Below are 115,343 nucleotides of genomic sequence, written 5' to 3' on the forward strand. Positions count from 1 at the left end.
CTCATGCCCCCCACGCTTATACCGGTGAGTCGGCTGCTGACAACTGACCAGCCCCAGCTCTTTCATGAGTCTGCCAGCGAGCCAGCGCCCCATCTGGTAGCCTCTCTGGGTTGCCATTGTGGCGATGCTCCTTGCTCCGGCTGAACCGTGGCTGATGTTATGCAGCTCCAGCACCTGGCTTCGTAATACAGCCCGCATGCCGTCTGGTTTTTCAGGACGGTTTTGCCAGTATTTATAGCTGCTGCGATGAACCCCGAACACGTGGCAGCGAGAGGCCACTGGATAACGCGCCCTGAGTTTCCCGATTAACGAGAACTGTTCAGGGAGTCTGACATCAAGAGCGCGGTAGCCTTTTTTAGAATATCGTTTTCCATTTCAATACGTTGTAGCTTTTTCTTCAGCTCACGTATTTCGATTTGTTCTGGTGTTATCGGAGAGGCTTTTGGTGTTTTGCCCTGACGCTCTTCACGCAGTTGCTTGACCCATTTTGTCATCGTGGAAAGACCGACATCCATAGCCTTAGCGGCATCAGAGACGGTGTAGTTTTGATCGACAACCAGCTGAGCGGATTCGCGTTTGAATTCAGGACTAAAATTTCTTCGTTTCATTGGTGCACCTATATTGTTCTGAGGTGAGCATATCACCTCTGTTCAGGTGGCCAAATTCAGTAAACCACTTCAGTATACAGTTATCAATGCCATAACTTACGGGTAATGACTCCAACTTACTGATAATGTTTTATGTTCAGATAATGCCCGATAACTTTGTCATGCAACTCCTCCGATTTTGAGAATGACAGTGACTTCCTGCTCAGCCTTGCCAGATGCTGCCTCAGATTCAGGTTATGCTGCTCAATTCGCTGCGTATATTGCTTGCTTATAACGTGCAGCTTTCCCTTAAGGCGTGATTCATACAGCGGCTAGCCGTCCGTCATCCATATCACCACGTCAAAGGCCGACGGTAGGTTCATAAGACGTTCCAGCATGGCCATAGTGCGTTCTCCGAATACACGGGCCACAACTGTCCTGCGTATCCTGTCATACGTGTAAAACAGCCAGCGCTGGCGTGATTTCGCACTGACCTAGCCCCACTGTTCATCCATTTCAGCGCAGACAATGACGTCACCCCCGGTTGTATACCCGAGGTTACTGACTGTGGCCCGAGTTTTTCAAATGGCGGAAAATGGTGTTGAGGCCCACGTCCATAATGCGCTGAGGGCCGGCATCCGACGCCATTCATGACCATATCAATAATCTTCTGGTGTGTACCGAGCTGAGAAGCGGTGTAACTAAACTGCAGTTACCATGTTTTACAGCAGTGAGAGCAGAGATAGCGCTGATGTCCGGCAGTGCTTATACCGTTACGCACCACACCTTCAGTAGCTGAACGGGAGGGACAACTGATGGCAAGAGAAGCCACTGGAGCAATTCAAAAAACACCATCGTGCACTAAATCAGTAAGTTGGTAGCATTACCAGCTTTTGAGTGTAAAAGTTTGGACTTTAGGCTTGAAGCTGGTCACAAAGCTGATGTATCTCCTTTCAGCCTGAATATTCCTGACATGATGCTTACAAATATTTAACAACCTAATATATAAAATGATTTTCAGCTTCGGGTCTGTATTAATGCATGTAACGCATCAGTGCATGAGTTTATTGCGCTTATTAACTCTATTTTTCTGATCCAGTCTTTCGTGACAGGCGCAACGATAAAGCGCCCATGACAATTGGAGATTCTGATGCATTCCTTTACCTCACCCATGACCACCCGTTCGCTTATCAGTGCCATACTGCGCGTGACATCCGGTAACTTTCTGGAGCAGTTCGATTTTTTTCTCTTTGGCTTCTACGCCACCTATATCGCCCATACCTTTTTTCCGGCCAGCAGTGAGTTTGCCTCACTGATGATGACCTTTGCCGTCTTTGGCGCCGGTTTTCTGATGCGTCCTATCGGCGCCATTGTACTTGGCGCGTACATCGACAAAGTGGGCCGTCGTAAAGGGCTTATCGTCACGCTCTCTATCATGGCGGCGGGCACATTCCTGATTGTACTGATCCCCTCTTATCAGAGTATCGGCCTCTGGGCACCCCTGCTGGTGCTGACCGGCCGTCTGCTGCAGGGTTTTTCAGCAGGCGCTGAGCTGGGCGGTGTTTCGGTCTATCTTGCTGAAATTGCCACGCCGGGACGAAAAGGGTTTTACACCAGCTGGCAGTCTGGCAGTCAGCAGGTTGCCATTATGGTTGCAGCCGCAATGGGCTTTGCCCTGAACGCTGCGCTGGAGCCGGGTGAAATCAGCAGCTGGGGCTGGCGTATCCCGTTCCTGTTTGGCTGCCTGATCGTGCCGTTTATCTTTATTCTGCGTCGCAAGCTGGAAGAGACGCAGGAGTTTACCGCGCGCCGTAAACATCTGGCGATGGGTGAGGTATTTAAAACGCTGCTGAGCAACTGGCCGGTTGTGATTGCGGGCATGCTGATGGTGGCGATGACCACTACCGCGTTCTATCTGATCACGGTTTACGCGCCCACCTTCGGCAAAAAAGTATTGATGCTCAGCGCATCAGATAGTCTGCTGGTCACGCTGCTGGTGGCCATTTCTAACTTTCTCTGGCTGCCGGTGGGCGGTGCCCTGTCTGACCGCTTTGGCCGTAAGCCAGTGCTGGTCGCGATGACGCTGCTGGCGCTGGCAACCGCTTACCCGGCGCTGACCATGCTGGCGGCGGTACCAAGCTTCTCTATGATGCTGACGGTACTGCTGTGGCTTTCCTTCATTTACGGCCTCTATAACGGCGCTATGATCCCTGCTCTGACCGAGATCATGCCAGCTGAAGTGCGCGTGGCGGGCTTTTCACTGGCTTATAGCCTGGCGACCGCGGTCTTTGGCGGCTTTACGCCGGTTATCTCCACTGCGCTGATTGAGTATACCGGTGATAAAGCGTCGCCAGGCTACTGGATGAGCTTTGCCGCAATTTGCGCGCTGCTCGCCACGCTCTATCTCTATCGTCGTCGCGCACTGACGCTGCAAACCGCACGCTAACAGGGAATGAAATAATGTATAAACCGATTCTGAGCCTTACTGCAATCATGCTCGCTTCGTTCAGCACCAACGTGCTGGCGCAGGATGTCAGCGTGATGATCTCCGGCGGCTTTAAAGCTGCACTGGAAAAACTGGCACCCGTCTATGAAAAACAGAGCGGTAACCATCTGGTAGTTATCCCCGGCCCCTCTATGGGGAAGACGCCGCAGGCTATCCCTAACCGCCTGGCACGCGGTGAACAGGCTGATGTAGTAATTATGGTCGGTGATGCGCTGACGCATCTGCAGCAGGATAAGCGCATTGCCGCCGGCACCCGCCAGGAGCTGGCAGACTCGCCGATTGGTATCGTGGTAAAGCAGGGCGATCCGCTGCCGGCGATTAAAACCGATGCTGAGCTGCGTACGACACTGCTTAGCGCAAAGTCTGTCGCCTATTCAGACAGCGCCAGCGGCCGCTATGTCAGTAATGAGCTGTTTAAAAAGCTGGGGATCGATCGGGAGATGCAGACAAAAGCGCAGATGGTGGAGCGCATTCCGGTCGCCTCGCAGGTGGCGCAGGGACGTTACGCCATTGGCTTCCAGCAGGTCAGCGAGCTGCTGCCGGTGCCGGGTGTCAGTTTTGCCGGTGAGCTGCCGGCAAATGTGCAGTACATTACCCGCTTCGCCGGCGCGGTAACGGTAAACGCGCAGCATCCCGATGAAGGTAAAGCGCTTCTGAGTTTCCTGGCCTCTCCGCAGGCGCAGAAAATTGTGACCGCAACCGGTATGCACAGCGTAACCGCGACCGCTAAGCAGGGTGATACTGTTCAGTAATGAGCTTCTCCAGCTCGGCGGCAACGTATGACTGAATACGGCCACGACGGCGAATCAGACCCACGGATCGGGTCACCACCGGATGCGTCAGCGGTATCTGCGCCAGTAAGGAGTGTCCTGAGGAGGGCATCGACATCGCCGGCACTGCCGCAATACCAATGCCCGCCTCGACCATGCCTAACAGGGTAGTGACGTGGCGCGTTTCACAGATGCTGGGCCGGGCCGGAATGATATGCGCCAGCGCCTGGTCGAGCAGGGAGCGGTTACCTGATACCTTATCCAGCCCGATATACTCCTGCTGAAAATACTCCTCCCAGCTCAGTGATGATCGGCGCGTCAGCGGGTGTTCGTGCCGGCAGGCCGCAACATACACATCCTCTTCCAGCGGTAAAAATTCAATGGCTGGCGGCAGGCTTTTCGCAAAGCAAATCCCGAAATCCGCCTGGCCGCTGCTGACCGCCTCAATAACATTGCCCACGCTACTGTCGATAATTTTGACCCGCACCCGCGGATAGCGTGCGCGAAAGCGCCGGATCACTTCAGGCATAAAGTAGTACGCAGCCGAAGGCACTGTCGCGACCGTCACCAGACCGGTGCGCTCCTGGCTTACCTGATTGATGTCAGCCAGTACCGCTTCCACGTTTGCCAGCAGCTGTTCAGATCGCTCAGCAAAGCTCTGGCCATAGAGCGTCAGCATAACGCGACGCGTTGTGCGGTCAAAAAGCCGCGTGCCGAGCGCCGCTTCCAGTTTTTCAATCCGGCGGCTCAGCGCAGATTGCGACAGGCAGATCGACTCTGCTGCCAGGCGAAAGTTGCCATATTCCACCAGCGCGCGGAACGCATAGAGGTCATTAAGATCAAAATTCACGGGCATCAGGCAGCATCCTTTCAGGCAGTGCAGGGTAAGGTATCGGCCGGCACGGGCGTACCGGAAACGGATACAGCAATATGATTGCGCCCGGCTTACAGAGGCAGACGGCATACCTTACTGGTTTAGTACCGGGGACCCGCTGCTTTTAACGAATTATGTGATTCAGATCCCATTCCGAAAATCGCTCCTATACTCATACCTTTCTTTACACAGCAACGTGCTGTGTGTGCCATTTAAACAGGGATGCAGCTATGCAAAACTCTTCTCAAGACTCGCCGGACGACGGCGGCGCGCTTAATTTCACCGTTCAGCAACGACTGTTTTTTGTGGTGCTGGTGGCCACAATGGGAGCCCTCGCATACGGCTATGACACCGGAATTATTTCCGGCGCACTGCCCTATATGACACTACCTGCCGCACAGGGCGGGCTTAACCTTACGCCTTTTACCGAAGGGCTGGTGACATCCTCCCTGACGTTTGGCTCCGCGGTAGGTGCGTTTCTCAGCGGTTACGTTTCCGATCGCTTTGGCCGCCGTATTACGCTGCGCAGTCTGGCGCTGCTGTTTGTCGCCGGCGCCTTTGGTACCACGGTAGCCCCCGATATTGAAATCATGGTGGTAATGCGGTTTATACTCGGCATTGCCGTGGGCGGCGGTTCATCGACTGTGCCGGTGTTTATCGCTGAGATCGCAGGACCCAAGCGTCGTGCGCCGCTGGTAAGCCGCAATGAGCTGATGATTGTTTCAGGCCAGCTGCTGGCTTATATCGTCAGCGCGGCGATGAGTCTGCTGCTGCACGATCCGAAAATGTGGCGCTATATGCTGGCGCTGGCAATGGTACCGGGCGTACTGCTGTTTATCGGCACTTTCTTTGTCCCGGCGTCGCCGCACTGGATGGTCGCGGAGGGCCGCCTCAGTGAAGCGATGCGCATCATGCGTAAGCTGCGCGAAAACCCGCGCGAAATTAAAGCTGAAATGAAAGAGATGCGCGAAAACGCCCGTATGGCACGACAGGGGCCCGCGGCGCGTGAACTGCTGAAAGAGAAGTGGATTGTCCGTCTGCTGCTGATGGGCTGCGGCATGGGCATTGTGCTGCAGTTTACCGGCGTCAACGCCTTTATGTACTACACGCCGATTATCCTGAAGAGTACCGGCATGGGAACCAGCGCCTCGATTGCTGCGACCATCGGCAATGGTGTAGTTTCCGTACTGGCGACGTTTGCCGGTATCAAGGCAATCAGTCACTTTGGCCGACGCAAAATGCTGATGACCGGGTTATGTATTGTGATTGCAATGCAGCTGGCGCTGGGCGCGGTGCTGGTATTTATGCCGAACAGCATGACGCAGAGCCTGCTGGCGCTCGCCTGTATTCTGGTATTTCTGTTCTTTATGCAGATGTGCATTTCACCGGTATACTGGCTGCTGATGTCAGAACTCTTTCCAATGCAGGTACGCGGCGTACTGACCGGCTCGGCGGTGGCTTTTCAGTGGATCTGTAATGCGGCAGTGGCCTTTGCCTTTCCGCCTCTGCTGTCGCTAGTGGGTAACAACGCCTTCTTTATTTTTGCCGCTATCAATGTCGGATCGCTGATTTTTGTCGCGCTGGTGCTGCCGGAAACGCGTGGCAAGTCACTGGAGCAGATTGAAGCGCACATGCGGGAACGGTTTAATGACAAGCGCCAAGAAACGGCGCCTGCAAACTAACCCCTTATGACTCTGCTGCTGTCCGTGCCGCTTTCGCGGCGCGGCGGCAGCGTTCAGAGCAGTACTGTACCTCGTCCCAGTTTTTCTCCCACTTTTTGCGCCACGTCATGGGTTTGTGACACTGTTTACAGTAGCGCACAGGCAGAGCCTGTTTGTTACCTTTAAAATCTTTCACGCGTGATCTCCCTGTAGTTACCCTTTACTGCGCTGGCGGATAGTAATCCGGTATTGATGCGTAGTTATTATTGATAGTATTTATAAATAACGCTTTGATACTCTTTTATATTTGGTTGGGGCAGTCGCTAAAGAATGGCTAAAAAATATTTGTCTGACAGAGTGCGCCGTCAATTTGAGAAATATATAAGGCTTCAGGAAGTCTGCTTTGATTCAAGCCTCGTTAATATCATAGAAGCTCAGGGAAAATGCTCAGGTGACGCAATGAAGAACAACAACACGCCTGCGCCGCATAATGCGGTCTTCAAAACATTTCTCTCTCACCAGCAGACTGCGCGGGACTTTATGAAGCTACATCTGCCGCCTGCGCTGTTCGCGATTTACGACCCCTCGACGCTCAGGCTGGAGTCCGGCAGTGATGCACGCACTGGTAATATATATGCTCCAGGCGGGTGCCCCCCCCCGATGCAGGCGGCTTTATCCGCTAACTGGCGCAGCGGGTACCACAACATGCAGATGAACTGATGACGATTGCACAGCAGCTTGAGCAGAGAGGCCGTCAGGAAGGTCGTCTGGAGGAACGAGAAGAAGGTTTACGGGAGGGCGTGCAGGAAGACAGCCTCGAGATCGCCCACAATCTGTTAAAGAATGGTATGAATATTCAGTCTGTTATGAGTGCAACTGGTCTGACTGATGAGATGAAGAGCTGAAGCAGTCTTGTCACTAAATAGCTGGAAATGGTCAAAATTAGCCAAAGTGATTTAATATAAAAAACACCACCCAGTTCGTATAATGCTATTTATGTTAAATAATGGGGTTCATCCCTAACGTTGCAATGTCTTCAAACGTACTGCTGGCCCATCAGGCTCAACCTGCCAGTTGCTCACTGTCCTGCTTGTCGTTGATGCCTGTTTGTTAATTTCGATAGCTTCTTGTGGTTAGCTGCTTTTGGCCAGTAAAAATCATTACACACTCTCATTGATAACTTCACTGTGTAGGTATGCACCCAATAAAATGCTTTGAAGCGCCTAGTCAGGGCTGCATCGTTATGTATGAGTATTTCATTTCTGTGTCTCAGATATCCACTATAGGCAGCAAAATCCGTTTTAACGATAAGCTGAAAACAGCCTTTGCTGCGCTGTTATTAACTAACACAATGTTTTATATATTTTTTATCAGTGTACTCATAAGATCTACAAGGCTTACTAACGGCGGTCTTCCCTCCATAGTGGTTACCTGTCACCTACAGTGGTTAAAGCGGGTTTTCAGTGTAGTGACCGTCAGCTGCGGCCTGTCCGAAAGTCTGTTGCGTAATTGTGAAAGCAGTAACTCCGCAACAGTGTAAGGCATACTTGAAGCAGATTTGTACCTTGCAATGTCATATTTACACCTTCATGTCTCGGTCTGTACAGAAAGCTTCCACCTGAAAATGTATAAAAAACCTCCGCTTCAGCGATGAAGCAGAGGCCCAGGATTTAGCGTTTAGCGGCGCGCTTTTTTCTGAGCCAGAACAGGCCCAGAATCAGTACCCCACCTGCCGCCGCCATGCCGACACGGGCAATCACCATCAGCGGCGACGTGTCTCCGCCCTTGCGCAGCGCCTGAACGCGCGCCGCGCTGATCGTTACCTGGCTGTGCCCGATATCCTGCATCACATAATTGGTGACCGCGGCCACCTGCCCGTCGCTTAACGAATCGACGAACCCTATCATTCCCTGCCCGTTTTCCGGCCAGACGCCCTGCAATACCGCCATTGCCACGTTATCAGCGGTGGGCTTATCCAGAACAGGATGGTGCTGCAGCGCCGGCAGGCCATTTAACCCCTGACCTGAGAGGTTATGGCATGACGCACAGTTGTCCCGATAAACCTGCTCACCCTCACTGAGACCTGCCAGAGACTGCGGCATATCATCGCCCTGCACCGGTGTCAGCGTTTTTGCAGTTGCCGGCTCGCTCACTGCCTGGGTGGCGGGAAGCAGATAGGTTGCAATCGCGTTACGATCGTCTGGTGTCATGCGTGAAAAGCTCTTATCGATTGCTTCCAGCATTGGCCCGCCAGCCGTGGCGCCGTTCGCAGCATGACCAGTCGCCAGATAATCTGCCAGCATCTTACGCGTCCAGTGGGCTTTGCCCTGCAGTGTTGCCGGGGTAATATCCGGCGCGTACCAGGTGCCAAGTGACGCACCCTGCAGATTCTTGTCCTGCTGTTCCGCCATCAGAAAGTTTCGTGGCGTATGGCAGGTACTGCAGTGGGTTAACCCCTGCACCAAGTAAGCGCCACGATTCCACGCTTGCGACTGGGTTGCATCGGGCTGGTAGACCATGTTGTCCGCAAACAACCAGTTCCAGGCAGCCATGCTGAAGCGCAGGTTAAACGGAAACGGCAGCGCGGTAGCCTCCGGGCGGATATCGACGGGCTGTACGCCATGCATGAAGTAAGCATACAGCGCTGCAACATCTTCGTCGGTCAGACGGGCATAAGCGGTATAGGGCATCGCCGGATAAAGCTGGCTGCCATCTCCACGGATGCCCTTACGCAGCGCGGCCGCAAACTGCGCTTCACTGTAATCGCCAATACCGGCGGTTTTAGACGGTGTGATATTGGTGCTGAAGATGATGCCAAGCGGACTCGCAATGGCATGACCACCGCTGAACGGCGCTTTACCCTCTTCGGTGTGACAGGCACCGCAGTCGCCTGCTATCGCCAGATATTCCCCACGTTGATTAACGTACTCTCATCCGCCGCATACAATTGTGTGCATACTGCCAGCAGCACACCCGCCGCCAGTCGCGTTCTCCAGGACTTACCCATGTTGCGTCTCCTGCAGGATTTTATCCGCGGTACGCAGCGCCAGCGCCATCGCGGTAAGCGTAACATTACAGGTTCCCACCGTTGGCATCACGCCGGTGCCGACCATAAACAGGTTTTCATGATCATGGGCGCGTCCCCACGCATCGGTCACGCTGGTCGCGGGATCGAGTCCCATAGAGAGCGTGCCGGTAATGTGCTGGCGATTGGAGAATTTGCCGCTTTTGCTGTGTTTTATACGGGTGGCGCCGAGACGGGCCGCAATGGCGTCATAGCACTCACGCGTTTTCTCTGTGCCTTTTATCACGTAGTCGTCGACATCCCAGTAGAGAGAAGGTGTAGGCAGTCCAAGCGCATCTTTGTTGGCGCTCAGCATGACGCGGTTGTTGGGATCGGGCAGCTGTTCCAGCGCATTTTTGATGCTGAGACGGCGTGCCGCACGAAAGCGGATCGCCTCCTGCAGCTTTTTGCCGAAATACCCTTCCGCCAGCACTTCTTTGGTGACAGAAGCCACCTGCGAGGCGTTGGAAATATCAATGCGGAACGGCGCATGTTCACGGCGAAAATCGCCGTCGCGGAACTGGCCGATTGAACAGGGGCTCACCGGTCCGCGTCCTGGCCAGATCTCCTCATCCACGTCAGTCTTGAGGATGCGCTTTTTACGAACGGCTGCAGCGATGCGATTATCTGTGCCTATGGCAAATCGGTTTATCTGGAGTTTGACCGCGAGGCTGAATCACTGGACATCGCCATCGCGTCTGCCGTAGATCACATTGAATCAGCCCTGATCGGCGCTATAGTCAGTTCTGTTGATTCCGCTCTTGTCGGACTCAGTGACATAGCTGCCAGTACTGAAATGTCCCGCCAGGCAATCAGCCTTTTTAAAGACGGCGCGCGTGGTAAGGGCGGCTTTCCTTCTCCGGTACAGCGCATCAAAAATCAGTTGCCGCTGTGGGACTGGGCTGATGTGGCTGAATGGCTGGCGGATAACGGACGGATTAAGGCCGGAAGTGAGTTGGCTGTTAATGCCCGTATACTCAGCAAATGGAATCTGGCGCTAAGAGCCAGCGCCTCGAAAGACTTTGCGGATATCGTTTCTCTCTCGATCGCGCTGATAGAACGTCGTCGCAGCGCCTCATAATCGGAAAGAAATAACATGAGGAAGAAAAGGTTATGCAATCAAAACAAGATACTTCTATTAAGAAAATGACCGTCGCTGAGCGTAAAGCGGAAGCCATGCGTCAGCTTAAAGAGTCTTTTGACCTTGCAGAGCGCACAGGCACTTTACGTTACCGCGAAGCAAAAGCTGGTTAATCGTTGGCCTCCTCCAAAACCCGCTAAGGCGGGTTTTTTGTCCCTGTAATTTAGTCCTATAGCCGCCCGGTCAGTAGTAATTGCCTGGCCTCACTTATAGTGTCCTCGGCCCAGTCCCGGCTAAACCCCGGCATCGCATCAAACGCGCTGGCTATATCCGCTGGTATCGCGTCGATATATTCCAGCCCTGCCCGTGATACCTCCACCAGCTCTGAGGCGGCATGACGCAGTGCCAGTAGCTCAGCGGCCATCTTCTGCGTCATGGCGTGATTAGGTAATGCTCCCAACTTACTGAAGTTGGGAGCATTACCACGTTTTGCTTCTTATTAATCTTTCAGGCGTTAATGACAGACACCGAGCCCGGCCACCCTCGGGCTGGATGTCTGAAAAACGTCTGCAGTGGTCAGCCAGAGAGTAAATGTTTAAATCTCATGCCAGACCTGACAGTTTCTTAAACATTGCCACTGCCTGCACCTGACCGAAAAGGTCCAAACAATAAGGCATTCTGCTTCAGGGGCACATATTGCGTAATATATGTTTTCCGTTAAGTTGATGCTTTAAAACAGCCAGAATATGTCCGGCGATTAGCAGTGCAAGCGTCATGCACGCGAGAACGTGTACTTGATTAAAAAACGTAATGGCACTCACGCTATGCAGGGGTTGCGGCACGTGAAACATATGGAAGACATCGATAGCATGATTCATCATCAGCACGCCCGTTATCAGCACTACACTAATATTTGCATACAAAGCCAGATGCCCCAGATGCGCAATACGCTGTTCTCCCGGCGTTAACAGACTTTCTGCCGGACTGCCATGTCTGAAGAGATACCACACTCGTAATATAAAAAACGGGATAAACAGGGTTGTCAGGGAAACGTTAAAAAAACCTATCCACTCTTTAACAGGCTGATCGGGATGACAAAACGCCACATAAAATCCGCTCAGGGTTGCCCAGATTATAATAATGGCTGAAAGCCAGTGTAAAATAATTTGCTGTGTACTGTATTTCATTTTAAAAATCCGTTCTGAATTTCAGGCTCACAAACCTCTACAGGTGCGCACGCGCCCCGGCGAAGCTTACGAGAAATAGTCGTAAAGAAATATACAATTAAAGATATGCTTTAAGCATGAACATCAGGGATAAATGGTTCCGCTTAGCGTCGGAAATCATATCCAGACACTTTTTAAATAACAGTAAGGAAATTCCTGATTATCAGCGCTTATCTGGAAACTCGCCCAAGGGCTTATTTTTCATGGCATAAATAATCAGCATTTATTTAAATGTTGAATGCAAAATATTCAGCCGCTTCGGTAATGGGTGGCCTGCTCTTTTGTTGGGATCTCGACTGTTTCACGTCCTGTCATATCTTACATCATGCCCTGAGGCGTTATGTTAAACGCACAGCGCTCGTCAATGTCCGCCCAGTGGGGGCCACTTGAAATTGAGTGCTGATTAATGAGCTTGATAAAAGCGCTCGGGCGGAGTGCGCAATACTTTCAGATAAAGCTGACCTCTGCCGTCATCACAGTTTTGATGCGCTGAAGCGATCGATCAGAGCATGACTGAGATCGGGTCCGTTGACCTGGTAATCATGCCAAGCCAACAGATTTCTCCGTGTTATACCTGAACATCTTAAGATGGAGTCAGGCATCCTGTCGTACAGAACTTATACGGTGCAGCGAACAGCTTAACCTGTGTTAACCCGCGTTTGCGGGTTTTCAGGCTGAATGAAGGATAACTGAACAGGAAGTGGCTGTAACAAACCTGGCTGACAGGAAAACACCTGAATAACGTTTCAGAACCTGCTAACCCGCGCGATTACGCATCAGTCGCTTCTCGCGCCTGTAGCCTGGCATCGAATATTCCACTTTCCGTGCCATCTATAATCACCCTTCCGCATGTCAGGCAGTGACTTCCTCTTACGGCGGGTACCACCTTTTCAGGATCGTTTATATCCATGCACACATCACGTGTACCGTATAAAAACGACTCTTTCTGACAGCCTGGACATCGCATAACTCTCTCCCTAAGTAATGTCTGTATGACAAGAATAGCTAAGGGCGTTATGAGTGTGTAACAGATTTCTCTTTTTTGCATGCGGAAACGGGTAATGCTCCCAACTTACTGATTTAGTGTATGATGGTGATTTTGAGGTGCTTGCGTGGCTTCCATTTCCATCAGATGTCCTTCCTGCTCCGCTACTGAAGGCGTGGTGCGTAACGGCAAAAGCACTGCCGGACATCAGCGCTATCTCTGCTCTCATTGCCGTAAAACATGGCAACTACAGTTCACTTACACCGCCTCTCAGCCCGGTACGCACCAGAAAATCATTGATATGGCCATGAATGGCGTCGGATGTCGCGCCAGTGCACGCATTATGGGCGTTGGCCTCAACACGGTTTTACGCCACTTAAAAAACTCAGGCCGCAGTCGGTAACCTCGCGCATACAACCGGGCAGTGATGTGATTGTCTGCGCTGAAATGGACGAACAGGGGGGGCTACGTCGGTGCTAAATCACGTCAGCGCTGGCTGTTTTACGCGTATGACAGGATACGGAGGACGGTTGTGGCGCACGTCTTCGGTGAACGCACTCTGGCCACACTGGAGCGTCTTCTGAGCCTGCTGTCGGCCTTTGAGGTCGTGGTATGGATGACGGATGGCTGGCCGCTGTACGAATCACGCCTGAAGGGAAAGCTGCACGTTATCAGCAGGCGTTACACTCAGCGCATTGAGCAACATAACCTGAATCTGAGACAACATCTGGCAAGGCTGGGACGGAAGTCACTGTCGTTCTCAAAATCGGTGGAGCTGCATGACAAGGTCATCGGGCATTATCTGAACATAAAACACTATCAGTAAGTTGGGAGCATTACCGTTTTTTCATATCCAGCAGGGTATCGCGGATATTGTCAAACTTTTGAATGGCATGAACTATCGGCTGGTGGCCTGCTTCATTACGGTCGTTAAAAAAACGAGTTCCTGTACCCTGCTTATCACCATCGATATAAAGTACATCTTCACCACGACGGGCATACTCAATAGCCAGGTTAACGGCCAGTGTGGACTTTCCACAGCCGCCCTTACCATTACCAACATGAATAATCATGTGACAACTCCGTATGATTTAAGCCTGAAATTGTCACAACCTTAGAGGCACTGACTAAGCTGGTCAATAAATTCCTTACGCAAAGTTGAAAAAATGGCCAAAAATGCCCTTTTTGGTACATTAATGATTCATTTTTAGTACCAAATAGGAACCTTTTTTAATCCTTAATGGTTCCTTTTTAGTGGTGGATTTATGCCTCTTCTTTGGATGCAATATTTATTAAGTCGTCTCTTTTATGGCTCTTAAAACGCTTTATCACATATTAACGATAACCATTTATCGCAATATATTTGGCGCAGTAATTTAGAGGTGTTTTTTATCAACCTCAGTAACTTCTTTTAAATCAACACTTCCTTTCTTAATACGAGAACTGACATCCTCTTCATATTCTTTCCGTCTGGCGTCGGTTATCTTATTTGTTTCTCCGCATTGTGCTGAGGTTATATTTTGTGCCTGTATTATTTCCAGTGGGGGAGTGGTTTTGGCTTTTTTATCTGAATCTAAATAAAATGCAAAGTCGGCATACCATAGAATTTCTCTCATAAGCACCCATCTATAATGATTGTAAATTGAGCTGCTTTTTATCAGATTAAATCCTGTATATTCATTCTGGTGCTGAACTCCCAAGCCCTTTCTTTGAGAGATATTTAATGCTTCTGATTTGGTTGAAAGGAGCCTGATTTTAGGGTTTCCACCTAGAGGGGGAAGTACACCTGTTCTGGGCGAGGGATTAAAGACCCAAGCGTCTGTAATATCATTCGCAGTCTCTTCACTATTCGTTACATGAGCTGCTAGACCTCCGCCAAGAGAGTTACCTACAACAACTGTTTTTGGACCAAAAAAACCGGCCCTTCTTTCCCTGTACTTTATAGCCTCTTTAACATATTCGCGAGCATACTTATTTTGAACCGGAAACGGTGCAAGGTTTTGGAACAGATAATCTTTAAAAAAATCATCTGAGCCTCGAAAAGCAACAATGAGTTCTTTTTCCCCAGTGAATTGGTTACTATATATAAATGATTCTGCAGCAAAACCGTTAAAAAAACCCACATTATCTTTCGAGAGCTCTTTTATTTTCTCAAGATAACTAGGGGTTATGAAGTTAAATTGCTTGTCAGAGTTATTTTTTTGCAAGGTTAGTGTAGCAGCCAGTGCATAAACGTAACCTTCTTTGGCTAAAGCCAGCTTTTTTTTAGTTTCGTAATCAATTTTCTGATAATCATCAACCATATCAAGATATCTCTGGTTGCACCACACAACCCCTTCTATTTTGCCTGCATTACTAGGAAAGGGGTTCCATGGGGAATTGATACAACCAGCTAATAACCCTACAGAAGTTACGATGCATAAGCAGAATCTTTTTCTCAGTTTCATATAACCACCACTGACTTAATGAAAATTTTTGTGTTGATGATTTAAGATGTCACTGACATAGCATTCGATATTGAGGTATTTAAGAGGAGATTAATTAAGTTAAAAGTATTGATAGTTTAGGTGAGAAGTGTTTTAGGAAATGAAAAGCGCATCACATTTTTGTAAATGCTTACCCTGTCATAAGTAAAATTATAAACCCTCTTTTATAAAACTATAGGGTACTAATAGTAAGGCGAAAAAATATTTTGGTTCAAATTATTGAACAATAAAAATCCTGCTCCTTGTCAAAACTACAAGGAGGTGATGAGCGGGCTTTCAGGAGTTTAATGTAAGTAACAGCCTTAGGCTTAAAGTAACCATATTCAGGGTGCAGAATTAGGTAATGCTCCCAACTTACTGATTTAGTGTATGATGGTGATTTTAAGGTGCTTGCGTGGTTTCCATTTCCATCAGATGCCCTTCCTGCTCCGCTACTGAAGGCGTGGTGCGTAACGGCAAAAGCACTGCCGGACATCAGCGCTATCTCTGCTCTCATTGCCGTAAAACATGGCAACTACAGTTCACTTACACCGCCTCTCAGCCCGGTACGCACCAGAAAATCATTGATATGGCCATGAATGGCGTCGGATGTCGCGCCAGTGCACGCATTATGGGCGTTGGCCTCAACACGGTTTTACGTCACTTAAAAAACTCAGGCCGCAGTCGGTAACCTCGCGCATACAACCGGGCAGTGATGTCATTATCTGCGCTGAAATGGACGAACAGGGGGGCTACGTCGGTGCTAAATCACGTCAGCGCTGGCTGTTTTACGCGTATGACAGGATACGGAGGACGGTTGTGGCGCACGTCTTCGGTGAACGCACTCTGGCCACACTGGAGCGTCTTCTGAGCCTGCTGTCGGCCTTTGAGGTCGTGGTATGGATGACGGATGGCTGGCCGCTGTACGAATCACGCCTGAAGGGAAAGCTGCACGTTATCAGCAGGCGTTACACTCAGCGCATTGAGCAACATAACCTGAATCTGAGACAACATCTGGCAAGGCTGGGACGGAAGTCACTGTCGTTCTCAAAATCGGTGGAGCTGCATGACAAGGTCATCGGGCATTATCTGAACATAAAACACTATCAGTAAGTTGGGAGCATTACCAGGCTGCGCTTCTAAATATTGCAGTGAGGGCAAAGACTACACTTTTAGCCGGAATACATCAGCATTTAAGCTGACGACTTTAAAAAAATATTATGAAAGCAGCAACCTGCATCTGTCGCTATGAAACCAGCACTTTCACATTGAGCAGTGAAGCCTGTTAGGTTCGCAGAATATGCCGCGTAAGGGCGGACACCAGTTTTATGATTCAGCAGGTTGCTGGTTTCATGGCGTGTTGCAGTGAGCTAACAAAAAAGCCGCGTGATCCTTTACGCGGCCAATCGGTATTTTCATTTTATTTTTTATTATCGGACATACACTCACATACCTGGGTCAGCACAAATACTCCTGCATCATTCAGGTATAGCTTATGTTGTATCAAACAGCCATATGCCTGACCGGGCGAACGCAGCTTTTGAATTCCACGACCGGCTTATTTTCTTTTGAAATTTTAGCTGCGATATTGACTGCACGCCTTACCTTTGTAGCAGGCTTTGCTTTAACTTCGGGCTTTGCCACGCAGTGCGGGCAGGGCTTTACCCCTTTAAAATTGGCTGCTGCCACTGTTCTGGCCTGATTCAGCGAGTAGCAGCTTCCGATAAAGACACGGGCCGCCTGATCGGGCAGGTGTGCGCAGTCAGCACGGTGAAGCAGTAGGCCTTCAGGATTGTTATCGCTTACGTAATATTTTAAAGCCGTATACATGGTAAATCCTTTGCTGTTTATCATCTGATGTTAAATGATATTGATTATTATTAATTTCACCTGATGGGATTTCATGTGTCACAAAAGTGCCGGTGACAAAAACAGTTATGGAATATTCTTATAAGCGGATTAACACAAATAACGCGATCCTTATCAACTACTTTTTTTAGGACAAATTTAATTTTTGGCCTGCAATTAACTTATTGAAGTTAATTTTCTAGATTAAAAAAACTTCAAGCATATGATTTATATGGACTCTTCGCTTTTAATAATTTTATGGGTAGTTCAGACCATATGATCAAAAAAGTATTTCAGTACCATGGCACTCATTTAAAAATTTTGATAAATCACAGTAAGAAATTAACGTGTTCAAATAAAATGAATTAAAGTTATCTGGTACTTCAGTTTTTTGGAAAAAAATTAACAGATGTTTTAGGCCGCATACCGCACACGGTAGGAACAGAAACTCAGTCCGGACTATTGGGCAGCTTTTTCGATACATCTGCTATCAGCGTGTCAGACAGAGCCCGGGCTTTTATGCTGCCCCCAGTCAGGTTGAGCCACTTCCGGTTGGAATCACCACTTTCCTGCACCATCAGCCTGAGACCGTTTAGGCGAATACAGGACGCACGGAAGCTATTGGGATAGATATCGTCTGATCGCTCATAAATTATGTGCAGGATCGTTCGCTGCGGCACCGTCTGGCGCCGATTAAGGGAAAACTGATACAGAATGAGCAAAGTCTGTTTCTGAACAACTGACAAGCGCATACTTGCCTCAGCGCGGCGCGTGCTGCCGGTAATGCACCTGCACGGCATAAAGATGTACAAATTGCCCTCACGTGGCGGGCGTAAAGCAGACTTGTATGATTAAGCGATAAGGACAGGTATTTTCACTATGAGCGTGCCCTTCTCAATCATTTCCTGCAGCAGCGTATCGCGCCAGACTTTCCAATCCGGAGAACGGTGGCAAACGTTTAATCCTGCAGATTAAGATGAACTGTCTGGCCGGTTGCTTCAACACGGGTTTTGATAAAGTACAGGACGGCGCTCTGATCACACGTAAGATTGTCCTTATGGGCGCTGGCAGGCATATAGCCAACATAATCGGTAGTCGCCTGCTTTTATTGCACCTTTGATTCGCTGACGCAGTTTGCGTATCTTGAGACTGCATTTACCTTTGCCAGCTTCAAGTGGGAACTCCCGATCTTCTTCGGAAATAAACGCAGAAATCGGTTTGCCCTTACTGACTGCACTTCAGCCATACAATTAAGCTAGGTCTACTTCGTTTTCGTGGCTTCGATAAGGCATCGTACAGGTATGTTTTGAACGCCAATTCATTCTAAAAGTAAATAAATTGCTGTTTAAGCACATTCACAATATTTTTAGATTTGGGTTCTCATCACATAGCTAGTCTTTGTAATTCTGCTGCAATCATCGCCCTATCAGCTTCTCCCGTAGCTGCGCTGACGGTCAACTCTTCCAGAGCATTACCTTCCGGGTTCAAATCTATACCGTTACGGCGCAGGAAAAGCATCATTGCGAAAAATGCGGTTCGCTTATTATAGTCAGCGAACACATGGCCACGCGCTACGGCTTCAAGATGCGCTGCTGCAATGTGCCATACGTCAGGCAGTTCGCCATATAGGTAGAGTGTGGTAACACGGTCTATCACTGCTTTAGCTTTACTGCGGTCTGCTATACCAGGTAATCCCGGCGCAGTGCTTTCCAGCCTGTCATGAAGCATGATCAGTTCGTCTGCTGTGACAGGACGGTATTCTAATTCCAGCTTCATCGGTCGGCTAAAGCCTTAAACGTATTGGCATGGCGATCCAGAATGTAGTCCATATCCTTTTCAAGCTGGATGCGCTTTAACGACTCAAACTCGCTCTTAGATAGCATTACAACGCTTTCTTTGCCACCATTGCGGGTAACTTCGATTGGCTCAACCAGTGCCGCATCGAGCGTAGCAGCCCAAGTATCGCGTGCTGCCCTGCTGTTAACTGTATTCATGATGACCTCTTAAATATGGTACTCATTTGTGTACGCAAATTATGGTACGCATTTGCGTACGCACTCGCAAATGTTATCAGCAAAATATTGCTGGTTTCATGGTAACGTTAGTCTGTTCATGGTAGCCCACTAAGTTAGCAGGCAAATGTTCGTCTATTCATGGTAAACAGGCTCAATCTGTACATATTGCGAACACATTTGGTGGCTGCGCCTTCCTCCACCATGAAATGTAGTGGTCAACTAAAACTGGCCACCGATTTAGAGTTTTTCCAGTATCGCTTTTCCGATTCGTTTGAGGGCAACCCACCGTTTTAATCATGCGGCCTTAGCGAGCTGTAATACCCGACGATATAGTCTGTGATCGCATGAGCAGCTTCGCTAAAGTTTATATAACCTGTCACTGGCACCCACTCGTTTTTCAGACTCCGGAAGAAGCGTTCCATCGGGCTGTTGTCCCAACAGTTTCCACGTCGGCTCATACTTTGCCTGATCCGGCAACGCCACAGTAGTTGCCGGAACTGCCTGCTTGTATAGTAGCTACCCTGGTCACTGTGGAACATCACTCCGGCTGGTTTACCGCGAGCTTCCCACGCCATTTCCAGCGCTTTGATGGTCAGTTTGCTGTCCGGTGAGAATGACATTGCCCAACCTACCGGTTTCCTTGCGAACAGATCGAGAACAACAGCAAGGTAAGCCCAACGCTTGCCTGTCCAGATATACGTCACATCGCCGCACCACACCTGATTCGGTTCTGTCACTGCGAACTGTCGCTCAAGGCGATTCGGGATAACGATGTGTTCAGGACCACCACGTTTATATCGGTGGGTAGGCTGCTGACAACTCACCAGACCCAGTTCTTTCATGAGCCTTCCGGCAAGCCAGCGTCCCATTTTGAAGCCTCTCAGGGTTGCCATAATCGCGATACTTCTTGCGCCAGCAGAACCATGGCTGATGTTATGCAGCTCCAGGACCTGACTGCGTAACACAGCTCGCCTGCCGTCTGGCTTTTCGGGGCTTTTTTCCCAGTATTTGTAGCTGCTGCGATGAACCCCGAACACGTGGCAAAGTGTGACCACAGGATACTGCGCTCTGAGTTTCCCGATTAACGAGAACTGTTCAGGGAGTCTGACATCAAGAGCGCGGTAGCCTTTTTTAATATGTCGTTTTCCATTTCAATGCGTTGTAGCTTTTTCTTCAGCTCACGTATTTCAATCTGTTCCGGGGTTACAGGGGAAACTTTAGGTATTTTGCCCTGTCGTTCATCCCGCAACTGCTTTACCCATCGCGTCATGGTAGAAAGACCCACATCCATAGCACTGGCCGCAGCTGCAACGGTGTAGTTCTGATCAAGGACCAGTTGAGCGGATTCGCGTTTAAACTCTGCGCTGAAATTTCTTTTTTTCATTGAGGCACCTGTAATGTTCTGAGGTGAGCATATCACCTCTGTTCAGGTGGCCAAATTCAGTAAACCACTACAAGAATTAATATTGGTTAAGTTCAGGCAGCGATGGATATAGGGGGCGGTGATATTCTGCTGCTGGCTCTGCGATAATAAAGACGCGTTACGGATAACGATATGATGAACAGGGAAGCACGGACCGGATGTGCCTGACTCCCCGGCTGGGGCGGCCAGAGGCGACACCGCGTTCCACAGCGCATCGCGCTGATGCTGATCCTGCTGTAAACGTTGCTGCTGCTGATTCTGGATATAATCACGGTCGCCCGGATTCAACGGTGCCGCTGCTGCTGAAGCAGTTAATAAGCTGACGCTCAGCGCCAGTACCATCCCTGTATGTGCCATTATAAAGACTTAAGTTAAAGTGATTGTCTGTTTCCTGTCAGTTTGCCTGCACAGAATATCACCTTAACAATCAGAAAGTTCCTGATGGCGCTATAAAACGAGAATGCAATCGTAATATTACTTAAAGCATCGTTCCGGGCTGGCCTAACTCAAATATAAAGAGAGATATTTGCGAGTGCTGATGCAATCGGGAGTATTTTCCAGATATATCGTCTTTTTCTCATTAGCGTTTGCACTGTGATTAAACGTAAACCCGCTCTGATTGGTTAATAAAACCGTATCAGGAGCCCGCTTAAAGAGAGCAGATATAGCTTATTTTTCCCGGTGCAAGGTGGAATGCGTAATTACCATTGCAAATCTAATGCTATCGCATTCTCTCACTGGCAGGATGATACACATCGCTGCGTTCGCGCTTTCCGACTGCGATGATCAGCTGATCGTCGATCACCTGATAAACCAGCCGGAACCCCGACGTTTGCAGTTTGATTTTATCCCGCGCAGTCTGGCAGATGCGATATGGGGGTTATCGCAACACTTCTTCAGCTTTTTCGCAAACTGTTGCCTCTGCTCCGATCACAAGCGCCGCTATGCGTGACGCAGCCGGAGTGTGGCCGGCAGCACTCTGCGGTTACTGGCAGGCTCATCGCCAGCAATCAGCGCGCTCAGCAACGCAAAGCACTCCTGCGCCAGTCGCGGTACATCCTGTTCGACGGTATCAATCGCTACCGACAGTGAATCATAGAGATAGTGGTCATCAAAACTGGCGATGCGGATGTTGCTGTTGAGCAGATGATGCTGGCTCATGTAACGCAGCACCCCTTCCATCAAGCCGCAGGCGGCGGTGAAGATCGCCTGTGGCGGACGACCGAGTCGGGCGCAGAGCGCGGCAAACATCTCATAACCGCTGCTGGGGTGATAGTTACCATGAATAATCCACTCCGGTCGGGGCGTGACGCCCGCCAGCTCCAGCCCCTGCAGAAAGCCGGCAAGGCGATCGCGCGTCGGAGAGAGGCGTGCCTGACCGCCAAGGAAATAGATCTCTTCCGGATTAGCGCGCGCCAGTTGCGCCACTAATTCGGCAGTAGGCGTAACCGCATCCGTGATCACCAGCGGCAGCTGCGTATCATTCATATAGCGGTCAAACAGTACGACCGGCAGCTGTTCGCTGAGTTTTACATAGTCGCTGTCGCCGGACATGCTGGAGGCGACAATCAGCCCGTCCACCTGGCGGGCGACCAGGTTATCCACGACAACCCGCTCCTGGCCGGCATTTTCATCCGTACAGGAGATCAGCAGCTGTAGTCCCGCTTCGCGGCAAAGGTTTTCCAGTGCGTCTGAGAATACGGCAAAACCGTGATTGGTGATCTCCGGCACCACCAGACCCAGCGTATGGCTGCGATTATCGCGCAACAGACGCGCATGAATACTGGCTTGATAATGATGCTCACGGGCCAGGGAGAGCACGCGCTCGCGCGTCTCTTTGGCGACGCGCAGCTCTTTACCCCGGCCGTTCAGCACCAGGCTGGCGGTCGCTTTCGAGACGCCAGCCAGCGCGGCGATATCGGTAATGGTTACGCGTTTGGTTTTTCTCACGTCATGGCATCAGTCAGGGAAACAATAACTTATTGTACCACGCAGCGTCGCAGCGGCCAGTAGCGCGCGGTAACTTCTGTGTCCCCGATCAGCCTGAGTTGCGCCTCCGCTGCCGGAAAATAGCGGCTGCTCATCACGCCCTCGCCTTCGTTGATAAAAATCTCTACGCTGGAGTGGTCGCATAAAATCTGCAGCTGCGTCACTGCTCCCTGCCAGTAGCGATAGTGCCACTCCCCGTTCGACAGGCTGCGACGCGCAAGACGCAGTCCGCTGCTATGCCACTCCAGCAGCAGCGTGTTGGCAAAATCAAGCGTGATACCGCCCGTACCGGTCAGCTCCAGCTCAAGCCGTCGCGCGGCAATAAAGGGGGCATCTGCAGCCAGACCCTGAAAAGCGTGCTCCTCACCGCGCAGCGCCTGCAGCTCAGCTACCGGCCGCTGGTAGAGTTTGCCGTCACGCGTTCCCAGCTCGCGGATACAGGTCATCTGGTGGATCCAGCCGCGGGCGATAGTAGGCTGATATCTCTCTTCACCGTCCGGCACCCCCATCCATGCTACCAGCAGGCGACGGCCATCGGCGGTCAGTGTGGTCTGCGGTGCGTAGAACTCAAAGCCGGCATCCAGCTCATGAAAGTCGCCGTGCGTAAAGCGGGCGGTGTCATAGTCCAGATCGCCTGCCAGCCATGCACTGGGATGCGCATTGAGAAAACGCTGTTCTTCAGGCGTAATCCCCTGCGGACAGCAGATAAGAAACGTACTGTCGCCCAGCGTGAAGAGATCGGGGCACTCCCACATATATCCTGCCGCACCCAGCCCGTTAAGGCCGCTGCCGGCAATCTCCCCGAGCCTGTGCCACGTGTGCATATCGTCAGAGCGCAGCAGCAGAACTTTGCCCTGCAGCGCATTGTCCTGTGCCCCCAGCACCATGTACCAGCTCTCACCATGCCGCCACACTTTTGGATCGCGGACGTGTCCGGTATACCCTTCAGGCAGCGCAATAACGGGTCCCAGCTTATCGAAACCTCCTGCTTCATTCTGTACCGCCAGGCACTGCCACGCGGTACGGCTGCCATCGTCAAACTTCACATTACCGGTGTAAACCAGCGTGAGCGCACCGTGATTGTCCACGGCGCTGCCGGAGTAGCAGCCGCTGCGGTCATACTCTTCATCCGGCATCAGCGCGATCGGCTCATGCTGCCACTGCAGCAGGTCCGCTGAACTCCAGTGCCCCCAGCATTTATGCTGATGCTGGCAGCTCAGCGGGTTCCATTGGTAGAAGAGGTGATAGCGTCCGTTAATGTGGATAAAGCCGTTAGGGTCGTTCAGCAAACCCGTTACAGGCGCAAGATGCCAGCCGGGATAGTGCGCATCGTTTAGCGCGCGCGGCTGACCGCGCATGACCGCCTGCAGGATAGCGGGGAACAGGTTTAATGAGGCCATTATTCTGCGTCCGTTTTGTATTTAAGCAGGTAAGAGATAACAAAGGCTGCGCTGAAAGCGATCACCATACCAATGGCGTAATTGAGCAGCGAGCTGGCCTGCACAATCGCCATGCCCGGAATACCGGTCAGGCCTACAGCCGTCATATAAACATGCACCGAGACAACCCATGCACCTCCCAGCGCACCGCCAATCAGCCCCGCTACGAAAGGTTTCATAAAGCGCAGGTTGATACCAAAAATGGCTGCTTCGGTAATCCCCAGCAGCGCCGAGAAGCCGGAGGGAAGCGCGATAGCTTTAATCTTAATATCTTTTGATTTTAACCATACCGCCAGGCACGCCCCGCCCTGTGCGACGTTAGCCATCGCCCAGATCGGCAGCAGGAAATTCACGCCGATAGACGGGTTGCCCAGCAGCCCCGCTTCAATAGCGTGAAAGCTGTGGTGTACGCCGGTGATCACAATGACAGAGTAGAGACCACCAAACAGTAATCCCGCCAGCCAGCCGGCGTGGGCGATCAGCGTGCTCAGGACAAAGGAGATCCCGTCACCCAGCGCGCGCCCGGCCGGACCGATAATCAGCAGCGCTACAAAACCGGAGATAATCACCGTCAGGAATGGCGTCAGGATCAGATCCAGCGCGTCGGGGATCACCCGGCGTAGCTGTTTCTCCAGTACGCTCATGAACCATACCGCCAGCAGTACCGGGAACACCGTGCCCTGATAGCCAATCATCGCGACTTCGATACCAAAGAAGTTCATGGTATGGAAACCAGCCGCCACGCCCCAGGCGTTGGTCAGCGCCGGATGCGTCAGGATCCCGCCCAGCGTCGCCCCGAGAAACGGATTGCCGCCAAACTCACGTGCGGCAGTGAATCCGATCAGGATTGGCAGAATGATGAATGCCGCTGAGCTGCACATATCCAGCATGATATAGAGTGCATTTTCCGGATTAACCCAGCCGTAGGTTTTCACCATGCCGAGCAGCCCCATCAGCAGACCTGAGGCGACAATGGCCGGAATAATCGGAACAAAAATATTCGACAGCAGACGCGCAATACGCTGAAAAGGATTGAGTTTACGTGCAGCGATATCTGCTGCTTCTGACTTACTGGTTTCGCTGATGCCGGCTTCGCGGATAAAGGCAGCATACACCTTATTCACCACGCCGGTGCCAAAAATGACCTGCAGCTGTCCGGCATTGCGGAAGCACCCTTTTACGCCATCGAGTTTACCGATCGCGGCGGTATCTGCTTTGGCATCATCCACCAGTACCAGACGCAGACGGGTAGCGCAGTGCGCCGCGCTGGCAATATTTTCCCGGCCTCCCAGCAGCGGCAGCAGCGCGCGGGAGATCTGTACAACATCCATAGTAACCTCTGTTTTTCGTTGTTATGCCTGCCAGAATGTGGCCCCCGCAGGGGCCGGAGAATCAGAACCAGGTTTCCATCTGCACGCCAAAGTTCCACTCGCCGCCAGATTTAAAGCCGCTGCTGCCAAAGGCGTCATCGCCCGCATAGTTATCCAGACGGTGATCCCAGTCCATCCAGCTGGCAAACAGACGGATTTCAGGGCGCTTGAGGAAGTCGCCGACGTCGCTGGCTTTCAGCGTCGGCGCTACGGTGAGCTTGTAAAAATTGCCACTCACGGCATTGCGGCTGTTGTAGCCTTCAGGCCGCAGATCCATGTACTGATATGAGCCTTCATACTGCATCTCAAAGTTCTGCGTGAATTCCTGAATCAGGCGCAGGTTCGCGGTCGCCCATTCATAGCTGTCGCCTTTGACGTAGCGATCTTTGCTGCTCTGTGCCAGCAGTGCTGGCGCAATATGCCAGCCGCCGCCCAGCGGCGTAATGCCGTAGCTTGCGAGGCGCCAGGTATCGGCTTCCGGCAGCAGCGCACCGTCAGATCCCAGCGTTTTCACTTCCGCGCCCAGACCGTGGCCGTAGAGCAGGGCCGTTTTAGCCGAGCCTTCGCGCAGGCCGTAGAAAGTATCGTTATGGATGCCCGCTAATACGTGCACGCCGGTGTTAGCCGCGTCGCTTTTCACGCGATTTCCTTCGATATCGGTGCGCTGGTCATTATCTTTAGCGCGCATGCCGCTGAGCATCAGCTGCAGCGGTCCGGTGAAGTTATTCAGTGAAAGAATGTAGTTCTGCGCGGTGTTTTCATTATTTTCGATATCACCAAAGGTACGTCCGTAAAGTGACAGGTTACTGCGTGTGGTTTCGCCCCACTTCATGTCGTAGATCCCGGCACCGGTACCCGCAAGAAACACGACGTCGGAGTCGATCCAGTGAATATCAAAGTTGTCGCGATCGAAGCGTTTACCCGCCCAGACGGTAGAGTCTTTGAAAGCGCCGGAGAAAGTGGGCAGCTGCCCCAGCTCAACAAATGCCTGACGCAGGTTGAGATCGCTGCTGGCCGCTGTCCAGTCATTGTAAGTACGCTGCCCGTCCGCCAGCATCGCTTTAAAGCGGGTGGTGGCCCCGTTTGCCAGCGTCTCTTTGTGCTCCAGATTCAGTTCAACATAGGTGTCAGGCTCGTTGCCCAGCCGGCCCACATGTCCTCCGGTCTCGCCAGCCGGCGTAACGGTCGGACCACCCTGCGTTTTGGCCGCTGAACTGTTCATCAGCAGGCCGGAGCGGGCATAACCATGAAACTCAAATCCGCTATCCTCGCTGCCTGTCGTCGCGGGTGCGGCTTTTGCCGTACGCTGTTCAACCCGGGCAATCGCCGTCTGATTTTTCTGCTGGGCGGTGGCCAGCATTTGTGCCTGTTTTTCTGCTGCTTTTGCGCGGGTTTCTGCAAGGTCAGCACGCTGTTCTGCCGCCGCGAGACGTTTTTCCATTGCTGCAAGACGCGCTTCAATACTGCTCATATCGGTGGCGGACCACGCTGTTCCTGAACTTAATAAGGCGCTGAGGGTAAGGGCGAGGATGCTTTTTTTCATGGTATGGCGTCCCTGAGAGGTAGCTATTATCAGATATTGTTTTTTGCTAAACCGATTTAGTAACTGAATCCTGATGAACTTTGTTACTGTGCGCAACTGATTATGCTAAACCGTTTTAAGTGATGTGAAGTACATCGCAAAATAGTGCAGGAAAACGCAAAGGGACGTCTCAGGTGGGTAATACATGGGGGAGAGAGAAGCAGGAGAAAGAGGGAAAAAAGAGCAGAGCCAGGCTCTGCTCCATGCGGTTACTCTTTAGCAATCGGCGCCTGATCTACGGTGACTTTTTCATCGCCCTGAATCTGCCCGATACGCTGTTCCGTTTTGCTGACGGCGTCAGCATCTTTCAGCAGCGTGTAAGTCAGCTCAAACGTGGTGCTCTGGCCCGGCTGTAGCTGCTTAACCCTGCCCTGCTCTTTTTCAATGGTGACCGGATAGGCATAGCTGGTACCGGGTTCAATACCGGTAACGTAGCCCTGTTTAAGCGTGTCGGTGTTTTTCCACATGGTCAGCACCGGCAGCTGGCGGGTATCAAACTCGATTGATGCCCCTTTATCGCCTTTGCTGTTAACCACCGCCGCCAGCGTTTTTCCGTTGCTGTCCGCTTTCGGCACCAGGTTAAATACCATCTCATCAAAATCTCTGGCAGGCGCATCATAGACGTTCCAGCTATTCAGCCCTTTCTGCGCGTAATCGTTAAAAGGCGAGACAGATTTCAGCGGTGCGATAAAGCGGGCATCTTTCTCCAGAATCGGCGTGCCGAAATTGCTGTGATAGATGATCTGATAATCCTGCGGATAATCGCCGTGGTTGGTTAACACATCATGCAGTGTGAAGGCATCTGTACCCGGCACGTAACGGAGCTCTGTCCAGGTGGCGAGGTTCGATTTTTTGAACGTATGCTCTTTCAGCAGGCCGCGAATGCGGATTTCATGCGGGGCTTTATCATCCACGGTGACTTCAACCTGCGAAGCGGGTGTGTTGCCCGCTTTACCGTGCAGCGTATAGATGCGGCCATCTTTAGTGACCGGATGCCCGGTCCACTCATAGCCGCAGCGCACCATCATTTCATTAAAGCCATCAAGCCAGCCGAGACCGTTGCGGCTCTCCAGATTGATATAGGCCGGGTTGACCACTTCATCTACCGGCGAATCCCAGCCCAGACGCACGCCGTGTCCCCTGACGTACAGTAAATCCATCCCGCGCGTCGGGCTGAGCGCGATGGTCAGGCCCTCCGGACTGGTAATCGTAATGACTTTCGAACCTTCCTGTTTGCCGCCATGCAGCACTTTTTGTTCGATGCTGAACGGCTGGCCGCCCAGCTTCAGCGTTTTGCTGTCGATGTGCCAGTTTCCCTTCTCTGTACTTGCTTCAGCATCCGTCAGCACCCATGTCTGTGCTGCTGCCTGAACGCTGATCCCCGCCATGACCACACCGGCCAATAATGCTAATTTCATAATGATGCATCCTTTGCTGAATTGATTTAGCTAATGTCAGCTAAGCGTACAAACATGAGGAAAATGAAACCGTGAGGTGCTTCACTTCGGTCGGTTATACCGTCAGTAATCTCTGTAAATTTGGGTTAGATCACATTTTGAGAGGTTAAGACGGCGTTTTTAGACGCACAGAGAGAGAAATCAAGCTGAAATGGTGGTGTTTGGTTTAATCGTTTCAGCTTTAAAGGGGTAGGATAAATAAACGCGTGCTGCCTGATGCTCAGTTGCGAAAACAGCCGGGTTGCGGAATGGTGTCGTTTAAGAGGGTTTGAAGTCTGATGGAACGAAATAGTTTTAGCAACAACTCCGTCAGCATCCTGTCAGGCCGGTTATCACATCCGGTAAGCAGCGTTGCAACCACCACGACAACCACGTCTTTACTGAGGAATTTTAACTTCTTTCTCAGCAACGAAATTAAAGCGGGCCAGGGCATGCTCCCCGCCCGGCAGTTTCCGGGTTTCCATCAGCGAAATGCCCAGCATATCCTGCAGAGCGAGGAACACCGAAGAGGCAAGCGGATGGTACTCCAGCCTAACGTTCAGCCCGGTAACCGGGCTGTTGTTCTCATCCACGAACTGAAGCTCAAGCCAGTGCTTCCGCTGTTCGCCGCGACACTGAACGGTTTTGTATGTGCCTCTGAGACTTGTGACCAGAGTATTATCACCGATGATTTCCACGCCAATTCCTTTTGAGCAGTAAGGTTAACCAGCGCGCATCATACCCTGGATAGTTTCCCTGCTAAATTATTAAGCTGAAAAACGGACCTGAAAATCGCGGATTCAGGGCGGGTATGCTTACCCATGAACTGTTAGCTATGAAAATATGAAGGCGGGTATTTATGGAGCTAATGCGACGGGTGTAAACTCACCTAAATCACCTTTTAGCGGCTTCACTGACTGGCGCGGATCTACCGAAGCAGCAATGCGTATGTTCATAAAATCCACTATCCGTCGCGCATTTTGCTTATCCATTTTACGCAACACTTTCAGTGCACGGTCAGAGTAATTAATCGTCCAGACCAAGTGACTTCCTCACGTCTTCGGACGAATGCATGGATTCCTCTCCACGCCTGATGCGCTCAACTGTTTCCGCTGCTAAGTAATAATCCTCAAGATCTTCAAGATGCGTAAGGATAGCTTCGCGTGCATAGAACGTCTTTGTTCTACCGGTTTTTTTCGCCAGCGAGTCCAGACGGGACTCAATATCATCAGATAAACGGATAGCAAGCATAACGGCCCCTGAATTTAAGTGCTGTACATGGATAGCAAAAATCATAACCCTGTCAGGATGAAAAAAAACCAATCACTGGTTGAAACAACAGCATTAAACATGACATGTCCCTGCTATGCTTTTCCTCGCTGTAATCTTACATCCTGCTTACCGGCCGGCCTGCTGCTCCCGGCACGGTGCTAATGGCCTTCAAGCCCCCTTTAATCAGGCAAGCTGCTGCTGCAGCTGATCAAGATAAGGCAGCGCGGTCATTGCGCCTTTCGCCGTGGTTGCCAGCCCGCCGCAGATCTGCGCGCGCTCCAGACACTCTCTGAGCTGCACGTCATCCTGCGGCAAACCCTGTCCGGCTAAATGCCACAGCAGCCCGGCAACAAAAGCGTCTCCGGCGCCGGTCGTATCCACACTGACAACCGGGCGCGTCGGATAGTGCTGCAGCGTGCCACGGGACCATGCCTGCACGCCCTGGCGGCCCTGGGTAACCAGAATAAGCCTGATAGCATATTGCTCAGCCAGCTGCTGCATACCTGCCGCGATATCGCTGGTGTTACAGATAAAGGTCAGCTCTTCTTCTGAAAGCTTTACTACGTCAGCAAGAGCCAGCGCACGGGCAAGCGCGTCGCGCAGCTCCGCTTCATCTGCCCATAAATCGTGCCGGATGTTGGGGTCAAAACTCACAAAGCCGCCCGATTCATGCAGTTGCTGCATCGCCGTCAGCGTGGTGTTTCGTGAGGGATCTCTGAGCAGTGCAATCGAACAGCAGTGCAGCCATTCGCCCGCCCGGAAAGCTGGCAGCTCGTGCGTTTCGATAAACAGATCTGCTGAAGGACGCACCATAAAAGTAAAGTTGCGCTCACCGTCTGCGTCCAGCGCCACCACGACAACCGAGGTGCGCTGCGTGTTATCTGGCTGCATAAACTCGGTGTTTACCTGCTCGGCATTAAGCGTATCAATCAGAAACGTGCCAAAGGGATCGCCGCCTACTTTACCAATAAAGCCGCTGTTGCCCTGAAGCCTGGCGATACCCACCGCCACATTGGCGGGCGCACCGCCGGGACACTGAATCAATCTGTTATCACACTCCGGCAGCAGATCCACAACTGCATCGCCCAGACACCATACCCGTTTGACCATTTCACTTCTCCTGATCGCAAGCTAAATCGGTTTAGCAATAACATATTATTATGCACAAACGGAGGGGGTTAGAAAGGTTCAGGCCACTTTTTTGCGAAAGTGTGCGGGTGATACCAGATTTTATGGGTGCAGAAGTTGATGGGCAGAGTGTTCAGAGGGTGGCTGAAGGCTAGCCGACAGGTACAATCCGGCAGCCAGCCGGGCTGTAAAACTTTATCAGGCTGCAGTCAGCAATGTGCGATCGGGGCCGCTTAGCATCACCGGTTTATCGTTGCGCAGTTTTTCACGATAGTTCCACTGCATCAGCTGCGAGATCCCTGCTCCACACCACATCATATGGTGATCGTGCCGATAAATTGAGGTGGCCGGCAACCCGGTCACATTCTCGGAAATCTCGACCCGGCAGCCCTGCCCGGTCAGGCGAATAGCTTCCAGCCAGATTTCGGTTGCGTCTGTCACGCTGATAGCTTCCAGAAAAACAGGGACAGTTTTACGACGCTCCGATGCACGCATGATACAGCGTGCGTGAAAAACCACGGCATCATGAAAGCGTGATTGCTTTATAACCGAATCTGCGCTGTTATCACTGCGCAGCAGCAGGTTCAGCGGCTTCAGATAAGCGTTAACAAAATCATCACCGCTGTAGTCGCTGCCCATCTGTCGCATGCGCGCCTGCAGCGCTAAATCCGAGCTGTCGCGCAGCTGGTCCGTCATCTCTTCCTGCCGGCATTGCCAGCGATTTTGCGGCAGCGGTGACCTGCCCTGCAGAAAGGCGTAAATTTCAGGCAGCGTGCTGCCGGTAGCCGTCAGGTCCAGCACGCTATAGATACGCGTTAGCTGTCCGCTGGTGTATTCACCATTATGCTGTGGCTGGGTAATCAGGCCTGCGCGCTTCCAGTTGCGTAAGGTGGCGGGTAAAAGGCCGGTGAGGTCGCAGATGGCCTCGACAGAATATAAACTCATTACAGGTCCCCCGATATCGGGTGTGGGTCAGCAGCTCAGAACGCTGCCGACGAACCCCTATTGTGCGCTTAGTTATCCGCAATTGATACCGTATTGACATTGATTTGCATAAAACTTGCAGCGTTCTGACTGTAAACCGCAGCAGCAGGAAAAACGCTCTGCCGTACCTTATCGCAGAATACGTTTTTGCTTTGCTGCATCCAGCCAGTCACGAAACTCCACCAGCAGCCAGTCGTAAAGCTGCTCATCGCTGATATTTCCGACATCATCAACCGGAAAAAAATGTGTATTGTCGATCAGGCGATCGGTAAAGGTATCCAGACGCTCCAGCACGCCATAATTATTGCCGCCCAGGCCTAAGAATTTATAAAAAACTGGCAGTGTGGCGGACTCTCTGAGTTTCTCTTTGATAAGGCGTGTTTTATTGATGCCGCCATCGGTAATAAAGACCACATACACCGGTAGTGTGGCGTCGCGATAGGTATTGTTAATCGCTTCCAGTACCGGTGGCTCATTGTTCGTGCCGCCCAGACCCGGCAGGATTTCCCACATCGTCCGCCTGCCGTCGTTGCGAATACGATCGATGTAACCCTCAAGGTTATCCAGTGACACATCCTCGTACTGACGAAATTTTTCGCCAAACGCCCAGACCGGCATGCTGCCGTCATCATCAAACTGCACGGCCAGCGCCGCTACCCGCTCCAGCACCTTCTGCACATTACCGCGCTTAAACTGTGCCGTCATGGAGCCTGACGCATCCAGCACAAAGGCGACCTGCGCTTTAACTTCTGAGAGCCGGTGTTTCTCCAGACTGACGCGGATTGGTTTTGCCAGGCTGACCAGTTGCGGCAGTTTTTCAAGCTTCTTCTCCAGGCTAACCGCGGGTACTGATGCGATCACAGGTTCTGCTACATCCACGCCAAAATGCAGCGCCAGCGGATGAAGGCCTCCATCAAATCCCTGCCCGACCGCTCGCAGTTTCCACTGTTCGTTATGACGATAGAGATGGCAGACAATCAGGGCTTTCTCGCGTCGATCGCCGGGTGCGATATCGTAGCGATGTTCACCACACTGCAGAGTAAGCTGCTGTAAACCCCCTACTGTATCGCTGCCATCGATAACCAGCGTAACAGCAATACGCATGACGGCAGCGGGTAGCGCGTGAAGCTGAATCTGAAAACGCGCCTCTCCGGCATGGCTGTGCATGACAATACTGCGGTTTTCGTTATGCGGCTGGTTGAAAAAAATCATCGACGAATCACCGAGGACTTTTTCATTTGCGCCGAGCAAAAACGCTGAAGCATCAATGTCGCTGCTGAATCCAGGCCTGGTTTTCCAGGTCAGGCAGAGTTCAGGACACGTGCTATTAAGAGCAATATTCTGTCCGGTGGTCAGTTCCATATTTCACTCCCTGTGGGTGGTTAACAGACAAAAAAAAGCCCCTTCACGGGGAAGAGGCTCTTTTGCAGCAGTCCGTTACACGGATACGCCGTGCTGAGCTGCCAGCGCTTTCAGGCCGCCGGCAAAGCCCTGGCCCACCGCTTTAAATTTCCACTCACCGTTGTGACGATAGAGCTCGCCGAAGACCATGGCCGTTTCGGTGCTGGCATCTTCTGACAGATCGTAACGGGCGATTTCGCTGTTGTTGTCTTCGTTAACAATACGGATGTAGGCATTAGAGACCATACCGAAGTTCTGCTTACGCGCTTCCGCATCGTAGATGGTTACCGCAAAAACGGCTTTCTGCACGTCGGCGGGCACGGTAGCCAGCGAAATTTTTACCTGCTCATCGTCACCCTCGCCTTCACCGGTGCGGTTGTCGCCCTGATGCGCGACAGAGCCGTCCGGGCTGGTGGCGTTGTTGAAGAACACGAAGTGCTGATCGGATAACACTTTGCCATCTGCGCCGACCAGAAAGACCGATGCATCCAGGTCAAACGCCTGACCATCGGTGACGCGTGAGTCCCAGCCCAGACCAGCAATCGCTTTGGTCATGGTTGGGGCTTCTTTGGACAGGTTTACGTTACCGCCTTTTGTCAGATTAACTGCCATGGTGAAATCCTCTTTGCTTGTGGCTGATGCCCGGCCAGACCGGGCAGATAATGGGTATGTGACTGCGGATCAGGACGCGTTGATACCATACTGCGCGCAGACTGAGGCCAGGCCGCCTGCATAGCCCTGACCAACGGCGCGGAATTTCCACTCGCCCGCGTGGCGATAGAGCTCGCCAAACAGCATTGCGGTTTCCGTGCTGGCATCTTCAGACAGATCGTAACGCGCGGCTTCCACGTTGCTGTCGTTGTTGACCAGACGGATAAAGGCGTTTGCCACCTGCCCGAATGACTGGCGGCGGGTTGCGGCATCATGAATGGTGACCACAAAAACAATTTTGGTCACGTCCTGCGGTACGCGGTCCAGTTCAACGATCAGCGATTCGTCATCCCCGTCACCTTCACCGGTACGGTTGTCACCGGTATGGGTCACGGAACCATCAGCCGATTTCAGATTGTTGTAAAAAATGAAGTCGTGATCGCCACGCACCTTGCCTGCATCGGTGAGCAGAAAAGCGGAGGCGTCAAGGTCAAAATCCTGACCGTCAGTGGAGCGGGTATCCCAGCCCAGACCAATTTTCACATTTTTCAGTGAAGGGTCGACTTTTGCCAGGGAGACGTTGCCGCCTTTAGAGAGAGTCACTGCCATGTTATTTTCCTCACGTCGTGCATACGCTGTATGCGGTATTCAATAGCGCGGCCGGGCCGCGCCCTGACTTACTCTGCCTGCTCTTCTTTTTTACCCGGGAACAGCAGGCTCGCGATAATCCCCAGTGCCAGCACGCCCAGTACGACATAGAGGCTGGTGGTTGCGCCGATAGCGTAACCGTGATGGAAGAAGTGCTCGGTCGCGTTCAGGCCCAGCTTGAAGGCGATAAAGAACAGCAGCACGATCACCGCTTTTTCCAGATGCACCAGATACTGCTTCAGTCCTTCCAGCACGAAATAGAGTGTACGCAGACCAAGGATAGCGAACATCATGGCGCTGTACACAATCAGCGGCTCGCGGCTGACCGCGATCACGGCCGGCACCGAGTCGAACGCAAACATCACATCTGAAAGTTCAACCACAGCTAAACAGAGCAGCATCGGCGTAGCGTAGCGGGCCGCTTTGCTCACGCGACCTACCTGCACATCCGCGTTCTCCGGCTTAGCGAGTTCAGCATCGACCTCTTTCTGGCTCAGCACAAAGGCGCTGCCTTTGAGTTTTGGCCAGATTGGATAGAAACGTTTGACCATGCGGTAAGCAAAGTGCTGTGAGTAATCTTCGATCTCATCATCGTCATCGCCGCTTTTCAGCATCATCACAGCCGTCCAGCCTACGATAACGGCAAATACCACTTCCACCCACGGACCGAGCGCCAGCAGGCCTGTACCGATGGCAACAAAAACGCCGCGGAACACGATGGCACCGATAATGCCCCAGTAGAGCACGCGGTGACGGTAGTTATTAGGAATGGCAAACCAGGAGAAGATCGCCATCATGACAAACAGGTTGTCTACCGACAGGACTTTTTCCAGCGCATAGCCGGTCACAAACAGGCTGGCCACTTCCGCGCCGTGATGGACATACAGGAAGCCTGCAAAGGCCAGCGCCATCAGGATCCAGAATACTGACCAGCCCGCCGCGCTTTTCAGCGAAATAGGTTTGTCATGCCGGTGCATGAACAGGTCGATAAAAATAGCTCCGACAGAGAGCAGTAAAAACACCGCTACCGTTTCAATCGGAAACCCGATATGGGTCGATTCCATCTATTAGCTCCAGAAAAGTCAGTAACGGTTACAGGCCAAATTCAGCGGGCTGAAAGCCCAGCGCCTGAATAATTTCGCGGGCGTTAGCCTGCTCAGTGGCGTCAAAGTCACCGTCGCTTTTGGCCACGGCAATACCCACCCGGACCGCAAGCTGCGCCTGTTCCGGTTTATTTTTTAAGGCGAGGATATATTTCATTGTTTCACCCTTGCCCACTTCCATATCGAAAGAGAATGAGGTCACCAGCTTTTCAAAAAACTGGATCACCTCATTGGTGTCGAAAATACTCAGCTCCGGCGACGCCCGCAGGAACCCCATCATTTTCTGCTTCTCTTCGCTGCTGACGCCGTCGCTGGCAACAGCAATACGGGCACAGACGGCCACGGTGCCTTCGAGAAAGGCGCGGTTTTTGTAGCGGCTTACCTGTTTTGTCAGCTCGTCGCGGCCGGCGTTAAATTTGTCTTTAAGAGAGTTAAAAAAGCTCATAATTACTCCTGATTACTTGGAACCGGCGCGCCAGTTAAAGCCCCAGCCAAACGCCTGATCGAGTTCCTGATGGCCGCTGAAATAGCGGTTGATACGCTCTACGCGGATTGCGCCGTTGTCGTTAATCAGACGGGCAATCGCACACATGTTTTGCCGGTTGTTGCCTTCAGTAAGCGCGGTTTCCACCGGCGGCTGTCCCGGAACCTGAATGGTCACCATGCCGTCAGTGTTTTCCCAGCTCGGCACACCTTCATAGATAAAGGTAAAGATCAGGACTTCTTTGATCTGCTTCCATTCGCTGCCGTTGATATGGATCCACTCACCGTCGCTGACGGCGCCGGTACGGTCATCGCCCTTCAGCTCAACGAAGGGTTCGCTGCGGAAGCTGCCAAATTTGTTGCCCAGCGCCTGTACGATAGTGCGATAGCCATCTTTCAGCTCCACAAACGCAGCCAGATCAAGGTCAACACCTTTGTTATTGTTAAAGATGCCCTTCAGGAAACCGCCGCCGCTGTTGCCGGCAGCGCGCTGGTTCCAGTTCAGGTTGACGCGGATCTGACCATAGTCATCCTTTTTCGTCAGGCTGATGGAGGGCTTCTCTTTTGTCAGACTGACTTTGCTCAGATTTACGACGGGCTGTGGTGCTGGTGCCGGAGCCGGTGCGGGCGCAGCGCTGCTCTCATCCACTTCTATACCAAAGTGTTCAGCCAGCGGCTGCAGGCCGCCGTTAAAGCCCTGAGAGACAAAGCGGAACTTCCATTCGCCGTTACGACGATAAAGCTCGCCCAGGATCAGCGCAGCCTCACTGCGTCCGGTGGTATCAACATCACACTGCACCAGCACGCTTCCGCCGGCTTCGACCTGAATGGCGAGACGCGCCAGTGACGCAACGGTTTTGCCGGCATCACAGGTGGCGGTAAAGGCTATTTTCTGCACATCGCTTTTCAGCGTTGCCAGATTAACGGTAAACATGGTTTCGTTGCCGGACGCGGAAAGACGCACTGTACTGTCATCATTTTCGCGCTGGCCATAAAACACCATGTCCGAATCGCCGCGCACTTTGCCGTTGTCATAGAGACGAAACGCTGAGATATCGACCGGTACGCCAGAGGAGACACGCACCACCAGCGATTGATTAGGTACGGGGGCATTGCCCCCTGGCGTCAGGTTCATCAGTAGAGTACCGCCTGAATATCGGGGATCATGTCCTGAATGGTGCGGGCACGCGAAGCGTTGCCGTGCGCAGTAAAGTTCCACTCGCCGCCGCTGCGGCGCAGTGAAGCTATTACGACCGCCGTATGCGAGCCCTGCTCGGTCAGGGTAAATTTCGCCAGCTCTTTGCCCTGCTGATCAACAACGCGACAGAAGGCATTCGCTACATCGTTGAAGGTTTGCCCGGTAAAGCTGTTTACCGTCAGCACCAGGCTTTCAATGCTGGCTGGCAGACGCGACAGATCGGCTTTGATCACCTCATCATCGCCGTCGCCTTCGCCAGTACGGTTATCGCCGCTGTGGACTATTGAACCATCATTTGAACGAAGCTGGCGGAACCAGACGGTGTCCACCACGCCACCGTGCGCGTCAAGCAGCACGCAGCTGGCATCAAGATCAATGCTATCGCCCCCGCCGAGAAGTTTGCCAAAGAGTCCTTTCTTTTTGGCAGGATCCCAGCCGAGTCCGAACTGAATTTGAGAAATCGCACTGCTGGATTTCGCCAGCGAAATTGTCTGATTCTTACTTAAAGATACCATCACTTCTCCTTAATGAGTGGTTAGCTGCTGCAGTAAAAACGCCGATCAATTTAACAGCTCAGCAATCATAACATGAGTTTTATCCTGCGCAAGAAAACAATCATCATATGATTACTTTCAGTTATGAATGTAATGTTTTATAAAGAATTATCTATTTTTATTGGTAAGGCGGTAACTGTCATTAATCTGTAAATGAAGCGAGGTGCTTTATTAGTTTATTCAATCATAATATGATTGCCTGAATGTTCTGGCGTTCACCTGACGGCGCCAGCAGGCCCTGCGCTGCAAAAATAAGGAATACAACACGATGAGTCAGCCGGATGCTATCTGGTTTATGGAAGGGGTTTCTTCCCAAAAAGATATTCTTGCGCTGGTGGCGCAGGCGCGACGTGCGGGCCGGCATGATTTCGTGCTGATTGCCTCTCACCGCTCCTCCCGCCCGGAAATTCTGGCGGAAGCAGATGTTGCTTATCTGGAACCTGAGGATGACGGTGCCCTATTCGCTTTTATCCGGCATGTCTGTCAGCAGCACCGGGTACGTGCCATCCACGCCGGCAAACGCGGAGCGTTGCTGGAGCAGCAGCGAACGGCTATTGAAGCGCTGGGTGTCAGGCTGGTAACAGGCGCTCGCGAGCGCGCCACCTTTACGCTCGCTGATAACAAAACCCGTTTTAGCGCGGAGATGAGCGCGCACGGTCTGCCTGCCGTACCTTCAATTGAAGTGCGCACGCCGGATGAGGTAGCGGCTGCGATAGCGCAGGTTGAGGCGCAGGGCCATCGACCCTGTATCAAACCGGTGCACGGCATCTATGGCATGGGGTTCTGGGTGCTGCGACGCGATGCGCATACCCTGAGCTTTTTTAACAACCCGGACAGCCGCCAGATCCATCCTGACGTGCTTATTGAGAGCCTGCGTCGTGCACAGCAGGCCGGTGAGTCGCTGCCGCTGCAGATTGTCATGCCCTGGCTTGCAGGTCCGGAACGCTCGGTAGATATGCTGGTGGAGAATGGCCGGGTCATTGCAGCCGTCGCCCGGCGCAAAGAGGGCTCAGTACAGGTTTTTGAACAGGAGACGCCCGCCTGGCGCCTGGCAGTTGCCTGTGCAGAGACGCTGCATGTGGATGGCCTGATTAATGTCCAGACCCGCAACGATGCTGAAGGGCATCCGGTGCTGCTGGAGGCTAACCTGCGTCCTTCTGGCGGTATCGGTTATACCGCGTTCAGCGGGATTAACCTGCCCGGCCTGTTTGCACTGCGTCAGCTGGAACTGATTTCCGCAGCGGACGCCATTGCGCAGCGTGCCGCGTTTAATCCGGTGCAGGTCATCCCGACCAATGCCGTTCAGCCTCTGCCACAGTGTGACCCTGTCACATGGTCTGCCAGCCCGGATGAGGAGTGCCGCTGATGACCGCTGCCTTACAGATCTATCAGCGCGAGCTGCCTGGCGGCACGCTGCGTGTAGAAACGACGAGCGAGACGCCACTGGAGACGCTGTTTGATATTGCCGCACGCCGCAATCCCAAACGGGCATTCCTTTTTGTCAGCAAAATACTGGGACGTCATATCCCGGTCAGTCCGGCCATCATGCGCGCCAGTTATGAGACGCTGGCAGCAAAACTGCCGCATGACCTTCCGGGGCCGGTGCTGTTTATCGGTATGGCCGAAACCGCCGTGGGTCTCGCCGCTGGCGTATTCCGCGCGGCCAGAGAGCAGATCGCTGAGCCGGTGTTCCTCACCAGCACCCGTCATCCGGTAGAAGGTGATTTGCTGTGTGAATTTAAAGAGGATCACAGTCACGCCACCGATCACCTTATCTATCTTCCGGCTGACGCTACGCTGCGCCGCCGTGCGCTGCAGGCGCGTACGCTGGTACTGATTGATGATGAAGCGACCACGGGCAATACGTTTCTGAATCTGCTGCAGGCGCTGCGCGAAGCGGGTCTGCAGGCGGTGACGCGTGTGGTCACCGTCACGCTCACCGACTGGAGCGGTGATGCCGTGCGTCATCATTGTCCGCTGCCGGTGGAGCCGGTTTCACTGGTTGCGGGCCGGTGGCACTGGACCCCACGCGCAGGGGCACCGGTACCGGTAATGCCTGCGGTAAACGTGACGGCGCAGGGCGCAGTGGCCCTCTCCGCCCGTCAGGACTGGGGACGGCTGGGGATGGCGGACGCTCACTGCCGCTTTGCAGACGATATGCACTCTGAGCCGGGCGAACGTATTCTGGTACTGGGATCGGGAGAATTTATCTGGCCACCTTTTCTGCTGGCAGAGCGTCTGGAGCAGCAGGGTGCCTGCGTGCGCTTTGGTTCACTGACGCGCTCGCCGATCTCAGAAGGTCTGGCGATTAGCTCCATACTCGCTTTCAGCGATAACTACGGTCTTGGCATGCCAAATTTTGTCTATAACGTGGCGCATCAGCAGTTTGATCGGGTGATTATCTGTGTTGAAACGCCCGCGGAGGCTGTCTGTCCCACCCTGCTGGCAGGATTACAGCAGACGGCCCCCCGCATTGAGGTGATCGCTTATGAATAAGCCGGTTGTGCTGTGCGATCTGGATGACACGCTGTTCCAGACGAAAAGAAAAATGCTGACCGAAACCCTGCAGACCCCGGTTGAAGTGGGCGCCTACGATCGCGAGCTGCAGCCGCGCAGCTTTATGTCACAGGAGCAGTCGATGCTGGTCTCCTGGCTGCTGCAGAGCGCAGAGCTGATCCCGGTGACCGCGCGCGGTACGGAAGAGACGGCGCGCGTGGCGCTGCCTTTTACATCCTGGAAAGTCATGACGCACGGCGCGGTTATTGCGTCACCTGACGGCAGCCTTAACCGCGCCTGGCAGGATCGTATTACCAGCGAGCTGTCAGCCATGCGGGCACAGCTGGTTAGCTATCGCCAGCAGCTGAGCGATGCGCTGGATCGCGCTGGCCTTAATGCCTGGTGCCGCATGAACTACGAGTATGATGGTGTCCCGATCTATTTTGTGATGAAACATCGCGACAGCACGCAGATTGCCGAACTCTATGCGTTCAATGCGCAGATGCAGCAGCAGCTCGATACGCGGGGCTTTTATATCCATGCCAATGGCAACAATATCGCCTGGATCCCTGACTGCATTCAGAAGGGGCATGCGGTGGCGTGGCTGTTGCAGCAGCTGCGCGACACGCGTGGCCCATTCCCGGTAATGGGGCTGGGCGATAGCCTCAGCGATTTCAGCTTTATGCAGCACTGTGACTGGTTTGGCATGCCCGCCCGCAGCCAGTTTACTGACGCCATCCGCCGCCATATTTTTGACAAGGCCGACGCCCATGAAAAACCCTGAATTACAGCAGCTGCATGGCACCTATCTGCCCTCGGACGTGCAGTTTTTGCTGAATCCGGTTCAGCTTGAGATGACGCCGGTCGATGAGAAAGAGCGCCTGATCCAGTCCGGCCAGAAGCACTATTCCGAGATGCTGAGCCAGGAGCCGGCGCCGTCTGCGGCGCATCTGGAGATATTTAACTGCGCGCTGGAGATGGGCAGCGCCCGGCTTGCACGTGACGTTGTGACGCTGGCTAAAGGGCTGATAGCTCAGGCCGCCGGGCAACCTGTGATTCTGGTTAGCCTGGTACGGGCCGGCGTGCCACCTGGCGTGATGCTGCAGCGCGCGCTGCGCGATATGGGCGTGGTATCGTATCACTACGGTATCAGCATTATCCGCGATCGCGGCATTGATGAAACTGCGCTGAGCCTGATTGAGGCGAAGCACGGCACAGAGGGCATCGTATTTGTGGATGGCTGGACCGGTAAGGGTGCCATCACCGGCCAGCTGATTGAGAGCCTGCGCGACCGGCCCGGCTACCCGCCGTTGCCGCGACTGGCGGTGCTGGCCGATCCGGCGGGCTGCGCCTGGCTTGCCGCCTCCGATGACGACTGGCTGATCCCGTTTGGCATTATGGGCGCGCCGGTTTCCGGCATGGTGTCACGTTCCCTGTGGAGCGCCTCTGGCCTGCACGGCTGCGTGCTGTGCGATCATCTGCTGGCGTATGACTGCAGTTTGCGCATGGTGGACACTGTAGACCGGTTCCGGCAGCAGCTGGATACGGCACAGATTGCTGCAGCGGTGCCTTACGCCACCCACCTTCGCAACCAGCAGGCGATTGCTCAGGCAGTGATTAACCAGCTGGCGGCGCAGTATCATATTCTTAACCGCAACCGTATCAAACCCGGCATTGCCGAAGCCACGCGCGCGGTGCTGCGCCGCGTGCCCGATCACGTCCTGGTCCGCAGTAAAACCGATCCGGATGTCGCCCTGCTGATGCATCTGGCCGCGCAAAAAGATATTCAGGTAAAAGAGATGGGCGATACGTTGGGGCAGTATCGTGCCGTAACCATTATCAGGAAGGTGTCGTGATATGAGCCTGCCACTCTCCCCCTGGATGCTGGGTGCCACGCTCTATATGCCTGCCACCCGCGGCGATCTGGCTGACGTGATCCTGCATGGAAAGATCCCCCAGCTGCGTTCGCTGGTGATCTGCCTGGAGGACGCCGTCAGCGAGCGGGATGTGACTCTGGCGCGGGATAACCTGCAGACTTTACTGCGCCAGCTTCAGCAGCAAACCCCCACGCATACCCCGCCGCTGGTGTTTATCCGGCCGCGCGATGAAGCCATGGCTGCCGCATTGCTGCACGATAGCGAATTGTCTGGTATCGACGGGTTTGTTTTACCGAAGTTTAATCAGGCTAACGTACTCTCCTGGTGGCGTCTGCTGGCGCCAACGTCGCTGCTGCTGATGCCGACGCTGGAAACGCGCGATGTTTTTGACAGCACCGCGATGCAACAGCTGGCAAGCCTGCTGGAACAGCACCCGTGCCGCGAGCGTATCCTGGCTCTGCGCATTGGCGGCAACGACCTGATGTCGGTTCTGGGACTGCGGCGCTCGCGCCACCTTACGCTCTATGAGGGGCCGCTGGGTTACGTGGTGAAAATGCTGGTGGCGACCTTTGCGTCGCGCGGGTTTGCGCTAACGGCCCCGGTGTGTGAACGCATCGAAGATGTGGCGCTGCTGGAGCGTGAGCTGGCGCTGGATGTGGCGCACGGGCTGGTCGGGAAAACGGCTATCCATCCGGCGCAGCTGGAGATCATTCAGCGCGGTCTGATGGCGGAGCAGAGCGACTACGAAGATGCGCTGCGCATCATGAATTCAGAACAGGCAGTATTTAAATCGCAGGGCGCAATGTGCGAACCTGCCACGCATCGCAACTGGGCTGCTGCTATGCTGGAGCGGTCTGCACACTGCGGTATTGTCAGCGCGTATACCGGCGCGGTTTACGCCCAGCGTCAGTGATCGCTATCTTTACTCTTTTAACGGTGTGCTATGCCTCTGAGCGCAAAACAGTACAGACAGTATCAGCTGGTCGCCTTGCTGAGCACGGGTAAACCCGTAGAAAAGGCGCTTTTACTGCAGCAAATGGCGTGCTCTGAACCGACGTTTGTGCGCGATTTACGTGAAATCCGCACCAGCTATCAGGCAGAGATCAGGTTTAATAAATCCGCCGGTAACTATCAGATGACCGGCGCCGGATCGCTGACGCCTAAAATCGTTAAAATGATGCGTGAAAGTCTCGCGTTACATGACAGCGCGGGTGCAGGACAGAATCTCTCTGCGTCAGTGATACTCGACAAAGAGGCCAAAAAGTCGGTTTCTCTCTCCTTGCGCCTGTCGGTATTACGTAAAATTCAGCTTTACGCTAACCGCCATAATCTTAATCGCAGTCAGGTGATTGAGTGGCTGGTTGAACAGAATCTGGGTAAGGGAGGCAAGAAGTCTTAACGCACGGGAATCAGGCCATTTGCTGAACAGTCCGGCGTTTATCAGCCGGCCTGAATCAGCCTGAAAACAGGAAAAAGCGAACAGCAAGTTACCCGCCAGATTGATAACCACTTCTGAACAGATTGTGGCTGATGTATGATGCCTGCCTGATTTCTGCCGCCTGCTCAGAACCCGACTCTATGCGAAAAAACTCACTTAACGCTTCAGGCTCTTCACTGCTAAAAACTTCGCTGGGAAAAAGCATGATGCTGTTTCTGGTATTGATTAGCCTGTTTGTGGTGGCAATCAACGCCTGGTCGCTGTGGAACTCCTGGCAGCAGATCATAAGTGAGAAGAAAGATGATGCGCGCAATCTCTCTGTATCGCTGGCCAAACATGCTGAAGATTCGTTTCTGCAGGTTGAGATCACCTTAGCCGATGCGGTCAGGCAGTTGCGTCAGCGCGGCAATGAGTACGCGGCGACGCCGGCGTTTTTGCACCAGCTCAAAGAGCAGCAGAGTAAACTGCCGCAGCTACATGGCCTGTTTGTCTATGATACTGACGGACACTGGATCGCCTCATCCGGTAACTTTGTGCCGACCAATGCCAGCAATGCTGATCGCGCCTACTTTTTATGGCACCGCAATCACAATGACACCAATCTGCTTATCAGCCGCGTTATCCGCAGCCGCTCTACCGGCGATCTGGTTATCCCGGTTTCAGTACGCCTGAACGACAGTCAGGGGAACTTTGCCGGTGTGGCGCTCGCCACGGTGCGCGTGGACTATTTCCGCCAGTATTACAGCTACTATGCGCTGGGCAATAAAGATACGCTGGGCCTCATTCTTGCTGACGCATCGGCCCTCTATATTCGCCCTTTCCCGGACGCCTATATTGGCAGAATGCTCTCCGCCAGCCCGCTGTTTAAAACTGAACTCAAATCTGCGTCCAGCGGCAACGCGACCTGGCGCTCCTCTCTTGATGGCATCGTGCGCGTTTACGGCTATGCGCGTCTGGAGCGCTATCCGCTGATTGTTACCGCCGGGTATGACCTTGCCGCAATACGCAAAGCGTGGCTTATCGGTAATCTGATTAATCTGCTGCTCAACCTGACGCTTCTGTTTGCCATTGCCGGCATGGGGCTTCTGGTGCTTCGCCAGGTAGGAACTAACGTCAGAAATCAGATTGAGCTGACCTTTGTGCGGGATGAACTTACCAGCATTAACCATACGCTGCAGTCGCTGGCACTGGTGGATGGTCTGACCGGGCTGGCCAACCGGCGACAGTTTGACGCCCTGCTCGACCAGGTGCTGCTGAAGTCATATAAAAGCGGCGATCCGGTGGCGCTGATCATGATCGATGTCGACTGTTTCAAGCATTATAACGATACTTACGGTCACGTTGCCGGCGATGAATGCCTGCAGGATGTGGCGCAGGCCCTGAAGAGCTGCGTGCATTATCATGGCGACGTTGTGGCGCGCTACGGTGGCGAAGAGTTCGCCATCATTCTGCCGAACACCGACTTTTCAGAAGCGCAAATTGTCGCCGGACAGGCGGTTAAGGCCGTAAGAGAGCTGGGGATTGCCCATGAGAGCAGCCTGGTCGCCGCAGGCGTCGTAACCGTGAGCGCAGGCTACTATTCACTGGTCTCTGCCGGGGAAGCGTCAGAAGCGGAACAGCTCAGACGCGAAGCGGACCAGGCGCTTTACCAGGCGAAACGCAGCGGCCGCGATCGGGCGTGCGGGCTGGTCTGACAGCGCTGAGCCAGGTAAAGAACCGTCAGATTCTGGCAAGTGGTTAATGCTCTGTCCAGACTTAGCCTGTTATTGCCAAAAAGGGGCCGGCTTATGCCTTCTGCATCGCGATTACGCTTCACCCTCAACGTTGTGCTGTTTACCCTGGCGCTGAACGGTGCGGCGCAGGCTGCCCGCCAGCCAGAACCGCTGTTTCAGACGCTGCAGCCAGCGCAGAATTCGCTGGAGAATTATCGCTGGCATAAGCGGCTGCTTGTGATCTTCGCCCCTTCTGACCGCGATACGGATTTCATACGGCAAATGGCGCTGTTGCAACAGCAGCAGGATGCGCTCAGGGAGCGTGATATCGTGGTGCTGAGCGATGTCCGCCCGGCGGACGGCGGCGCGCTGCGTGCGCAGCTTAATCCTGCCGGATTTGAAATTGTGCTGGTGGGTAAAGATGGTGGCATGAAACTGCGCGAGACCCGGCCGGTAAGCGCGGAGGCCCTGCTCTTACTGATTGACCGTATGCCGATGCGTCAGGCAGGCCAGAATTAGCGTAATAAAAAAGCGGGGCACTCAGGCCCCGCTCTTTTTACCGCTGCATATGCAGGATCACTCTTCCGGAAGGGCGTAAACCACAACCTGATCGCCGACCTGATCTTTCAGAATCGTATTACCACCCGCCACAAAGGCGACATACTGACGCCCTTTATACTCATAGACAGACGGGTTAGCAACGGCAGGTGCTTCTACCTGATCGGCCCACAGCTCTTCACCTGTGTCCACGGAGTAGGCGCGGACTTTGGCATCCATTGAGGCACCGATAAAGATCACGCCGCCTGCGGTGACTGCCGGACCACCAATCGTCGGTGAGCCCCAGCTTTCTGGCATAAAGAAGCCGTACTGCTGCGAAGCACCGACCGGACGACGCCACTTCACGTCACCGGTATGCATATCGATCGCCACGATTTCGCCAAACGGCGGCTGCCAGCACGGCATGCCCAGCCAGTTGTTTGCGACCATCAGACGCAGACCATACGGGGCACCTTCCTGAGGTGCAAAACCGCTTTCATTGCCCGAGCCGTTATCCGCTTTCTCATAATCTTCACGGCTGTAGAGCTTGATATACTGCACAATGTGCGAGGTGTTGACGATAGCGATCTGCTTCTGCGGATCGAACGCCACGCCACCCCACTGTACGCCGCCAGCGCTGTCAGGATAGGTCAGCACACCTTCGCCTTTGGTTGTAGGCGGCGAATACATGCCATCGTAGCTCAGCTTGTCCCACAGGCGGGAACACTGACCTGCTCCTACGATGTCAGCCAGCTTCCAGATAGCCGGCTTTTTCGACTGATCCAGCAGCGGAGCGGGTTTGGTCGGGAAAGGCTGCGTAGGGGCCAGTTTTTCACCCTGTACTGAACCATCGCCCTGCGGCACCGGGCGCTCTTCAATTGGCCAGACATCTTCACCGGTCAGGCGATTTACCACAAACAGGAAGCCCTGCTTGGTGGCCTGAACCAGCGCCGGGATCTGCTTACCATTTACGGTAATGTCCATCAGCGTCGGCGCAGAGTTGATATCGTAATCCCACACATCGTGATGCACCCACTGGCGCGACCAGACAACTTTACCGGTTTTGATATCCAGCGCGGTCGTTGAGGTACCCAGCGGAATAGACTCCGTGCGGTTGCCGCCCCAGTAGTTAGGCGATGGGGATGAAACAGGCAGATAGACCAGACCGTTGGCCTCATCTGCTGACATGTGAGTCCAGACGTTGGCGGTACCGGTGCGGGCGCGAACGTTTTCCGGAATCGCTTCAAAGGTCCATTCCAGCTTGCCGGTCTGGGCGTTTACGGTAAAGACCGTGCCTGGAGGGGCTTCTGCATATGCCCAGTCTTTACCTGCCCAGCCAATCATTAAATGATCGCCCACAACCGTAGGCGGCTGCAGAATAGAGAGCGGATACTTCGCGTTAACGGTATTCCACTGATCGATGTCTAACACGCCTTTATTGGCAAAGTTTTCGCACGGTTTGCCGGAGTCGGCATCCAGCGCCCAGAGCTTAGCGTCAACGGTGCCCATATAAACAATCTTCTGACATGCTTCGCCTGCTACCGGATTTTTAGCCTGCCAGTATGACACGCCGCGGTTTTTCAGGACCGGTTGCGTCAGTGCTTTACGCGGTGATTTGGTATCGTAATGCCACTTCTCTTTACCGGTACCCGGATCGAGCGCAATTAACCGATCGAACGGCGTGCCGACGTAAATAGTCTCATTGGCAAAAATTGGCGTAGCGGACCAGACCGTGGCAGGCGTATCCCCTTTTCCGTCTGAGACATCACCGGTATGAAACTCCCAGATCTTCTTCAGTTTGCTGACGTTTTCCGTCGTGATCTGCTTCAGAGGGCTATATTTCTGTGCGTTCAGCTGACCGTGAAAGCTGTCCCAGGTTGCGCCTGCCGGCACCAGTGGTGTAGCCGGGTTAGCAGCGGATTCCACTTTCTGTCCATCAAGCTTGCCGGTGGATGCATCATCGGTGGTTTTTGTGGTTCCCGCATCCTGCTGATCGGCAGCATCCACATCCAGTTTTTGACGCGCGCCCATCGACGCTTCGGTGGCTTTATCTTCTGCGTGCAGTGAAAATGAACTCACCAGCAGCGCAAGTGCCGTCATACTGACTTTCATCAGCGGCGAATAGTTAGTGTTTTGCACAGGTGACTCCTCAGACTCTGACGCGTTGGGCATGGCGCCCTGTTTGTTTACTCAGCGCGATAAGCCCAATCAGGCCGACCACCATGGCTGCAGTAATGATGTACTGGTGCAGCAGCGCAGCGGAGAAGCCGATACCAAACAGCACCGCCAGCGTCACAACGATCCAGAAAACGCGCGCGCCGCCGGTGCTGCCGCGCAACAGCAGAGTCAGCAGCGCCAGTACCACGCTGGCAATAGCCACACTGAGTGCACCGATGGTGCCGGTTACGCCGGTCAGCGGCGTGAGCCAGGCCCAGAGCGCTACGCCAAAGCCAATAACGGCTGCGATGAGCAGCAATATGCTGCCCAGCCGTGAAGATTGAGAATGCAACATAGCAGGAGATCCCCCTGTTGAAAGACGTCATGTAAACCCACAGGCCGTGCGCAACGCTGAGCACAATAGCCTGCAAAAAAAGATAGCGCCGCTGCCGGATCGGGAGCCAGCAGCTGGTTTATCTAACGCAGTGAGTATAGATGAAGGAAAATAAAGTGCTCAGGTAAACAGGAGATAAATTAGCGCTGAGGCTTAGCTTAATTAATGCAAGATACACCATGCAGGATATTTTAATTTTTTTCTTACAAGCTGCGCGCCCTTAATTGCCCTGATTTGATTCAGGAGTAAATAAAGATAACCGGCCTGAAATTATGGCATGATAGCAGTCATTGTTTTTTATTAAATGGCTAACAGTATTGCTGTCGTGCATATCATATGCTGTTGCTTATGGGGCAGCGTCAGGCACGCAATGACAGGTGCTATTTCCGAAGAAAAGGCTCTAAATTAGCGGCGTTAAATGATTGCAGGAGTATTTGGTGGCGGCTAAGGAAAAAGACAGATCGTCGATGTTTAAATAATTCGATTATATAAAACACCTAAAATCAATGACATAAATTTAACTTCATTTGAATGTTACTTGTTATTATTTGTCATGTAATGAGTTCACAACAATTTCATATCTTTACGCTTTCTTTAATAACACATCACATAATATATGCACGGTTTCACTTGTTAAATATATTTATTTTAAATATCAGGGCTGGTGATAGCTATGCCTGCAGATGAAAACATATTATTTATAAATTAATTATAATGTAAAACATGAGCATAAAAATCTTTATCAGAGATTTTATATGCTCATATCGTATGGCATTATTTTGGAAATTTATAGCCTGCCGGACGAGTTGTATCCGCTCTGGAGCGGTTCAGAAAAGCCCTGATTCTGCATTTATCCGCCGCTTCCGGTTTCACTTTCACAGGCACAGTACAGACGTGAAGCCTGTCGCGGCTATCTATCCTGACTTCAAACAGCATGCGATCGTTGTCGGGCACAGGCAAATAGATCACCCGTTCCTGCATTAACTTTGCCTTCAGTTCAGGGGTTAAATAGCCTGAATGCATCAGGGAATTGGCAAAAGACTCAAGTAACTCACCGCCATTAAATGCCGGTTCAGCCATAACAGACTCCTTCTTATCGCATCGGTGATTGTTTTTTCACTACGCCCTGAAGCACGTCGACAGGATAATTGTCAACGCAAAACAGAAGTGTCACCTTCGGTGCGAAACAGAGATTTCATGCTTTGATTCAGAGAATGCGTTTGACCGCCTCGCTATATACTTCCGAGCGTTCTCTTTTCCCAACAGAAATCACGAAGACAACAACTTTCTCGTCTATAACCTGGTATACAAGGCGATAGCCTGAAGACCGGAGCTTAATCTTGTAACAGTCAGGCATACCACGGAGCTTGTTCGCTTCAATCCGGGGTGACTCAAGTACTTCAGCCAACTTCTTTTTCAACTGTTCACGTACCGTCGAGCCCAGCTTTCGCCATTCCTTTAGTGCCCGCTCGTCAAAATCCAGTAAATACGCCATCAGAGCTCATCCAGCGTCACGCGTACTGGCTTAGGATTGCGAAGACGCTCTTTCACTATCTCCACGAGTTCAGCGTCTTCATCACTAAGGAGTGTCTGTTTGAACGGCAAACGTTCATTTTCAGCGATATATTCAAGCATGAGGCGAAGCGCTTCAGAGGGAGTAATACCCATTTTTTCAAGCGCGGCGTAAGAACGCGCTTTAAGTTCATCGTCAATACGCAGGTTTATGCTACCCATGTCTTACACCTCTTGTAATTACAAATGTCATTACAATTATTGCACTACAACATGCTTAGGGCAAGTCACGATGGACGTCAGAAAAATAGCTGTAAGAACGCTGATCACAATCCGCTTTGTGCCAGAAGCGGACATTGTCAGTTCAACTGGTGCGAAGAGAGGGCTCTTCGAATATCTAAAATAACCTTAGTAAAAACAGTAACTGTCTCTTTGATCATGAGAAATTCCCCAGAAAATCGCCAGGGAACATTACAGCTTAGCGTTAACATCGACAGGATAAATATAGCGTATAACCGTCACGCTTTTTGATTGGGTTTCCTGATGCATGATCCCGGACAAATTAAATCTGCATATCGGCGCAACAGAGATGTTTTTATAAATTCATATAATACCCATTATATGAGTTTAGGATATTTACGTCATTCACGGTAAGATGAGTGCTATACAGGAAACCTGACAACGCGAAGTCGTCGGGCGAATGTGTGTAAAATTCAGGCGTCGCTACGTCGATTCTGTACATCCATGTGGGGTAATCCCCTGCAGAAATCGCGTAGCGCTGCCGTTAATTTGAGCAGAAAGAGTGTTTATGAGTGAAATAATCCCGGTTGCAGACCTTGTGGTCGCGGCTGATGACGATATAACGCAGCGACTCAAAGAGTTTGTCAGCGATAAGGATGCTTTTTCTGACAATACATGGCGGCAGCTGCTGAGCGTGATGCGCAGCTGTCGCCGCTGGGCAAGTGAGCATGGCCGCTCATTTTTACCGATGTCCCCTGCCTGCCTGCGGGATTATTTGCTCTGGCTGCAGGCCAGCGGCAGAGCCTCTTCCACCATTGCCACGCACGCCGCGCTTATCTCTATGTTACACCGTAACGCCGGCCTGATGCCGCCTAACAGCGCTCCGCAGGTGTTTCGTGCCATTAAAAAGATCAATCGCACTGCGGTGATCCAGGGTGAGCGCGCAGGTCAGGCGGTGCCGTTTCGCATCACAGATCTGCTAACGCTGGACCGACTCTGGTCAGGATCAGAGCGTCTTCAGCAGGTACGCGATCTGGCGTTTTTGCATGTTGCTTATGCCACGCTGCTGCGTATCAGTGAAGTAGGCCGGTTGCGCGTCAGAGATATCACGCGCGCGGCTGACGGACGCATTATCCTCGACGTGGGCTGGACCAAAACCATTGTGATGACCGGCGGTCTGATTAAAGCGCTGGGGGATCTCTCCTCAGAACGGCTCACGACGTGGCTGCAACTCTCCGGCCTGATTAATGAGCCTGATGCTTATCTTTTTGGCCCGGTTCATCGTACTAACCGCGCCGCAGTCGCGACCATGAAGCCGCTCTCAACCCGGGCGCTGGAAGATATCTTTGTTCGCGCCTGGCAACAGGCGGGGCCAGGCAAAGACGCTGCCACCAATAAAAATCGCTATCGTGGCTGGAGTGGCCACAGCACCCGTGTCGGCGCCGCTATTGATATGGCTGCGAAAAAATACAGTACTGCACAGATCATGCAGGAAGGAACATGGAAAAAGCCGGAAACGGTTATGCGCTATATTCGTCACATCGATGCGCACGACGGCGCAATGGTTAATTTTATGGATAATCACTTTTCACGACAAGATTTCCAGCGCCATGACTGACTACACTCGCAGAGCTACTATCAGCACAACGTAAAATGGAGAAGACGTGATGAAAAAGTTCATACTGGGTGCGCTGTTGATACTGCCTGTCGCGAGCACCATGGCAGCGGACTGCAGCAAGGCTGAAACGCAGATGGAAATGAATGAATGTGCAGCGGGTGCTTACAACGTCGCGGATAAAGCACTGAATAGCAGCTATCGGCAGGTGCTGAAGCGGATGAGCGGCGAGCAGAAAACGCTGCTTCAGACTGCGCAGCGGCGCTGGATAGCTTATCGCGATGCCGACTGCGAGTTTATGACGTCCGCCACGCGTGGCGGATCGATTCATCCTATGCTGATATCGCAGTGCCTGCACAATAAAACAGAGCAGCGGACCAAAGAGTTGCAGTCGCTGCTTAACTGCGAAGAGGGCGATCTCAGCTGCCCGCGCTAAGAAATAGTTACTTACGCTTGCAAACTTATTCCGCCTGAAGTTCTGGTCTGACATGCCGATAATGTAGCACCAGGAGAGTGGTATCAGACACTCTCCTGCCTGCTACTATCGGCAGCATTCTGACAAAAATCGCTTATCTGAGTTAATTAAATCAGGCAGGTGTGCAGGACCTTTCTTCCGGCGGCAGGCTCTCTGTCTGACTGAACGTGTCCCCACACTGCTGTGTCAAGCTGGTCACAGCATTCACTACAGGGGACCGACATTGCAACTCACATCAGACGCCGAAGCGGCGCGTCTCGAGGCGCTGGCACAGTATCAGCTGATGAATACCCCGCCTTCAGAGGCGCTGGATCGCCTTACCATGCTGGCAGCGCGGCTCTTTCGCGTGCCCGTGGCGTTTATCTCACTGATTGACAGTGACCGGCAGTTTTTTAAATCGCGTCACGGTCTGACTATCTGCGAAACCTCGCGTAGCGTCGCGTTTTGCCGTTTCACCCTTGAACAGGATGATGTGCTCTGCGTGCCGGACACCCGTCTGGATGCGCGTTTCAGCCAGAATCCGCTGGTACTGGGATACCCCCATATCCGCTTCTATGCCGGCATACCGCTCACTACCCCAAATGGTCACCGCATTGGCACCGTCTGCCTGATTGATACACAGCCGCGCGCCGTGCTGAACGCAACCGATCGCCGGCATCTGGCCGCTATTGCGTCACTGGTTATGGACCAGATGGAGGTGCATCGTCTGGAGCTGCTGCGTCACAGCAGTCAGCAGCGGCTGGAGGCGATCTCTTCAACTTCTTCCGACGCCATTATCTGCACGGATATCCGGCAGGGCGTCATATTCTGGAATCCGGCCGCGACCCGGCTGTTTGGCTATAGCGCGCAGGAGATGCTGGGTGAATATGTTGCCGACCTGGTTTCCGAGCGCTCGCAGACAGCCTACCGCCAGGAGCTGGCGCGCATGATGGCCGATCGGTCAGCCATCTCACAGCCGCGCCGGGTGCAAATCTGGGCCCGGCGGCGCAATGGCCAGGCGTTCCCGGCAGAAGTCTCTTTTTCCGGCTGGCAGGAAGATCAGGAACGCCTGGTCGGCATGATTATTCGCGATGTTACCGATCGTCATGAGAGTGAAGCACGGCTGTGCGAACTCGCCTCCCTGGATATGCTCACGCGGCTGGCCAGCCGCAGTGCATTTATGGATCAGCTGGAGCAACTGACGCTGGCGGACGTTCCCTTCACGCTGCTGATGGCCGATCTGGATGGGTTTAAAGAGGTCAACGATATGCTGGGGCACGCGGCTGGCGATGCGCTGCTGTGCCATGTCGCCGGACAAATCCGTACGGTCTGCACGCAGGCAATTATGGCAGCCCGGCTTGGCGGAGATGAGTTCGTGATCCTGCTTCCCGGAGATAGCCAGGCTGCGCAGCAGACCGCTCAACAGCTGGTGGAAGCGGTGCAAAGACCTTTCAGCTATCAGGACACGCCGGTGGTGGTGGGTGCCAGCCTGGGTATCGCCTCCTGGCCACAGCATGGTCGCGATGCCCCGGCAATGATGTATGCCGCCGATCTTGCTCTCTACCAGGCGAAAGCAGCCGGTAAAGGCTGCAGCGTGCAGTTTTTGCCTGCATTCCTTGAGGCTGAGCAGCAGCGACGTTGCTTTGAGCGCGAGCTGGAGGTGGCGGTGCGGCAGCATCAGTTTGTGCTTTTTTACCAGCCGCAGTTTGATGCGGTCAGCCACGCGCTGACCGGCTGCGAAGCGCTGCTGCGCTGGCGGCATCCGACGCGCGGTCTGCTGCTGCCTGAGGCGTTTATTGGCATGCTGATGAAAAGCTCGCTCTCCATCACGCTGGGCGAATGGGTGCTGCGCAGTGCGCTGCAGCAGGTCATCCTGTGGCGACAGCGGCAACCGGGCCTGCGCGTCAGCATCAATCTGTTTCCCCGCCAGCTGGATGATATCCGGCTGGACAAACTGCTGCGGGAGCTCACCGACAGCGACGCCAGTTTTGTTGACCTGGAGGTGGATGAGTCAATGCTGACGACGCTGGTTCAGGAAGTGCCGGCACGCTTAACCGCGATCAGGCAAACCGGCGCCAGCTTTATTATTGATCATTATGGCCGCGCGCTGGGCGCCATCAGTTTGCTGCAGCATGAATTTGTAACCGGACTAAAGCTGGATAAGTCGCTGACGGCACAGCTGACAGAGAGTGGTCGGGTTCGCATGATGTTCCGCGCGCTTGCAGCGCTGGGAAAAAGCCTGCAGCTGAAGGTGCTGGCTGAGGGCGTGGAGAACAGCGCGCAGCGTATACAGGTGAACCAGGCAGAGTGCGATACGATTCAGGGGCATGCGCTGGGTGAACCGCTGAGTCCGGACGCCTTTCAGCGGCTGCTGCCCGGTAGCGCGGAGGCGTCATGCTGATCGATTCTGCTGATGAAGAGAGCCACTATCACTGTGTCCTGCAGGCGCTGCGCGAGCCGGACGAGTGTCGTGACAACGTACTGGGTAAATTTGCCCGGCTGGCCAGCCAGGTACTGAAGATCCCCGGATGTTTTGTTTCAGTGCTGGATGAGCGCGATCAGTATATCCGCGCGGCGCGCAATTTTACGCTGAAACAGACCACGCGCGAAGAGTCGCTCTGCCGCTACGTGGTTGATGACGACAGCCCGATGGTCATACCGGATACCTGGCTTGATGCCCGGTTTGTTACGCATCGCTTTGTAACCGGTTCGCCGTGGATCCGCTTTTACGCCGGCGTGCCACTGAAAAATCGCGAAGGTGTTGTCTTTGGTACCCTCTGTGTGACTGATACTGAGCCGCATCCTTTCGGCGCGGAGCAGCTGGAGACACTGCGCCTGCTGGCAAACCTGGTGATCTCCTTTCTTGAGGCGTGGCACGCAGCCGGCTTCACCGATCCGGTCACCGGTCTGCCGAACCGGCAGCGGCTGATCCGCGATCTGCAGCATCTTGCCACGTCTGGCGATGCTACCCCCCGGCGTCTGGTGTTGATTGAGTGTGTCGATATGCCGCGTGCCTGGGAGCTGGCGCGTTCAATGGGAATCGGACCAGTGGAAAGCCTGCTGAAAGATGTCGCCACGCTGCTGCCGCTGCGTCTGCGCCCGTCGCTGGGCGAACTGCTTTATACGGTAGCAACCGGACGTTTTGCGCTGCTCACCCGCACCAGCAGCCGCCTGAGCGCAGAGTGGATTGCCGGGCGAATGGAAGGAATAAGTGCTGATCTGGGAGAAGGCCTTTCTGTCGCGCTGACCACGCATACCGGTCAGGCAGATTTCACCGCCGGCTGCTTTACCGGCAGTGAGATTCTGCGCCGTGCGGTCAGCGCACTGCATGAGGCTATCGGGCGTAATCTGCCTTCTGTGGCATACAGCGCGTCGGCTGAAGTGCAGCACAGCCGCGACTATACGCTGATGCATGAGTTCGCTGCCGCGCTGCGCAGCGAAGGCGGGCTCTATCTGGTTTATCAGCCAAAAATTTGCCTGCAAACCGGTGCACCGATTGGTCTGGAGGCGCTGATCCGCTGGCGTCATCCGGTACATGGCGAGCTCTCCCCGGTGGCATTTGTCCCCCTGGCAGAGCAGACTGAGCTGCTGCAGGCGATGACCACGTGGGTCATCGACCGGACGATTACGCGCATGGCACGGCTGCGCAATCACTGTACGCAGCTGCCCGTTACGGTTAACGTCAGCCTCAACGATTTTGCGCGTGAGGAGTTTGCCGCCGTGCTGGAGGAGCAGATGCAGCGGCACCGGTTGCCTACCTCGCTGCTGGGCATTGAGTGTCTGGAAACCGAACGTATTATTGAAAGCCCGATGGCAATGGCCGGCCTGTTGCGGCTGAAACAGCGTGGCTTTGGTATTTCGCTGGATGATTTTGGCACCGGCTACAGTAACATCAGCTATCTGCGGCGTATGCCGCTGGATGTCATTAAGCTTGATCGATCTCTGATCAGCGATCTCTCTTCAGATATGGCATCGCGTATCATCGCCCGCAGCATTATCAGCATGCTGAAGGAGCTGGACTATGTGGTACTGGCTGAAGGGGTCGAGAATGCGGAAACGGTGGATACTCTGATGGAGTATGGCTGCGATCAGGCGCAGGGGTACTTTTACGCCCGGCCCATGGCCGATACAGAGCTGGATGCGTGGCTGTTGTGGAAACTGCGTGAACAGTGTCGCTGAGCAAGCCGCGCATGATTGAAGAGTATGCGAAAACTCGCGTTAAGGGGTTTTAGCAATGCGATGACAAAATGCCACGCAATAAAAAAGGGATCTCAGAGAGATCCTTTTTTGGTACCTATATCGCCTGTTTCATTGACAGCAACTTGTCATAATCCGGGAAAATACTCGGTATATCTTCACGATTGATCTCCGGATAAGTTGCTGTCAGATTTCCTGGATGATTTGGCGGGTTCAATACAACAACTTTCATAAGATGAACAACAGGTTCGATAGCTATATGTTGTGTATTGCCTGGACTAAAACGCCTGCGCCACTTTTCTGTTCCCGTCTCTTCCCGAATAACTTCAAGCTGACCGTGTTATCGATGTGATTAGCAACCATAGGGAAGAGATCTGTATTCAGAACCAATATTTTTTCGCTGAACACCTTCGCCCGACCGGTCCCGTAGCCGTCACCGGCACGAACCGCCACCCTCCACGGCATCCCGCAGACGGCGCATATTATCACCACCACGCGCGCTGAAATGTTCGTAAGACACTCTTTACCCCACTGTTTCACGCCGCATTTTCACTAAAAAGCATCGCAAAAAAGTCTTTAGAGTACGCTGCTCTTTGCACCCTACCAGTCGCCATACGGATAAGTTTTTCCCTTGATAAAATCGCGCATAAAGGGATCGTAGCCATTAGCCTCGATGTAACTAAAATCAATCCGGTTGGGGACGTTTTTGCATATCAGCATGTCATTCCCCGTCAGGGTGAGTTGCCGGGCAGGTTGCTGGAGCACAGCTGGATTAAGATTGTCCTTTAACCATACTTTGACTTTTCCTTCGGGAGGCAGGCCAATAATCATTTTGTTTCGGTAATACGTTTTTCCCGGACGATAAGTATCAGGATAGGGATTTAGCATCTGCTGCCATGTCTCCCGGCTGAACCAGATCTCCGTCTCATATGCCTTTTTATCGATAACCGAGTCCCAGCACACCGTCATTCTGACCGGCAGCGCCTTACCAATATTAAAATTGGCTGGAAAACCGCCTATGTGTCGGCTCCATTTTTCCACACTGCTCTGGCTGGGTTCTGTCTGATCAAGTCGCCGGAAAATACTTTCCCGGATATCTCCGTCCTCCAGGTACACCATTGTCACCAGCGCAGGCAGATTTTTCGGATGAAAAAAATTGAATTCCCAGTGATCGTAAGGCAGCTTTTTACCATAGTGCTCCACCCCGTCTCCCAGCAGCGTCTTCACGCCTGCCCGGCGGTCATGGCAGCCGGCAGTCAGCATCGCGGCCAGTACGGCCACTATCAGCGATAATCGTCTCATCCCTGCCTCCTCAGAACAGTCCGTCCAGCGCGTCTGCGTTCACACGCGCCCGATCTTCCCACTGCTGCTGGTCGTCCATCCGCCACACCGTCCGCACCCAGCCTTTGCCCGGAGCCATCGCCCACACGAACGAGCGCTGATCGGTCGGTGCATAGTGGTTTCGCAGAAAAACCTCTCCCGAAGACGGACTCACCCACAGGCTCAGATCCGAATCGATGTTCCAGTTCGCCGAACAGTGAAGATAACGCCCGATGGTCAGCATTTCATCCGCCGTAAAGCCCGCCGGCTCCGTGCCGCGCCTGACCGCCCGCCCCTGCGCGATTGCTTTATCACACAGAGGAAGCAGTTCCGACGGCAACGCCAGCTCTTTGTTATTACTGAGTATCGGTGCAAACATCACTCCGGCGTCCTGTGCCGCATCAAGCATCACCCGCATGCACACCTTTTCCCAGTCGTTCGGCACCGCCCTGCGTGTCATAAACACCGCCGCGCCCGCACTCTTCTCAAAAATAAACGCCCGCGCCTTGTTCTGATTGACCAGCGGCCACGAAATCATTTTCGTCTCTACCTCGCCGTGCGGCATCAGGTACTTCAGCGCTGGCAGCGAAGTCAGCTTCAGGCGCATCTTCTCCGCCTGCCGGTACACTGCCGTCTGCGTCTCGTCCGCGCTATCCGGTATCACCTCAAAGTCCGGCATCGTCAGCAGGGAGATTTCATCTTCTCCCGCGTTGTAGCCCCCGCCGATATCTGAGTGCGCCCCTGGCAGCGGCAGCTCCGGCCACATCCCCGCGATGCTGTTCAGGCTGAAGTTGTACCGGCACTCGTGCATCGCGCTTATCTGAAACACCTTCTGCGCCACTGAGGGGCGCAGTTCGAGATTAACCCCGGGGTTGCTGCGCCCGTTAACGCCGTAGAAGTTCAGCAGGCTGCCGATGGCGGCTACCGTATCAAACAGCCCCAGAAAGCGCACCTCACCTGCCGGTTTTCCGTGGTGTCCGGTCAGCGCCAGTCCCTTGTCTATCGCGGCCGCTATCGCCGCGTCCTGGTACATTACCCGGTTGGCAAAGTGCCGCGCTGCTGCTGCCCCGCGGCTGAACCCAAACACGTCAAACTGCACCTTCACGATCGCCACATCAGCACTGTTAGTTTCGATGAATTCCTTGATTACTTTGCTGATTTTATCCAGCGCTTCATCGGTCTTTGTCACCACTCCCCCGAACTGCCGGATAAGGCTGCTGCCCAGCGCCTTACCCGGCACTGAGTCACTTTCCCCGTCCGCTGTCCCGATGCCGCTGATGTAGGCTTTCACCTGCGCCTCTGTGTCACTGTCGCTGAGTTCGTCACTGAGCTGATAAAGGTCAAACAGCCGCGAAATATTAGTGATTCCCCCCTGCCAGCTGGCATTGCCCAGCTCCGCTCTGGCATGCTTTTCATACTTTGCGCACGCTCTGGCCCGCTCCTCACCGACCAGCCCGGCACAGTGGGCATACGCCAGCTGCAGATCGCTGGCGTTCGTTCGGTTATTGCCCGTTCCGTCAAAGAATATCCCCACCGTCAACGTGATTCCTCTGACCGGCACACGCCGGCAGCGGATGACTTTTTCACTGCACAGAACATCGGTATAGTGCGTATTGTCCCCTGCAATTTCATACCGGTGATAGCCGGTGTCGGCCGACACGTTTTTTCCATCTGCAGCCATGCAATATCCTTATAGTTTACCGGGTTAACAGGCTGCCATCATACACCACGATGCTCTATTCCTATGGCATAGAAATTTACGTATAAATACACCACAGTACGACAGCATCTGAGCGGGATTGAAGAAAACAGCGGGCGCTGGCGCATTCTTGTTCAACTTAATCATCAGGAAAGTCGCCATGCTGCTGCCCTGAACGATTTATCATCGTCAATATGAAAAGTTAATAAGGCCATATTTCGGCCGTCAGAAAGCCCAGCCGGGCGCGCCGGGACTGGTAACTTACCCCGTCATGGTATGGGACATTATTTACATGCAGGTTGCCCTGAAACGCCGGAGGAGACATCGTCTTGTCAGGCCGGTTGCCATAACCGGAAAGTAGCATTGCAGCCGACCTGACAACGGCTATTTTACTGAAACAGTTACACTTCCATCTTTGTTATCGCCGCAAAGTACAGCAGGATATTTTTTCCGGGTTTCCACGCCAATTCCTTTTGAACAGTAAAATTAACCCGTGTGCTGTCAGCTATGAAAACATAAAGGTGAGTGATTCCACGATCGGATAGATAAGATTTGCGACGGATGTGAGCTCACTGGCAGCGCCTGCGCCTGCAACTGGTGTGACGGGTGCGAGCCGGAAAAAGGTGGATTCGCTCTTCGTAGCAAACTGGCATTTTTTCGGGACAAAGCTGTAAGTCAATCGGCAGCAATAAGCCTTAATATCATGATGCTCAGTAACCTGCGCTAATCAGTTTATTTATCTTTGAACGGAGATTCATGATGAAAATAACAGCATTATATCTTGCGATGCTATTTATATCGCCTGTCTGTCTGGCGTTATCTGCCGGAGAATATAAGAACAACACCCGTCTGACGCACCTTATTTCTGATTACAGAGTATCACTTGCATCACTTCCACTTGATTATTCTCTTGTGGAAAAAAAACAGTTGCCTGGCGTTATGCTTCACAGGTATAGCCTGAATTCACAGGTGTGGTCTCCGCAAGGTGTCGTTTCCCCGGAACGCTGGCAGAATGGAGTGGATATCTATATTCCTGACGCTGCCAGAGAAAAAACCGCCCTTGTTGTTGTCAATAATGGCAGCAACGATGATGGCTCAGGCACTCCTGTCGCGCCTGCGGATTTCAGTGAGCACACCCTCTCGCGCATTGCGACTGCAACAAAAACCATTGTAGTATCAGTAAGTAATGTTCCTAATCAGGGACTGAGTTATCAGGGAGTCACAGACCCTTTGGGTGAAGATAACAGTGTGGCCTATTCCTGGAAACTGTTTATCAAAGACACTCAGACATATCAGAACGCATCCCTTCATATTCCTATGGCAGCCTCGGTGTCACAGGCCTTCAGGCTGGCAAAGAAAGAACTGGGGCAGCAAAATATAGCTAAATTTATTGTCACCGGAGCCTCCAAGCGCGGCTGGACCGCGTGGCTGACAGCGCTGTCTGATCCGGACGTCGATGCCATCGTTCCGTTTGCCATGGACCTGCTGAATACTAAAAAGTCGCTTGAACACATATATCGGTCATATGGAAAAAACTGGCCGGTAGCTTTTTATCCGTATTATAAATCGGGCATTGATCAGCTGTTGGGTACGGATGAATTTGCAAGCCTGATGACGCTGGAAGATCCCCTCACTTATCTGAATACTGATATAGGTGAGCGTCTGAAAATTGACAAATATATTATTAATGCCAGCGGTGATGATTTCTACGCCCCGGACAACAGTCATTTTTATTATGATAGGTTACCTGGCGTCAGGTCTTTACGGATTGTTCCTGACACCACGCACAGTGGCATTCTGTCCGTTACGGAGCAGTCGCTGATTACGTTTGTTAACCGTTTTCAGGAAAAGAAAAAGCTCCCTGACATTACGGAAAAAACAGAGAGTCGCGGTGACGGAAAAAAATATCTGACGGTCAGTTTTTCAGAAAAGCCGGCAAGCGTGTTGCAGTGGACAGCCAGAAACCCGTTAGCAAGAGACTTTCGATATGCCTGCGGCGTTAAATACAGCTCGGTACCCGTCAGTCTGAAAGGTGACGGGGAGAGACTCAGCTTTCAGCTGACAACCCCCGACAGCGGATGGCAGGCTACTTATATTGAAGCCACCTTCAGTGACGGGTATATAGCCACAACGCAGGTATATGTTACGCCCGATGATAAATACCCGGAAACAGCGCCTCCGTCTGCAGGGGCAGCGTGTCAAATTCTCCCGGGTCGGGGACTGACTCCCGAATCTGCCAGACAGTGATGCACAGCCCTGCTCCCTGTATTGAAACCCGGCGGCCAGGCTGCCGGGTCCGGATGATGTAGCCTTCTGCCGTGATGGCAATCTGGCTACATCATCGGAGTCAGCATCGGGCAGACACGCCCCGCTACTGCCCTGAGCGGCACCTGTCACGGATGCCACTCTGGCGTTCATCATATTGCGTGATTACAGCAGCTGGCTGAGGTGCAGCTGACCCATCAGGAGCGGGTTATCGCTGTAGTCGACCGGAATGGCGACCACCGCCGGACCATTAACGTCCATTGCCCGGCGCAGTACCGGTTCAAGCTCTGCTGCGCTGTTAACAGAGAAGCCGGCTGCGCCAAATGCTTCGGCATAAGCTTTGAAATCAACCGGGCCAAAGTTCACCCCAGAGACGCGCTGATATTTTTTCTCCTCCTGAATGGCCACCATGTTGTAGGCATTATCCACCCAGATGATATGCAGAATATTGGCGTTGAGCCGCACCGCCGTCTCCAGCTCCATACTGGATTGCAGAAAGCCGCCATCGCCGGAGACCGATACCACTTTGCGGGAGGGGTCAACCAGCCAGGCCCCAATCGCCCACGGCAGCGCAACGCCCATGGTCTGCTGCCCGTTAGAGATCATGATTTGCCGCGCGCGGAAGCTGTAGAGATAGCGGGCGATCCAGATATGAAAGCTGCCCATATCGACCGTCAGACTGACGTCGCTATTGATAATGTCCTGCATCGCACGCACGATCCGCAGCGGATGCAGCGCAAACTGATCGAGGCTCGCACCCTGCAGCGTCAGCAGCTGCCGCTGCTGCTGTCGGTCATCAAGAATGGCCGCGGCCGCAGCGCTGAGCTGCAGCGGCGCCTCAATGCGTGCCGCGATATTACGTACGGTTTGCGCGATGTCTCCCACCAGCTCTGCATCGGGCAGATAGCGGTTATCGGTCTGGGCGGGCAGCACATCGATATGCACCAGGATTGCGTTGCCGCGGTTCCACATCGCCGGCTCATACTCCACCGGGCTGTAGCCGATAGTGATGATCAGGTCAGCCTGCTGCAGCAAACGATCGCCCGCCTGGTTATTAAACAGACCGATACGGCCGGCAAAGCGCGGGAAATGTTCCTGCCGTACCGCGCCCGCCGCCTGATAAGTACTGGCCACCGGAATATGACTTCTGCTCAGCAGCTCATGGATAGCCGCACTGTTCTCCGGCTGGCTCGCCATCAGTCCCAGCAGGATCACCGGGTTTTTTGCACGGGCTATTTCACGGCTGACCGTCTCCACCAGCTTATCTGGCGCGGCACCCAGCGTGACGCGTGCCTTATGCTGCAGCAGGCTGCCGGTCACCGGCTGATCGACGATATCCTGCGGCAGACTGAGGAATGCGCCGCCGCCGCGCCCGTTTTCAGCGTGACGAAAGGCGTTAGACACACATTCTGCCAGCGCGGAAGCGTCGGTGACTTCGACGGCAAACTTAGTGACCGGCCGAAACATCGACACCGTATCCATGCTCTGGTGAACCTGTTTTGCGCTGTCCGATCGTTTCACCGCGCCGCCAATCGCTACCACCGGATCGCCCTCGCTGGTGGCGGTCGCCATGCCGGTGACCAGGTTGGAACAGCCTGGCCCGGAAGTGACCAGTGCGACGCCTGCGTTACCGGTGAGCCGCCCAACCGCTGCCGCCATAAAAGCGGCATTCGCCTCATGACGCACCGGGATCAGTTCAATGCGCGAATCCACCAGCGAATCGAATACTTTATCGATTTTCGCACCGGGAATGCCAAACACATGCTTTACGCCCTGGGTTTCCAGCTGCGCCACCACCAGATCTGCCCCGCTACGCCAGCTCGTTTGGGTTTTATGTTCTTTCATCATTACCTCGGTTATTAACTCTCAACGGAGCGGATAGCTTCATCCAGGTTGTCAGGGTTCAGGTTGGCCCGCAGGAAGTCGCGATCCTGCGGTAAGTCGATCACCAGCTTGCTGATTGCACCAAAGGTCAGCGTGCCCTGCGCCAGTACATAATCGAGAATGTGGCCGCCGCCCTGCCGGTCATCGGTAATAAAATGTTCGTGATAGCCTGCGACATTGATGCCCTGCATATACTGCGGCGTGCGGAAACCAATCAGTTCGCCTGTGCGCTGACGAAAATCAAAGGTGGGCTGATTGCCCAGGACGTCTGGCATGGACCGATAGGGACGGCACTGGCAGGGCACGGTGCGCGTCTGCACCGAGACAAAATCACCGCTGATACGCAGCGCGCAGAAGTGGTTATCAGAAGTAATCACGCTGTCGATAACGCGGTGTACCTCTTCACGGCTGCTCTTTTCGCTGAAATGGTGCTGATGTTCCGGGGTAAAAAAAGTCATGACGGCAAAGGGAGATTGCTGCTCCGGACGGGCGGGACGGGCACTGCCGTCAGCACGCAGCTGCCAGACCTGACGATCAAACGCGACCAGCTCGCCATCAAGCTGATTAAAGGTGCCGAGACCAAAATCGCCCTTCTCCAGCAGCCGGGAAACGGTCGTCGTACCGTCATAGACACCGTGCAGCAGTGCGCTCATCAGCGAGGTCTGATAGATAACTTTTTCTGCTGATTGCCCTGCCAGCTGATCAACGGTTGTTTTTAGCTGTTCTTCGCATGAACAACCCGATACAAAATCATACATTTACTGCCTCGCAAACTGATAGTTAAGCCGTGTTAATATCAGGATGAGCCAGCCTGCTCACAGAATCCAATAGCGAAAGCTGCCAGCTTTGAGACGTTTTTGATATGGAACTGCGCCATCTGCGTTATTTTGTTGCCGTCGCTGAGACGCTGCACTTTACCCGTGCGGCTGAGATGCTCGGTATTTCTCAGCCGCCATTGAGTCAGCAGATCCAGCGTCTGGAGCATGAGATAGGGACGCCACTGCTGAAGCGCCTGACGCGCGGCGTTGAATTGACAGAAGCGGGACGCGCTTTCCTGCCTGATGCGCTGCAGGTTGTACAGCTTGCGGATCACGCGCTGGAAAAAGCGCGCGGCGTGGCGCGGGGAATGAGCGGTCAGATGTCGCTGGGGTTTGCCAGCTCCGTAGCCTTTGGCTCGCCGGTATTTGAGCTTCTTGGTCGCTTCAGAGCGCGCTATCCGGCGATGGAGCTGATCACCCGCGAAGAGAATATGGCGCTGCTGATGCAGGATCTGCGTGACGGACTGCTGGATGCCGCGTTTATCCGCCTGCCGTGCGAAAGCAGCAAAGCGTTTAACCTGCGGGTTATCGCGACTGAACGCATGATGATTGCGCTGCCGGCCGGGCATGCGCTGAGCCAGCAGGCAAGCCTGGCGCTGACGCAGCTGGCGGAAGAGACACTGATTATGTTTCCGCGCGAGGTGGCACCCAGCCTTTATGAGCTGATCGTCAGTACCTGCCTGCGCGCCGGCTTATGCGCCGATCGCTTTCAGCAGGCCCCGCAGATCGCCGCTTCGCTGGGCATGGTCGCGGCCGGCTGCGGCGTCGCGCTGGTACCTGCCTCACTGTGCTGTATCAATAACCCGCAGCTGCGGTTTTGCGAAATTGAAAACAATACGCTGTTTACGGATATCGCCTTTGCCTGGCGGCGCAATCACCCCAGCAGAAGCGTGCTGCATCTGCTGAGCCTGGTCAGTGAAGAATGATCAGCTCCCGCTGTTTACCCGGCGCCCGATATCCCTAAGCTGGGAATATTTTTCCAGCAGCTGAGGCGCATCATCAAGGCTCATGGCAAACATCCACATATAGGTCATGACAGAGTACACATGCCCCGCTTCCACGCCGCCTCTCAGGCTCATGACCAGAATGGTGCTGCCAAACAGCAGCGCGGCTACGCTGCCGATTGCCAGATAGCCAACGGCTTCCCGATCGGAGAGGCAGATCCGCAGTCGGGCCAGTACGCGATAGTGCCGTACCAGCGGTGAGGCGGGCGCGTGGCTTACCATATCAACCTCTTTTTCCAGCCGGTTGTTCAGGCGCAGAAACAGCTGCTCGTTCTTACGCGTAAACCCTTTCAGGAACAGCGCAAAAAACAGCAGAATGCCGAGACACGCCATGCCTGACCAGAATTCAATCAGCAGCAGCATCCCTGCCGCGCCGGCAATGGATGCTACTGACGTGATCAGCACCGGCAGATGCTTCTCAAAAAAGTCGACAAATTCACGTGACAGCGTCACTCGCGCAGCCACCATTGAAGCGCGGTTATTTTCACGCCGCTGAGCGAGGATCACCGGGACGGCCATCTCAGCATAAATGCGGGCAAAAGTGCGGGTATCAACGCTGCGTCGTGCCGCGCCAATCAGCCACATTACCAGAACCATGACGGCATAAAGCACCGCGTGCAGCGCATTGCCTGCCAGGATCGCGTTGACGGCAAAGCCCGCCAGTAAGGGATAAAGCAGATAAAGCGCGTTTTCCGCAACCACCAGGCCGAGCGTGATGATGAGTTTTTTGCTGTGGCGCATGCCAAGCATTTTAAGCATGGCGGCTGCACCTGTCGGGGCCGGCTGAGTGGAGGCTGCACTAAGGATTTTCATAGGTTCATCTGATGTAATTGCATATTTGAGCGGTTGCTCAAACTCAAGGCGAGTCTATTTGAGCAACTGCTCAAAGTCAATCTGCAGAAAAGCGGAAACAGGAAACGGGCGCAGCTGAGGGTGCGCCCGGAGTAAAGGGATTAACGTTCGGCCGAAAGCTTTTGCAGTATTTTCAGTTCATCAACGGCAGCCTGCATGGCATCCATACCGGCCGTCAGCGTACGGAGGTTTTGCAGCTGCTGTGTAATGTCAGCCCGTTCACTGCGCGTCTGCTGGCTCATGGCCGCGATGGCATCCGCCGCGTGCAGACTGCGATCGGCCATGTCGCTGGCAGTCTGAACCGTATGGCTGGCCACGCTGCGGATGCGGGAAATGGTACCGACAGCGTCGCTGATATTGCTGGCGGTGGCTTCCGCCTGCTCTTTTGACGAATGCGCCAGCCGCCGTACCTCGCCTGCGACCACGGCAAAGCCGCGTCCCGCTTCGCCCGCGCGTGCGGCCTCAACGGCGGCATTCAGCGCCAGGATATTAGTCTGAAACGCGATGTTACTGATACCGTGCGTGATGACATTGATGCCATCGGAGATCCGCTCCAGATCGTCCAGACCCTCACCAAGCTGACTTTGTGCCTGCTGACTTTCGCTGGCGATAGCGCTGATTGCACGGATGCTGTTCTCTGCCATGTTCAGCGTTTCACTCTGGCTGTGTGTGGCGGCTTCCAGCGCCGGCAGCGCCTGCACAATAGGCGTCAGCTCCTGCTGATAGCTCACCACGCGCCCCAGTACCCGGGTCTGAATGCCGTTGAGCGCTTCCCAGCGGCGCAGCGCGCGCTGGGCATAGTGCGCCGCATAGCCCGCATACTCTACCGGAAACTGCGCCATCGCTTTCACGTCGCGGTTGAAAAACACCAGCGCCGAGAGCGTCTGATTAATCGGCACGCCAAGGATTTCACCAAAGCTGGAAAACCCGGCGGCCGGGATGCCTTTGAAGAAATGTGCATTCTGCAGGGCACTCAGGTTTCCCTGACGCCGCAGAATGCAGTCATTCATCATGACTGCAGCAGGCTTGCCGTGGCGTGAGACAAACTTTTCCCAGTCCTGCAGCGTCGCCGCTTTGAAGTCGCGCTCCTGCATCAGCCAGAGGCGGTCGCCAAATTCAAGGTCGCAGAAAAAATGTACGCGCCCGGCCTCGATTTTTGCGACCGAGCGTATGAAATATTCGTTTCCTGCTTTAACGGCAAACGTCAGACCCTGCAGACGCTGACTCAGCTGCTGTTCACTGCAGCCGAGCTGGTCTGCCAGCGCGGCGGTGAACGGCTGCTGCTTGCCCTGAGCGGTAAAGACAGAGGTCACGGTACGCGTCAGCGGATCGGCTTCCGCAATCAGCCAGCTCTTTTCCAGCGGCGTAAAATTCTGGCTTTTGAACGGCGCAAATGATTTACCGGCCGCCATGCGGCAGAACACTACCACCGCCTTGCCCTGCAGCACCTGCCCGCCTGCCCCTATCCACGTACCGTCAAAGCTTGTACGCCCGCCTGCTGAGCCGCCAATGGCCAGGCAGGGAAAGCGACCGCTGTTATACCAGGCCTGCATAAAAAAGCCTTCTGACGCAGATAAGCCGTCGCAGTAGATCATCGCAAACGTGCGATCGGCAGAGAGCGGCATACGCAGCTGGAGCGCGGCCAGATCGCGCTGAATGGCACTGATACGCTCGGTGACGCTGTGGGTATCCTTCAGATGCAAATCGATAATATGGGTTTCATGCTCCGCGACCAGTGAGTCAGGCAGCCAGAGCCAGCTGCCCTCCTGCCCGTTACCGTCACAGTAGGTGCTTTGTTTACCGCTGGCGCTTAGCGCCCCGTTGGATGAAAGCGTAATGACCGTTAACGCAGCCGAGTTGAAACGCTGCCAGGCCTGACTGACACGATAAAAATCCGCTTCCGGCGGCACAAAGGTCAGTAAAATGCCAGCCGCACGCGAGGAAAGACCAATATCGCCCGGCGAGACAGGCAGATTCTGGCAATGATAGATACCATCTGCAGGCTGAGATCGTGCGGTAAAACGGGCGCGGCTAAACATCGTCTTCATTAAAGACATATTCTTATTTTTCCTGCTGTAAGCTAATGCGCATTAAAGCTGCGCAGCCTGGTGTGGTTAAAAGAGGGCTAAAAGCAGGGTCCGTTCGCAATCAGAACTCATCAGTGCGTTGCCGCCGCTGCACGCTGAACTGTGCAGAAACGGACCACGGTTATCGGCCTGCCCGGAACAATCTTCAGCAATTGCTGATATAGACCACACCAATGGTTAAACGCGGCAATCACCGGTATATCTGCTACCATGCGCCCTGAGTTGTGACCGGAATGCAAAAGCGCAGATGAAGAAAAATACCGACGAATTAAAGCACCGTATTCTTGATACCGCTGTGGCGCTGTTTATCGAAAAAGGCATTGCAGCGGTTACGACCCGTGACGTTACCGAGCAACTTGGCCTGTCGCGCAGCCATATCTATCACTACTTCAGTAACTGGCAGGCGCTCTCCCTGGCCGCGGTCGAGCGCTTTATGGCGCAGGAGATCGCACAGTTTACGCGCGAGGCTGAAGGGCTGGCACCAGAGCAGCAGCTGCGGCGGCTGGCCGGGATCTACCTGCCGGATAGAGTGGATGCAACGTGGAAGCTTTATGATTCCCTCTGGCAGATGGCAGCGAACAATGACGCATGGGCCGCCCTCGCTGAAAAGAACATAGCCAGCTGGAGCGCACTGATTGGCGGGATGATTCAGCAGGGAGTGGATCAGCAGCACTTTCACACTGCCGATACAGGTCAGGTTACCCGTCAGCTTAGCGCCATGCTCAATGGTTACGCTGAGGTGCTGAGTATCAGCCCTTCAGCAGAGAAACATCAGCAGGCGATGACGGATATCACCGCGTTTATCCGGCTGGTGCTGCAGCCGGCGTCAGGGTGTCAGCGCTAACGCCAGCGCTGCTTCACAGTGGATCAGCGTGGTGTCAAACACCGGCACAGAGACATTGCCCTGATTGAGCAACATGCCGACCTCAGTGCAGCCAAGGATCATGCAGTCCGCGCCCTGCGCTACCAGCCGCTCTGCCACCTGCACAAACGCCTCGCGGCTGGCTGTCGTGGTGATATGTTTGCACAGCTCATCATAAATAATCTGGTGTACCCTGGCACGATCGTCGTTAGCCGGGATAAGCGGCTGTAGCCTGGCCGTTTCCAGCCGCTGACGGTAGAACTGCTGCTCCATGGTGAATGCGGTAGCGATCAGGCCCGGCGCGCGCAGTCCCGACGCCACAATACGCTCTGCAGTCGCATCGGCGATATGCAGCAGCGGAACAGCAACGTCTTTCATCATGGTTTCAGCCAGTTTGTGCATGGTGTTAGTGGCCAGCACAATAAAATCTGCACCACCACGAGCCAGCGCGTGCGCCTCTCTGTTCAGGATCTCACCGGCAGCCGCCCACTGACCGCTGGCCTGCAGCTGCTCAATACGTGCAAAGTCGAGCGAGCGGATCAGCAGCTCCGGCGAATGCAGTCCCCCCAGCCGCTGACGCGTCAGCTCGCATAGCTGACGATAGTAGGTTTGCGTTGAGGCGGAAGACATTCCGCCCAGAATACCAATGGTTTTCATTGCCTGTTATTTCCTTCTCTGGACTGCCGGAGAGCTATACACGCTGCGTGTATATTCGCTATGGTGTTTTATCGCACACCTGAAAGGATGCTGTCATGCACGGGTCTGAACTTTCTGTAGGATTACTGCTGTTTCCGGGCGTCACCCAGCTGGATCTCACCGGACCCTTTGAGGTCTTTGCCCGCGCGCCACACACCCGGGTGCATCTCATCTGGAAAACGCGGGATCCGGTGATCTCAGATCGGGGATTAGCGATGTTGCCCACCACCACCTTCGACGACTGTCCGTCGCTGGATGTGATCTGTGTGCCGGGCGGTCCGGGGCAGATTGCCCTGATGACGGACAGCGCTGTACTGGCATTTATTCGTGAAAAAAGCGCGCAGGCCTCACTCGTGACGTCAGTTTGTACCGGCTCGCTGGTGCTGGGGGCGGCGGGTCTGCTCAAAGGTTACCAGGCCACATCTCACTGGGCATCGCTGGATCAGCTGTCACTGCTGGGTGCTGAGCCGGTCAGCGCGCGCGTGGTACGCGACCGAAACCGCATCACCGGCGCAGGCGTGACTTCAGGCATCGACTTCGCGCTGACAGTGGTAGCTGACCTGCAGGGTGAAGCGGTGGCGCAGATGATTCAGCTGCAGATGGAGTATGACCCCCAACCGCCCTTTAGCAGTGGATCGCCGGGTACCGCACCGGCTGAGCTGTTAGCCCAGGCCACGACACAGATGGCGACGTTTATTGAAACGCGCCGTCAGGCCACCGTCACGGCAGCTCAGTATCTCGTTTCTCTCAACTCAGGCATGGATGATCGCTGAATGCCTCACGTTAGCGAACTGTTACTCGTCTTTATCACCTGTTTCGTGGCCACAGCAAGTCCGGGCCGCGGCAATATGGCGATTATGGGTACCGCAATGCGCAGCGGCCGGCAGAAAAGCGCGCGGACACACATCCGCAGCCTGTTGTGCGCGACGGTAAACGGTTCCGGCAGGGTGTGCTCATGCACATATTAAATCCCAGGGCTATTCTTACCTGGGTGTCCATTATATCCGTGACGCTGACGCCCGGTGCTGATGCCGGGGTGCTGCCCAACATAATGGGTGGCTGCGCAGCAATCTGTGCTGCGGTATTCTGCAGCTATGCGCTGCTGTTCTCCGCGCCCATGATGGCTGCTCTTTATCAGCGCGTTCAGCGCATGCCCGACGCCGTGCTGGGGATATACTTTCGCTTGCCGGCATACGCCTGCTGCTGAGCCGCAGTTAACCAGTCTGATTACAGGGAAGACGATGTCGAAAACACAATGGTTACTGCGCCGGCTGACAAAACAGCTCTGGTTTCGCAGCTCGCTGTTTGCCGTACTGGCGGTGATCACCGCGCTGGTGGCTATCGCGGTGAAACCGTTTATTCCTGCTTCCGTATCCGGTCTCATCGGCAGTGAAGCCGTGGATGAAATCCTGGCTATTCTCGCCTCCAGTATGCTCGCGGTGACGACGTTTTCGCTGAATATTATGGTCTCAGCCTATAACTCTGCGAGCAGCAGCGTGACGCCCCGCGCCACCAGTCTGCTGCTGGAGGATCGCACCACGCAGAATGTGCTGGCGACGTTCATTGGCTCGTTTCTCTACAGCCTGGTAGGGATCATTGCGCTGGGGATGGGCGCATACGGCACACAGGGGCGGGTTGTGCTGTTCTTTGTAACGCTGCTGGTGATCGCCATGATTGTGATCACTCTGCTGCGCTGGATCCAGCATCTGGCTAATTTTGGCAGCCTCGGCGAAACGTCTCAGCGTGTTGAGCAGGCAACCCGCGCGGCGCTGACTGAACGCTTACAGGATCCCTGTATGGGCGGATCGGCCTGGCAGGGGGAGTTGCCCGCTGCGGCCACACCGCACCCGCTTTTACCCGAGGCGATTGGGTACCTGCAGCATATCGATTTGCAACGGCTAAACGACTGGGCAGACGCGCAGCAGGTGCATCTTTATCTGGCTGCCCAGCCCGGCAGCTTTGTGCATCCGGGCTCGCCCCTGCTGTGGTGCACACAACCGATGTCCGAAGAAGATCAGGACCATCTGCAGCGTGCATTTACCGTGGGTGAACAGCGTTCTTATGAGCAGGACCCCCGTTTTGGCCTCTGTGTGCTCGCAGAAATCGCCTCGCGTGCACTTTCGCCTGCCGTCAACGATCCGGGTACGGCCATAGATATCATTGGCCGTGCTGTCAGATTGTTTGGTCACCCTGTCCCTGCGGCTTCTGATGAGGTGACCTGGCCGCGCATATTTATTGAGCCCGCCCGGATCAGCGATATGTTTGATGATATTTTCAGTGCCATCGGGCGCGATGGCGCTGCACTGGCTGAGGTACATATTCGTCTGCAGAAGGCGCTTCAGGCGCTGGCACAGATTGCACCGCACCGTTACGCCGCTGATGCTCAGCGCCATTCCAGGCTCGCCCTGTCACGCGCAAACGCGGCGATGACCTGCGAAGCAGACAAAGTAGCCGTGGAGCAGGTAGCCCGCTGGTCACTCCCGGAAATAATTTCGCGTAATTAGCCTGGTTTTTAAACACCTGCTGGCGTATCGCTTTTACTCTTCCATACTGATTGTTACATTTGGTCTTCATTCACATTATGCAGGATACTTATGCCAACATCAGAAACGGATATCCAAAAGAAGCGAAGCCATATCAATCCACCGGTATTCTTCACGTCTGCTGCTCTTATTTTTATTCTGGTAGCCTTTGCTGCGCTGTTCCCTGAACAGGCTGATGTGCAGCTTAGCGCCTTGCAAAACTCACTTTTCGCCAACGCCAGCTGGTTTTATATCCTCGCTGTTGCCCTGATTTTACTGACGGTAGCGTACCTGGGGCTTTCACGGTATGGCGATATCAAGCTCGGGCCCGATCACGCGGAACCCGACTTCAGTTACCACTCCTGGTTTGCCATGCTGTTTTCCGCCGGCATGGGCATCGGACTGATGTTCTTCGGTGTGGCAGAACCCGTGATGCATTACATGGCGCCGCCATCAGGCGAGCCGGAAACCGTAAACGCGGCGCGGGAAGCGTTGCGTATCACGTTCTTTCACTGGGGGCTGCACGCCTGGGCAATTTATGCGATCGTGGCGCTGATTCTGGCCTTTTTCAGCTATCGTCACGGACTGCCTTTAACGCTGCGCTCAGCGCTCTATCCGATTATTGGCGACCGTATCTACGGCTGGATGGGCCACGCCGTGGATATTTTCGCGGTGATTGGTACCGTACTGGGCGTGGCCACCTCGCTGGGTTACGGCGTACTGCAGGTTAACGCCGGTCTTAATCACTTGTTTGGTCTGCCGATTAGTCAGACGATGCAGGTGATCCTGATTGTTGTGATCACTGCACTGGCCACGCTCTCGGTGGTGTCGGGTCTGGATAAAGGCATCCGCATTCTTTCAGAAATAAACCTGAGTCTGGCCGTACTGCTGCTGATTCTGGTCGGCGCCCTGGGCCCGACGGTGCTGCTGCTGAAATCCTTTGTGGAGAATACCGGTGGCTACCTCTCAGAGCTGGTTACCAAAACCTTTAATCTCTACGCCTATGAACCCAAATCGAGTAAGTGGCTCGGCGGCTGGACGCTGTTCTACTGGGGCTGGTGGCTGGCGTGGTCACCGTTTGTCGGCATGTTCATTGCCCGCGTATCGCGCGGTCGTACCATCCGTGAATTTGTCACCGGCGTGCTGTTCGTGCCGGCGGGCTTTACGCTGCTCTGGATGACCTTCTTTGGCAACAGCGCCATCTGGCTGATCATGCAGCAGGGCGCTACCGACCTGGCGCAGACAGTGATGAGCGATCAAACGCTTGCGCTGTTTAACTTTCTTGAGCACTTCCCTTTCAGCTCAGTGCTCTCCTTTATCGCCATGGCCATGGTGGTGGTGTTCTTTGTCACCTCTGCGGATTCGGGTGCAATGGTAGTAGATACGCTTGCCTCCGGCGGTACCGATAAGACACCCGTCTGGCAACGTATCTTCTGGGCAGCGCTGATGGGCGTAGTGGCGGTCACGCTATTGCTGGCAGGCGGCATGAAGGCACTGCAAACTGTCACTATCGCCAGCGCACTGCCGTTTGCAGTGATCCTGCTGATGTCAATTTACGGGTTGCTCAAAGCGTTACGCGTAGATGCCTGGAAGCGCGACAGTAAGCAAATTGCGACTATCGCGCCCACGGCTGCGCGCAACCCGATTCCGTGGCAGCGCCGTTTACGTAACATTGCCTACTTTCCGAAACGCTCGCAGGTGAAGCGCTTTATGACGGAAGTCATCTATCCGGCGATGGAGATGGTAGAGCAGGAGCTGGCAAAGCAAAACACCCCGTCGCATACCCGTGCCGATGAAGACGATCGTGTGCGGTTTGAGGTGGATCTGGGACAGGAGCTTAACTTCGTTTACGAAGTCCGCGCGCGTCCCTACCTGCAGCCCGCCTTTGCGCTGGCAGGGATGTCAGGAAGTGACAAAGCGGAGGAACAGAAGTATTACCGTGCAGTCGTCTACCTTAAAGAGGGCGGCCAGGATTATGACGTAATGGGCTGGAATCAGGAGCAAATCATCAACGATATTCTCGACCAGTATGAGAAGCACCTGCACTTCCTGCACATCGTGCGTTAACGTGACTGCATGACAAAAGAGGAGCCTGGCTCCTCTTTTTTATTGCTCTGGTGCTTTTTTTTGCTGCTATGATGAGACTCTGCCTTTTTTCAGGATGAAACCATGAGCAGCACCCTGACCACCCTTCTCCGTTATAAATTGTGGATAGACGCCGCCACCCTGCAGGCGATTTCCGACATTGATGCCGCACAGTTTGCAGAGAAACGTCATCTGGCGTTGCGTCTGATGAACCACGTCTATGTTGTGGACGCTATCTTCAAAGCAAACCTTACCGGTGAGCAGCACGGTTACACCGCACTGTATACCCCTGAAACGCCTGCCGTTGAAGAACTACTCCGGATACCTGAAAGGAATCAATATGACTGAGATAAATGCACTTAAAGCGAAATACCCGCAGGCGCTGAGCCGGGCGTTTGGTGATTCACCTGCCCTGGCGGATACCCTGGCGAAACTGATTACAGAGGGCAGGAAAACCGCCACCTGCGGTTCGCTGGCTGCTTTTCAGAACGATGCTGAAGCGCCGACTGTCGGCAGCTACAGCATTGTCCTGGACGGCCACAATCGACCGGTCTGCGTGGTTCGCATCGTCAGTCTGCAGCTGATACGGTTCTGCGATGTCACCGAAGCGTTTGCCCGTAAAGAGGGTGAAGGCGATCTGAGCCTCCGCTACTGGCGTCAGGAGCACCAGCGCTTTTTTGAAAGCAGTGGCGTTTTTGATGAGCGTATGGAGCTGGTGGCTGAAGAGTTTGAGCGGGTAGAGGTCGTGACCCTTCAGGCCAGCTTTTAAGGCACACGATAGCCGTGTTATTCAGTCTGCTCTTCCCGCGCATCGCTCACCTAAAACAATCAATCAGCAGATGTTATTTATCCTGTCTCCCTCCCTGCGTATCCAGCAACGCATAACCCTGGTTCTGCAGCACGGTCATCGTGGTCAGCGCTGAGGGGGTAGTGATAACGGGTGCCGCGACCCAGTGAGGATCGTAATGATGCCAGGCCAGCGCCTGGCTGCACAGTGTTACTTTAACGCCTGCATCATTCAGGGCTTTAATCAGCTGCAGATTCGGGTTGGCCGCACCGAATAGCTTGTGGTAGTGCTGCTCATCCAGCATAGCGGGCGTGGCGCCGCCATTAACGGCTACTACGGCGTCAATCTGACTGAGCGGCACGCCGGAACGGCCATAAAGGTTGATAACGCGCGCCACTTCATTCAGGCCGGGATTGATATCCGCCGCATTACTCGCTGCCTCACTCACCTTGAAAACCAGTTTGTAGCGCTGCGTGCTGTCAGGCTGAAAAGCCGCATCAGGCGTGTCATAGAGTTTACCGTAGCCGGCAATCAGCGGCGTTCGGGACGTATCCGCATGCGCACTTTGCATCAGGCAAAAAGAGCTGAAAAGAATCAGTGAGCAGGAGGAAAGGTATCGGATCATGTACGCTCCGCGTAAGTCAGTAGCAGGCATCAGGGAGAATCAGCATAAATAAAAAAACGCGGCTGCAAAGTGGCACACCTGCTTTTAGGAGTAATGCACATCCCATGCCGATCCTGCTGTCGCAACAGCAAAAAGTGCGGTGACCGCTGAATAGTCGCGCGCTTTTCCATTCCCGCTCCATAATTCTTTTGACTATAAACGGAGCCCGGCGATGAAAAATCCAACCCTGTTACAGGCATTTCACTGGTATTACCCTGAAGGTGGCCAGCTCTGGCCTGAGCTGGCCGAACGTGCAGCGCATATGAGCGAATCGGGTATCAATATGATCTGGCTGCCACCGGCCTATAAAGGCGCCTCCGGCGGCAGTTCAGTCGGCTATGACACTTACGATCTGTTTGACCTGGGCGAATTTGATCAGAAAGGCACTGTTGCCACGAAATATGGTGACAAAGCGCAGCTGCATACGGCGATTTCCGCGCTGCAGCAGCAGCAGATTGCAGTACTGATGGATGTGGTGGTTAATCACAAAATGGGCGCGGATGAGAAAGAGCGCATTCTGGTTAACCGCGTCGACGATCAGGATCGTTCACAGATTCATGAAGAGGTAGTGGAGTGCGAAGCCTGGACCCGCTACACCTTCCCGGTCCGTGGCGGACAGTATTCAAAGTTTGTCTGGGACTATAAATGCTTCAGCGGTGTCGATCATATCGAAAACCCTGATGAAGATGGTGTGTTCAAGATTGTGAATGACTACACCGGCGAGGGCTGGAACGACCAGGTTGATAATGAACTGGGCAATTTTGATTACCTGATGGGCTCCAATATCGATTTCCGCAACCGCTCGGCGACGGAAGAGATCAAGTACTGGGCGCGCTGGATGCTGGAAACCACCCAGTGTGACGGATTCCGCCTGGATGCGGTTAAACATATCCCGGCCTGGTTCTACAAAGAGTGGATTGACCATGTGCAGGAGGTCTCTGAGAAGCCGCTGTTTATCGTGGCGGAGTACTGGTCATTTGAGCTGGATAAACTGCAGCAGTATATCAATCAGGTTGAGGGTAAAACGCTGCTGTTTGATGCCCCACTGCACATGAAATTTCACGAAGCCTCTAAGCAGGGCAGCAGCTACGACATGAGCCAGATCTTCTCCGGTACGCTGGTAGAAGCCGATCCGTTCCACGCCGTCACTATTGTTGCTAACCATGATACTCAACCGCTGCAGGCACTTGAAGCGCCGGTGGAAGCCTGGTTCAAGCCGCTCGCCTATGCGCTGATTTTGCTGCGTGAAAATGGTGTGCCTTGCGTGTTCTACCCGGATCTTTATGGTGCCAGCTATGAAGATACCGGCAGCGATGGTGAAACGCATAAAGTTGAAATGCCCGTAATCGATAAGCTCGATCAGCTGATGATTGCGCGCCAGCGCTTTGCTCACGGGGTACAGACGCTGTGGTTTGATCATCCCAACTGCATCGCTTTCAGCCGCAGCGGGACTGAAGATGAGCCAGGCTGCGTAGTAGTGATGTCTAACGGCGACAGCGGAGAAAAAACGCTGACGCTGGGAGAAAACTACGCCGGTAAACACTGGCGCGATTTTCTCGGCAATCGCGATGAGACGATTACCACCAACGAACAGGGTGAAGCGGTGTTCACCTGTAACGGCGGCAGCGTCAGCGTCTGGGTTATTGAGTGATACCCGCGCGGGCTGCGCCTCTGGCAGCCCGCACGTTATGCTCTGCAGTAATACGTTTTATGAAAAAAGGTGCACAGATAATAATGAAAGAGGCTACCCTGCTGGTATTTGATGTTAACGAAACGCTGCTCGATCTGACCTATCTGGATACTTTTTTTCTGGATACCTTTGGCGATGCGCAGGTGATACGTCAGTGGTTTGCGGAACAGATCCTGTATTCCCAGACGCTCACGTTAAGCGGTCGCTATGTGCCGTTTGGTGAACTGGCCGTTGCCGTATTAAAGATGGTGGCGACGATCCGCGGGATTGCGCTTGATTCATCACAGATAACGCGTTTTCAGCAAGAAATGGCGGTGTTACCTGCTCATCCTGATGCGCTGCCCGCGCTGGAAAAACTGCAGGCTGCGGGTTTTGAGATGGTGACGTTTACGAACTCATCGGCAGACGCCGGCAAAAAGGTGCTGGCGCAATCCGGACTGGCGTCGTTTTTTTCACAGCAGTTCTCCGTTGAGCAGAGCGGCTGTTTTAAACCTGCTGCGGCCGCTTATCGGAGCGTCAGTGAGGCGCTGGATCGGCCACCTGCTGCGCTCAGGATGATAGCCACGCACGCCTGGGATATTATCGGCGCCATGGCCTGTGGCTGGAAAGGCGCGCTGATCACCCGCCCCGGTAACGCACCGCTGTTGCTGGGTGAACAGCCTGATATTTCTGGTCCCGATTTACCGGCAATAGCAGAACAGATCATTGCGTCAGACAGGCGGGCGTAACACAGCGCTCATGATTACTGCAATGAATTGATGAATGCAGTAATCCGGCGCTGACCGGGCGCGATCGGCAAATGTGCACAAAGCGTATCCCGCGTTAAAAATTTGTCTGACAGAAAAACATTAAGAGGGCCCTGGCCCTCTTTTTTATTTCTGACGCTGATTATCGATAGTCAGGCTAACGCGGTTAGCGCGGCAAAACAGTTCCGAATAGTGCACCGGTTTCGCGTTTTGATCGAAAGCGATTTTACTGATGCGAAACAGCGGCTCGCCCAGTTCACATTTCAGCCTCTGGGCCTCGGCTTTAGTGGCCATAAAAATATCTATGGTCTTCTTATCACTCACCACGCGAGTATCGAATTTTTCCTGAAACAGCTTATAAGTAGAGGCGCCTGCGGTATAAATGGTGTCAAATGCCGGGTAACGGGAGAGCGGGATCCAGGAAATATCGATAAACAGCGGCTCATCATCAAGATACATGACCCGCATCAGGCGAAAAATGTCGCTGCTACCGGGAATATTCAGCCTTTCACAAAATGGATCGGCGTTCATGCACTCCTGTTCGATGACCTCTTCCCGGGTCGGCTTACCCTGGGAAACGCCAAAATCAGTAAAACCGCTTACCGTCAGCAGCGCATTTTCAACCTTTTTACTTTGCACAAAAGTGCCCTTGCCCTGCCAGCGCTGCAGCACACCGTCATTGACCAGATCGCTGATTGCTTTGCGGATAGTGATGCGGCTAACGTTATAGAGCGTGCATAACTCGCTTTCAGTCGGGATCTGCTGGCCAGCCTGGTAAACTCCCTGCGCAATATCATCAAGCAGGCGCTGGCGCACGGTGGCGTAAAGGAGTTGATGTGAGTAGCGCTCCGTAGCTGACATGAATCGACCCTGAAGTTGTAAGAGGAGTAGGGTTGATTATATGGGCCTTTTCGGATGAGTAACAGGCGCTGGCATGGGTAATGTCACGCCAGCGCTGACCCTCACCAGGCACCATGATAGCCAATAGTACGCGCAGCGCACCGGGTACCCTGTTTCATCGCACCCTGCAGCGGCAGATCGTTAGCGATAGCGCACAGGAACCCGGCGATGTATGAATCCCCTGCCCCCATGGTATCTACTACGCTGACGCGCTGCGGCGGCATCTTCCAGAACTGTATGCCGTCCCACGCCAGGCTGCCGTTTTCACCCAGCGTGGCGATCGCCACCCCTGCGCCACACTGCACCACGGTTTGCAGCCGGTCGCGCAGCCACGCATTATCGGTATTTGCTGAGGCAAAAACATAATCAAGATGTTCCGGCAGCGTGTGCCATAACGGGCTTTCCCATTTATCTGCAAAATCAAACGACAGGATTTTTCCCGCCGCTTTCAGTGCGGGAAAAGCGGACTCAGCATGACCCCAAATGGCGGAGTGAATAATGTCAAACTCCATTAGCCACGCCAGTTCCTGCTCACCCACGCTGAAATCTGCCATCACGCCTTCGGTATAGTCACCGAGAATGCGATCGTTATCGCGCAGTTCCACCTGCGTCTGCGCTGTCAGACCGGGCATCACACGCAGCCGGGAAATATCCACGCCATGTTGCGCCAGATCGCGGCGCAGCATGGCACCATAATCATCTTCACCCACCCAACTGATGCAGGCGGGCTGCATCCCGTAACGCGTGCTGTAAACCGCCACGTTAACAGCGTTGCCACCAGAAAACGCTTTACCCAGCCCGGGATAAATATCCACGCAATTATCACCTACCGTTGCCAGCCGTTTCATTGACCCTCCTGTGACAGCCGCACGCGCGCGCCAGCAATGAATGCTGATGTCCGCAGGTAAACATACCCGTTTTCATTCGTATGTCCTTGCTGTGATGCCCGGCCTGCATGGAGACCGGGCGGGGAAATTAATACTCGACGATCCCGCCATAGTAACGGCGATCGTCCGGGTTATGGTCTTTGTAGATGGAGAGGTAGTAACAGAGCCACTCCATCGGGACGAACATCAGGAATGGGGCGAGCCACGGGTGCAGTCCCTGAGCGATTTCGGCATAGTCGATCACGATAACGTTATCGGTACGCTCGCGTACGAAACGGATAGCGCGCTCGGTGGTATGACGGCTTTCGTCATTGCCCAGCAGGAACAGAAAGGGCACGCCCGGCTCTACGATTTCCAGCGGGCCATGGCGGAACTCGCCGCTCTCAATCACCGATCCATGTGTCCAGGTAAATTCCATCAGCGTAACAATCCCCTCTTTGTAACTCAGCGGACGCAGCGGACCGGCGGCTACGGTATAGATCATCGGCCACTGTGAGGCCTGCTCACCAAGCTGACGCCCTTTTTCTTCCCAGGTACGCACCAGATGCCCGAGCGCCTGCGGAAGCTTTTGCAGATCGTTTTTAATTTTGCCGATTTCGGTGTGCGGCGCGAGGCGCGTAATCATCTCCAGCACCACGCTGTAACACAGCAGCAGATGAATTTCCCAGATGCAGTCTGCTTCATACGCCACCACATGCTGCGCAGCCTGATTAACAGGACTGTCTGTACGTTTGGTAAAGGCGGCGGTCAGCGCGCCACAAGCCGCGCCCAGCTCAAGCGCCTGAATGACCTCCTCAGTTTTACCGTAATCAGAGACGCCTATTACCGCGCAGCGCGGATCCAGCCGGTGGGGGGTGTTATCGCAAAATTCCCAGCCGGAAAGCGCATAAACCTGAAGGCCGGAGAAACGATCAGCCAGATGCTTTGCCGTCTGCGCTGCATTCAGCGGGGAACCGCAGGCGACAAAGTAGATGCGATCGACGCCACGTTTGATCATTTCATCAACAAGGGCATGTACGCGGGGAACGTCTTTCTCAAGCACCTTCTCCACTTCACTGACCATGTTTTCAGTTACCAGGAAATCCACCGTGTTTTTATCAATATTCAGCATGCAACAACTCTCCAGACAGGGTTAAGAAACGTGAGCCAGACGGCGGTTGCGCTTTTCCCAGAAGGCGTAAGCGGGCAGACCGGTGGCGATAACAATCAGGGCGCAGATCAGCCCCGGAACTGGCGCCCACACAAAGGTGGAGGCAACAAGAATTAAGCTTGAAGCGATAGCGGCAAAGGTCATCAGGCCGAACGCCGGTGTGCGCCACAGTGGTTTATAGTCTTCACGTTTGCGACACCAGATAATCGAGCCGAAGGTCAGGGTGTTTTTGAAGCACATCACCAGCGTGAAATAGCCCAGCAGGCTGGTCAGGTCAGAGACAAAAATAAAGAAGATGCCGAGGGCGCACTGCAGGATAATAGAGACATCCGGCGTGTTGTATTTTGGATGTACATGCCCGAAGCTTTTGAAAAACAGGTTATCTTTCGCCATCGCATATTCGAGACGCGGCTGATACATCACACAGCTGGAAAGTGAGCCAAGGATCACGATGATGGCAGTAATGGCGACAAAGATTCCCGCCACGCTGCCGAGCGCCGGAATATACGTGAGTGCGTCGGAAATTGGCGTTGCCGAGACGGCAAGTTTATCGAATGGCATCAGCCCGGTGATCACCAGCGCCAGCAACGAATAGAGCACTAATACCAGTAAACAGGAACCGATCAGCGCACGCGGCATGGTTTTGCCGGGGTTTTTGATCTCTCCGGTCATATAGCAAATAGAGGCCATGCCGGTATAGGACCAGCTGGTAGCGGAAATCCCGGCCAGCAGCGCCATTATTCCTGCCGTCGTACCGGAGGTTGCGGTGGCCGGTGCGTTAAAATTATCCCCTTTTAGCCAGAACACGCCGATGCCGATGACAATGGCAAACGGAATGATTTTAGCGATGGTGATCAGCGTCTGAAAGGTCGCGCCGCCTTCAACCGAACGCAGATGCAGCAGCATAAACGCCAGAATCAGACCGGTGGCAATGAGTTTCCCGGTGAACGGGTCGATCGGTATCAGAAAGGCCATATTACCGACAATCGCCAGCGCCATGATAGAGAGCGACGGCGCGTCATTTGCCCAGAAGCTGGCCCAGCCGGAGAGAAATGCCAGCGGACGGCTGCCCGCGTTTTTCAGATACACATAGTCCGCGCCGTTTTCGGGATACGCGGTAGAGAGCTCCGCATAGACACACATCTGCGGAATAACAATCAGTCCGCCAATCACGAAAGCCAGCACCGTGAGCCACGGCGAGCCTGCTGCCTTTGCTACTTCACCAACCGAAACGAAAATACCGGAACCGACGGTCGTTCCGACGGAAATGGCCAGCACGGCCCAAAAGCCGAGCTTGCGTTGGAGTTCCTGGCCTTCCATATCGTTACCTTTTAATTATTAAATGGAGTTGTAGGGTTCAGTACGCCTGAATGAAGGCAGCAGGTCACCGCACGATCTTAAGCAGAAAGTGTGAGATGGCGTGTTGCTGATTTTCATTATGAGATGACGCATAACGAATATAACAACATATAATGAATGTTACTGGCGAGGTAGATCACAAAATCATCATCTGGAAACAGATAGTTATGTGATTTTCAGATAAGTGGTTGAAATTAATAGCTTAAATATCCAACGTTCATGAAAACGGCAAAAAGAACGAGAAAAGGAAGCGGGGCTTGATGACAGGGTTTGCGTTTTTCAGCCTGAACCCTAAGCTCCTGAATGCTTCCTGATAACAGTCAGTGGAATAATGTTGATATCAGGTGTAATCAGAAACGTAACGCTGATGGCCGGGCTGAATATGTGACAATCCTTTTCCTGTCAGGCGCTTTATTAGTTACAGCACCCTTTTACCTGTTCCACTCATTCCGGCCCTGCGGGCCGGGCGCGGCGGCGGGTCAGGAGGGGCAACTCTGTTTCAGATCTGCGCCTGAGGTTGAAAGGGTCAAAGAGGGGGCTGTGTGCGTCAAACCGGCACCGGTTAGTGTTTCATGTTAAGGGATGCTGTAACTATTCAGGACGTATATTCAGAGTTATACAGTTGTGATTTGCCGCCGGCCGGAAAGCACCAGCGGCACCCGTGATTACATGATGCCTGCCACGGATTTCGCCAGCTGCGCTTCCAGCACCGGCTTCGCTTCTTCAAACTTGAGATTGACCTTGTTGGCGTTGGACACCACGCGCGTCTGATACTTCATGCGGTTGCCCTCTTCGCTGCTGGTCTGCAACTTAATGCCCGATGTGCCCTGACGCAGTGCGGCAATGTTGTCAGTGGTCACGGCGTTTTTACTGCGTTCGGAGATCTGCAGATCGGTCACCATGGTGAAGTTAACATCTTCAATCAGCGCATCGGCTGCCATTCCTGCCAGGCCTGCGGCCAGACCGACGCCAAGCATCGCACCACCCGAGTTACCGTTATAGGCCGTAATGCCGGCACCCAGCGCTGCACCGGTAACCGCGCCTTCATAGCCGGTCGCCAGGAAGCCCTGCGACTGGCGCAGATCCATTTTTTCCGCTTTCAGCACGTTAGCCTGAATCCAGTAGAACGCGGTATCGGGCGAGGATGTGACAGTATACCCTTTAGCCTGCAGGTCCTGCGCCAGCAGCGACTGCAGATCGCTCATATCTTTGTCAGAGGTATTACGCACCTGCAGATAGACCGTTTTCTGACTGGAAGGCTCAAGCCATACCGTCTGGCTCATCTGCGTTTTAACTTCAAGATTGCGCTTTTTGATGGCGGTAGTCATGGCGCTGCAGCCGGAAAGAACGATGCAGGAGGCGACGACGGCCGCCACCAGGGGTTTACGATGGTTCATTTACTGCTCCCTGAGAAGAATTAACTGCGGCGCACTCTTGCCCGCAGCACACCTGTAAAACAGGCGCAAACGTACCGGTTTGCGCTAAGGTGGCAGGGAGGAATATCGGCAAAGCGTAAGATAAATTTACGCTTTGAAGAAAATAAATTTGTCAAAAAGGCACCACTATTTCTAATACATTGAAATAGTAGCTTTTTATAGATGAATTTTCAGATGTGCTCTTTTAATCATTAATAGTGAAGCAGTGTTCACAAAAGGTTCTGTATTGTGGTCTGAGAGATTGCCAGCCCCTTAAAAAGAGCCGGCACGGGGCGCTTATGCCAGATGGAAAGTGGAAACTGAACGGGTCAGATACTGTACCTGCTCTTCAAGCGATGCTGACGCAGCCGCTGACTCCTGTACCAGTGCAGCGTTCTGCTGCGTGACAGAGTCCATTTCAGTCACCGCTTTCTCAATCTGACCGATGCCGCGACTCTGTTCACCTGACGCCACGGAAATATGCTCCATCAAAAGGTTAACGCGGCTTACCGACGCGATGATAGCGCTCATCGCCTCCCCGGTGCGGCTGACCTGCTCCGAGCCGGTGTGGATAATCGCTACCGACTCTGCAATCAGCGTCTCTATCTCTTTGGCTGCCAGCGCGCTGCGCTGTGCCAGATTGCGGACCTCTCCGGCAACCACTGCAAACCCCCTGCCCTGCTCACCCGCTCGCGCTGCTTCCACAGCGGCGTTCAGCGCAAGGATGTTGGTCTGAAACGCGATCCCGTTGATCACCGAGATGATCTCTTCGATTTTTTTCGAGCTGGCGTTGATCAGGTCCATCGACACAATCACCTCACGCGAGACTTTTTCACCTGTTTCCGCATTTTGCACCGCCTCGCCTGTCAGGCGGCAGGCTTCAAAGACGTTGTCAGTGTTCTGCTTCACCGTAGCACCCAGCTGTTCCATGCTGGCCGCGGTTTCCGTCAGCGCCGCAGCCTGCTGCTCAGTGCGCGAGGCCAGGTCAACGTTTCCGGCTGCGATTTCGCCCGAGGCGGTGGAGACCGAATGCGCGGAGTCACGTACCTGCATAATGATTTGTGTCAGGGCAAGACGCATCGCTTCCAGCGAGCCCATCAGACTCTGAATTTCACTGCGCGACGCGCCCTTTGCCGGAACAGGGCGGTTAAGCTCGCCGGCGGCGATCAAATCGCAATGCTGTTTTGCCATGCTGAGCGGCAGCAGCACAAAGCGATGCATCAGCAGTGAAATCACAACAATGATGCCGACAAACAGCGCACCAAACAGCACCAGCAGCATCAGGCCGGAGTGAAAGTGACGTTGTGCGTCATCATTGAGCTGGCGTGCATAAGCTTCATGCTGCGCCAGTACCTTATCGAGGATAATTTCATACTGGCGATCGAGACGGACGACGGTCGGGATTTGCGCTTTAAAGCGTGCCTGATCGTGCGCTTCAGCGGCCGCCACCAGCGGCCGGATCCCTTCATCGCGATAGCTGAGATAAGCCTGCCGGTAAGCTTCTGCTTCTGCTGCCTCACCGGCCAGACGCGGGGCATCCATATAGGCCTGAAATGCCGCGTCTGCTTTGACAGCCACCGCTTTAACACTCTCAAGTGACGCTGCTGATGCGGTATCGTCCCCCTCGCTCGCTTTCATATATTCCATCACCCTGACGCGCAGCGTACGGCTGTGGTTGATAGGATCGATAACGGAGAGCACTACGCGGATCTCTTTGTTAACGGCGGTCAGCGAGGCGTTACTGCGCACCAGCAGCCAGCTGCTGATGGCCACGCTGGCCAGAAACAGTACCAGCATCGTGAGGAACACCAGCAGTGAGGATTTTTTCAGCGACATAATTAACTTCCGGTTGAAGGTGGAGAGTTAGTTATATCGGCCCGGCGACGCAACTCATTAGCCGTGAAAGTGTCGCAATCGACTGATTGCGACAGCGTAATTGGTAAGTGCTTAACCGTTATCGCGAAAGCCAGGATAGAGACTCATCCCGCCATCAATAAACAGCGTGGTGCCATGCACGTAGTCGGATAAATCGCTGGCCAGCCATATCACCGCATTACCCACATCTTCCGGATCGCCTACCCGGCCATAGGGAATGAGCTGCAGCAGCTTTTTCTCCGCGTCGCCCTCCGTGGCTTCGGTATTGATTGGGGTTCTGATGGCCCCCGGCGCAATCGAATTAATGCGAATGCGCTCCTCACCCACCTCCTGCGCCAGGCTACGCATCAGCAGATCGACACCCCCTTTAGAGGCGGCATAGTTGATATGGCCAGCCCAAGGGATGAGCTGATGAACCGAACTCATATGAATGATTTTTCCGGCAGCGCGGCTCACGTCCAGACGTTTCTCCTGCTGGCGAAACTGACGCAGCGCTGCCCGGGCACAGAGAAACTGACCGGTGAGATTAACCTGGATAACTTTGTTCCACTCCTCCAGCGTCATATCGCTGGCTGGCGCATCGCGCTGCAGTCCGGAGTTCGCGACCAGGATATCCAGCCGCCCAAAATGGTTGATGGTTTCAGCAAACAGCGCCTCTACGGCTTTTTCATCAGAGACATCACCCCCTACCGCCACCGCCTTACCGCCGCGCTGCCGGATCGCTTCTGCCAGCGCCTCGGCAGGCTCCTGCTGGCTGTTATAGTTGACTACCACCGCTGCACCCGCCGCAGCCAGCGCTTCGGCGCAGGCGTAGCCAAGCCCTGAACTGGCGCCGGTAACCAGCGCAACCTGTTTCTCCAGTGATATCTGCATGCTGTTAATTCCCGTTATGAACAGAGAGGAGGCTGGCAGCGCGTGCCGCCAGCGGCTACAGGAAATCATAGTCGGCGCAGCAGAATTGGTCGCGTCACGGTTCGCCTAAATATTTCATTCTGTAAATTACTGGAAATCTGCGGATTAATAACCAGACTTAAGCAGTCCGGCAGCAGAACTGCTGCATTTACATTCACAGAACGGAGGCAATATGGTAAGCAAATCAGAAATCCTGGATCACGCACAGGTTGTTGACGTCAACGGTGAGCACGTGGGCATTGTCGATCACTTCGAAGGCGAAGATAAAATCAAACTGGCGAAAAGCGATCCGGAAGCGGGCGGTAAGCACCACATCATCCCATTCAGCTGGGTTAAAGAAGTTGATGATAATAAAGTCATTCTTTCCAAATCAAAGGATGACGTTGAAGCCGAGTGGCAGAGCGCATAATCTGTTGTCGGACCGCAGCAGCCCTGCTGCGGTCTGGTTTTTACACGTGTGAAGAGCCCAATACCGGCTGATTCAAAAAGCATTGCTTCTGATACGAAAAGAACTCACGATCCAATCGATAATATCCTTCGACTCTCCTGACAGAATCCTCTCCCGCTACTCCGGCCTCTGAAAAGTCCAATGGCAGAATCCGACTTTTCATTTAATAGATCTGCTGCTTTTACGCTTCACAACATCCTGCTGTGTGCATCACAACGTAACGCAGGCTTTGGTTTCCGCCACGCTTCTGGCTATGATGACATCCAGTCACGACGTAGGTAGAGCCGTAAAGCGTCAGAGCAACACAGGAGGCAGCGATGCTTAGCGACGAACGCCTGCAATATATAGCAGGTAACCCTGATAATAATTCCCCAGAAGCCGTTGAAATGGCGCGCGAAATATTGCGTTATCGCCGCGCACTGGCAGAGCCCTATGCCATTATCGAGCCTTTGGGTATGCAATATCTGGGGGATGGTAACGGCGCCATGGTATTTCCGCCCCGTTATCGTGAAAGAAACGATATCAACCTTTATCGTCTTGATGAAAATGAGATGGCTGACTGAGCCTGACAACGCCTCAATGCCCTGTGATAGACTCGCCGGGAAACCTGCAGCCGGACCGCGTAATGAAAAGTGACCTAGAAGAAAAACTGGCAGAAATAATTATCGGCGAAACAGTAACGGAGCTGCTTGATGCTGGCACTACTATATCCCTGCAAACGCTGCTGGATCGGCTGTATGACAAAGTCAGCAGCAGCGCTGATGAAACCTATCTGCGCGCAGCATTACATGTTATTGACGGCATCAGACGCGAAATGCAGTTAACAACAGCTGTTGAGGCTGATAGCGCTGCATCTCACACGGCAGAAGATAACGTGCATTAAGGCAGCGGGCCTTAGCTGCAAAAACTCACATCGGAATTATCCTTTTGTCTCATCTGCTCCAGGCAGATCGCGTAATCCGTGCCAGGCTTATTTAACGTTAAAGCCGTTACTGATAGGGAGAGAATGATGATGAAGGTGTGGATTGCTATTACGTTGATCGCTGCAGCGAGCTGCTCAGTATGGGCTTCAAAGGGTGGTTTTGAGACCTCAGCAGCCATTCCTGCCGCACAGAGCGTGCAGCAGGAATAAAAATCTTAAATACCTTCGTCGTCCGGTGTGCGTCCGACCACTATCTCCAGCGCATTACGCAGTACATCAAGGTGTACAATGTCTGATGTGCTTTCCAGCTCGGCGATAAGATACAGGATAATGGTTTTGCTGGTGACGCGTTTGCCGTGCACAACAATATCGCGGATGACCGCATCCAGCACGGCTGTTTCAGCAGCCAGCTTCTCGCCAGCGTGACGAAAATGGTGAATGATGTCGGCTTCGGTCGTTTGGGTGTGCTGCATTTCTTGCTGCATAGTCTTTCCGTTTAATTCCGCACCAGCGGCTGAGTTACCAGGCTAACTGCCTGAAATAAAGACGGCCATCCGCAGATGGCCGCATCCTGCGGGCTTATTGCCACACTTCGCTTGCGCGAATATATCTCTTAATGCTTTTTACTGCCTGCCTGAACCGACTGTAGCGCCATCACCGGCATATCCTGAGTCTGCCGCGCGCGCGGAAACTCTTTTGCTACTTCATCCAGTGCACACTGCAGTGCCGCCAGCCGTTCAGGATGTGACTCCAGCGCTGCCATTCGCTTCAGAGTAGCAACCAGAGCGGTTGAATTGATACGGCCGGCATCACCGAGCAGTAATGTTACTGCTTCGCCGATAACGATATCAGTCAGTCTTTCCAGGTTACTTCGTTGCATACCCGCTTCTTATATTTGCGTGCCTGCTCCGGCAGTGATATCTGGCTGCCAGTCCGGACAGCCCTGAAAGTGCTGCAGGATAAACTGAACACGCGGTTGAAGGCGTCTCAGCGATCAAACAGCAGCCCGATAAGCGCCTGGTAGTGACGCTCTTCTTCCACACTCGCTGCGACCTCCAGACGACGTAAGAGCTTTGAACAGATCGCTTTGCGATTAAGATTTTTACCCGCACGCAGGATTTCTACCACAATCTGGCCCAACGTTTCCTGCTGTCCCGGTACGGAAACCTTGCTGAAGTAATGGGCAATATCATTTGCTGTAGTTGGATAGTTCGCAATGTCCTGGCGCATGGGGAACCTCTGTAATGGTTGAAATATACTCATCGCTCAATGAGCGTAAACTTATACAACATTGATAAACTTGTACAGCGATTGTGTATATCCCCTGGCTTGATTTTTTTGCAAAAAATGCTAAGCACTATTTATCATGGGGTTATAAATGAAAATAAGGATAAGTAAGTTGTACAGCTATATCAGCAGCTTCGATAAAAAAGCAGTAACTGATGCAGAAAGCTTGTAGGCAATGCTTTGTCTTCAGAAAGAGGATGCTATCCCTGCATGAATTGTTAATCATCAGAAAAATAAATTGTATAGGTGACTGTAACTTATAGATATTTATTAGATCCAGACCAGTCTGCGGCCGCTCTTACAAATCAACGCTGTACACATCGCTACGCATCGTTTACTTTGCGCACGACCCCTCTATTAACTTTCAGGTATTTCAATGCGCCAGGACGGACTGCCTTCTGAAAATACAATCGGGCTGACTGGCTACTTCAGCAGGGTAACGCACCCCTGCCAGATTGAAATGCTGGGCAGGATCACTGTCGAAATCCTTCGTCAGGAGCGACGTCTTACCCGAACTGCAGTGTGCCTTAAATTGATCGGCTGGCTGGACAGCACCGAGGATGCCGCAGAGGCTGCGCATCTGCGCGAGCTGCTCGCTATGCTGTTTGGCCGTTAATAACATTAATCATGCTGCCAGCCCGCTTTTGCGGGCTGTTTTGTATTCACTTTTTTCCGCCTGCCCTTTGTTAACGGGATAAAAAAGTCATTCACTCCGCTGAATGCCTCCTGGGGTTGCCATACACTTGTGAGTAGGTAGACTAGTCTACCTACTCAAAACGCCATTGGGGCTGACAATGACGCAACAGTCTGCTGATTCAGAAACGGCTTATGAAAAGCTACTCAACGCCGCACGCATTCTTTTTTACAACCACGGAATAGGCGGCACAGGCATTGATGCGATTGTGAAACGGGCTGGCGTCGCAAAGAAAAGCCTGTACAACAACTTTGCCTCTAAAGATGAACTGGTAGCAGCTTATCTCAGGGTGCGGCATGAAGAGTGGCTGGCGCTGTATGAAAAGCGGCGTCAGATCGCTACGACGCCCCGGGAGCGGGTTCTGGCCGTCTTTAAAGCGTATGAAGATCACGCTGAGTATGCTTATGAACACGGCTTTCGCGGCTGCGGGCTGCTGAATGCCGCTGCAGAGTTGCCTGCCGGAGCACCGGGACGCCAGGCTGTACGTGAACACAAAGAGGAAGTTGAAGCGATTCTGGCTTCGCATCTGGCTGAGCTGATACACGGAGAGGAAAAAAATGCCGGCCTGGTGGCAAAGCATTTCGCCTTCCTGCTGGAAGGCAGCATCTCCCGGGCAGGCCTGGAAGGGAGCAGTCACTGTGTGGCACAGGCCCGCGCGATGGCTGAACAGATGATGGAGGCGTGCTGATGCTTTCATCGGGACAACGGCTGGGCGGCATAACGGGCGTGCTGGTGGCCGCCATCCTCTGGGGTACCACCGGCACGGCGGCTACCTTCGCCCCTGAGCTGAGTCCGCTGGCGATTGGGGCCGTAGCGATGGGCATCGGCGGTTTATTACAGGGGCTTATTGCGGCTGGCACACTTCTTCGTCAGCGCCGGCTTATTGCCGCACAGTGGCACTTTCTGGTCACCGGCGCGCTCGCGGTTGCCGTGTATCCCCTTGCCTTCTATGCCTCAATGCGTTATGCCGGCGTCACAACTGGCACGGTGATTTCGATTGGTTCGGCTCCGCTTCTTTCAGCTCTGATTGAGTATCGCTTCGACGGCGGGCGCCTGACAAAGCAGTGGCTGTGCGGCGCAGTGCCGGGGATCGCCGGAATGATACTGCTCTGCCTGGCGCAGAGCAGCGGAGAGGCTGAGGCTGCCGGCAACGAACACGCCCTGAGCGGTATCGCTCTGGGTCTGCTGGCAGGGTTTACCTACGCGTTCTATTCGTGGTCGGCGCGACGCCTGATGCAGGCGGGTGTGGCATCCGGCGCGGCCATGGGAGCAACGTTTGGTGCGGGCGGCATCCTGCTGATGCCCGTACTGTTTATGACGGGTGCTCCGCTACTGGCGAGCTGGAACACTGCGGCTGTCGGGATCTACATGGCCCTGATCCCGATGTTTGTCGGCTATCTCTGCTACGGCTATGGCCTGGCGCGTATCCCCGCCAGCATGGCCACCACCATCACCCTGCTCGAACCGGTGATTGCGGCGTTGCTGGCGGTTCTGCTGGTGGGTGAAAGGCTGCCCTTTGCCGGCTGGGCAGGTGTCAGTCTGATCGTCGTCTGCCTCGGCATTATTACCGCGCCGGCAAAGAAGCATTTGCTCAAAGATCCCCGTTTATTAAGTTAATAACAACTGGTACAGGTATCAAGGCGAGAATGAACTCTCGCCTTGATAAATTCAATTTCGCTAACATAAAGGGGGAAATTTCATAATGGCAATGGCAGCACTTAAAACATTATAATTAGATATGATGCCGCCACCAATCATAAATAAATTTAAACCACCTTCAACTTAACACGTGAGTTAATAAAACATCCTTTTACCTACGCACTTCTATGATTGAATTCATAATTAATAACTCCATTTTAAGGTAATTTCTGCCATCCCCTTAGCTTTACAGAATTTCAATAAGTTAAAATAAAAACCATAATAAACATAAAGCCAAATAAAATATATAACAACAAAACTAACCAAGCGCTTTATTGATCTTCATGTTTATTATTAACACCATTGAAATTAGCAAGAAATTAAAAAAACCAAACCACTTTATAATAATGCATATAGGAACAAGGCTTGGATATTAGGATTCAGCACATTGAAAATAAATAAAAAATAAAAAAACCTATAACTGATGGGACGAATAAAAAAAATCAAAAAATATCAAGAACAGCAAGATGTTGACAAAAAAACAAAAAACCCAACCCCCTAATAATTCAAACTTATCGGCGAGAAAAAAATTAAGCCATTTGATAACACCCTAATTGATTAGAGATAGAAAATATTAAAAACACCATTAAGCATCGGGAAATATTAATATATTGGCGCTACATCTTAGACTTACCAGCATAAAAAAATTAGCTCCTGCACAATACCGGTTTATTTTAGTAACCTAATTTTTAATAACGCTAGGAAATAACTTGTAAACAGCTTCAAATGAATAGGATCCACGGCAGCCATGGCAGCCTCCTCAACAGGTTGTAATGGTTAGCTGGTTGTAGAGGGGTTCAGCCTGTGCAATCAGCGACTAAGTACTTCAGTTTGAGTTATGTCTTCGCTATTACTCTCCTCACGGTCGTGGTAAATCTTTAGGTAACGGACGGACTGCATCGTCCATCCTGCTCTGATATTCAGTATGACTTGCTTCCGCCCTGACGTCCTGACCGCTCAGATGACGCTCAGTTGCGCGCACGTTTGCCATGTGCTGCTGATCGCTGACGCTGAAAGATTGCTCGTCCCGTTTCGTGACGTTTCTCACCGCGCCGGCATAAAGCACGCGGTTAACGGCAGCCGGGTCCCCCTGTAAAACAGTATTCTCACCGCTGCGCCAGGCAATCAGTTCGGCAGCCAGATCGTTGTTATGACGGTCAGACGCTGCGTCAGCGGCTGCGTAAACCTCAACCCTGTTGCCAAAGTCGGTTACTGCAGGTTTACCGTCGCGCAGATAGGTCACCGTACCGTCTCGTAATAACGCTGTGTCATGCGCGCTGGATTTGAATGTCGGTACGTCTTCAGCCGGCCCGAAATGAATAACAGCGTTTGGCTCCGGCCAGGCAGATTGACGTTTAGACGCTGCACGCTTTTCACGATAGGCCCATCCGCGCATCTGACTGATTGCGGCGACGTCGCCGTTAAGCGCTTCCTGTTCAACCCACGACTTCCAGGTCAGGTGACGCGCCTGTCCGGTTTCTTTCAGCGTCTGCCGCTCTTCACGCAGCTGCAGTCTCAGCTCTGCTGCTGCCTTCATCTTCTCAAACTCAGCAACCCGATACATCAGCTTGCGCATCAGCGGATCCCGGACGGCCTGACGCACGTTCGCCTTCGTAGCCACGCAGTGAGCGGATATCTGCCGGAAGCGTTCGCCCGCGCGCAGGTCGGGTCTTTCCCAGCCGGCGCGATAAGCATCATAGCGCGCGCGCAGGATGTCGCGGGCAACGGCTCTCGCTTCGCGACGTTCACGGCGGGCCTCTCCGTCACGGACGTGCAGCTGCGGCAGATAAAACTTATCAACCATGAGCATGCCGGCCTCATGATTTTCCGGGTCGGATGCGGGCGGTGCGGGCAGGAAACTGCCGTGCTTTGCTTCCATCGCCTGCAGACCGATAGCCGGATGAATGTCTGATGCTTTCACGCTGATGCTGTCAGGATTGAGCAGATCGAAAACGGCGAGGCCGCCGTTCTGTTCCCGCACGCCAAGCCCGCGTGTATACATGACGTTGTGAAGCAGCGGCCAGCTGAGACTGCCCTCTTCGGACAGGTCGCTGATCATCTGACGCGTCTCGCGAACGGCGTAGCCGTGAAGGCTTTCCTTATCGGAAAAGATTTCTCTTTTAGCTGCGCCGCGCGGCGCTGAAGGCAGCGCACGACGCGTGCGGTACAGGCTGCCGTCCCCGCTCATTTCCCAGCTGCCGTTGTCCACGTTGAAGCCTAAATCGCGCTCCAGCACGCGGCAGGCTTTCTGCAGCGTGTCTGCATCGTTCCACATATTCTGTGCGCGGAACGTGACCGGATGAACGCGGTTAGCGGACACGTGACAGTGAACGTTATCGGTATCTTTATGAATCGCGGCAACGTACTGATGATCTGCCATCCCCAGCTGCGCCATGCTGTAGCGCACTGAGGTAAAGACGGCGTCAGGAGAAGGATTTTCGTCGCTCTGCCACGAGAGAATAAAGTGATAAACCGCATCCTTACAGTGGCGGTTCTGCATCGCGGTCATGTTCATTTCTGACGCTGCGGCTTCAAGCGAAAAGCAGTTGGTTTCGCACAACACTTCACCTGAAAGCACGCGCTGAATGCCCTCAGGTGAAATGCTGATAATTTCAGAAGCAGGCGATATGTTCTTACGGCCCACGTAGTCAACAAGCTGGCCAAAGTCCGGAGTCGCCGTAGAACCGGCATTCGGGGTATGCGCAGGCTCAGGCTGCACCTGTTCAGCATTTTTGTTTTCTTCGCGCGTGCTGACGTATTCAACGAGCTTTCTGAAGCTGGTCTTTTTGTCGCGACGTTTTGGCGGGATGATGACGTTCATCAGTCCTTGATTTCCTCTGCCGGAACCGGCGCCATGTCCAGCGCATTGATGGCGTAAGTGATGCTGGTCAGTGCGCCGGAAAACTGCTGGCTGAGTTCGGTTGTCATGTTGTCCTTCATCTGGGTATAGAGGTGCTTTTGCAGACCACCCAGGCGGAGAAGTTCGTTCATCATCCGGATATCCGTACGCACCATAATGCGGCGGCTCAGAGCGGTGCGCCGCAGGTACTCAGACGTTGTAAGTCCGGCAGCGACAGCCTTTGCCTTAATAGCTTCAGCCTCAGCTTCCGTACAGCGAAGCTGAATGAGTGTGTTCTTCTGACGCTTCTCACTTTTCGACATAACTCAACCTTGGCACATTACCCGGGTCTCGGGGCGGAGCCCTGAGCAGGTCGTTTTGGCGATACCGTCTGCGTGCAGGCGGTAATGACAAAACATTTCCTGCCCCGTGTTTTAATATCAAGTTAAGGATTTTACCACTTCATTGCAGACTGCGCTATGAAGTGGTATTTGGTTAGGTGTTTTATCATCGCCAACCGAGCCTTGCGGAGCTTAAAACCAGATTTATTCGGATTATAACTTAATCAGGTTCGATGGGGTAAATACACTGATGGCAGTAAAGAGCTACACGCTTAGTAAGGTGTATGCGCATCTTGAAAATTTTGGAATTTATAATGTTACACTTAGAAATTTTGAAGAGATCACTATGGATAAAAAGAAGCATCAGGATAAGCGGGGGCTGGTAAGATCTTCAGGTGATGTTAAAGCAGCAGCCGCTGACACCAACCGACAGAGGTAATAGTGACTGACCTGCCCCCAATATTAGATACAACCTTCAGTTAGTAATGTCGGTTTGTTTACCTTCACATTCTCCATTTCGCCACCGTGCTGCAAACTCTGATGGCGTCTGATAATTCAGTGCTGAATGTGGACGACATTCGCTATAATCCTGACGCCATTCGCTGATGGTTTTCCTGGCATGGCTGACGTCGCTGAACCAGTGTTCATTCAGGCATTCATCGCGAAAGCGTCCGTTAAAACTCTCAATAAATCCGTTCTGTGTCGGCTTGCCGGGCTGGATAAGTCGCAGCTCCACTCCATGCTCAAAGGCCCACTGATCGAGCGCGCAGCAGGTAAACTCCGGGCCCTGATCGGTTCTTATCGTAGCCGGATAGCCGCGAAACAGCGCAATGCTGTCCAGAATACGCGTGACCTGCACGCCTGAAATCCCGAAGGCAACAGTGACCGTCAGGCATTCCTTTGTGAAGTCATCGACGCAGGTAAGGCACTTGATCCTGCGACCAGTAGCCAGCGCATCCATGACGAAATCCATCGACCAGGTCATGTTGGGCGCCGCCGGGCGGAGCAGCGGCAGACGTTCTGTTGCAAGCCCTTTACGACGACGTCTGCGTTTAACGCCCAGTCCGTTCAGATGATAAAGGCGGTACACGCGCTTGTGATTAACCAGAAGCCCTTCTCGGCGCAGTAACTGCCATATGCGGCGGTAGCCAAAACGCCTGCGCTCCAGTGCCAGTTCAGTAATGCGCCCTGATAAATGCGCATCAGCCGCCGGGCGCTGAGCCTCATAGCGGCAGGTCGACAGAGACAAACCTGTAAGCCTGCAGGCACGACGTTGCGACAGACCGGTCGCATCACACATAAACTCAACGGCTTCCCGCTTCTGGCCTGTCGTCAGTACTTTCGCCCCAGAGCCACCTGAAGTGCCTCCTTATCCAGCATGGCTTCGGCAAGCAGCTTCTTGAGGCGCGCGTTCTCCTCTTCAAGAGATTTAAGCCGCTTCACCTCAGGAACTTCCATGCCACCAAACTTCTTGCGCCAGGTGTAAAAGGTGGCGTCGGAAATGGCGTGCTTGCGGCAGAGCTCACGGGCAGAAACGCCGGCTTCCGCTTCGCGAAGAATACTGATGATCTGTTCGTCGGAAAAACGCTTCTTCATGGGGATGTCCTCATGTGGCTTATGAAGACGTTACTAACATCGGGGTGTGTTATTCAACGGGGAGCAGGTCAATGGGGCAAAAATGAGTACGTGGATTGCTTTTAGTCTGATTGTGGGTATCGGTTCTACCCTTATTCTGGATCTGTGGGTAACCCTGGTTAAAAAAGTAGCGGGAGTCCCACCAACGGACTGGGGCATGGTTGGCCGCTGGCTTACAGGGATTCTGCGGGGGAACATTGTTCTCGATAACCGTACTACCAGAGCACCCGGAACGATTGAAAAAATGACAAGATGGATTTTCCATTACCTCATCGGTATTGCTTATGCACTGCTGTTGTTAGTTTTCTGGGGTACCCGCTTTGCTTTGCAACCGAGCCTTCTCCCTGTCTTCATCATTGGCGTTGTTGTCAGCACTTTTGCAGGCTTAGCTTTGCTGATGCCTGCCATGGGTGGCGGTTTTTTTGGGAGAAAATTACCGAATCAGATCTTAATGATTATCTACATCATCGTCGCCCATATTGCCTTTGCCATTGGCCAGTATGGATTTGCGCAACTTTATTCAATCAATTAAACGCTAAACGAATCACTTGAATCAATAATCTGCCTAATTGCTGAGGCTGGTATTAGACCGTCAAAGCTTGTTCTGACACAGTTAAAGCAAGCTCTTAACCTGAATTTCTCTTTACTCCGGCAACTTATTTAAAGTATTTATTTTGCTCATCAGAGCCATCCGGGGAGCAGTACCCTTGGGGGCTCTCGAAAGCTCATAAGTTGGACATTCAGCTAACCACATACTATTTCCGCTGTCCGGGAGAGGCAACGCTTCTGAGTTTTTTCAGAAGCCGCTCGACTGCTTCAATGTCATTATCTACCGCTGCTAGTTCATCCTCGGTTAAGGGAGTTTCTTGCATAAGCTTTATTAAGTTTTGGCGGCCTTCCAGATACTGAGCTTCCGATGAGGATTTTGGTATGTAAAAAGAGCATTTTGCACAGGCCATGCGATGTGGACATTGATCAAAAAAATCATAAGTACAGAAACCATGCCCGAGATCATAATAGCGCCACGGCTTTCCCTCTGCTGCCTGACCTGATGCGACTATGTTCTGATCGATGAGTAACGAAACCACGCGACGATTACGTTCAAAATACCCCGCTTTATCGAATGAAGCGGCAAGCCTCGTTGGCGTAATATCGACATAATGTCGGGTGGATTCCGGTGAAGAATGCCCCAGCCATTTCTGCAGTTCGAAAATATCAAGCGGTTCCCGGGCATTATAAAGCTGGCTGGCGATAGTCGCTCTTGCTCGATGACTGGTGATCCTGCCTCTGGCATCATGCTCAGGAATGCCCGCTTTTTTACACAGCAACGGAACGAGAGAATTATTGATGTAGCTTCCATGCACCCGTTTTCCCCGATGCATAAAAAGAAAATGAACACTCTCGCCGGTCTTTGGATCTTCCTGAAGCGCCTGCGGGCTACGAACCAGTTCCCAGCGTTCAATATAATCTCCAACAATGGAGTCAACCGGTTTTGTAAATGCTGCATAAGTCTTACTGACCGGGACATCCATCAGGCAAATACGTTGTCCGTCATTTTCTTCTGAGGCCTGCCAGCGGATACAGCCGCACCGCATGCGCAGAATTTCATCACGTCTGAGACCACCAAATAACCAGAGCACACTTAATGCCCTGACCATCTCAAGCGGATAAAAATAGGGATACCCGACGCAGCCTGGCAGGTCTGTCTCCTGCAGGTTTTGTCCGGCGTGAATTAATTTACACCAGAGCTCATCACTCACAATGCGAGGGTCAGGCCCAATCTGCGTGCTAAGACTCCGCGGAGACCTGAGGATTCTTTCAGGGCTGAATTTGACCGGCATCCATCCCCATTCCTGGAGGTCATGAAAAAAAGTATGTACGTGTCTGATTAGCCCTGCTCTCGCAGACGGTTTCATCATACTACCTCGACGCTCACGGTACATTCCTCCTGGGTTCGACCATTCACCAACTTTCATTTTGCATGCTGCCGTCACCCATGCCATGGCAGTCTCCCGTGTCCAGTTGACTGGTGACACGCACTCCGGATGACAATCCGCCAGCCAGCGACCACACTTAAGCAACACATACCAGCAAGCTTCAATACTGGAGGGACGCTGCACAGAGGTAGCACGCCAGCGTTCACACCAGGAAAGCCATTCAGCGGGCACATCGGTCACAGCATTGTATTCCCGGGGCGGCCGGCGACGTTGCGACACCCGATAATCGAAACCTTCATTGAAAATCCCTGATGACGCTAGTATACGCGACAACGTAGCAGCAGACTTGCGGAGGTAAGCCGGCCCTGCAGAAGCTATATATTGCAACGTGTCGACATTGACGCGCTCTGGCTGTGGTTCCCGCTGAAGCAGCATTGCGATGCACAAGGCATTCCTGATGCCGTTATTTCTCCCATCGCCAGGAACATATCCCACTGCAGTCATCATTTCGCTAAGTCTGAAGACTGCAGCATCCGTATGCTGACGCCCAAAAACTTTGAGACAGAGCCGATACTGATAAAAAACACCGCAGGATTCCAGACGATCAAAACCACACAGCAACCACGCCAGTGCCATCACGTATTGCCGGCAATTACCACTGGCTCCAAACCTTTGGTGAAAATCACCTTCTGTGCTGCAGATGACTTCGGACCACTCTGACTGTGTCCAGGCCCAGTATGTTTTTCGGAGACGTTGCATCTCTACGGTTATATCGTGAAGGGATGAATTGTATGGAGCCCTGGCCGCATGCATCCTTACCAGTGTGTCGCGTAGCGGTAAGAGAAGACGAGACAGTTGTTTTAATATCTCAGGCGGCCAGTTTTTTCCACCCTGCCGGAAATGCTAATCAGCGTGTCCAGCGCTTCAAGCTCGCCCACAGCAAAATCAGGTCGCGTATCCCAAAGCGGATCGGGAAGGCTGAACTGTATTGCAGGACAGGGCGCGGTCTGTTCAGATTGCATCATGGTGAAGAATCCTGGAGGTGCAACAGAGTAAGGCGGTGAGTATACAAAGACTCCACTGTACAGTTGAACCGACGGCTCAGATCGCGTGCGCTGAGATGAATGTACAGCAGTGTTGACTGGATGCGACGGTGCCCGGCAAATGCGGCAATTTCGTGGATATCCCACCCCGTGCGGGCCAGTTCCGTCAGGCAGAGATGCCGAAAGGTATGTGTACTGATGAGTGGCAGCCCGGCTTGCAGCGCCAGGCTGCGTACCACTTTTGACCAGGTCCAGCCGCTGATGGGCTCCGTCCGGTTACGCAGCGAGTGCGACAGAAAAAGCGGGCCTCGGGATGCACTGAGCTGACGCCGCTCAGCCAACCAGGCCATGTAAAGCTCACCGGTCACCGGGGAATAAGGCACCACCCGGCCAAATCGGTTTTTGGTATGCTCTGCCCGAACAGAGAGCAACCGTCGGGATGGATCGATATCACCAGTAGTCACTGAACAGAGTTCTTCCCGGCGTAATCCACAGTCGTACGCCAGTGCCAGCATAAAACGGGTTCTGATGTCAGCCTGCGCAGCTACAGTCAGAAAATGCAGCCAGTCTTCATCAGCAGGAATCCACGGCAGTCGCCGCTGTACAGGAACTATGCCCGGTTTTCCCTTCCCGTTATTTTTCCAGATCCCCCTTCTGACTCGATTTTTTCCCGTAGCCCCTCTTCACAAAGCCAGTCGCTGTAGAGTCTCACCACCGTCAACCGGTGACGGATAGTCGCAGCTGAGAGGTGACGGCCAGCATGCAGGCTGCGGATATACAGTGCAACAGTATCATGCCCGGCGCCGGTTGCCGTCAGGCCACAAGCGTGGCAAAAGCTCAGCCAGTCATTGACCACACGGGCATAAGCGTCAACGGTATTTGGAGCTCGCAACAGGTCTTCCTGGAGGTTTATCCAGCGGCATGCCGAAGCATCTCCGGCCAGTAAAGGCAAAGCGTCTGTCAGCTTCTTTTGCACGGCGTGACCCTCTGAGAATCGTTTGTATGAAATATAGTCATTTCCAAATAACATAGATGCAAAGGTACTTGGCATTAAAATGGGAACCCCCTGGTTTCAGATAAAGAATCAGCCTTATCCAGAAAAAGTGTTCATTTTCAGTTCGAACTACGGGCTTTACCATAGTCTCAGCCAGCGTGTGATGACTGCTCTGGAAGAGCTGACGCCTCGTGTCGAGCAGTACAGTATTGATGAAATGTTTCTCGTTCTGACGGGAATAAACGGATGCGAAGACTTTGAGCACTTCGGCCGGCGCCTGCTCGCGCATGTGCTGGCCACAACCGGACTGACCGTCGGCGTGGGCATGGGGCCGACAAAAACCCTGGCGAAATCAGCGCAGTGGGCCAGTAAAGAGTGGAAGCAGTTCCGCGCCGTGCTCGCACTTACGCCGGGCAATCCGAAACGCACCGAAACACTGCTGGCCAATCAGCCCGTGGAGGAAGTCTGGGGCGTTGGCCAGCGCATCGGTAAAAGACTGAACGTCATGGGCATCAGCAGTGCCCTGCAGCTGGCGCGTGCGCACCCTGCCCTCATTCGCAAAGCCTTCAACGTGGTGCTGGAGAGAGCCGTACGCGAACTGAACGGCGAGTCATGCATTCCGATCGAGGAGCTACCGCCAGCCAAGCAGCAGATTTGCTGTTCAAGATCCTTTGGCGAACGCATCACCTCAAAAGTGGCCATGCAGCAGGAGCTGTGTCAGTACGCCACGCGTGCGGCTGAGAAGCTCCTATGCGAACGACAGTTTTGCAGGCGCATCAGTGTCTTTATCAGAACCTCGCCACATGCTGTTAACGAGGTGTTTTACGGCAACACGGCCGGTGAAAAGCTGACGCTGCCCACGCAGGATACGCGCGACATCATTGAAGTGGCCATGCGCAGTTTGGACCGCATCTGGCTGGAAGGCCGCCGGTACATGAAAGCCGGTATTATGCTTGATGACTTCACGCTAGACGGCGTGAGTCAGCTTAACCTCTTTGACGACGTACAGCCGCGGGCTAACAGCGCACAGCTGATGAAGGTACTCGACGGCATCAACCAGTCCGGGCTGGGTCACGTGTGGTTTGCAGGACAGGGAACTAATACTGAATGGAGAATGAAGCGGGAAATGCTCAGCCCTTCCTGGACTACACGCTGGTCAGATATTCCTGTTGCACGTATATTGTAACCCGACCTGATAAGCTAAATGGCTATTTCTAGGGTTGAATGTGTATTCCACATAATAAGCGCTGGGTGTAATATTGGTTTTGACCGTCTCATCCCCTACCCGAAAAAATCGTGTCCTCCTTCCTTCGGTACGATAAGCATCAGTGCGCTGCAATATCACTTAACGCCAACTCCCCCTCATGAGCTGCGATTAGATCGGCACGGTAATAGCGCACCACGTCGCCCACAATCAGTAACGACGGCGACACCGGTTTTTGCTGATCAACAGTTTCGGGCAACCCGGCCAGCGTGGTGATCAGCACCCGCTGGTTCTGACGCGTACCGTTCTCAATAATCGCCACCGGCGTTGCCTCTCTGCGGCCATATTCCTGCAACCGGGCGCTAATCACGCTGCTCCAGCTCAACCCCATGTAAAAAACCAGCGTCTGATTGGTCGCGGTCAGCGCCGCCGCATCCAGCTGTGGTTCGCCGCTGCGCCCGTGTCCAGTGATAAAGCGCAATGACTGGGCACAGTCACGGTGCGTCAGCGGAATGCCGCTGGCAGCCGCACAGCCCACTGCGGCGGTAATACCGGGCACCACTTCGCAGACAATATTCGCCTGCTGCAGGCTGACCATCTCTTCACCGCCACGGCCAAAGATAAAGGGATCGCCGCCTTTTAAACGCACGACATTGCGCCCGCTGGCAGCCAGGTCCACCAGCAGTTGATTAATCTGAGCCTGCTTCAGGCCGTGATGACCCGGCTGTTTACCCACGTCGATACAGAGTGCACTGCTGGCGACTTCCGCCATCACCGCTTCGCTGACCAGGCGATCATAGACCACGACATCCGCACGTTGCAGCAGGCGCAGCGCCTTGACTGTCAGTAGATCCACATCCCCCGGTCCGGCCCCTACCAGCCAGACTTTGCCAGGGCTGGACGCGTTGTCCGGCGCCAGCAGTTTATCTAAGGGGTTGATCGCGTCCATCATTCTTCCTCCGGTACAGCAACAGAAAGCAAAAGGTGTTTTAGCTCCGGCAGGCATGAGCCGCAGTTGGTACCACAGCTGAGTGCGTTACCCAGTGCTTGGGTGCTGTGACAGCCCTGTTTAATCGCCTGTAAGATGGTGTTTTCCCCGACGCCAAAGCAGCTACAGATCGTCCGGCCAGCCACGGCACGTTGTGCCGATTGTCCCGCCAGCAGAGCATGCCGGTCCGCCGCATTCACAGGTGCCAGGCGAAAAGCCTGCGCAACCCAGTCATGATTGATCTCGGGTAAAGACGCGCCTGCATAAAAGACCAGGTGCAGCTCACCGTTACGCCAGGCCAGCAGGCGGTAATGCGGTTCCGCCGCATGAGCGGTTTGCAGTTGCAGCCCGGCCAGCGGGATCGTTGCCATGAGCCACTGTTCTGGCGAACCGTCTCCAGCCACGCTAAAGCGTTGCACGCCCTCATAGGGTGTTCGCGCCCAGTAGCGCAGCGCATCAGGCGGGCTTGCGTCGCGCTGCCAGAGCCAGCCCTGCCAGCTGGCGTTGAGCGGGTGGATACGCACAGCGGTTTGTTTAAATGCAGGCTGTGCCGAGACTGGACAGCGGGTTGAAGCCACCAGTCCGCCAACCGTGCCCTGCAGGCTGAACTGTCGGTTCCAGTGCATAGGGACAAAGATCTCACCGCGCCGCAGACCGCTGTCCAGCGTCACACGCACCGTCATCCAGCCCGCATCGGACTGCACCCGTGCCAGTGCGCCCGCGCACAGGCCATAGCGTTGTGCGTCCTGCGGATGCAGGGCTGCAAATGGCTCATCACAGTGCTGCATGAGCCGGGGAACCAGGCCGGTACGCGTCATGGTGTGCCACTGATCGCGGATCCGTCCGCTGTTCATTAATAACGGGTAAGCCGTTTCGCACACCACTGGCTGCGGCGTGGCCGGTGGCAACAGGTGGGCTTTACCATCAGGATGGTAAAAGTGCCGGTCGCTAAACAGCCGGGCGCAGCCCTCGGGATAACGAGCGTTGATTGGCCACTGTACCGGCTTCATCGCATCCCACTGTGCGTCGCTCATACCGGCCAGACCGCTGATATCAAAGGCGCGCTGGCCGTTATTCTCAAACCCCGACAACGCCGCATGTTCGCGGAAGATGGCTGCCGGATGCGGCCAGGTAAAGCCTTCATGAAAGCCCAGACGCTGGGCGACCTGCGCGAGTAACCACCAGTCCGGTTTAGCTTCTCCGGCCGGAGGCATAAACGCGCGCTGACGGGAAATCCGGCGTTCAGAATTGGTCACGGTGCCGTTCTTTTCCCCCCAGCCCTGCGCGGGTAGCAAAATATGCGCAAAGGCGGTGGTATCCGTTTGCGCCAGCACGTCTGACACAATTACCAGCGGACAGGCAGCCAGCGCCCGGGCAATGCGATTGCCTTCTGGCATCGAAACCGCCGGATTGGTGCCCATAATCCACACAGCTTTGATTGCTCCACGGTCAATGGCGTCAAACAGATCAACCGCAGTCAGGCCGGGCTCACGCGCCATACGCGGACTGCGCCAGAAACGCTGTAAACGGTCGCAATCTTCTGCGGTGAAACTCATATGCGCCGCCAGTTGGTTGGCCAGCCCCCCTACTTCCCGCCCGCCCATCGCATTCGGCTGTCCGGTCAGCGAAAACGGGCCGCAGCCGGGTCGGCCAATCTTGCCGCTCAGCAGGTGCGCATTGAGAATAGCATTGTTGTTGTCACTGCCGCTTTGTGACTGGTTAATGCCCATGCACCATAAGGTCAGTACGCGCTCATGCCGGGCGAACAACTGGTAGAACGCAGCGATCACCTCCTGGCTGATATCACAATGGGCTGCCACCGCCGCACCATCCCACTGCCACGCGGCCCGTAAGGTTGTGTCTACACCGTCCAGATGCGGCAGCATCGTGGCGTCAATGCCGTCATGCTGTTCCAGCCAGTGCAGCAGGCCCGAGAACAGGGCCGGATCGCTGCCCGGCCGGAGCGGTAAATGCAGATCGGCGAATTCACAACTGGCCGTGCGGCGCGGATCGATAACCACAACCTGCATCTCAGGGCGCTGCGCTTTTGCCTGTTTCAGGCGCTGAAACAGCACCGGATGGGCCCAGGCGGCGTTCGAGCCGACAAGAATGACTACCTCGGCCTCATCCAGATCCTCGTAACAGCACGGTACGGCATCCGCCCCAAATGCCCGTTTATAGCCTGTCACCGCGGAGGCCATACACAGGCGTGAATTGGTATCGATGTTGGCGACGCCGAGAAAGCCTTTCATCAGCTTGTTAGCCACATAGTAATCTTCCGTGAGCAACTGGCCGGAACCGTAGAAAGCTACTGCCTCCGGGCCATGCGCATCGATAATCCTGCGCAAACCATCAGCCGCGGCATCCAGTGCCGTCTCCATGCTGACCCGCTGGTGATGAAGCTGAGGATGCAGCAACCGTCCGGCCTGTGTCAGGGTTTCGCCCAGTGCCGCGCCCTTTACGCATAGCCGCCCGGCATTCGCCGGATGACGGGTATCGCCACTGACCTGAGGCGACGCGCTCTGCGGCTGCGTGACCTCGACGCCGCAGCCCACCCCGCAATAAGCGCAGGTAGTTTTCATGATGCCTGCGCCATCAGGTTAAGCGGACGGTTTGCGACCCAGACCTGGCCGTCCTCCAGTTTAACCGGCCAGCAACGCAGCTGATGCTGGGGATTATCAAGGCTCTGTCCGTCACGCAGGCGTACACGCTGTTTGTAAAGCGGCGAGATCACCACCGGCTCCCCCGCAACATCACCAAGGATACCGCGTGACAGTACGCTGGCTTCGCTGCCCGGCTCACGATCCTCCAGCGCATAACAGTCATCACCCATGCGGAATAAGGCAATACGGACGCTGCCAAGACGGGCTCCGATGCCGGCCTCTGGCGGAATGGCCTCCAGTGGGCAGATTTCGCTCCAGGGTTCGGCGGGCAGATGCATCAGGGGAATACCACTGGCCTTGTGTGGCTGGCGCTGTCCGCGCACGCGTGCATAGTGCAGCGTTTCATCCGGCTGATCGCTGTTCACTGTGGCGGTAAACAGCGCACGTCGCGAGGGATCGGCCAGCGTGGTCTGCCATTCGCATTGCCAGGTGTCCACCACCTGTTGCATTTCCTGTTCCAGCGTGGCGGCGATCCCCAGGCTGTCATGAATCACCACCTCACGCAGGTAGTCCAGCCCGCCCTCCATGTTATCCATCCAGACGCTGGTACGCTGCAGGCGATCCGCCGTGCGCACGTAGAACATCAGAAGCCGGTCGACGTACTGGATTAGCGTGTCATCGTCCAGATCGCTGGCAAACAGTTCCGCATGGCGCGGCTTCATGCCGCCATTGCCGCAGACGTACAGGTTCCAGCCGTTTTCCGTGGCGATGACCCCGATATCTTTACTTTGTGCTTCCGCACATTCGCGGGTGCAGCCGGACACCGCCATCTTGATCTTATGCGGTGCGCGCAGGCCCTTATACCGGTTCTCCAGCGCGATGGCGAAGGCGGTAGAATCCTGCACGCCATAACGGCACCAGGTCGAGCCGACGCAGGATTTCACCGTACGCAGAGATTTTCCGTAGGCATGACCGGTTTCAAAACCGGCTTCCAGCAGGGTTTCCCAGATAGCAGGCAGCTGGTCCAGCCGCGCACCAAACAGATCGATACGCTGGCCGCCGGTAATTTTGGTATAGAGATCGTAACGCACGGCCACTTCGCCGATAGCAATCAGGCCCTGTGGCGTGATCTCGCCCCCCGGCACGCGCGGTACGACCGAATAGGTGCCATCTTTCTGGATATTGGCAAAGTAACGGTCATTCGTGTCCTGTAACGGTAAATGTGCCGGTTTCAGCAGGTAATCGTTCCAGCACGAGGCCAGTAGCGACCCCACCAGCGGTTTGCATACCTCGCAACCACAACCCCGTCCGTGGCTGGCCAGCAGATCGTCAAAGGTTTTGATGCCATTAATACGGATCAGGTGATACAGCTCCTGACGAGAATAGGCGAAGTGCTCACAGATGTCTTTTTTAACAGCGACGCCCAGGTTTTCCAGCTGAAGCTCCATCACCTGTTTTACCAGCGCGGCGCAGCCGCCACAGCCTGTTGCGGCTTTGGTGCAGCTTTTTATACTGGCCATATCGCCACAGCCACTCTGCACTGCATGGCAGATATCGCCTTTACTGACGTTATGGCAGGAACACACCTGGGCACTGTCCGGCAGCGCAGCGACGCCCAACCCTTTGGCCGGCGCGCCATTCAACGCAGGCAAAATCAGCGCTTCCGCTGCCGTCGGCAGCGGCATGGCGTTTAACATCATTTGCAGGAGCGTGGCATAGTCGCTGCTGTCTCCCACCAGCACGCCGCCCAGCAGTCGTGCATTGTCGGCGCTAACCACGATCTTCTTGTAAATGCCTTTTGGCCCGTTGGCCCAGTGGTAGCTCAGGCTGCCCGGCGTTTTGCCGTGCGCATCGCCAAAGGAGGCGACTTCTACGCCCAGCAGCTTCAGTTTAGTGCTCATGTCGGCACCGGTGAACTGCGCCGGTTCGGCCGCCAGATGCCTGGCCAGCACACGCGCCATCTGGTAGCCAGGCGCTACCAGGCCAAAAATCTGCCCGTTCCACAACGCGCATTCGCCGATAGCATAAATGTCGCTGTCATTCGTCTGGCATTGATCATTGATGGTAATGCCGCCGCGCGGCCCCACGCTGATGTCGACGCTCCGGGCCAGCTCATCACGCGGGCGGATACCGGCAGAGAACAGCACCAGATCTGTGGCCAGCTCGCCGCCATCGGCAAAGTGCAGCACCAGACTGCCGTCAGGCTGGGTGGCAATCTGTTCGGTCTGCTTCGAGGTATGCACCGTCACGCCCAGCGAGTCGATCTTTTGCCGCAGCATCAGCGCCCCGCCGTCATCCAGTTGCACGGCCATCAGGCGCGGCGCAAACTCAACCACGTGCGTCTCCAGCCCCAGCTGCTTCAGCGCATTGGCGGCTTCCAGCCCCAGCAGCCCGCCGCCGATCACCACGCCGCGCTGACTCTGGCGGGCACAAGCTGCGATGGCATCCAGATCGTCCAGCGTGCGGTAGACAAAGCAGCGCCCGGCGTCATGGCCGGGTACCGGTGGTACAAAGGCGCGGGAGCCGGTGGCCAACACCAGCTTATCCCAAGCCAGCTCACGTCCCGCGCTGTCACGCAGGCTGCGCTGTTGGCGATCGATCGCCTCTACCCGGCAACCGCTGCGCAGTTCAATTGCGTTCCGGGTAAAAAAATCCTCGCTCACCAGCGACAACTCTGTTGCCGTTTTACCGGTGAAATACTCAGAAAGGTGAACCCGATCGTAAGCCTGATAGCGCTCTTCGCCGTAGACCACAATGTGATAATGCTGATGCAGGTTACGGGCGACCAGCTGCTCCAGAAAATGGTGGCTGACCATGCCGTGACCCACCACGGCTAATACAGGTTTCGTTTGGCTCATCACAGGGTTTCCTGCAGCCAGCGGCTGCGTTTCAGGTTCATCAAGGCCGAACAGCGTATTCACAGAAACCGGTCCGGCATTATGGAGTTGGTTCAGCAGCGCGCCACTTTGCTGGCAGTCGCCATAAAGCAGCACGCCGTTCAGTCGGCCGTCTTTGAGGAACAGGCGGCGATAGTGCCCGGCGATCGGGTCAAAACTGGTGACAGACGGGGCTTCGCGAACGTCACCAGCGCTAAACAGGGAAATGCCGCTGACTTTGAGACGGGTGCCCGTGGCCGCACTGTAGAAATCTCCCTGAGGCCGATCGGCCAGTTGCGCCGCCAGAATCTTTGCCTGGGCCAGACAGGGCGCGACCAGACCGAAGGTCTCGCCGCTGATTTCACAACATTCGCCTACGGCATAAATTCCGGCGTGCGCAGTGCGCAACTGGCGATCCACCAGAATGCCGCGCTGACAGGGAATACCGGCGGCCTGCGCCAGGGCGATCGCCGGCTGGACACCAATGGCCATCACCACCTGCTGCGCAGCCAGCGCACGGCCATCATGGAGGATCACGCTATCCGTCCGGACCGCCGCAAGGCTGGCATTCAGTTCACAGCGAATGTCGCGCGCCCGGAGCTGAGCCAGCAGTAATTCCCCTGCCCTGATATCCAGCTGTCTGTCCAGCAAACGTGACTGACGATGAATCAGCGTGACCTGACGTCCCTGCGCCTGAAGTCCGGCGGCGGCTTCAATACCCAGATAGCCCCCACCGACCACCACTACCGGACCGTGCCCGGCCAGCAAAGTGTTCACATCCTGCAGCGTGCGAAACGTGCTGACATGCGGCAGGTCGCTGCCTGGAACAGACGGCCTGCAGGGCTGCGATCCGGTCGCCAGTACCAGGCGGTCCCAGTGCAGCAGGCGCTGGTCGGTGCGTAAGGTCCGCTCAGCAATATTCACCTGTTCCACCGTCTCTCCCACCCGCAATGTTATGCCGTGACGGTGATACCAGTCAGGGTCGTGGATCAGCGTTTGCTCAACGGTGGTTTCTCCGGCCAGCAGCGGCGACAACAGCACACGGTTATAGTTGCCGTGCGGCTCACGGCCAATCACAGTGATGTCGTAACGCATCGGCGCCAGCTGCAACAGAGTTTCTACCATGTGCATGCCCGCCATCCCGTTACCCGCAACCAGCAGCCGTTGTCTCATGGTGTCGTCCTTATGCCGCCGAAGTCTGTTTTTCGTAGAGAAAATGCAGCACTTTCTGGCGCAGCTGGTGATAACGCACGTCATCCGCCAGCGCCACGCGTGAACGCGGCCGGACCAGGTCGATCGTCAGGATATCGCCCACCTGCGCCGCCGGACCGTTGGTCATCATCAGTACCCGATCGGACAGCAACACGGCTTCATCCACATCATGGGTAATCAGGACGATGGTGGTGTTCAGCGCCTGCTGGATGCGCATGACGCTGTCCTGCAGATGCGCGCGCGTTAAGGCATCCAGCGCACCGAAGGGTTCGTCGAGCAGCAGCACGCGAGGTTTCATTGCCAGCGCGCGGGCGATACCGACACGCTGCTTCATGCCGCCGGAGATCTCGCTGGGGCGTTTATGCATGGCATGACTCATTTGTACTTGGTTCAGGTTGTGCTCGATCCAGTCACGCATTTCCGCCTTGTTCATCTTGCCTTTAAACACCTGCTCCACCGCCAGCTCAACGTTCTGATACGCCGTCAGCCAGGGCAACAGCGAGTGGTTTTGAAACACAACGGCGCGCTCAGGGCCGGGGCCGGTGACTTCGCGGTTATCGCATAACAGGACGCCGCTGGTAGGTCGGGTTAAACCGGCTATCAGGTTGAGCAGCGTGGATTTACCACAGCCGGAGTGGCCGATCAGGCTCAGGGTTTCCCCCTGATGAATATCAAAGCTGACATTATCGAGCGCCAGAAAATCGCCGCCGGAAGTGGTAAAACGCTGGCTGACCTGCTGTACACGAATGATAGGTTGCATAGTGTTCCCCTTATTTATCCCAGCTAAAGCGACGCGCCAGCAGCATCAGTCCCTGCTCCAGTAGCAGGCCGACGACGCCAATCAGCAAAATGGCAATCAGGATGTTTTCAACATTGAGGTTGTTCCATTCGTTCCAGATCCAGAAGCCGATCCCCAGGCCTCCCGTCAGCATTTCGGCAGCCACGATCACCAGCCAGGCGATACCAATCGACAGGCGGACCCCGGTCAGCACCGTAGGCAGAACGGCGGGAAACAGGATGCGGCGCAGGATGGTCCATTCCGACAGTTGCAGCACGCGCGCCACATTGAGGTAATCCTGTGGAATGCGCTGTACACCTTCTGCGGTATTAATAATCATCGGCCAGATAGAACAGATAAAAATGGTCCAGCTGGAGGCCGGTTCGGCGCGCTGGAACAGCAGCAGGCCGATAGGCAGCCAGGCTAGCGGGCTGACCGGACGCAGTAGCGCGATAACCGGATTGAACATGCGTGCCACAAAGGCAAAACGCCCCAGCAGAAAGCCTGCGGGAATCCCTACCAGCGCGGCCAGACCAAAGCCGATAGCGACGCGCTGCAGCGAGGCCAGCACATTCCAGCCGATGCCCTGATCGTTGGGGCCGTTGTTATATAACGGATCGGCGAACAGGATTTTCGCCGCTTCCCAGGTGGCGTACGGGCCGGGAAAGCCTTTGCTGGAAAGGGCCGCGATCTGCCAGATCAGAAGCAGAAGCATCACACCGCACAGCGCGGGAATGGCACGCTGCAAAAACGGACGCAGGCGCGCAGGCGAGCGCATCTTTTTTGGCGTGACCTGAAGGGGCACCACCGTGGCCCGGGTGGGCAGCGTCTCAGGCTGCGTCAGGGAGCGAGTCTGGCTTTTCATCACGACCTCTCTTTGTGGTTAATGGCAAAGCTGGCGGCGTAAACGGCAGGATTCGTGCCATCCCACACCTTGCCGTCGATCAGGGTGCTGCTGCGCATCTCACTGCCGGGCAACGTGATGTTGCCGACGGCGCTCGCTGCCTGTTTGTAGATATCAATTCGGTTGATCTGCTTTGCGACGCCCAGATAGTCCGGATCCTCGGTCAGCATTCCCCAGCGCTTAAGCTGGGTGAGGAACCACATGCCATCGGACAGATACGGGAAACTGACGCTGCCGTCATGGAAGAAGCGCATCGCATGCGGGTCCTGCCATTTCTGTCCCAGCCCGTTTTCGTACTGGCCGAGCATGCGACCCTGCAGAATCTCAGGTTTGGTGTTGATCCAGGCGCGTCCGGCCAGCACCTGCGCCGTTTCGCGGCGGTTATCATCGGAGGCATCGATCCAGCGTGCCGCCTCCAGGACAGCCGCCGTCAGCGCGCGCGCCGTATTGGGATTCTCTTTCACCCACGCGGCGCGGGTGCCAAGAATTTTTTCGGGGTGATCGGGCCAAATCTGCTGACTGGTAGCGACGGTAAAACCAATATCATCACTGATGGCGCGCTGATTCCACGGCTCGCCCACGCAGAAGCCGCTCATATTGCCAATCTTCATATTCATCACCATCTGCGGCGGCGGTACGACGACAGTGCGCACGTCATCAAATGGATTGATGCCGGCATTCGCCAGCCAATAGTAGAGCCACATCGCGTGGGTACTGGTCGGAAAGGTATGCGCAAAGGTGAGACTGCCTTTGGCCTTGCTGTCGATGGTCTTTTTCAGGCTGGCGGCATCGGTGACCTTTTGCGCTTTAAGCTGGTTCGACAGGGAGATTGCCTGGCCATTGTTATTGAGCGTCATCAGGTTCGCCATCGCATGCTGAGGGCCGGCAACGCCCAGTTGCAGGCCATAGATCATGCTGTACAGGACGTGTGCCGCATCGAGCTCACCGGAGATCAGTTTGTCGCGGACGGCTGCCCAACTGGCTTCTTTACTGGGCTGTAGCATCAGACCATATTTTTTGTCGAAGCCTTTCACCGAGGCCATGACGACCGGCGCACAGTCGGTCAGTGGAATAAATCCCACCCGCACGGTGGCTTTTTCTGGCGCATCGGAACCCGCCGCCCATACGGCGTTGCGCAATCCCGGCAACAGCCACAGCCCGCCAGCGGCGGCGCTGGATAACAGCAGTTGACGTCGAGACAGTGAAACTGGCGATTTGCTCATTTTTTGCCACCCTCAGGAAATAAAAAAAGGCGTCCTCTCCACTGCTTTCACAGGGAGATGGACGCCTTTATCCAAAAGCACTCGCTTTACCGCCGTTGGCAAAGCAAATGCATACACTTAATAGGGTAAAGCAAACTGCATGCCAGCTTTGAAACGGCCCTGCGCGTGGCGATCAGGGCTTTCGCCGGGCTGGTTTTTTAACCGATTTTGCACGTTTGTGACGCAGACCACGCACAAGCATTGTGCAGCTAACGCTTTAGAGTTATCTCTTCATTGTGGCTGCCACCGTGACGATCGCCTGGGCGATTTCCGGTAGCCGTTTATTCTGATCCATCGCGCTTTTACGCAGCCGTTGCCAAGCGTGCTCTTCACTCAGCCCATGCTGCTGCATCAGCCAGGTTTTGGCCTGGTCGAGCAGTTTCCGCTCTTCCAGCGTGGCGCGCAGGGTGGCCAGCTCATTGGCCTGATGCTGTAAACGCTGAGACTGCTCCGTGATCAACGACAGCAGTGAACGACCTAGCTGGGGTGCCAGCCCGTCGCTGTTCAGCGCACCGGACTCGGTGGGCAGCCAGTCCACACCGGAGACATATAAAGTAAAATCGCAGCCTGACTGCGCCACATGCAGAGGTTCAGCTGCCTGATGCTGTGCCAGTGCGATCGCCTCACGGCAGCGCAACATCAGCGTGGCTGACAGCCGATCCTCCAGCAATTTCATTTGGTCGATGCGCTGTGACAGCAGCGAAAACCAGTGCAGTGCGCCACTGTCGTCCCGCCGACCGTCGGTACAGGCAATGCGTCGCAGTCGTTCAATTTCACGACTGGCCTGCGCCAGCGGCTGCCAGTGGTGTAAAACCGCCTCATCGGCAAACTGCTGGAAGGTCGAAAAGCTTTGTTCCTCTGCTTCAATTAAGGCCACCATGGCGCTGCGCTGCTCCGCGCTGAATTGTCCGGCAGCAAAGCCGGCCGCTCCCAGGGCGCGTTCCTGTCCCGTCAGCTCTTTGCCCTGCATAAAGCTGAACAGCGCAATGAGCGCGCGGGTAATGTCAGGATGGCTGGCGGTGTCGGCGGCCTCAAAGACTAGGTTCAGTAAGCTACGGATAATGGTACTGAACGCCGCAACGGCCTGCGCGTGCGCGATCTGCTGTTGCGTAATCTGCTGGCGCAACGCCGGTAATCCGGCCAGGGCCTGCAGCGCGGCGGCGATCAGGTTGCAGAAGCGGCTGTATCCCGGCTGGGCTTCAACCCTGGGTAAGGCCTGGCAAAAATCCCGTTGGCAGCGCGTCACATCCTGCTCACTGGCGAGCCGCTGCTCGCCGTAAAGCCTGCCTTCTGAACATATCCACAGATTGCTCGCCCCCCGCTCGCGCTGAAGCTGATGCACCAGCTCGCTGACGGTGGTAATGAGTTTGCCGGTCTGGCGTAGGCGTTGCAGGCTGGCAATATCGCTTTGCCTTGAGGCCTGTAACCAACTCAGTGCGTCATCCATTGCTCCCTCACCCTTTGATGCGAAAAAGTGAGTCAAGCAAAAGCCATGCCGTTTTCTCATCACCTCTTTTCTCTCCGAGACTATTTGTTATCAACCCATCTGTCTTTCCTGTCACCAACGATGCAAAAGTGAGCTACCCCAGCGGTTGGAAATTAATACAGGGGGTTAACATGCTCTCCGGAAAGAGAGTAAATCACCTTTGAGAGTCGTATGTAATTATGTTCTGCACAAGCGGCGGAATGACAACCAGCAGCCGGGGGCGTGCCTCAGCAGTGACCGCGCTGACCAGCGTACCGCATGGCATGCCGCTGTACGAACTGATGCAGTGAACGGGACACTCAACGCCTTAGTCCACTATGAATACTCTGCGCATCCGCCCTACTCAACTGGCCGACTCGTTCGTCAGAGCAGACAGGGGCGCTCACATAATAAACATGCTGATTGATCACGTTCACGAAGCCGCCAGCCTGACCGGGCCCGCGACGTATTATGATATGGATGCTTCGTACTGCACTAACCCATTTTGGAGCAGCTATTAGCACCGGATGGCCTATATCGGCTGCAATTTCAACCTGTCTGAGGACAGCCCGCGCGGACTGATACAGGAAAGCATAAGCTAAAGATTAGCGCACTGATCGGCGCGAACACTACCCACCAAGCGCGTTCAGTATAGGGTAACCCCTCCGCCAGCAAACGGCCTCATTCCGGTGACGGCGGTGCTGCGCCAGGCCCAAAAATCCCAACGCTGATAAAGACAACGCAATACCCGGCACGCGCAGCATTGCATGCTTAACTAGTGGACGAGCCAATGCGGGTAGTGACGTGAACCGCACCATCAATACGGGTTTGGGCCGGTAACGTACCGGTGATGGCGCGCACGGTTAAGGATTTACAGCAGCCAGATGCGCCCAATAAGCAAACGCGCTCGCCACGTAGCAACGAAAAAGAGAGAGCGCGGACAATCGTTTTGCCATTCAAGGTAAGTGTCAGGTGCTCGGCTTCGAGAACCAGCACTGTTGTCAACATATAAGTATTCGACAATGACAGGTAAACTGGTATGTAATAACATATTAATATGATGCAGCTCACTGCAAAATATTTCTGCGCAACCCCCCTCGCACGATGGCACGATGAATAGATGGACCTCTGGAAGAAACGCATGCACTACGGCGAGGCGGGCACCAGCTTATTGCATTAAAAAGCGACGGATACACATCAATAGGCTCCTGTTAACACACGGAACTCCATTTTCTGAGAATGCACGCTGGGTTAAATAAGGAACCATGATTACTTCTATAAAAGAATCGGTTGCACTGTTGATGCAGGAGTTACGCCAATGGAGGCATATGGAACCGAAAAACACTGCAGCAGAACCACTGG

The 115,343-nt window shown here is 54.0% G+C and carries 102 protein-coding genes and 9 pseudogenes; 41 read left to right on the forward strand and 70 right to left on the reverse strand.

What is annotated here, in order from left to right; genetic code table 11:
- Positions 1 to 608 (reverse strand): annotated as a pseudogene (locus tag SB719_RS14205) (transposase); the annotation flags it as partial.
- A gap of 116 nt (positions 609 to 724) precedes the next feature.
- Positions 725 to 1,419, reverse strand: a pseudogene (locus SB719_RS14210) (IS1 family transposase).
- Positions 1,420 to 1,737: 318 nt separating this feature from the next.
- Between SB719_RS14210 and SB719_RS14215 the strand changes: the two are divergent.
- Together SB719_RS14215 and SB719_RS14220 are read left to right on the forward strand one after the other, a co-directional pair.
- Positions 1,738 to 3,033 (forward strand): MFS transporter, encoded by a 1,296-nt coding sequence (locus SB719_RS14215; protein WP_412159319.1) that lies wholly within the window; start codon positions 1,738 to 1,740, stop codon positions 3,031 to 3,033.
- Positions 3,034 to 3,080: 47 nt separating this feature from the next.
- Positions 3,081 to 3,845, forward strand: coding sequence for a substrate-binding domain-containing protein (locus SB719_RS14220; protein ID WP_370512315.1), 765 nt, complete (start codon positions 3,081 to 3,083; stop codon positions 3,843 to 3,845).
- On the opposite strand, the gene SB719_RS14225 is transcribed toward SB719_RS14220, so the two are convergent.
- Positions 3,820 to 4,719, reverse strand: coding sequence for a LysR family transcriptional regulator (locus SB719_RS14225; RefSeq protein ID WP_094111216.1), 900 nt, complete (start codon positions 4,717 to 4,719; stop codon positions 3,820 to 3,822). The genes SB719_RS14220 and SB719_RS14225 overlap by 26 nt on opposite strands.
- A gap of 248 nt (positions 4,720 to 4,967) precedes the next feature.
- Between SB719_RS14225 and SB719_RS14230 the strand changes: the two genes are divergently transcribed.
- Complete coding sequence (locus tag SB719_RS14230) at positions 4,968 to 6,419, forward strand: sugar porter family MFS transporter (RefSeq protein ID WP_412159320.1); 1,452 nt, start codon at positions 4,968 to 4,970, stop codon at positions 6,417 to 6,419.
- Positions 6,420 to 6,423: 4 nt separating this feature from the next.
- Here the strand turns inward: SB719_RS14230 and SB719_RS14235 are convergent, their stop codons facing one another.
- Positions 6,424 to 6,594: a DUF2256 domain-containing protein gene (locus SB719_RS14235; RefSeq protein ID WP_071882943.1), complete on the reverse strand. Its 171-nt coding sequence runs from the start codon at positions 6,592 to 6,594 to the stop codon at positions 6,424 to 6,426.
- A 263-nt stretch (positions 6,595 to 6,857) separates the two neighbouring features.
- Between SB719_RS14235 and SB719_RS14240 the strand changes: the two are divergent.
- Both SB719_RS14240 and SB719_RS14245 read left to right on the forward strand, forming a co-directional pair.
- A pseudogene (locus tag SB719_RS14240) lies at positions 6,858 to 7,010 on the forward strand (Rpn family recombination-promoting nuclease/putative transposase); the annotation flags it as partial.
- 107 nt (positions 7,011 to 7,117) lie between these two features.
- Entirely contained in the window at positions 7,118 to 7,303 is a 186-nt protein-coding gene (locus tag SB719_RS14245; protein ID WP_065647935.1) for a hypothetical protein, read from the forward strand.
- A 765-nt stretch (positions 7,304 to 8,068) separates the two neighbouring features.
- Here the strand turns inward: SB719_RS14245 and SB719_RS14250 are convergent.
- Positions 8,069 to 9,301, reverse strand: coding sequence for a cytochrome c (locus SB719_RS14250; RefSeq protein ID WP_412159358.1), 1,233 nt, complete (start codon positions 9,299 to 9,301; stop codon positions 8,069 to 8,071).
- Positions 9,302 to 9,397: 96 nt separating this feature from the next.
- A pseudogene (locus tag SB719_RS14255) lies at positions 9,398 to 10,042 on the reverse strand (GMC oxidoreductase); the annotation flags it as partial.
- On the opposite strand from SB719_RS14255, the gene SB719_RS14260 reads away from it, so the two are divergent.
- Together SB719_RS14260 and SB719_RS14265 are read left to right on the forward strand one after the other, a co-directional pair.
- The gene (locus tag SB719_RS14260) at positions 10,034 to 10,543 is read left to right on the forward strand and encodes a DNA-binding protein (RefSeq protein ID WP_412159359.1); all 510 of its coding nucleotides are present in this window, start codon (positions 10,034 to 10,036) and stop codon (positions 10,541 to 10,543) included. The pseudogene SB719_RS14255 and the gene SB719_RS14260 sit on opposite strands and share 9 nt — an antisense overlap.
- A 32-nt stretch (positions 10,544 to 10,575) precedes the next feature.
- The gene (locus SB719_RS14265; RefSeq protein WP_167350660.1) at positions 10,576 to 10,716 is read left to right on the forward strand and encodes a hypothetical protein; all 141 of its coding nucleotides are present in this window, start codon (positions 10,576 to 10,578) and stop codon (positions 10,714 to 10,716) included.
- A 510-nt stretch (positions 10,717 to 11,226) separates the two neighbouring features.
- Here SB719_RS14265 and SB719_RS14270 read toward each other — a convergent pair.
- Positions 11,227 to 11,730 carry a cytochrome b gene (locus SB719_RS14270; protein ID WP_065647931.1) on the reverse strand — a complete coding sequence of 168 codons (504 nt, stop codon included), beginning with the start codon at positions 11,728 to 11,730 and terminating at the stop codon, positions 11,227 to 11,229.
- Between the two features lie 1,151 nt (positions 11,731 to 12,881).
- Between SB719_RS14270 and SB719_RS14275 the strand changes: the two genes are divergently transcribed.
- Together SB719_RS14275 and SB719_RS14280 are read left to right on the forward strand one after the other, a co-directional pair.
- A complete protein-coding gene (locus SB719_RS14275; protein WP_001317300.1) occupies positions 12,882 to 13,157 on the forward strand; it encodes an IS1-like element transposase in 276 nt (91 codons plus the stop codon).
- 30 nt (positions 13,158 to 13,187) lie between these two features.
- The gene (locus SB719_RS14280) at positions 13,188 to 13,580 is read left to right on the forward strand and encodes an IS1 family transposase (protein WP_412159321.1); all 393 of its coding nucleotides are present in this window, start codon (positions 13,188 to 13,190) and stop codon (positions 13,578 to 13,580) included.
- Positions 13,581 to 13,590: 10 nt separating this feature from the next.
- On the opposite strand, the gene SB719_RS14285 is transcribed toward SB719_RS14280, so the two are convergent.
- On the reverse strand, positions 13,591 to 13,827 hold the full coding sequence (locus SB719_RS14285) for a ParA family protein (protein WP_065647930.1): 237 nt from the start codon (positions 13,825 to 13,827) through the stop codon (positions 13,591 to 13,593).
- Positions 13,828 to 14,130: 303 nt separating this feature from the next.
- Entirely contained in the window at positions 14,131 to 15,201 is a 1,071-nt protein-coding gene (locus SB719_RS14290; protein WP_139074163.1) for a hypothetical protein, read from the reverse strand.
- A gap of 433 nt (positions 15,202 to 15,634) precedes the next feature.
- Here SB719_RS14290 and SB719_RS14295 point away from each other — a divergent pair.
- Positions 15,635 to 16,332, forward strand: a protein-coding gene (locus SB719_RS14295) for an IS1 family transposase (protein WP_412159322.1) whose coding sequence is annotated in 2 segments (ribosomal slippage) — positions 15,635 to 15,884 and positions 15,884 to 16,332 — 699 coding nt in all. Because the reading frame shifts where the segments join, the coding sequence is not laid out codon by codon here.
- A 390-nt stretch (positions 16,333 to 16,722) separates the two neighbouring features.
- Here SB719_RS14295 and SB719_RS14300 read toward each other — a convergent pair.
- From SB719_RS14300 to SB719_RS14410, 23 genes and pseudogenes are all read right to left on the reverse strand, one after another.
- Positions 16,723 to 17,049: a hypothetical protein gene (locus SB719_RS14300; protein ID WP_065648040.1), complete on the reverse strand. Its 327-nt coding sequence runs from the start codon at positions 17,047 to 17,049 to the stop codon at positions 16,723 to 16,725.
- 1,401 nt (positions 17,050 to 18,450) lie between these two features.
- Entirely contained in the window at positions 18,451 to 18,843 is a 393-nt protein-coding gene (locus tag SB719_RS14305; protein WP_412159323.1) for a type II toxin-antitoxin system death-on-curing family toxin, read from the reverse strand.
- Positions 18,840 to 19,061 (reverse strand): type II toxin-antitoxin system Phd/YefM family antitoxin, encoded by a 222-nt coding sequence (locus SB719_RS14310; RefSeq protein WP_065648037.1) that lies wholly within the window; start codon positions 19,059 to 19,061, stop codon positions 18,840 to 18,842. Before SB719_RS14310 ends, SB719_RS14305 begins: the two co-directional genes overlap by 4 nt.
- A gap of 236 nt (positions 19,062 to 19,297) precedes the next feature.
- Positions 19,298 to 20,466 (reverse strand): annotated as a pseudogene (locus SB719_RS14315) (IS3 family transposase).
- 42 nt (positions 20,467 to 20,508) lie between these two features.
- Complete coding sequence (locus SB719_RS14320; RefSeq protein ID WP_065648034.1) at positions 20,509 to 20,862, reverse strand: POTRA domain-containing protein; 354 nt, start codon at positions 20,860 to 20,862, stop codon at positions 20,509 to 20,511.
- A 364-nt stretch (positions 20,863 to 21,226) separates the two neighbouring features.
- A pseudogene (locus SB719_RS14325) lies at positions 21,227 to 21,426 on the reverse strand (type II toxin-antitoxin system RelE family toxin); the annotation flags it as partial.
- 21 nt (positions 21,427 to 21,447) lie between these two features.
- Entirely contained in the window at positions 21,448 to 22,455 is a 1,008-nt protein-coding gene (locus tag SB719_RS14330; protein ID WP_065648032.1) for a substrate-binding domain-containing protein, read from the reverse strand.
- A 29-nt stretch (positions 22,456 to 22,484) separates the two neighbouring features.
- Entirely contained in the window at positions 22,485 to 23,894 is a 1,410-nt protein-coding gene (locus SB719_RS14335) for a sucrose-6-phosphate hydrolase (protein ID WP_065648031.1), read from the reverse strand.
- Positions 23,894 to 25,264 (reverse strand): sucrose-specific PTS transporter subunit IIBC, encoded by a 1,371-nt coding sequence (locus SB719_RS14340; RefSeq protein ID WP_065648030.1) that lies wholly within the window; start codon positions 25,262 to 25,264, stop codon positions 23,894 to 23,896. The genes SB719_RS14335 and SB719_RS14340 overlap by 1 nt, the downstream gene beginning before the upstream one ends.
- Positions 25,265 to 25,325: 61 nt before the next feature.
- Positions 25,326 to 26,846 (reverse strand): carbohydrate porin, encoded by a 1,521-nt coding sequence (locus SB719_RS14345; RefSeq protein WP_065648029.1) that lies wholly within the window; start codon positions 26,844 to 26,846, stop codon positions 25,326 to 25,328.
- Positions 26,847 to 27,094: 248 nt separating this feature from the next.
- A complete protein-coding gene (locus SB719_RS14350; protein WP_065648028.1) occupies positions 27,095 to 28,303 on the reverse strand; it encodes an aldose 1-epimerase family protein in 1,209 nt (402 codons plus the stop codon).
- A gap of 416 nt (positions 28,304 to 28,719) precedes the next feature.
- Positions 28,720 to 29,019 carry a hypothetical protein gene (locus SB719_RS14355; RefSeq protein ID WP_065648027.1) on the reverse strand — a complete coding sequence of 100 codons (300 nt, stop codon included), beginning with the start codon at positions 29,017 to 29,019 and terminating at the stop codon, positions 28,720 to 28,722.
- 159 nt (positions 29,020 to 29,178) lie between these two features.
- Positions 29,179 to 29,364 (reverse strand): type II toxin-antitoxin system RelE family toxin, encoded by a 186-nt coding sequence (locus SB719_RS14360; protein WP_283340703.1) that lies wholly within the window; start codon positions 29,362 to 29,364, stop codon positions 29,179 to 29,181.
- The gene (locus SB719_RS14365) at positions 29,348 to 29,617 is read right to left on the reverse strand and encodes a TraY domain-containing protein (RefSeq protein ID WP_412159324.1); all 270 of its coding nucleotides are present in this window, start codon (positions 29,615 to 29,617) and stop codon (positions 29,348 to 29,350) included. Before SB719_RS14365 ends, SB719_RS14360 begins: the two co-directional genes overlap by 17 nt.
- A 159-nt stretch (positions 29,618 to 29,776) precedes the next feature.
- Complete coding sequence (locus SB719_RS14370; RefSeq protein WP_065648025.1) at positions 29,777 to 30,703, reverse strand: aminoimidazole riboside kinase; 927 nt, start codon at positions 30,701 to 30,703, stop codon at positions 29,777 to 29,779.
- Between the two features lie 216 nt (positions 30,704 to 30,919).
- Complete coding sequence (locus SB719_RS14375) at positions 30,920 to 31,666, reverse strand: MerR family transcriptional regulator (RefSeq protein ID WP_065648024.1); 747 nt, start codon at positions 31,664 to 31,666, stop codon at positions 30,920 to 30,922.
- Between the two features lie 168 nt (positions 31,667 to 31,834).
- On the reverse strand, positions 31,835 to 33,067 hold the full coding sequence (locus tag SB719_RS14380; RefSeq protein WP_065648023.1) for a vWA domain-containing protein: 1,233 nt from the start codon (positions 33,065 to 33,067) through the stop codon (positions 31,835 to 31,837).
- 75 nt (positions 33,068 to 33,142) lie between these two features.
- The gene (locus SB719_RS14385) at positions 33,143 to 33,718 is read right to left on the reverse strand and encodes a TerD family protein (protein ID WP_040113372.1); all 576 of its coding nucleotides are present in this window, start codon (positions 33,716 to 33,718) and stop codon (positions 33,143 to 33,145) included.
- Positions 33,719 to 33,787: 69 nt separating this feature from the next.
- A complete protein-coding gene (locus tag SB719_RS14390) occupies positions 33,788 to 34,366 on the reverse strand; it encodes a TerD family protein (RefSeq protein WP_040113371.1) in 579 nt (192 codons plus the stop codon).
- A 68-nt stretch (positions 34,367 to 34,434) separates the two neighbouring features.
- Positions 34,435 to 35,469, reverse strand: a complete 1,035-nt coding sequence (locus tag SB719_RS14395) for a TerC/Alx family metal homeostasis membrane protein (RefSeq protein ID WP_065648022.1) — start codon at positions 35,467 to 35,469, stop codon at positions 34,435 to 34,437.
- A 28-nt stretch (positions 35,470 to 35,497) separates the two neighbouring features.
- Positions 35,498 to 35,953: a tellurite resistance TerB family protein gene (locus SB719_RS14400; protein WP_065648021.1), complete on the reverse strand. Its 456-nt coding sequence runs from the start codon at positions 35,951 to 35,953 to the stop codon at positions 35,498 to 35,500.
- A gap of 12 nt (positions 35,954 to 35,965) precedes the next feature.
- The gene (locus SB719_RS14405; RefSeq protein WP_065648020.1) at positions 35,966 to 37,126 is read right to left on the reverse strand and encodes a TerD family protein; all 1,161 of its coding nucleotides are present in this window, start codon (positions 37,124 to 37,126) and stop codon (positions 35,966 to 35,968) included.
- Positions 37,126 to 37,704 (reverse strand): TerD family protein, encoded by a 579-nt coding sequence (locus SB719_RS14410; protein ID WP_094111573.1) that lies wholly within the window; start codon positions 37,702 to 37,704, stop codon positions 37,126 to 37,128. Before SB719_RS14410 ends, SB719_RS14405 begins: the two co-directional genes overlap by 1 nt.
- Before the next feature lie 307 nt (positions 37,705 to 38,011).
- Here SB719_RS14410 and SB719_RS14415 point away from each other — a divergent pair, with 307 nt between their 5' ends.
- The 8 genes from SB719_RS14415 (at position 38,012) to SB719_RS14450 (ending at position 45,785) form a co-directional block, all read left to right on the forward strand.
- On the forward strand, positions 38,012 to 39,109 hold the full coding sequence (locus SB719_RS14415; RefSeq protein WP_065648018.1) for an ATP-grasp domain-containing protein: 1,098 nt from the start codon (positions 38,012 to 38,014) through the stop codon (positions 39,107 to 39,109).
- On the forward strand, positions 39,106 to 40,239 hold the full coding sequence (locus tag SB719_RS14420; RefSeq protein ID WP_369826835.1) for a phosphoribosyltransferase domain-containing protein: 1,134 nt from the start codon (positions 39,106 to 39,108) through the stop codon (positions 40,237 to 40,239). The genes SB719_RS14415 and SB719_RS14420 overlap by 4 nt, the downstream gene beginning before the upstream one ends.
- Positions 40,232 to 41,023, forward strand: a complete 792-nt coding sequence (locus tag SB719_RS14425; RefSeq protein ID WP_094111571.1) for a hypothetical protein — start codon at positions 40,232 to 40,234, stop codon at positions 41,021 to 41,023. Before SB719_RS14420 ends, SB719_RS14425 begins: the two co-directional genes overlap by 8 nt.
- Positions 41,010 to 42,095 carry a cysteine protease StiP family protein gene (locus SB719_RS14430; protein WP_065648016.1) on the forward strand — a complete coding sequence of 362 codons (1,086 nt, stop codon included), beginning with the start codon at positions 41,010 to 41,012 and terminating at the stop codon, positions 42,093 to 42,095. Before SB719_RS14425 ends, SB719_RS14430 begins: the two co-directional genes overlap by 14 nt.
- 1 nt (position 42,096) lies before the next feature.
- The gene (locus SB719_RS14435) at positions 42,097 to 43,029 is read left to right on the forward strand and encodes an HpcH/HpaI aldolase/citrate lyase family protein (protein ID WP_065648015.1); all 933 of its coding nucleotides are present in this window, start codon (positions 42,097 to 42,099) and stop codon (positions 43,027 to 43,029) included.
- A gap of 30 nt (positions 43,030 to 43,059) precedes the next feature.
- Positions 43,060 to 43,515 carry a hypothetical protein gene (locus SB719_RS14440; protein WP_065648014.1) on the forward strand — a complete coding sequence of 152 codons (456 nt, stop codon included), beginning with the start codon at positions 43,060 to 43,062 and terminating at the stop codon, positions 43,513 to 43,515.
- 179 nt (positions 43,516 to 43,694) lie between these two features.
- Entirely contained in the window at positions 43,695 to 45,248 is a 1,554-nt protein-coding gene (locus tag SB719_RS14445; protein ID WP_065648052.1) for a diguanylate cyclase, read from the forward strand.
- 93 nt (positions 45,249 to 45,341) lie between these two features.
- Positions 45,342 to 45,785: a DUF4174 domain-containing protein gene (locus SB719_RS14450; RefSeq protein ID WP_065648013.1), complete on the forward strand. Its 444-nt coding sequence runs from the start codon at positions 45,342 to 45,344 to the stop codon at positions 45,783 to 45,785.
- Between the two features lie 57 nt (positions 45,786 to 45,842).
- On the opposite strand, the gene SB719_RS14455 is transcribed toward SB719_RS14450, so the two are convergent.
- From SB719_RS14455 to relB, 5 genes are all read right to left on the reverse strand, one after another.
- Positions 45,843 to 47,903 carry a pyrroloquinoline quinone-dependent dehydrogenase gene (locus SB719_RS14455; RefSeq protein WP_211049734.1) on the reverse strand — a complete coding sequence of 687 codons (2,061 nt, stop codon included), beginning with the start codon at positions 47,901 to 47,903 and terminating at the stop codon, positions 45,843 to 45,845.
- Between the two features lie 49 nt (positions 47,904 to 47,952).
- Positions 47,953 to 48,315, reverse strand: a complete 363-nt coding sequence (locus SB719_RS14460; protein ID WP_412159325.1) for a hypothetical protein — start codon at positions 48,313 to 48,315, stop codon at positions 47,953 to 47,955.
- 813 nt (positions 48,316 to 49,128) lie between these two features.
- Positions 49,129 to 49,434 carry a hypothetical protein gene (locus SB719_RS14465; RefSeq protein WP_065648010.1) on the reverse strand — a complete coding sequence of 102 codons (306 nt, stop codon included), beginning with the start codon at positions 49,432 to 49,434 and terminating at the stop codon, positions 49,129 to 49,131.
- Between the two features lie 127 nt (positions 49,435 to 49,561).
- A complete protein-coding gene (gene relE / locus SB719_RS14470) occupies positions 49,562 to 49,849 on the reverse strand; it encodes a type II toxin-antitoxin system mRNA interferase RelE (RefSeq protein WP_040113359.1) in 288 nt (95 codons plus the stop codon).
- Positions 49,849 to 50,088, reverse strand: a complete 240-nt coding sequence (relB, locus tag SB719_RS14475; RefSeq protein WP_065648009.1) for a type II toxin-antitoxin system antitoxin RelB — start codon at positions 50,086 to 50,088, stop codon at positions 49,849 to 49,851. The genes relE and relB overlap by 1 nt, the downstream gene beginning before the upstream one ends.
- Before the next feature lie 586 nt (positions 50,089 to 50,674).
- On the opposite strand from relB, the gene SB719_RS14480 reads away from it, so the two are divergent.
- From SB719_RS14480 to SB719_RS14495, 4 genes are all read left to right on the forward strand, one after another.
- Positions 50,675 to 51,724 (forward strand): tyrosine-type recombinase/integrase, encoded by a 1,050-nt coding sequence (locus SB719_RS14480; protein ID WP_203025627.1) that lies wholly within the window; start codon positions 50,675 to 50,677, stop codon positions 51,722 to 51,724.
- Positions 51,725 to 51,773: 49 nt separating this feature from the next.
- Complete coding sequence (locus SB719_RS14485) at positions 51,774 to 52,157, forward strand: lysozyme inhibitor LprI family protein (protein WP_412159326.1); 384 nt, start codon at positions 51,774 to 51,776, stop codon at positions 52,155 to 52,157.
- A 322-nt stretch (positions 52,158 to 52,479) separates the two neighbouring features.
- Complete coding sequence (locus tag SB719_RS14490) at positions 52,480 to 54,576, forward strand: putative bifunctional diguanylate cyclase/phosphodiesterase (RefSeq protein ID WP_412159360.1); 2,097 nt, start codon at positions 52,480 to 52,482, stop codon at positions 54,574 to 54,576.
- A complete protein-coding gene (locus tag SB719_RS14495) occupies positions 54,570 to 56,354 on the forward strand; it encodes an EAL domain-containing protein (protein ID WP_412159327.1) in 1,785 nt (594 codons plus the stop codon). Before SB719_RS14490 ends, SB719_RS14495 begins: the two co-directional genes overlap by 7 nt.
- Positions 56,355 to 56,972: 618 nt before the next feature.
- On the opposite strand, the gene SB719_RS14500 is transcribed toward SB719_RS14495, so the two are convergent.
- Positions 56,973 to 57,674, reverse strand: coding sequence for a DUF2931 family protein (locus tag SB719_RS14500; protein ID WP_412159328.1), 702 nt, complete (start codon positions 57,672 to 57,674; stop codon positions 56,973 to 56,975).
- Between the two features lie 10 nt (positions 57,675 to 57,684).
- Positions 57,685 to 59,373, reverse strand: a complete 1,689-nt coding sequence (locus SB719_RS14505; protein WP_412159329.1) for a T6SS phospholipase effector Tle1-like catalytic domain-containing protein — start codon at positions 59,371 to 59,373, stop codon at positions 57,685 to 57,687.
- Between the two features lie 774 nt (positions 59,374 to 60,147).
- Between SB719_RS14505 and SB719_RS14510 the strand changes: the two genes are divergently transcribed.
- Complete coding sequence (locus tag SB719_RS14510; RefSeq protein ID WP_412159330.1) at positions 60,148 to 61,638, forward strand: PhoPQ-activated pathogenicity-related family protein; 1,491 nt, start codon at positions 60,148 to 60,150, stop codon at positions 61,636 to 61,638.
- 183 nt (positions 61,639 to 61,821) lie between these two features.
- Here SB719_RS14510 and alsS read toward each other — a convergent pair whose 3' ends face one another.
- Together alsS and budA are read right to left on the reverse strand one after the other, a co-directional pair.
- Entirely contained in the window at positions 61,822 to 63,501 is a 1,680-nt protein-coding gene (alsS, locus tag SB719_RS14515) for an acetolactate synthase AlsS (RefSeq protein WP_412159331.1), read from the reverse strand.
- A 14-nt stretch (positions 63,502 to 63,515) separates the two neighbouring features.
- Entirely contained in the window at positions 63,516 to 64,298 is a 783-nt protein-coding gene (gene budA, locus SB719_RS14520) for an acetolactate decarboxylase (RefSeq protein WP_412159332.1), read from the reverse strand.
- 104 nt (positions 64,299 to 64,402) lie between these two features.
- On the opposite strand from budA, the gene SB719_RS14525 reads away from it, so the two are divergent.
- Complete coding sequence (locus SB719_RS14525) at positions 64,403 to 65,284, forward strand: LysR family transcriptional regulator (protein WP_412159333.1); 882 nt, start codon at positions 64,403 to 64,405, stop codon at positions 65,282 to 65,284.
- On the opposite strand, the gene SB719_RS14530 is transcribed toward SB719_RS14525, so the two are convergent.
- The gene (locus SB719_RS14530; RefSeq protein ID WP_304234621.1) at positions 65,285 to 66,175 is read right to left on the reverse strand and encodes an ABC transporter six-transmembrane domain-containing protein; all 891 of its coding nucleotides are present in this window, start codon (positions 66,173 to 66,175) and stop codon (positions 65,285 to 65,287) included.
- A 140-nt stretch (positions 66,176 to 66,315) separates the two neighbouring features.
- Positions 66,316 to 68,271, reverse strand: coding sequence for a methyl-accepting chemotaxis protein (locus SB719_RS14535; protein ID WP_412159334.1), 1,956 nt, complete (start codon positions 68,269 to 68,271; stop codon positions 66,316 to 66,318).
- A gap of 277 nt (positions 68,272 to 68,548) precedes the next feature.
- Here SB719_RS14535 and SB719_RS14540 point away from each other — a divergent pair, with 277 nt between their 5' ends.
- Complete coding sequence (locus SB719_RS14540) at positions 68,549 to 69,145, forward strand: TetR/AcrR family transcriptional regulator (protein ID WP_412159335.1); 597 nt, start codon at positions 68,549 to 68,551, stop codon at positions 69,143 to 69,145.
- On the opposite strand, the gene SB719_RS14545 is transcribed toward SB719_RS14540, so the two are convergent.
- Positions 69,128 to 69,820 (reverse strand): aspartate/glutamate racemase family protein, encoded by a 693-nt coding sequence (locus SB719_RS14545; RefSeq protein WP_412159336.1) that lies wholly within the window; start codon positions 69,818 to 69,820, stop codon positions 69,128 to 69,130. The genes SB719_RS14540 and SB719_RS14545 overlap by 18 nt on opposite strands.
- A gap of 95 nt (positions 69,821 to 69,915) precedes the next feature.
- Between SB719_RS14545 and SB719_RS14550 the strand changes: the two genes are divergently transcribed.
- The 6 genes and pseudogenes from SB719_RS14550 to SB719_RS14575 all read left to right on the forward strand — a co-directional run bounded on the left by SB719_RS14550 (position 69,916) and on the right by SB719_RS14575 (position 75,235).
- Complete coding sequence (locus tag SB719_RS14550) at positions 69,916 to 70,632, forward strand: DJ-1/PfpI family protein (protein WP_412159337.1); 717 nt, start codon at positions 69,916 to 69,918, stop codon at positions 70,630 to 70,632.
- A gap of 146 nt (positions 70,633 to 70,778) precedes the next feature.
- Entirely contained in the window at positions 70,779 to 71,066 is a 288-nt protein-coding gene (locus tag SB719_RS14555) for a LysE family transporter (protein WP_412159338.1), read from the forward strand.
- A 34-nt stretch (positions 71,067 to 71,100) separates the two neighbouring features.
- Positions 71,101 to 72,363: a DUF2254 domain-containing protein gene (locus SB719_RS14560; RefSeq protein WP_412159339.1), complete on the forward strand. Its 1,263-nt coding sequence runs from the start codon at positions 71,101 to 71,103 to the stop codon at positions 72,361 to 72,363.
- A gap of 90 nt (positions 72,364 to 72,453) precedes the next feature.
- On the forward strand, positions 72,454 to 74,448 hold the full coding sequence (locus SB719_RS14565; protein ID WP_203025637.1) for a BCCT family transporter: 1,995 nt from the start codon (positions 72,454 to 72,456) through the stop codon (positions 74,446 to 74,448).
- A gap of 102 nt (positions 74,449 to 74,550) precedes the next feature.
- A pseudogene (locus SB719_RS14570) lies at positions 74,551 to 74,781 on the forward strand (DinB family protein); the annotation flags it as partial.
- A 25-nt stretch (positions 74,782 to 74,806) separates the two neighbouring features.
- On the forward strand, positions 74,807 to 75,235 hold the full coding sequence (locus SB719_RS14575; protein WP_412159340.1) for an ASCH domain-containing protein: 429 nt from the start codon (positions 74,807 to 74,809) through the stop codon (positions 75,233 to 75,235).
- Positions 75,236 to 75,308: 73 nt separating this feature from the next.
- On the opposite strand, the gene SB719_RS14580 is transcribed toward SB719_RS14575, so the two are convergent.
- Positions 75,309 to 75,878, reverse strand: a complete 570-nt coding sequence (locus SB719_RS14580; protein WP_040113417.1) for a DsrE family protein — start codon at positions 75,876 to 75,878, stop codon at positions 75,309 to 75,311.
- Positions 75,879 to 76,089: 211 nt separating this feature from the next.
- Here SB719_RS14580 and amyA point away from each other — a divergent pair, with 211 nt between their 5' ends.
- Both amyA and SB719_RS14590 read left to right on the forward strand, forming a co-directional pair.
- On the forward strand, positions 76,090 to 77,568 hold the full coding sequence (gene amyA, locus SB719_RS14585) for an alpha-amylase (RefSeq protein ID WP_412159341.1): 1,479 nt from the start codon (positions 76,090 to 76,092) through the stop codon (positions 77,566 to 77,568).
- A gap of 83 nt (positions 77,569 to 77,651) precedes the next feature.
- Positions 77,652 to 78,335, forward strand: a complete 684-nt coding sequence (locus tag SB719_RS14590; protein ID WP_412159342.1) for a haloacid dehalogenase type II — start codon at positions 77,652 to 77,654, stop codon at positions 78,333 to 78,335.
- 144 nt (positions 78,336 to 78,479) lie between these two features.
- On the opposite strand, the gene SB719_RS14595 is transcribed toward SB719_RS14590, so the two are convergent.
- The 7 genes from SB719_RS14595 to SB719_RS14625 form a co-directional block, all read right to left on the reverse strand.
- A complete protein-coding gene (locus SB719_RS14595) occupies positions 78,480 to 79,214 on the reverse strand; it encodes a GntR family transcriptional regulator (protein ID WP_040113415.1) in 735 nt (244 codons plus the stop codon).
- Positions 79,215 to 79,315: 101 nt separating this feature from the next.
- A complete protein-coding gene (gene frlD, locus SB719_RS14600) occupies positions 79,316 to 80,101 on the reverse strand; it encodes a fructoselysine 6-kinase (RefSeq protein WP_412159343.1) in 786 nt (261 codons plus the stop codon).
- A gap of 127 nt (positions 80,102 to 80,228) precedes the next feature.
- Positions 80,229 to 81,251 carry a fructoselysine 6-phosphate deglycase gene (frlB, locus tag SB719_RS14605; protein ID WP_412159344.1) on the reverse strand — a complete coding sequence of 341 codons (1,023 nt, stop codon included), beginning with the start codon at positions 81,249 to 81,251 and terminating at the stop codon, positions 80,229 to 80,231.
- Positions 81,252 to 81,272: 21 nt separating this feature from the next.
- Positions 81,273 to 82,610: a fructoselysine/psicoselysine transporter FrlA gene (frlA, locus tag SB719_RS14610; RefSeq protein WP_412159345.1), complete on the reverse strand. Its 1,338-nt coding sequence runs from the start codon at positions 82,608 to 82,610 to the stop codon at positions 81,273 to 81,275.
- A gap of 704 nt (positions 82,611 to 83,314) precedes the next feature.
- Positions 83,315 to 84,046 carry a complement resistance protein TraT gene (gene traT / locus SB719_RS14615; RefSeq protein ID WP_065647990.1) on the reverse strand — a complete coding sequence of 244 codons (732 nt, stop codon included), beginning with the start codon at positions 84,044 to 84,046 and terminating at the stop codon, positions 83,315 to 83,317.
- 315 nt (positions 84,047 to 84,361) lie between these two features.
- A complete protein-coding gene (locus SB719_RS14620) occupies positions 84,362 to 85,900 on the reverse strand; it encodes a methyl-accepting chemotaxis protein (protein WP_065647989.1) in 1,539 nt (512 codons plus the stop codon).
- Between the two features lie 111 nt (positions 85,901 to 86,011).
- Positions 86,012 to 86,812, reverse strand: coding sequence for a glucose 1-dehydrogenase (locus SB719_RS14625; RefSeq protein WP_412159346.1), 801 nt, complete (start codon positions 86,810 to 86,812; stop codon positions 86,012 to 86,014).
- 211 nt (positions 86,813 to 87,023) lie between these two features.
- Between SB719_RS14625 and SB719_RS14630 the strand changes: the two genes are divergently transcribed.
- The 3 genes from SB719_RS14630 to SB719_RS14640 all read left to right on the forward strand — a co-directional run bounded on the left by SB719_RS14630 (position 87,024) and on the right by SB719_RS14640 (position 88,182).
- A complete protein-coding gene (locus SB719_RS14630) occupies positions 87,024 to 87,260 on the forward strand; it encodes a DUF2171 domain-containing protein (RefSeq protein ID WP_065647987.1) in 237 nt (78 codons plus the stop codon).
- Between the two features lie 356 nt (positions 87,261 to 87,616).
- Positions 87,617 to 87,862, forward strand: coding sequence for a hypothetical protein (locus tag SB719_RS14635; protein WP_040113408.1), 246 nt, complete (start codon positions 87,617 to 87,619; stop codon positions 87,860 to 87,862).
- 62 nt (positions 87,863 to 87,924) lie between these two features.
- A complete protein-coding gene (locus tag SB719_RS14640) occupies positions 87,925 to 88,182 on the forward strand; it encodes a hypothetical protein (protein WP_104085918.1) in 258 nt (85 codons plus the stop codon).
- Between the two features lie 254 nt (positions 88,183 to 88,436).
- On the opposite strand, the gene SB719_RS14645 is transcribed toward SB719_RS14640, so the two are convergent.
- The 3 genes from SB719_RS14645 to ycgZ all read right to left on the reverse strand — a co-directional run bounded on the left by SB719_RS14645 (position 88,437) and on the right by ycgZ (position 89,451).
- Positions 88,437 to 88,694 carry a biofilm/acid-resistance regulator YmgB/AriR gene (locus tag SB719_RS14645; RefSeq protein ID WP_065648047.1) on the reverse strand — a complete coding sequence of 86 codons (258 nt, stop codon included), beginning with the start codon at positions 88,692 to 88,694 and terminating at the stop codon, positions 88,437 to 88,439.
- Positions 88,695 to 88,834: 140 nt separating this feature from the next.
- Entirely contained in the window at positions 88,835 to 89,101 is a 267-nt protein-coding gene (locus SB719_RS14650; protein ID WP_065647985.1) for a hypothetical protein, read from the reverse strand.
- A gap of 107 nt (positions 89,102 to 89,208) precedes the next feature.
- Positions 89,209 to 89,451 (reverse strand): regulatory protein YcgZ, encoded by a 243-nt coding sequence (ycgZ, locus tag SB719_RS14655; protein ID WP_065647984.1) that lies wholly within the window; start codon positions 89,449 to 89,451, stop codon positions 89,209 to 89,211.
- A gap of 433 nt (positions 89,452 to 89,884) precedes the next feature.
- Here ycgZ and SB719_RS14660 point away from each other — a divergent pair, with 433 nt between their 5' ends.
- The 3 genes from SB719_RS14660 to SB719_RS14670 all read left to right on the forward strand — a co-directional run bounded on the left by SB719_RS14660 (position 89,885) and on the right by SB719_RS14670 (position 91,819).
- Positions 89,885 to 90,124: a biofilm development regulator YmgB/AriR family protein gene (locus SB719_RS14660; RefSeq protein ID WP_104085916.1), complete on the forward strand. Its 240-nt coding sequence runs from the start codon at positions 89,885 to 89,887 to the stop codon at positions 90,122 to 90,124.
- Between the two features lie 178 nt (positions 90,125 to 90,302).
- Positions 90,303 to 90,890, forward strand: coding sequence for a TetR/AcrR family transcriptional regulator (locus SB719_RS14665; RefSeq protein ID WP_065647982.1), 588 nt, complete (start codon positions 90,303 to 90,305; stop codon positions 90,888 to 90,890).
- On the forward strand, positions 90,890 to 91,819 hold the full coding sequence (locus SB719_RS14670; RefSeq protein WP_084798743.1) for a DMT family transporter: 930 nt from the start codon (positions 90,890 to 90,892) through the stop codon (positions 91,817 to 91,819). Before SB719_RS14665 ends, SB719_RS14670 begins: the two co-directional genes overlap by 1 nt.
- A 940-nt stretch (positions 91,820 to 92,759) precedes the next feature.
- Here the strand turns inward: SB719_RS14670 and traI are convergent.
- The 3 genes from traI to SB719_RS14685 all read right to left on the reverse strand — a co-directional run bounded on the left by traI (position 92,760) and on the right by SB719_RS14685 (position 96,676).
- Positions 92,760 to 94,721 (reverse strand): TraI/MobA(P) family conjugative relaxase, encoded by a 1,962-nt coding sequence (traI, locus tag SB719_RS14675; protein ID WP_412159347.1) that lies wholly within the window; start codon positions 94,719 to 94,721, stop codon positions 92,760 to 92,762.
- Positions 94,721 to 95,062 carry a plasmid mobilization protein MobA gene (gene mobA / locus SB719_RS14680; protein WP_412159348.1) on the reverse strand — a complete coding sequence of 114 codons (342 nt, stop codon included), beginning with the start codon at positions 95,060 to 95,062 and terminating at the stop codon, positions 94,721 to 94,723. Before mobA ends, traI begins: the two co-directional genes overlap by 1 nt.
- A gap of 493 nt (positions 95,063 to 95,555) precedes the next feature.
- Positions 95,556 to 96,676 (reverse strand): IS3 family transposase gene (locus SB719_RS14685; RefSeq protein ID WP_412159349.1). Its coding sequence is split into 2 segments (ribosomal slippage): positions 95,556 to 96,418 and positions 96,418 to 96,676, totalling 1,122 coding nucleotides; the frame shifts between segments, so codons are not numbered across the junction.
- Between the two features lie 82 nt (positions 96,677 to 96,758).
- Here SB719_RS14685 and SB719_RS14690 point away from each other — a divergent pair.
- Entirely contained in the window at positions 96,759 to 97,247 is a 489-nt protein-coding gene (locus tag SB719_RS14690; RefSeq protein ID WP_104085912.1) for a DUF2938 family protein, read from the forward strand.
- Positions 97,248 to 97,470: 223 nt separating this feature from the next.
- On the opposite strand, the gene SB719_RS14695 is transcribed toward SB719_RS14690, so the two are convergent.
- The 4 genes from SB719_RS14695 to SB719_RS14710 form a co-directional block, all read right to left on the reverse strand.
- Positions 97,471 to 99,288 (reverse strand): tyrosine-type recombinase/integrase, encoded by a 1,818-nt coding sequence (locus tag SB719_RS14695; RefSeq protein ID WP_412159350.1) that lies wholly within the window; start codon positions 99,286 to 99,288, stop codon positions 97,471 to 97,473.
- Positions 99,289 to 99,512: 224 nt separating this feature from the next.
- Entirely contained in the window at positions 99,513 to 99,677 is a 165-nt protein-coding gene (locus SB719_RS14700; protein WP_233207452.1) for a hypothetical protein, read from the reverse strand.
- On the reverse strand, positions 99,674 to 100,210 hold the full coding sequence (locus SB719_RS14705) for a tyrosine-type recombinase/integrase (protein ID WP_412159351.1): 537 nt from the start codon (positions 100,208 to 100,210) through the stop codon (positions 99,674 to 99,676). Before SB719_RS14705 ends, SB719_RS14700 begins: the two co-directional genes overlap by 4 nt.
- 95 nt (positions 100,211 to 100,305) lie before the next feature.
- Positions 100,306 to 100,746 carry a site-specific integrase gene (locus SB719_RS14710; RefSeq protein ID WP_412159352.1) on the reverse strand — a complete coding sequence of 147 codons (441 nt, stop codon included), beginning with the start codon at positions 100,744 to 100,746 and terminating at the stop codon, positions 100,306 to 100,308.
- Between SB719_RS14710 and umuC the strand changes: the two are divergent.
- Positions 100,727 to 101,875, forward strand: a pseudogene (gene umuC / locus SB719_RS14715) (translesion error-prone DNA polymerase V subunit UmuC); the annotation flags it as partial. The gene SB719_RS14710 and the pseudogene umuC sit on opposite strands and share 20 nt — an antisense overlap.
- Positions 101,876 to 102,014: 139 nt before the next feature.
- Here umuC and cobA read toward each other — a convergent pair.
- The 8 genes and pseudogenes from cobA to SB719_RS14755 all read right to left on the reverse strand — a co-directional run.
- Complete coding sequence (gene cobA, locus SB719_RS14720) at positions 102,015 to 102,845, reverse strand: uroporphyrinogen-III C-methyltransferase (protein WP_104085910.1); 831 nt, start codon at positions 102,843 to 102,845, stop codon at positions 102,015 to 102,017.
- Entirely contained in the window at positions 102,842 to 105,463 is a 2,622-nt protein-coding gene (locus SB719_RS14725; RefSeq protein WP_104085909.1) for a nitrate reductase, read from the reverse strand. The genes cobA and SB719_RS14725 overlap by 4 nt, the downstream gene beginning before the upstream one ends.
- Positions 105,460 to 109,533: a nitrite reductase large subunit NirB gene (nirB, locus tag SB719_RS14730; protein WP_412159353.1), complete on the reverse strand. Its 4,074-nt coding sequence runs from the start codon at positions 109,531 to 109,533 to the stop codon at positions 105,460 to 105,462. The genes SB719_RS14725 and nirB overlap by 4 nt, the downstream gene beginning before the upstream one ends.
- A gap of 10 nt (positions 109,534 to 109,543) precedes the next feature.
- Entirely contained in the window at positions 109,544 to 110,332 is a 789-nt protein-coding gene (locus SB719_RS14735; RefSeq protein ID WP_065647954.1) for an ABC transporter ATP-binding protein, read from the reverse strand.
- A gap of 10 nt (positions 110,333 to 110,342) precedes the next feature.
- Positions 110,343 to 111,215: a nitrate ABC transporter permease gene (gene ntrB / locus SB719_RS14740; protein WP_412159354.1), complete on the reverse strand. Its 873-nt coding sequence runs from the start codon at positions 111,213 to 111,215 to the stop codon at positions 110,343 to 110,345.
- Positions 111,215 to 112,477: a CmpA/NrtA family ABC transporter substrate-binding protein gene (locus tag SB719_RS14745; RefSeq protein WP_412159355.1), complete on the reverse strand. Its 1,263-nt coding sequence runs from the start codon at positions 112,475 to 112,477 to the stop codon at positions 111,215 to 111,217. The genes ntrB and SB719_RS14745 overlap by 1 nt, the downstream gene beginning before the upstream one ends.
- 262 nt (positions 112,478 to 112,739) lie before the next feature.
- A complete protein-coding gene (locus tag SB719_RS14750) occupies positions 112,740 to 113,963 on the reverse strand; it encodes a nitrate regulatory protein (RefSeq protein ID WP_104085905.1) in 1,224 nt (407 codons plus the stop codon).
- A 567-nt stretch (positions 113,964 to 114,530) separates the two neighbouring features.
- A pseudogene (locus SB719_RS14755) lies at positions 114,531 to 114,790 on the reverse strand (ABC transporter permease); the annotation flags it as partial.
- Positions 114,791 to 115,343 lie beyond the last annotated feature (553 nt).

Origin of the sequence: Pantoea sp. SIMBA_079 (assembly GCF_046940275.1) — a bacterium.
Lineage (GTDB): Bacteria > Pseudomonadota > Gammaproteobacteria > Enterobacterales > Enterobacteriaceae > Pantoea > Pantoea borealis.

Coding starts and splice junctions, on each gene's coding strand:
- SB719_RS14215 (WP_412159319.1), top strand. CDS start 1,738: ATGCATTCCTTTACCTCACCCATGACCACCCGTTCGCTTATCAGTGCC.
- SB719_RS14220 (WP_370512315.1), top strand. CDS start 3,081: ATGCTCGCTTCGTTCAGCACCAACGTGCTGGCGCAGGATGTCAGCGTG.
- SB719_RS14225 (WP_094111216.1), bottom strand. CDS start 4,719: ATGCCCGTGAATTTTGATCTTAATGACCTCTATGCGTTCCGCGCGCTG.
- SB719_RS14230 (WP_412159320.1), top strand. CDS start 4,968: ATGCAAAACTCTTCTCAAGACTCGCCGGACGACGGCGGCGCGCTTAAT.
- SB719_RS14245 (WP_065647935.1), top strand. CDS start 7,118: ATGACGATTGCACAGCAGCTTGAGCAGAGAGGCCGTCAGGAAGGTCGT.
- SB719_RS14265 (WP_167350660.1), top strand. CDS start 10,576: ATGCAATCAAAACAAGATACTTCTATTAAGAAAATGACCGTCGCTGAG.
- SB719_RS14270 (WP_065647931.1), bottom strand. CDS start 11,730: ATGAAATACAGTACACAGCAAATTATTTTACACTGGCTTTCAGCCATT.
- SB719_RS14285 (WP_065647930.1), bottom strand. CDS start 13,827: ATGATTATTCATGTTGGTAATGGTAAGGGCGGCTGTGGAAAGTCCACA.
- SB719_RS14290 (WP_139074163.1), bottom strand. CDS start 15,201: ATGAAACTGAGAAAAAGATTCTGCTTATGCATCGTAACTTCTGTAGGG.
- SB719_RS14300 (WP_065648040.1), bottom strand. CDS start 17,049: ATGTATACGGCTTTAAAATATTACGTAAGCGATAACAATCCTGAAGGC.
- SB719_RS14305 (WP_412159323.1), bottom strand. CDS start 18,843: ATGAAGCTGGAATTAGAATACCGTCCTGTCACAGCAGACGAACTGATC.
- SB719_RS14310 (WP_065648037.1), bottom strand. CDS start 19,061: ATGAATACAGTTAACAGCAGGGCAGCACGCGATACTTGGGCTGCTACG.
- SB719_RS14320 (WP_065648034.1), bottom strand. CDS start 20,862: ATGGCACATACAGGGATGGTACTGGCGCTGAGCGTCAGCTTATTAACT.
- SB719_RS14335 (WP_065648031.1), bottom strand. CDS start 23,894: ATGGCCTCATTAAACCTGTTCCCCGCTATCCTGCAGGCGGTCATGCGC.
- SB719_RS14340 (WP_065648030.1), bottom strand. CDS start 25,264: ATGGATGTTGTACAGATCTCCCGCGCGCTGCTGCCGCTGCTGGGAGGC.
- SB719_RS14345 (WP_065648029.1), bottom strand. CDS start 26,846: ATGAAAAAAAGCATCCTCGCCCTTACCCTCAGCGCCTTATTAAGTTCA.
- SB719_RS14350 (WP_065648028.1), bottom strand. CDS start 28,303: ATGAAATTAGCATTATTGGCCGGTGTGGTCATGGCGGGGATCAGCGTT.
- SB719_RS14365 (WP_412159324.1), bottom strand. CDS start 29,617: ATGATTTTTGCTATCCATGTACAGCACTTAAATTCAGGGGCCGTTATG.
- SB719_RS14370 (WP_065648025.1), bottom strand. CDS start 30,703: ATGGTCAAACGGGTATGGTGTCTGGGCGATGCAGTTGTGGATCTGCTG.
- SB719_RS14375 (WP_065648024.1), bottom strand. CDS start 31,666: ATGAGTTTATATTCTGTCGAGGCCATCTGCGACCTCACCGGCCTTTTA.
- SB719_RS14380 (WP_065648023.1), bottom strand. CDS start 33,067: ATGGAACTGACCACCGGACAGAATATTGCTCTTAATAGCACGTGTCCT.
- SB719_RS14385 (WP_040113372.1), bottom strand. CDS start 33,718: ATGGCAGTTAATCTGACAAAAGGCGGTAACGTAAACCTGTCCAAAGAA.
- SB719_RS14390 (WP_040113371.1), bottom strand. CDS start 34,366: ATGGCAGTGACTCTCTCTAAAGGCGGCAACGTCTCCCTGGCAAAAGTC.
- SB719_RS14395 (WP_065648022.1), bottom strand. CDS start 35,469: ATGGAATCGACCCATATCGGGTTTCCGATTGAAACGGTAGCGGTGTTT.
- SB719_RS14400 (WP_065648021.1), bottom strand. CDS start 35,953: ATGAGCTTTTTTAACTCTCTTAAAGACAAATTTAACGCCGGCCGCGAC.
- SB719_RS14405 (WP_065648020.1), bottom strand. CDS start 37,126: ATGAACCTGACGCCAGGGGGCAATGCCCCCGTACCTAATCAATCGCTG.
- SB719_RS14410 (WP_094111573.1), bottom strand. CDS start 37,704: ATGGTATCTTTAAGTAAGAATCAGACAATTTCGCTGGCGAAATCCAGC.
- SB719_RS14415 (WP_065648018.1), top strand. CDS start 38,012: ATGAGTCAGCCGGATGCTATCTGGTTTATGGAAGGGGTTTCTTCCCAA.
- SB719_RS14425 (WP_094111571.1), top strand. CDS start 40,232: ATGAATAAGCCGGTTGTGCTGTGCGATCTGGATGACACGCTGTTCCAG.
- SB719_RS14430 (WP_065648016.1), top strand. CDS start 41,010: ATGAAAAACCCTGAATTACAGCAGCTGCATGGCACCTATCTGCCCTCG.
- SB719_RS14435 (WP_065648015.1), top strand. CDS start 42,097: ATGAGCCTGCCACTCTCCCCCTGGATGCTGGGTGCCACGCTCTATATG.
- SB719_RS14440 (WP_065648014.1), top strand. CDS start 43,060: ATGCCTCTGAGCGCAAAACAGTACAGACAGTATCAGCTGGTCGCCTTG.
- SB719_RS14445 (WP_065648052.1), top strand. CDS start 43,695: ATGCGAAAAAACTCACTTAACGCTTCAGGCTCTTCACTGCTAAAAACT.
- SB719_RS14450 (WP_065648013.1), top strand. CDS start 45,342: ATGCCTTCTGCATCGCGATTACGCTTCACCCTCAACGTTGTGCTGTTT.
- SB719_RS14455 (WP_211049734.1), bottom strand. CDS start 47,903: ATGACGGCACTTGCGCTGCTGGTGAGTTCATTTTCACTGCACGCAGAA.
- SB719_RS14460 (WP_412159325.1), bottom strand. CDS start 48,315: ATGTTGCATTCTCAATCTTCACGGCTGGGCAGCATATTGCTGCTCATC.
- SB719_RS14465 (WP_065648010.1), bottom strand. CDS start 49,434: ATGGCTGAACCGGCATTTAATGGCGGTGAGTTACTTGAGTCTTTTGCC.
- relE (WP_040113359.1), bottom strand. CDS start 49,849: ATGGCGTATTTACTGGATTTTGACGAGCGGGCACTAAAGGAATGGCGA.
- relB (WP_065648009.1), bottom strand. CDS start 50,088: ATGGGTAGCATAAACCTGCGTATTGACGATGAACTTAAAGCGCGTTCT.
- SB719_RS14480 (WP_203025627.1), top strand. CDS start 50,675: ATGAGTGAAATAATCCCGGTTGCAGACCTTGTGGTCGCGGCTGATGAC.
- SB719_RS14485 (WP_412159326.1), top strand. CDS start 51,774: ATGAAAAAGTTCATACTGGGTGCGCTGTTGATACTGCCTGTCGCGAGC.
- SB719_RS14490 (WP_412159360.1), top strand. CDS start 52,480: ATGAATACCCCGCCTTCAGAGGCGCTGGATCGCCTTACCATGCTGGCA.
- SB719_RS14495 (WP_412159327.1), top strand. CDS start 54,570: ATGCTGATCGATTCTGCTGATGAAGAGAGCCACTATCACTGTGTCCTG.
- SB719_RS14500 (WP_412159328.1), bottom strand. CDS start 57,674: ATGAGACGATTATCGCTGATAGTGGCCGTACTGGCCGCGATGCTGACT.
- SB719_RS14505 (WP_412159329.1), bottom strand. CDS start 59,373: ATGGCTGCAGATGGAAAAAACGTGTCGGCCGACACCGGCTATCACCGG.
- SB719_RS14510 (WP_412159330.1), top strand. CDS start 60,148: ATGATGAAAATAACAGCATTATATCTTGCGATGCTATTTATATCGCCT.
- alsS (WP_412159331.1), bottom strand. CDS start 63,501: ATGAAAGAACATAAAACCCAAACGAGCTGGCGTAGCGGGGCAGATCTG.
- budA (WP_412159332.1), bottom strand. CDS start 64,298: ATGTATGATTTTGTATCGGGTTGTTCATGCGAAGAACAGCTAAAAACA.
- SB719_RS14525 (WP_412159333.1), top strand. CDS start 64,403: ATGGAACTGCGCCATCTGCGTTATTTTGTTGCCGTCGCTGAGACGCTG.
- SB719_RS14530 (WP_304234621.1), bottom strand. CDS start 66,175: ATGAAAATCCTTAGTGCAGCCTCCACTCAGCCGGCCCCGACAGGTGCA.
- SB719_RS14535 (WP_412159334.1), bottom strand. CDS start 68,271: ATGTCTTTAATGAAGACGATGTTTAGCCGCGCCCGTTTTACCGCACGA.
- SB719_RS14540 (WP_412159335.1), top strand. CDS start 68,549: ATGAAGAAAAATACCGACGAATTAAAGCACCGTATTCTTGATACCGCT.
- SB719_RS14545 (WP_412159336.1), bottom strand. CDS start 69,820: ATGAAAACCATTGGTATTCTGGGCGGAATGTCTTCCGCCTCAACGCAA.
- SB719_RS14550 (WP_412159337.1), top strand. CDS start 69,916: ATGCACGGGTCTGAACTTTCTGTAGGATTACTGCTGTTTCCGGGCGTC.
- SB719_RS14560 (WP_412159339.1), top strand. CDS start 71,101: ATGTCGAAAACACAATGGTTACTGCGCCGGCTGACAAAACAGCTCTGG.
- SB719_RS14565 (WP_203025637.1), top strand. CDS start 72,454: ATGCCAACATCAGAAACGGATATCCAAAAGAAGCGAAGCCATATCAAT.
- SB719_RS14575 (WP_412159340.1), top strand. CDS start 74,807: ATGACTGAGATAAATGCACTTAAAGCGAAATACCCGCAGGCGCTGAGC.
- SB719_RS14580 (WP_040113417.1), bottom strand. CDS start 75,878: ATGATCCGATACCTTTCCTCCTGCTCACTGATTCTTTTCAGCTCTTTT.
- amyA (WP_412159341.1), top strand. CDS start 76,090: ATGAAAAATCCAACCCTGTTACAGGCATTTCACTGGTATTACCCTGAA.
- SB719_RS14590 (WP_412159342.1), top strand. CDS start 77,652: ATGAAAGAGGCTACCCTGCTGGTATTTGATGTTAACGAAACGCTGCTC.
- SB719_RS14595 (WP_040113415.1), bottom strand. CDS start 79,214: ATGTCAGCTACGGAGCGCTACTCACATCAACTCCTTTACGCCACCGTG.
- frlD (WP_412159343.1), bottom strand. CDS start 80,101: ATGAAACGGCTGGCAACGGTAGGTGATAATTGCGTGGATATTTATCCC.
- frlB (WP_412159344.1), bottom strand. CDS start 81,251: ATGCTGAATATTGATAAAAACACGGTGGATTTCCTGGTAACTGAAAAC.
- frlA (WP_412159345.1), bottom strand. CDS start 82,610: ATGGAAGGCCAGGAACTCCAACGCAAGCTCGGCTTTTGGGCCGTGCTG.
- traT (WP_065647990.1), bottom strand. CDS start 84,046: ATGAACCATCGTAAACCCCTGGTGGCGGCCGTCGTCGCCTCCTGCATC.
- SB719_RS14620 (WP_065647989.1), bottom strand. CDS start 85,900: ATGTCGCTGAAAAAATCCTCACTGCTGGTGTTCCTCACGATGCTGGTA.
- SB719_RS14625 (WP_412159346.1), bottom strand. CDS start 86,812: ATGCAGATATCACTGGAGAAACAGGTTGCGCTGGTTACCGGCGCCAGT.
- SB719_RS14630 (WP_065647987.1), top strand. CDS start 87,024: ATGGTAAGCAAATCAGAAATCCTGGATCACGCACAGGTTGTTGACGTC.
- SB719_RS14635 (WP_040113408.1), top strand. CDS start 87,617: ATGCTTAGCGACGAACGCCTGCAATATATAGCAGGTAACCCTGATAAT.
- SB719_RS14640 (WP_104085918.1), top strand. CDS start 87,925: ATGAAAAGTGACCTAGAAGAAAAACTGGCAGAAATAATTATCGGCGAA.
- SB719_RS14645 (WP_065648047.1), bottom strand. CDS start 88,694: ATGCAGCACACCCAAACGACCGAAGCCGACATCATTCACCATTTTCGT.
- SB719_RS14650 (WP_065647985.1), bottom strand. CDS start 89,101: ATGCAACGAAGTAACCTGGAAAGACTGACTGATATCGTTATCGGCGAA.
- ycgZ (WP_065647984.1), bottom strand. CDS start 89,451: ATGCGCCAGGACATTGCGAACTATCCAACTACAGCAAATGATATTGCC.
- SB719_RS14660 (WP_104085916.1), top strand. CDS start 89,885: ATGCGCCAGGACGGACTGCCTTCTGAAAATACAATCGGGCTGACTGGC.
- SB719_RS14665 (WP_065647982.1), top strand. CDS start 90,303: ATGACGCAACAGTCTGCTGATTCAGAAACGGCTTATGAAAAGCTACTC.
- SB719_RS14670 (WP_084798743.1), top strand. CDS start 90,890: ATGCTTTCATCGGGACAACGGCTGGGCGGCATAACGGGCGTGCTGGTG.
- traI (WP_412159347.1), bottom strand. CDS start 94,721: ATGAACGTCATCATCCCGCCAAAACGTCGCGACAAAAAGACCAGCTTC.
- mobA (WP_412159348.1), bottom strand. CDS start 95,062: ATGTCGAAAAGTGAGAAGCGTCAGAAGAACACACTCATTCAGCTTCGC.
- SB719_RS14690 (WP_104085912.1), top strand. CDS start 96,759: ATGAGTACGTGGATTGCTTTTAGTCTGATTGTGGGTATCGGTTCTACC.
- SB719_RS14695 (WP_412159350.1), bottom strand. CDS start 99,288: ATGGCACTGGCGTGGTTGCTGTGTGGTTTTGATCGTCTGGAATCCTGC.
- SB719_RS14700 (WP_233207452.1), bottom strand. CDS start 99,677: ATGATGCAATCTGAACAGACCGCGCCCTGTCCTGCAATACAGTTCAGC.
- SB719_RS14705 (WP_412159351.1), bottom strand. CDS start 100,210: ATGCTGGCACTGGCGTACGACTGTGGATTACGCCGGGAAGAACTCTGT.
- SB719_RS14710 (WP_412159352.1), bottom strand. CDS start 100,746: ATGCCAAGTACCTTTGCATCTATGTTATTTGGAAATGACTATATTTCA.
- cobA (WP_104085910.1), bottom strand. CDS start 102,845: ATGATGGACGCGATCAACCCCTTAGATAAACTGCTGGCGCCGGACAAC.
- SB719_RS14725 (WP_104085909.1), bottom strand. CDS start 105,463: ATGAAAACTACCTGCGCTTATTGCGGGGTGGGCTGCGGCGTCGAGGTC.
- nirB (WP_412159353.1), bottom strand. CDS start 109,533: ATGAGACAACGGCTGCTGGTTGCGGGTAACGGGATGGCGGGCATGCAC.
- SB719_RS14735 (WP_065647954.1), bottom strand. CDS start 110,332: ATGCAACCTATCATTCGTGTACAGCAGGTCAGCCAGCGTTTTACCACT.
- ntrB (WP_412159354.1), bottom strand. CDS start 111,215: ATGAAAAGCCAGACTCGCTCCCTGACGCAGCCTGAGACGCTGCCCACC.
- SB719_RS14745 (WP_412159355.1), bottom strand. CDS start 112,477: ATGAGCAAATCGCCAGTTTCACTGTCTCGACGTCAACTGCTGTTATCC.
- SB719_RS14750 (WP_104085905.1), bottom strand. CDS start 113,963: ATGGATGACGCACTGAGTTGGTTACAGGCCTCAAGGCAAAGCGATATT.